This window comes from Xanthomonas sp. DAR33341 (genome assembly GCF_003992815.1).
In the GTDB taxonomy this organism is placed as follows: domain Bacteria; phylum Pseudomonadota; class Gammaproteobacteria; order Xanthomonadales; family Xanthomonadaceae; genus Xanthomonas; species Xanthomonas cissicola.
Genome location: NZ_QEYV01000028.1, coordinates 57,672 through 163,943, shown reverse-complemented (window position 1 = coordinate 163,943; position 106,272 = coordinate 57,672). Strand labels below are relative to the sequence as shown.

Here is a 106,272-nt window from a genome sequence, read left to right as displayed (position 1 = left end):
CGTCCTGTGGCGCGTCGAGACAAGGCGTGCGCTGCGGCCCAGGCTGGCCGCTTGGGCAAGGCGCGCAACGCGGTCTCGGCGCGCCACAGGGCGCTTCCCGGAGGGTTGCCCGTCAGCGGTGCGGCGCGGGCAACGCATCTCATCTCAAAGTGCATAACACGCTCTAGGCGTAACGGAAAAATGCATCCATCGGATCGGCCGCTGCAGTCGCCACGCCCGGCGCCGGCAGCGGGCCGCGGTTACCGGCAACCACCTGCACGAACGCGTGTTTGAAGCGCGCCATCTCCGCGTCGGTGCCCACGGTAATGCGCGACCAGGTGGGCCACACCGGCCAGCTGCGACCGATGAACACGCCATGGGTGGCCATATCGTCCTTGAAGCCAGCCGCGGGGCGCTTCACATCGACCATAAAGCAATTGCTCTCCGAGGCAGTGCACGCATAGCCCTGACGCGCGAGAAAGTCCATCACATCCGTGCGGGTAGCGGCGGTACGCGCGCGCCGTTGCGGCACCAGTGCAGGATCGCGCAGGCTGGCCAGCCCGGCAGCGGCGGCGGTGACCGGCAAGCTGTTGACGCTGTAGAACTTCAGCTTGGCCAGCAGGTCCGGGCGCGCGGCCGCATAGCCCAGGCGGATGCCGGCCATGCCATAGAGTTTGGAAAACGTGCGCAACACCACCACGTCTTCGCCTGCGGCAACCATGTCGACCATGCTGCGCGTGCTTTGCGCGAAGTGGATATACGCCTCATCCACCACCAACACGCTGCCTTTGGGCTTGTGCGCCAATGCGTAGTCCAAGTCCTTGCGTGCGGTGACCGAGCCGGTGGGATTGTTGGGGTTGCAGATGTAGATGACGCCCGCGTTGGCATCGGCCGCGCACATGGCCTGTACATCGTGCGAAAAATCCTTGCGCAGCGGCACCTTGATCAAGCGCGCGCCATTGCGGGTTGCCGCACGCCAGCCGGATTCGTAGGTGGGGTCGGCAGTGACCAACGCGGCGCTGGGCGAAGTGAATGCCAGCATCGTGTAGTCGAGCGGTTCGGTGGACCCGGCGTACGCCATCAGATGATCCACCGGCAGCTTAAGCTCGGCAGCCAGGGTGGTCATCAATTCCATCTGTACCTGGCGCAGATACCTCCCGCCTTGCGGTGCGATCTGCGCGATGGCCCTTACTGCGGCAGCCGACGGTCCATCCGGAAATTCATTGGAGTCGATCATTACCGGTGTCAGCGCCGTTGCCGGCGTGGGCGCAATGGCAGTGGAGCGTTCGATGGCGCTGGCCAGCAGCGGCAAGCTGGCGGCACCGGCGGCGCCGGCAAACAGCGCGGAGTCGCGTAGAAACGTGCGGCGCGAAAGAGCAGTGTTCATGACAAACTCCAGCAGGATGAAGACGCGGACTCAGGGACGCACGGCAACAACTTCGATCTCGACCCGGTACAGCGGGTTACCCAATGCCGCGATCTGGAATGCCGAGCGCGCTGGCAGATTGGGTTGCTCCTTGGTGCCGAAGAACTGGCGATACCCTTCCATGAAGCCGTTGAAATCCATCTTGCCGCCCATCGCCGGATCGCCGACCAGAAACACCTGCATCTTCACCACATCGCCCATGCCCAACCCCAGCGTGGTTAGCTGCTGCTTGATCTGGTTCAACACGCTCACCGTTTGCGCCTTGGTATCGCCATAGGCAGCAGCGGAATCCTTGGGCGCATTGGTATCGATCACCGCCGGCACCTTGCCGCTGACATACACCGTGGCCTTGCCGGCTGGAATTTCCACCGCAGCAGCAATTGGGAAATCGCTGTTGGGAATCTTGTGGCGGATCACCTCGGCGGCGTGCGCGGCACCGAGACTGGCAGCCCACACTACTGCGGCGCTAAGAACGGTCGTGATGGAACGTGGCATGGCAATTCCTTGTAGGAGAGAAGATCAGCGGCGGAGCGATTTGACGTCGTCGATGGTCACGCGCTCGGCATAGTCGTTACCGAAGTGCGTGCGCACATAGCTCACCACTTCGGCCACCTGGCGGTCGTCGAGCATGTCGGCGAAACCCGGCATCCCCGCGTGGCCGTCGAGCACCATCATGGTCACGTACGGGCCGGCAGCCAGCTTGGGGTTGCCGGCAAGCGCAGGATAGTCGCCGGCACCTTGCGCGCCACGGCCGGCCGGCATATGGCAGCCCTGGCAGATGGCCTGGTAAACGTCCTGACCGGAGGCCTTGGCGAAGCCTTGCTGCGGAAACAACTGCGTGGCATCGGAACTCTGCGCCTGCGCATCGCGCACGTTGGGCGGCAGCAACAAGGCGAGAATGGCGAGCGCAACCGTGGCGCCGCACGCTCTTGGCAGCAGACTCATGCGCGCGCTCCCTGGGCAATGACCTTGCGATGCAGGCGGCCAACCACATCGTGTGCCGACAGGATGGCACCCTCCTGCCAGGCCGGGATGTACGACACGTGCTCGCCGGCCAGCGCCAGGCGGCCGTCGATCTGGCACAGCGGTTCGTAATGCTCGGCGCGCGCCTGCTCGCTCCACATGCCGAAGCAGCCATGCGTGAACGGCACGCGGTGCCAGCCGACCGCAATGCCGTTTTCGAATTCGCGCGGATACTGCCGATGCAACTGGGTGCCGTACTCCACCGCTTTACGCACGCGCTGCTCCGGGGGCATCGCGGTGAACTGGTAGGCGTCCAGCCCCCAGACATAGGCACCGAGCAGCACGCCTTTGCCCGAGCTGTGGTAGTTGGTGCTGGGATAACTGATCAAGGTGATCGGCAGATCGGTGTAACTGATGCCGCCGTAGATCGCTTCGTCTTCTTCCCAGAAACGGCGCTTGAATTGCAGGCCCACTTTCACCGATGCCGCGTACGGCACCTTGCCGATCGCCGTGGTCATCGCATCGCTGGCAGTGACCGGTATGCGGCTGAGCACCGACAACGGAATGGTGCAGATGCACCAATCCGCACTGGCGAGGCGTTCTTCGCCGCCACGCGCCGCATCCTGCCAGGACACGCGCACGCCGCTGCCGTCCTGATCGATCTTAGTGACCTTGGCGTTATAGGTGATGGCATTCCCCAGTTGATGCGCGAATGCCTTGCCGATCTGGTCCATGCCTCCCACCGGCTGGAACATGGTGGTCTGCATTTCGTAGTTGTTGCCAGCCGCCAGTGTGGTCCACAGGCGTGAGCGCAGCACGTCCTGCACGCTGAAAGGATCGGAGAATTCCGGCCTGCCCGACAAGCCGCCACCGGGATAGCGCGCAAACCCACGCCGCTCGCTGCTGTCCTTGCCTTTGACGTACCCGAACTTCTGGTCGAGCGCGCCCCAGGTGCGCAGAGATTCCAGCAGCAGCTCCTGATCCTCGCGGCTGACGGCCGCGTCCAGGGCGTGTTGCTGCGTGCACTTGGCCAGCAACTCGGACACATGGCCCTTGTAATCGGCGTCGATGGCGCGAAAGCGCTGCGGTTTGCCGCCGAAGCCTTTCTGGCTGTGCAGCAGCGCGTTGTAATTGACCTGATTGAACGCTTCCAGCGCCACGCCGAACTGCTTGCAGTAGCTCAACACCGCCTTGTGGTGATGCGGAATGCGCCATGGCCCTGGATTGAGGTACAGCCCGTCGTCGAACTGGCAATGCTGCGTGGCCCCGCCTAGCTCGGCATAGCGGTCGCCACCGCGCAGGGTCCAGTTACGGCCACCGGGGCGGTCGTTGTATTCGAGCAGTTGCACGCGGTAACCGGCCTTGCGCAACTCGAACGCCGCGCTCATCCCGGCCAGCCCGGCACCGAGGATCAAGACCGACGTCCCCTTGGGGTCGCCATCCAGTTGCAGCGGCCCTTTGAAGGTGGATTCGGCCGCCATGCCCAGGCTGCTCATCGCCTGATACATCATTGCGCCGCCGGCGGTCATGCCGATGCGCGCCAGCAATTGCCGCCGCGTCATCGCTCCCGTGTGATTGCCTTGCATCAACGCACGTCCCCTGCATGTCATGGACCAACGCACGCGGCCGGCAACCTTGCCGGCCGCGGCTGCACCTCAGAACGTGTACGCCAGACTGGCGAACAGCTGGCGCGGTGCGATCAACTGATACGAACCGGAGCTTTCGTTGGGAAACACCGCACCGATCGCATCGTCCTTGTCGAACAGGTTGTAGACCGACAGCTGCAACCGGCCACCGGCAAGAAACCCGCTGTCCCCGCCCTGATACCCGACGCTGCCGTTGACGATGAAGGTGGCATCCACCCGATCGGTATTGAGCGTGTCGCCATAGCGCTTGCCGGTGTATTTGGTATCGAGGTTGGCGAAGAAATGCGCGCCTTCCCAACCGCCGTTGATGCTGAACATGACCTTCGGCGCATCCGGCACTTCGTTACCTTCCACCTGCACCAGGTTGCCGCTGACCGGGCCGAAATAGTTGTCCTGGAATTCGGACTTGTTCCAGGTCAGCGATGCGCCCAACCGCCAGCCCGGGGCCGGCTTCCACATGCCGGAGACTTCCGCGCCGTAGGTCTGCACGTCGCCGACGTTGGCGTAGACGGTGGGCGCGACCACCAGCGGGTCCGGGTCCGTGAGCGCGATGATGCGGTTTTCGTAATCGATCTTGTAGGCGGCGAGATAGCCGCTCCACTGCGTGGATTCGGCACGGATGCCGATATCGATGTTGGTGGATTCTTCCGGTGCGATATCCGGGTTGAATGCACCCGAGGTCAGCGCCAGCCGCGGCGCCGAGCTGAAGTTTTCCGCGTAGTTGGCGAACACCTGCACACCCTCGGCGAGCTGGAAGCTGGCGCCGACCTGCGGCTGGAACCAATCGCTGTTCTTGATGGTGACATCGCGGCGTATGCCGACATTGAAGTCGTCGAGATTGGCGATGCCGTTGTAGTCGCGTTTGACATCCAGCCCCTTGGCGCCGAATTCCATCGTGAGCCGGTCGTCGAGCAGGCGCAGCGTGTCCTTGATGTAGAGCTGCTTCACTTCGGTGGAGAAGTGGTTGTCGTAGTAGATCACGATCGGCAGCGCGCTTTTGAGCAATGCGCCGGTGGCCGGATCCAGGTTGTACAGCGGGCGCACCTGATCGAAATCGTAGTTTTCGTACCACGCACCGACTTCGAGTTTGTTGTGCTCGGTCTCCCACGATACCGACGTTGTGAGGCCATAGCGATCGCCGCCCATGATTTCCTCGCGCCGCGTCATCGCACCGACGTGGGTGACATTGCCGTTGGCATCGACGATCTGCGGATCGTTGATGGCGATATCGGTGCGCCCCGGTGTGCCGGCGATGGCATCGTTGTACAAGCCCGTCGCCGTGCTCGGCGGCGTGCCGCCGACGCCATACCCATGCTTGTTTTCGTAATAGCCGGTAAAGGTGAAGCCGATCGCATCGTTGAACAGAAAATCGCCGTGCAGGCTGAGCAAGGAATCGCGTCGCCCGTTCTGCCATTCGCTGTAGTGCTCGGCATCCACTTCCGGGTTGCCGGTGATGCGCTCATGCAGATCCCAGGACACCGAACCGTCGGAGTTGTACGACTGCACGTCGTAGTCTTTGCGGTTGTTGTAGATCCAGCCCAATGTCAGGCTGCCTGCATCCCAGGCCTGGCGAATCTTGGCTTCGAAGTGGTCGCTCTTTTGCGTGGCCGGCTCCATGTCCCACACCCCGCCTTGCGTGCGCGAGGCGGACAGATAAGCGCTGGGGCCGCCCTCCCACCAGTCCGGGGTGTCCAGGCGCACGAAGCTGCGTACCAGATCGTCCGACCCAATGGTCTGGGTGAGATTGCCGCTCCAGCTGTCGCCGCCCTTCGGTGGCAGGCTGGTGTAACGGATCGCACCGCCCAACGCGTGATACGACGGCTGGGTGACGTCACCCGAACCAGCCGACACCGTGACATCGAGCAGATTCTCGCTGGACACGTAACGGGTGATCGGCCCGCCTTCGCGGGTGTCGAAGGTTTCGATCGGAATGCCATCCAACGTCACGCCGATCTGGTTGGCGGAAAACCCGCGGATCGTCATCGAATCACCGAACTCATACAGCCCGAACGGGTCGGTGGTCTGCACGTTCACGCCGGGCAGGCTGGCCAATAGCTGCTGTGGCGCTACCCCGGGCACCTGCGCCTGGATCTCGTCTACCGAGATGGACGCCGTGGTGCGCGTGGAGCCGGTGCCCACCACACTGACCGCATCCAGCGTGCGTGCGTCTTGCGCCAGCGCAGGCAAGCTCTGCGCGCCGGCCAGCAGCAAGGTCATGGACGCCAGCGCGTGGCGCGGGCGGGTGGTGGCGAGGATGTCGGCGACCGAGGCCGCCAATTGATCGGTGTTCAAGCACTTTGGCATGCAATCAACCCCTGGAGACGTGTGGCGTGCTGAGTGACCGGGCGCTCCCCCGAGACCGGCTGATACCGCGGATGCGGCGTGCAGTGACCATAACCAGCGCGAATGCTCCGCAACTTTGGTACGGCGGGTGGGGGCGGCGCAGGCGGGTAGGTCGCTGCCGAATTCAAAACTCTGAATAGGTAGCGCAACCCCCTACCTGCGCGAATGTTTTGCATTGCAGGTCTTGCGCGCTTGCCATGCCGCGCCGAATCGATAACGCTGCGCAGCCACCGCACGAGCACGCACATGTCGCCCGCACCTCCATCGCTGCTGTTGCTGGATTTCGACGGCGTACTTGCTCACTACGCGCGGCCACGGCGCATGGCCGCTCTTGCAGCAGCGGCGAGTTGCTCACCGCAGCGCGTGCATGAGGTGTTGTTCGCGCAGGGTCTGGAGCGCGCCTACGATGCTGGTGCGATCGACACGCAGGCGTATCTGGCGCAGTTGAGCGAAGGGCTGGGGCAGCCGATCGATCGCGCTACCTGGGTCGATGCGCGCGTGGCGGCCTGCCGCGCCGACCCGTCGGTGGTGACACAGGTGCTGGCGGTATCGACGACTACGGCGGTGGCGGTGCTCACCAATAATGGCCCGCTGATGGCAGAAGCGATCGAGCGGATCGTGCCATCGCTATTTCCGTTGTTGCGGGGCCGCGTGCTGTGCAGCGGTGCACTGGGCGGCCGCAAACCGGATGTGCCGGTCTATCAGCGCGCGCTTGCGCAACTTGAGCAACGCGCCGAGCGCACGTTGTTTGTCGACGACCTGTTCGTCAACGTGCGTGGCGCACGCGCGGCCGGCCTGCACGCCGACACCGTGCGCGACGCCCGCGCGTTGCGGCGAGTGCTGAAGCGATACGGACTTGCATGAAACCAGGCCCCTCTCCCGTCGGGAGAGGGGTTGGGGGTGAGGGTACGGCGGAAGACAGCCATCCCATCCAGGCAATTAAAAGACCGGGCACTGCGTCAGCGCGCTACATGCCGCACACCACGCATCTCCCCCCACTTCTAGCCAGCACAGTGCCGGCCAGAGGGCGCGCAAGCACCGCCGGACATCACGGCTGCGCGACATACTCGGCAGTGGCCAGACGCAAGCGCGCCAGACCATCGGCCAGTTCGGCATCGGTCAGATTCAGTGCCGGCACGAAGCGCAACACATCCGGGCCGGCCTGCAGCAGCAGCAGGCCATGCTTGGCCGCCAGATCCAGGATCGCCCCCGCCTGCCCGGCGTGTTCCGGGGCCAGCACCGCGCCCAGCATCAAGCCACGCCCACGAATCTGCGCAAACAGGCCGAACTCGGCGTTGAGCGCCTCCAGACCTGCGCGCAATGCCGCAGATTGCCGCACCACGTTGTCGGCAATCTGCGGCGAGGCCAGCTTGCGCAGCGCCACGCGCGCCACTGCCGCGGCCAGCGGGTTGCCGCCGAAGGTGGTGCCGTGCGCACCGAACTGCATGGTCTGCGCCACCTTGGGCCCGGCCAGCATCGCACCGATCGGGAAACCGCCGCCCAAGGCCTTGGCCAGGGTCACGATGTCCGGCGTCACCTGTTCCTGCCAATGCGCGAACAGCGTGCCGGTGCGGCCCATGCCGCATTGGATTTCGTCCAGCACCAGCAACGCATCGTGCTGGTCGCACAGCGCGCGCACGCGGCTCAGGAAACCCGGCGCGGCCGGCATCACGCCACCCTCGCCCTGGATCGGCTCGACCATCACCGCCGCCACATCGCCGCCGGCCATCGCCGCTTCCAGCGCCGCGACGTCGTTGAAATCCACATAGCGAAATCCACCCGGCAGCGGCTCGTAGCCTTCCTGGTACTTGGGCTGCGCGGTGGCGGTGACCGATGCCAGCGTGCGGCCATGGAAACTGCCGCCGAAGGTGACGATGACGCGCTTGTCGGCCGGACGGCCCTGGCTGCTGGCCCACTTGCGCACCAGCTTGATCGCCGCCTCGTTGGCCTCGGTGCCGGAATTGCACAGGAACACCTTGTGCGCGAAACGCGAGGCGCTCACCAATTCTTCGGCCAGTTTCAGCGGCGGCGCGCTGAAAAACACGTTACTGGTGTGCCACAGCTTGCCGGCCTGCTCGGTGAGCGCAGCCACCAGATCGGGATCGTTATGGCCGAGCCCGCTCACCGCGATGCCCGACGACAGATCCAGATACTCACGCCCCGCATCGTCCCACACGCGGCTGCCCTGGCCGCGCTCCAGCACCACCTGGCGCGGGCGGTATACCGGCAGGTAGTAGTGCGCGAGGGACAGGGGCGAATCGGCAGCGGTGCTCATGAGGATGGTCGCAGAAGCGGAGGGAGAAGCGGCATTCTCGCGCATTCGCCGGTCTGCGGCACAATGCGCGCATGCGCCCCTTCTCCGATCCGCAACTCACTGCCGCCACCGACGATGGCTGGCGCCGGCAGTGGTTCGACATCATCTACCGCCACGACACCCGCCCCTCGCGCAATTTCGACCTGATGCTGGTGGTCGCGATCCTGGCGAGCGTGGTGGTGATCATGATCGACAGCGTGCCGCGCATCCATTCGCATGCCGCGGACTGGCTGGTGCCGCTGGAATGGGCGTTCACGGTGATCTTCACCATCGAATACGCGCTGCGTCTGTCCGTGGTGCGGCGCCCGCTGCATTACGCGCTCAGCGTGTGGGGCGTGATCGATTTGCTGTCGATCCTGCCCAGCTATCTCTCGTTCTTCGTGCCCGGCGCGCAGACGCTGTTGGTGGTGCGCGTACTGCGCATCCTGCGGCTGTTCCGCATTCTCAAGCTCACCCGCTACATCGAAGAAAGCGGGCAATTGCTGGATGCGCTGTGGCGTAGCCGTCGCAAGGTATTGGTGTTCCTGTTCACCGTGCTCACCATCACCGTGATCGCCGGCGCCACGATGTACATCATCGAAGGCCCGCAGCACGGCTTCACCAGCATCCCCACCAGCATGTACTGGGCGATCGTCACCATGGCCACGGTGGGCTTCGGCGATCTGGTGCCGCAGACCACACTTGGGCGCTTCGTCACCTCGGCACTGATCCTGATCGGCTACAGCATCATCGCCGTGCCCACCGGCATCTATACCGCCGAACTGGCCAGCTCATTGCGCGAAGGTGGCCACACCGGCAAACGCGATGCGCGCAACTGCGCGCGCTGCGGGCTGGAAGGCCACGCGGTCGACGCACGTTATTGCCGGCAATGCGCCGAGCCACTGCCGGAGCTAGGTAACGGCTGAGGCACTGGAGCAGCCAACACCACGGCGCCGCCGCCAGGCGGACGCGGCCGTTGCTCGGTAGCGCGTGTGCCACGCGTACACTGCGGTTCCAGCATGCCGTCCACGCTCACGACAACTGTTCGCCTTGTGGTTAACCGCTCTCAGTCCAGAAACAGATCCGGCAACAGCGCGCGCGATGGATCCATCGCATAGCCGCGCAAATCGGTGACGCCGGCCTGGGCCAAGACCTCATCATCGATCAGGAACTGCCCGTAAAACCCGGCCGCGGCGCGCGTCAGCACCGCATGCGCGGCGTCGGCCATGATCTCCGGCCGACGGCAGGCCGCGGCGTCCACGCCGGCAAGCATGTTGATGGCGTCAGTGGCAATGACGGTACGCGGCCACAATGCATTGATCGCTACGCCTTGCGGGCCGAATTCCGCCGCCAGCCCCAGGGTGACCAGACTCATGCCCATCTTGGCCAGCGTGTAGCCGGTGTGCGCGCCCCACCAAGCGGGGTTCAACGACGGCGGCGGGGCCAAGGTGAGAATGTGCGGATTGGCCGCCTGCAGCAGGTGCGGCAGGCACGCCTGCGCGCACAGAAAACTGCCGCGCGCGTTGACCTGCTGCATCAGATCGAAGCGCTTCATCGGCGTGCCGAGCGCGCCGCGCAACCAGATCGCACTGGCGTTGTTGACCAGAATGTCGATCCCGCCGAACGCATCGACCGTTGCCGCCACTGCCGCACGCACCTGATCTTCTTCGCGGATGTCGCACTTGAGCGCCAGCGCCTGCCCACCGGCCGCAGTCACCGCCGTGGCCGCGCTATGGATGGTGCCAGGCAATTTGGGATTGGCCACCGCCGATTTGGCCGCAATCGCCACATTCGCCCCATCGCGCGCCGCCCGCAGCGCAATCGCCAAGCCAATCCCGCGCGAGGCACCGGTGATGAACAGGGTTTTGCCGGATAACGTCATGGGAATCGGGAATCGGGAATCGGGAATCGGGAATGGCAAAAGCTTAGCGCCTCAACCGTTCCGCAGGCGCCGAACGAACAGCTCGCACGGTGCGCTCTTCGATTCCCCATTCCCGATTCCCAATTCCCGGCCGTTCAGGGCTTCGGCCCCTGCCCTTCGTTGTCTTCCCAGTGCAGCACGCGGCGGGTCACGAAGCGGTAGACCGGTTTGCCGGTGGCAAACCACAGCTCGCGGACCCAGGAGGTGCGCTTGAGCACGCGGCGTTCCACCGGGGTCAGTGCGGCCGGGCAGTACATGCGCTTGTGCTTGAGGAGGTGGCGCAGATCCTCGCGGGCAAGCAGACGCATCCAGCGCGCGCGCGGGTTGCCGCGCACCGCCAGCTGGAAATCGATCACCGCCGGGCTGCCGTCCTCCTGCACCAGCCAGTTGGCTTCCTTGGCCAGATCGTTGTGCGCCACGCCGCGGCGATGCAGCTGCTGCAGCAGCCTGCGCGCGCTGCGGAAGTAGGCCAGATCACCGCGCGGCGGACGCTGGTACATCGCAGCGCCGTCCAGATAGCTGCGATCCAGGTGCCGCCCGTCCCAGTGCAGCAGGCGCGGTGTGCGCGGCACGTCATCCAGTTGGCGCAAGGCCAGCGCCTCGCGCCGTGCCAGCCACCAGGCCACGCCGCGCAACAGCCACGGCGCCACGCCAACATCGCGACGCACGAACAAGCGTTCGCCATCGCGGACCAACAGAATGCGCCCGAACGTATCGGACTTCAGCGGCAGATTGGCTGCAGGGTCGTGACTCATCCCCCATTGTAGGCGGCAGGCCTGTCTCGCTGCGCGCATCTGTGGCATTAGCGCGTGCGGCAGCTGCATGGCCGCAACCTCAGGTGAAGCCAATCCCCCGATGTGAGGACGATGCAGGTCAGGCGCCGCCGCGCCCACCTATAATTCAGGTATGAACTCATGGATCGACGCCACGCTGGAGTGGATCGGACACCACCCCACCTTGGCTGGCGTGGTGATCTTTGGCATCGCATTTTGTGATGCGGTCATCGTGCTGGGCGCCATCGTGCCTGCGTTGCCGTTGCTGTTCGCCATTGGCGTGCTCATCGGGCTCGGGCAGATCAACGGCCCCTATGCGGTGGCGTGCGCCACCCTGGGCGCCTTCGTTGGCGATGCGTTGAGCTTCTGGGTCGGCCATCGCTGGGGCCATCAGCTGCACACCTACTGGCCATTCCGGCGTTACCCGCAACTGCTGGAGCGCGGCGAGCTGCTGTTCCGACGCAATGCCTTCAAAAGCATCCTGATTGCGCGCTACGTGGGTGCAGTGCGCCCGTTCGTACCGGCGATCGCCGGCATGTCGCGCATGCCGTTCAAACGGTATCTGGTCGCCAGCGGCCTGGCCTGCGTGTCGTGGGCGTTGTTGTTCCTGGTGCCCGGCTGGGTGCTGGGCACGGCCTACGACGCAGTGGCCGCGGTGGCCGGGCGGCTATTTGTGGTGGTTGCATTGCTGGCGGCCGTGATCGGGCTTGCCTGGGCGGTCGTGCTGTATTCGTACCGCTGGTCGGCCGGCCATCTGGATGCCTTGCTGGCACGTCTGCTGGAGTGGTCGCACCGGCACCCGGTCCTGGGGAATTGGTCGGTCGGCGTATTCGACCCGCGCCGTCGCGAATCGGTGCCGCTGGCCATGATGGCCTTGATGCTCTTGCTGCTCGGCTGGGGCTGGTTCGTGCTGCTGATGGTGGTGCTGGCGCACGGCGAGCCATTGCGCGTGGACCTGGCCGTGCACGACCTGATGCTGGCGCTGCGTAACCCATTGGCCGACTACCCGATGGTGGCGCTGGCCTCATTGGGCGACTGGCAGGTGCTGTTGCCGGCCATCGCCGCCGCGATGGGCTATCTGGCCTGGCGTCGCCGCTGGATGGCCGTGGCCCATTGGGTGATCGCGCTGGCCTTCGGCCTGGCGCTCACCCAGCTGCTTGGCGCCACCGTGCAGGTGGTGCGCCCGCCTGCGGCCAGCAGCGGTTTCGGCTTTCCATCGGTTGCGGTCACCATGGCCACGATCGCCTTCGGCTTTTTCGCGCTGTTGATCGCGCGCGAGTTGCCTGGCCGCCGCCGCGTGTGGCCGTATCTGGTCAGCGGCGCCATCGTCTCGCTGATCGGTTTTGCACGTTTGTATCTCGGTGCGCACTGGCTCAGCGACGTCGTCGGCGGCATGTTGTTCGGCATCTTCTGGCTGCTGGTGCTGGGCATTGCCTACCGCCGCCGTGCCACCCGCGCGTTCTGGGTCAAGCCGGTGTCGTGGATCTTCTATGGGGTGTTCGTGAGCTGTGCCATTTATTTTGCGCCGCGCAACCTCGACATCAAGCTGGCCAAGTTCGAACCGCCGCCGCCGGCATTGATGGAGTTGCCCGCACACGAGTGGTGGGAAGAGCAATGGCGCCTGCTGCCGGCACGCCGTAACGAATTCGACGACGATCAGCGTTGGCCGCTGGACGTCCAGTTGGCCGGCCCGCTCGCCCCGTTGCAGCGCCAGCTTCAGGCGCGCGGCTGGCGGGTCCAGCCCCAGGCGGGCTGGGAACAGGCGCTGCACCTGCTCGATGTCAGCGGCCGCCCCGACGAAGTACCGATTCTGCCGGCCACGCTGGAGACCCAGGTCGAAGCCCTGTTGATGGTGCGCCACGCCGCGCCCGGCCACGTGCATGTGCTACGCCTGTGGCCGGCGGCTGCGCGCCTGCAGCCGGATGCACAACCGCTGTGGGTGGGCAGCACCCAGACCTTGCGCTACAGCCGCCACTTCAGCCTGATCGGCCTGTGGTACCCGCTGCGCGGCGTCGATCCTGCACTGAGCGCATTGCGCGAGGCACTCGGCCCGCTGCCCCATCGCATGGAACAGCGTCGTCGCTCGCAGGTGCCGGTGATCCTGATCGACAGCACCTCGGGCAGTGCGGTGCGTGGCGAGGACAAACACAACGCTGTGCCGCGGACGGACACCGCTGCGTTCGATCCTGCTGCATCGGGTCCGCCGCAACAACGCCGTTGATCGATCGGGCAATAGGCGATTGGCCGGCGATCGCGCGATGGGTCGAGATGGGGTGTCAGCAACAGCTGTTGAACCCTGTCTCGATGGTGACGTGCTGGCGCCGTCCAGAGGCTGCTGAATTGACAGGGTGAACGCTTCGTTGGTCGAGCGCGCGGCGCCCTCGCCGCTTGCGGGACACGCCGTGAACCCGTCCATGGGGCTCGATGGCTGCATCCATGCCGCCAACGGTCCCGCAAGCGGCGAGGACACCGCACCAACTTTTGTCGGTGATCTACCGAAGAGCAGAGAACACTGCGTCGCCTGGTTACTTGCGTCGCATGGTTTGCTATCGCTTGAACACTCTGCGCACCGACCAACTGGACTGGTCCTTGCCGCTCACCGTCGCGGGACCTTACGCGGCATGGATGCCGCGTAAGAGCTTACAAGGACGTACTTGCAGCGTGTCCCGCGATGGTGGGTGGGCAAGGGCCATGCAGAAAACTCGCAGTTGGCCGCGCCACAACTGCTTGCACCGTTCAATCGCCTCTCAAGGCGAACGATAAGAATGCGAATCAGCGCAGTTCGGCGATGCAAAGGCCGCATTGGCCTAGCACGCGATACCTCACCACAACACGCCATCCACCGGCTGCATCGGCTCCGGCGCTTGCTCACCAATGGCCTGCAGCGCATCGATCTCCACCGTGCGGCACATCGTGTCCAGCGGCAGGTCGTGGATGGTGTTGGCGAATGGGTCCACTAGCTCATCGCCGATCTTCAACACCGCCAGAAACATCAACCCGGCCACGGTCGAACCGACCGGTGTGGCGTATTGCAGCGTCTCCACCAGACCGATCGGCAACAGCACGCAGAACAGCCGCGTAAACAGGTTCGGATAGAAGCGGTATTGGTACGGCAACGGCGTATTCTTCAGGCGTTCCATGCCGCCCTGTGCGTTGGCGATATCCACCAGGATGCGTTCCACGCTGGCCTGCTGGATGCTGTCGATCCAGCCAGCGCGCCGCGCCTGCTCCACGCTGCGTCCGGTGATGTCGAGCAAGCCGTTGGCCACATTGGTGCGCACCACCACCGCCGCCGCTTCGTCGGCGTCCACATGCGGGGACAACGCCATCGCCACCGGCAACCGGCGCAGTTGGCAGCGCAGCGCGTTGACGTAGGCAATCTGGCGCAGCGCAATGGTGCGCCCAAGATCGCCGGCCTCCGGTGCAGCCAGGATACTGACGCTCAAGCGCACCAGATTACGCGAGGCATTGATCATCTGGCCCCACAGCACCCGCCCCTCCCACCAGCGTTGGTAGGTTGAATTGGCGCGAAAGCCCAGGAACAACGCCAGCGCAGAACCAAAGATGGTCAGCGGCAATGCCGGCGCACGGAACGGCAGCACGTAGTAAATGATGGTGATCAACACATCCCATACGAACAACACCGCCAGGGTCCGCCAGACCTGGCTGATCACATCTGCCACACGCGGCTTTACATCGACAATCAAAGGCACACCCCATCAAAAGAAACGAGTGACGCCATTGCGCGCATCCAGTGCATGGATGCGGTCGGTAGCGCACTCAAGCGTGCGCAGTGTGCCGTTGCCACGGTGCAAGCACGGTGATGGGGCCGATCGAAACCATTGCCCTACGCGACCGGAGCGATGGAAAGGCGTAGCGAGCGGCCATCAATGGGTGTGCAAGGCGTGCGGGAACACAGTGCACACGCGGCACATGAAAGTTCGGAGCGTTGCCCGCACCCGTGTAGCGGGCGCAGCCGGTTTATCTGCAGCTCTTACGGCATCCAGGCCAGCAATTGATCCAGCCGCCGATGCGGATCGTCCTGCTGCAGCAGCGACAGCCGTTGCTGCTCGGTCAGCGGCAACAGCTCGGCCAACCGCCAGCCCACCCAGGCGGCTTGATCCAGCAAACCCGGCCCCACCGAAGCGAATTCGCCCCCCACCTGTTCGAGCATCCGCTCGAGCACCGTGGCCAGCAGGCTGTGTTCGGGGCGCAATTCGTCGTCCGGATCCGGTTCGCGCCAGGCGACATCTCCCACCACCAGACCGTTGTCGCGAATGCGCGAGCGCTGTACGTGGAAACGCCGCGTGCCACGCAGGCGCAGCACCAGCACGCCGTCGGCGCCCACATCGAAATCCTCGATGCGCACTTCGGTACCGAACGCGGCCGGCGTAGCCGGCACGCCGACTTCGTTGCCTTCCAGGATCAGGCACACGCCGAAGCTGGTGCCGTTACGGCCGCTCTCGCGCACCAGGTCCAGATAGCGGCGCTCGAACACGCGCAAGCCCATTGCCGCACCGGGCAGCAACACGCTGTGCAACGGAAACAGCGGCAAGGTGCTGGTCTCGCCGGTAGCCATGAGCGGCACCATCAGGACAACTGCGCCAGGAAGCGACGCGGCGCACCATCGAAGCCGCCATTGGACATGAACACCACATGGTCGCCGGGCCTGGCAATCTCGCTCAGCGTGTGCAGCAAGGCATCCACGTCCTGCACCACGCGTGCCTCGCCGCGCACCTGCGCAATGATGGGTGCGGCGTCCCAGGCCAGTTCCGGCCGATGTAAAAACACCACTGCATCGGCATCGTGCAACGACGGCGCCAGTGCCTGCGCATGCGCGCCCAGCCGCATCGAATTGCTGCGCGGCTCCATTGCCACCACAACACGCGCCGCCCCGACCTTCGCACGCAAGCCCTGCAACGTGGTCGCGATGGCGGTGGGATGGTGCGCGAAGTCGTCGTACACGGTGATGTCGCGCGCGTTGCCAATGACTTCCAGCCGCCGCTTGACGCTCTGGAACTGCGCCAGTGCCGGCATCACCGTCGCCGGATCCACACCCACCGCCTGCACCGCCGCCAGCGCCGCCAACCCGTTCAGGACGTTGTGCCGCCCAACCAGCGGCCACTGCACCTGGCCAATTTCCACGCCACGATGCAGCACCGCAAATGCGCTGCCATCGGCCGCGATCAAACGCGCACTCCAGTCCAGCGACGCCTCGAAGCCGAACCGCTCCACCGGCGTCCAGCATCCCATCGCCAGCACCTCGGCCAGGTGCGCGTCTTCGCCGTTGACGATCAGGCGACCGCGCGCGGGCACCGTGCGCACCAGATGGTGAAACTGGCGCTGGATGGCGGCCACGTCCGGGAAGATGTCGGCGTGGTCGTATTCCAGGTTATTGAGGATCGCCACCAATGGCCGGTAGTGCACGAACTTGCTGCGCTTGTCGAAAAACGCGGTGTCGTATTCGTCGGCTTCCACCACGAATTCGCGCCCCTGGCCCAGTCGCGCCGACACGCCGAAATCTTCGGCCACGCCACCGATCAGAAACCCCGGCGCGCGCCCGGCCGCCTCCAGCAGGTAGCTCAGGATGGTGGTGGTGGTGGTCTTGCCATGGGTGCCGGCGACCGCCAGCGTGTCGCGGCCCGGCAGCACCTGCTCGGTCAGCCATTGCGCGCCGGAGGTGTACCGGCGGCCGGCATCCAGCACCGCCTCCACCGCCGGATTGCCGCGCGACAGGGCATTACCGACAACCACCTCGGTCGCGTCCAGAGAAATATTGGACGGCGCGTATCCCTGTTCCAGCGCAATGCCCAGCGTTTCCAGTTGTGTGGACATCGGCGGATAGATGGCCTGGTCGCTGCCTTCCACCTGCCAGCCCAGCTCACGCGCCAGGGCGGCCACACCGCCCATGAAAGTTCCGGCGATGCCGAGAATGTGGAGTTTGCTCATGCCGCCTATTGTCGCCGATCGCCGCAGTTGCCGGACATTCCAATCCAACGCAAGCCCAGGTGTCGGGGATTTCCTACCGTACTGTCGGGAATTTCCCGATGTGCGAACCCGGTCACATCGCTCACTATGCTGAACGCCAGTCGCAGTATCCCTTTGGTCCTACTCCCCAAGAGGCCAAATCCCCAGGGAGCTCATGCTGTCGGGGCTCTGAGCAAGCCTACTACTGGCGTTATTCTGCCCCGGGCGTCTTGTACGTCCGGGGTTTTTCTTTTGGGTAACGCTGGCCGGGCGATCACGGCGAGAAAGCAGCGCGACCAGAGGCCGCGCATGGCCGAGACCGTGCCTTGCGCCGGGCGTCCCCCTACCGACTCAGCGCCCGAGCGCCTTGCTGATGCGCTCCAGCACTTCGTCCAGCGAACCCACGCCATCCACGCGCGCCAACTTGCCGCGCTGCTCGTAGAAGCCGATCACCGGTGCAGTGGAATCAGTGTAGACCTGCAGACGCTTGCGGACCGATTCCGGGTTGTCGTCTTCGCGGCCTTCGGCCTTGGCACGACCGGCGATGCGCTCGACCAGCAACTCGCTGGCCACATCCAGCTGCACCACGGCATCCAGCGGCTGACCGATCTTGCCGAGCAGTTCGTCCAGCGCATTGGCCTGGGCCACGTTGCGCGGGTAGCCATCCAGGATGAAACCCTTGGCCACATCGGCCTGGCCAAGGCGCGCCTCGAGCATGCCGAGCAGGATGTCGTCGGACACCAGGTCGCCGCGTGCCATCACTTCCTTGGCCTTCAATCCCAGCGGCGAGCCAGCGGCCACTTCGGCGCGCAACAGGTCGCCGGTGGAAATATGCGGAATATCAAACGTGTCTTTGAGACGTGTCGCCTGGGTGCCCTTGCCCGAACCGGGCGGTCCCAACAGAACCAATCGCATCAGTGGACTCCACTTTCGAATAAAAACGCGTTGCGGTGGGCGGCGTTAGACTCACGTCTTCGCCGGCGCTGACCGTATGGCCGTGCAGCTTACCGCATCCGGGGAATGTCCCGGCACTGTCCCCCTGCGCCATGTTCCCATGTGAGGAGTCTGTCCCCCTATGACCACTGGCAACCTGCTCTATGCCCAATCCGGCGGCGTCACCGCCGTCATCAATGCCACCGCCGCCGGCGTCATCGCCGAAGCGCGCGCACGCAAGATCAAGGTACTGGCGGCACGCAACGGCATCCTGGGCGCCTTGCGCGAGGAGTTGATCGACACCTCCAAGGAATCCGCTGCAGCCATTGCCGCATTGGCGCAGACCCCCGGCGGCGCTTTCGGCTCGTGCCGCTACAAGCTCAAATCGCTGGAGGAAGACAGCGCCAAGTACGAACGTCTGCTCGACGTGCTGCGCGCGCACGACGTACGCTGGTTCCTCTACAACGGCGGCAACGACTCGGCCGACACCGCGTGGAAGGTCTCGCAACTCGCAAAGGCCTATGGTTACCCGCTGCGCTGCATCGGCGTGCCAAAGACCATCGACAACGATCTGGCGGTGACCGACACCTGCCCCGGCTTCGGCTCGGCGGCCAAGTACACCGCGGTCTCGGTACGCGAGGCCGCACTGGATGTCGCCGCCATGGCCGATACCTCCACCAAGGTCTTCATCTATGAGGCGATGGGCCGCCATGCCGGTTGGCTGGCCGCAGCGGCAGGCCTGGCCGGGCAAGGCCCAGACGACGCCCCGCAGATCATTCTGCTACCCGAACGCGCCTACGACCAGGCTGCATTCCTGGCCAAGGTGAAACAGGTGGTGGAGAAGGTCGGCTGGTGCGTGGTGGTGGCCAGCGAGGGCATCCAGGACGCACACGGCAAGTTCGTCGCCGATGCCGGTGGCGCGGCCGACTCGTTCGGCCATGCACAGCTCGGCGGCGTGGCCTCGTTCCTGGCCGCACAGGTCAAGCAGGAACTCGGTTACAAGGTGCACTGGACGTTGCCGGATTACCTGCAGCGCTCCGCACGCCACCTCGCATCCAAGACGGACTGGGAACAGGCGCAAGCGGTCGGCAAGGCCGCCGTACAATACGCGATCAAAGGCATGAACGCGGTGATCCCGGTGATCGAACGCGTCAGCGACGCACCCTACCGCTGGAAGATCGTGCCCGCCCCCCTGCACAAGGTGGCCAATCACGAAAAGAAGATGCCGCCCAGCTTCCTGCGCAAGGACGGCTTCGGCATCACCGAACGCGCCCGCCGCTACTTCGCCCCATTGATCAAGGGCGAAGCCGCACTGGCCTACGGCAGCGATGGCTTGCCGAAGTATGTGAGTTTGAAGAATGTCGCGGTGGCGAAGAAATTGCCAGCTTGGGAGGGGTGAGATCGGCCCCGCGTGGGATGCACAGCGATGTTCAACTCTCCGCTGAGGCGGCGGCACATCGGGCGACTCATGCGCGTGGGTTGCGCCCTAACGAAAGGTGGCGCTGAGGGCGTAGGTCAATACGACAGGTTTATGAAAGCGCGTTGTCTTGGCGACTGTCGAAGCAATTGATACACCGGTGCATGCACTGAAAGCGAACCCCGGCCTGGCCGGGGTTCGTCGTTACGGATGCAGAGCAAAGTCTCGACTTACTGACACGCCTTGCCTTCCATCGTCATCTGCGCAGCGAACATCGGTACTTGCGGAATCTTGCCGGCAGCGGCTTGCTGCTTGGCGTCTTCCAGATAGATGCGCGACTGGCCCTGGCCATCGAGTTGTGGCTTTGCGTCGGCCGGCTTGCGCCACACGCGCACGACCGCTTGCTGTGACGGGCACGCTGCGCTTGGTACACGGATCACATCGTTGAAGATCCAGCCCGAGGCTACACTGGGCGCGGCCTTGGCGAAATCCACGAAGCGTGCACGTGGCTGGCAGGTGGGGCTGCTGCGGACCACCGACAATGTATACGGCTGTGCAGCATTTCCGGTAAACACGCCTTCCAGTCGTACGCAGGCTTCCGGGATCTGACGCAAGGTGTGCACGGCACCGACCGCTTGCGCGGTGCCGGGTGCGCGTGGCTTGAGTTCGGGCGTGGGATCGGCCGCAAACGCTTGGCTCGTCAGCAACAGCGTCGCGAGCATCGCGGCATATTTTTGCGCGGTATGGTGTGGCATTTACACTCCTGGTCGACCGAATCACGTTGGCCGCAGGCTGTCACGCCGCAACTGAACGACGCGCCAAAGCCGTCACGCTGGTCGCCACGCAAGCCGCGGCGCATACTCGGTCGCGATCCGGCCACCTGAACATTCGCGACGCGCATTACGGCCCAGGCGGCCGTCGAGTCCGTATTCGTCAGTCCACTCGTTGTGTGCATCGCCCTTGGTTCGTCCCGACCGGACGACATCCATTCTCTTGGGAGGGGTCATGCTGGAACACTACGGGTTGTGGCTTGCGCTGGGTTGTGCGGTCTTGGCAATCGTCTATGGAATCGTGTCGGCGCGCTGGGTGGTCGCGCAGCCGAGCGGCAATGCACGCATGCGGGAGATCGCCGCCGCGATCCAGGAAGGCGCGCGTGCCTATCTCAACCGGCAATACCTCACCATTTCGGTTGCTGGGGCGGTGCTGTTCGTGTTGGTCGGGCTGTTCCTGAGTTGGTACACCGCGATCGGGTTTGCACTGGGTGCGGTGTTGTCCGGGTTAGCCGGCTATATCGGCATGAACGTGTCGGTGCGCGCCAATGTCCGCACCGCCGAAGCGGCGCGGCATGGCATTGGCAAGGCGATGGATGTGGCGTTCCGTGGCGGGGCGATCACCGGCATGCTGGTGGTCGGCCTGGGGCTGCTCGGCGTGGCGGGCTACTTTGCTGTGCTGCAAGGCATGGGGCTGCCACTGGAGCAGAACCTGCATGCATTGGTCGGGTTGGCCTTCGGGTCGTCGTTGATCTCGATCTTCGCGCGCCTGGGTGGCGGAATTTTCACCAAGGGCGCAGATGTGGGCGCCGATCTTGTCGGCAAGGTCGAGGCCGGCATTCCCGAGGACGATCCACGCAACCCGGCGGTGATTGCGGACAATGTCGGCGACAACGTGGGCGACTGCGCCGGCATGGCGGCCGATCTGTTCGAAACCTACGCAGTCACCGTGATCGCCACCATGCTGCTCGGCAGTCTGACGTTGGCCGACACCGGTTCGCATGCCGTGCTCTATCCATTGGTGCTCGGCGGGGTATCGATCATCGCCTCGATCGTGGGCGCGGCCTTCGTCAAGGTCAAAGACGGCGGTTCGATCATGGGTGCGCTTTACAAAGGCGTCATCGTGTCGGGCGTACTGGCGGCGTTGGCTTACTGGCCCATCACCCAATCGCTGATGCGCGACAACATCCACGGCGCCACGGCGTTGTACGCCTGCGCACTGATCGGCCTGGTGCTCACCGGCCTGATCGTGTGGATCACCGAGTACTACACCGGCACGCAGTACACCCCGGTGCAGCATGTTGCATCGGCCAGCACCACCGGGCACGGCACCAACATCATCGCAGGGCTCGGTATTTCGATGAAATCCACCGCGCTGCCGGTGATCGCGGTCTGTGCAGCAATCTGGGGGGCGTTCCATTTCGGCGGCTTGTACGGCATCGCGATTGCAGCGACGGCCATGTTGTCGATGGCCGGCATGATCGTTGCCCTGGATGCGTATGGGCCGATTACCGATAACGCCGGCGGCATCGCCGAGATGGCCGAGCTCCCCCCCGAGGTCCGCAACATCACCGACCCGCTGGACGCGGTGGGCAACACCACCAAGGCAGTGACCAAGGGCTACGCGATCGGATCGGCGGCGCTGGCTGCGTTGGTGCTGTTTGCCGACTACACGCACAACCTGCAGGCGGCCAATCCCGACCAGGTGTACGCCTTCGATCTATCCGACCACACGGTGATCATCGGGCTGCTGATTGGCGGGCTGATTCCGTATCTGTTCGGCGCGATGGCGATGGAAGCGGTCGGCCGCGCCGCAGGCGCCGTGGTGGAAGAAGTGCGCCGCCAGTTCCGCGAGCTTCCCGGCATCATGGCCGGCACCGCCAAGCCGCAGTACGACCGCGCGGTCGATATGCTGACCCGTTCGGCGATTGGCGAAATGATCGTGCCTTCGCTGCTGCCGGTGGTGGTTCCGATCATCGTCGGGTTGCTACTGGGGCCGCGTGCACTGGGTGGCTTGTTGATCGGCACGATTGTCACTGGCTTGTTCCTGGCGATTTCGATGACCACTGGCGGCGGCGCCTGGGACAACGCCAAGAAATACATCGAGGACGGCCACTTCGGCGGGAAAGGCAGCGAGGCGCACAAGGCTGCGATTACCGGCGACACAGTCGGTGACCCATACAAAGACACCGCGGGGCCGGCGATCAACCCGTTGATCAAGATCATCAACATCGTGGCCTTATTGCTCGTGCCCCTGCTGTAACGCTGCGACGACCGCAGGTCGCGTGACCTGCGGTCGCGACGACGGGAGCAGCCGACCAACCAAACCAGTCGCGGCAGGTCAAGCGGAAAGTGGCAACGCTGCGGCCCAGGGACCAGGCCAATAAGGGCGCGGTCGGACCCGGTCATTTGCGCTGACCAGCTCAGGATCGGCATCACGCCGGCGCCCGCTGGCGGCGACCATCGTCGATACGAAGATGCCGCCCCCAGGTGGAAGGGGCTGGCCCATGTTGGCAAGCCCCCCGTCCCGCCCGGACCAATGATCACAGGCAGCCGATCAAGCCGTCATAGATCGGCGGTGCGCCGCCCGGCAGTGGCTCGAACAGCGGATTGGTCACCGCAAGCGTGCGATACATCTCATCCAGGCGGGTACCGTCCTTCAACGGTGCCGTGCAGCGCCACACCCGGCTGTCCGACCGCAGGTAACCGCTGCGCGGGTCGACGCTGACCTCACTGGCGCCGAAGGTCCAGATGCAGCTCCGCACCACCCCGGTGACGCGATGCACCGAGCAGCGGAAGCGTAGCGGCTGGTAGTCGCTGAAGTCGCCACCGCAAAAGGTATCGCCGCAAATATTGTCGAAGTCGCGGTCCAGCCGCTGCTCCAGGTCGATAAACGCCTCCCAACCCTCGCCATTGGCGGGCCAGTCCACCGCATCCACGAAAGTGGGTGGAGGCGTGGCGGCGGCGATCTGGGCGGTAAGGGACAGCAGCAGGAGAACGAGCAAACGCGCAAGCCTGGACATGGGCAATTCCTATGCGGTGGATGAGTCTGCAGGGTGCGCCGCCGGCCGGGCCGCAACGATCAGGCAGCCACCCGTGATGAACGCGGGCTATGCCGCACGCAGCGGTCAGGACATTGCCCATTCAGTGTCGCTGCAGCGCAACAGCCGAACGCGTAGAATCGCGCTCCACACACTGCTGACGCCTCGGAGCTACCCGCATGGGCCTTGAACTGGTCACCTCTGGCAAGAATCTGCCGGAAGAAATCAACGTCGTCATCGAGATCCCCAAGGATTCCGAGCCGGTCAAGTACGAAGTCGACAAGGCCAGCGGGGCGATCTTCGTGGACCGCATTCTGTCGACCCCGATGCGTTACCCCTGCAACTATGGCTACGTGCCCAACACCCTGTGCGGCGATGGCGACCCGGCCGACGTGCTGGTGGTGCTGCCGTTGCCATTGGTGCCGGGCTCGGTGGTGCGCTGCCGTCCGGTGGGCGTGCTGCGCATGAGCGACGAAGCCGGCAGCGACGAAAAGATCCTGGCCGTGCCGATCGAGAAGATCTTCTCCGGTTACGCGCACATCGAAGACATCAACCAGGTGTCCAGCCACTGGATGGAGCGTATCGGCCACTTCTTCGAGCACTACAAGGACTTGGAGAAGGGCAAGTGGGTCAAGCTGGATGGCTGGGGCGGCGCGGCCGAGGCCAAGCGCATCCTGACCGAGTCGGTGGAACGCTACAATTCCGACGCACCCTGATCCATCGATCGTGATGCTGCCCCGCGTGTAGGGCGGGCGACCGGGATCACGCTTCTGGCGTGATCCCGGTGACCGCAGTCGGCAGATTGGGTACATTGCCGAAAGCGTTTGGCCGGTGTCTGTCACCGGTGACTTCTGGGGAAGTGTCTTGCGTATTCTGTTTGTTGGGGACGAAGCCAGTCTTCCGTCCGACCTTGTCGACTATGTCGCCGACCTGGGCGACCAGTGGCAGGCGCAGCAGGTGGCCGATGGCAATTCGGCGATCGAAGCTGCCGCGCTGTCGCCGTTCGACGCCGTCATCGTTGCCCCGGTGCTGCCGGACCTGACTGCCGCCACCTTGCTGGGGCAAATCCGCACGCTGCGCCCGGACACCATTCGTATTGCGTTGATCGATGCGCAAGGCGGCCAGCGCACGCCGCCGGCCCGCATCATCGGCGTGGCGCATCGCTTCTTGCCGATGCCGCTGGCACCCGAAGTGCTGCTCGAAGCGGTCACCAGCCTGGAAGAACTGCGCGAGCTGCTCAGCAATCCGCGCCTGCGCGCGGCGATCGGGCGGATCGAAAAGCTGCCCTCGCCTCCGCATTTGTACCTGAGCCTGATGCATGCGCTGGAAGAGGACGACGGCGCCGATGCGGCCGATATCGCCAAACTGATCGCCGGCGACCCGGCGATCGCGGCGAAAGTGCTGCAATTGTGCAATTCGGCGTTCTTTTCCGGTGGCCGCAGCATTACCGATCTGCGCACGGCGGTGACCCGCCTGGGCGTGGCGACGCTGCGCGATCTGGTACTGGCCAGCGAAGTGTTTTCGGTCCAGACGCTCACACCGGCCGAGCGCAACGCGATGCAGCGCCGCGCCCTGCTCTCCTCGCGCCTGGCGGCCAAGGTGCTTCCGCCGACCAGCGCAGAACTCGGTTCCACCGCCGCATTGCTGGCCGACATCGGCCTGCTGCTGCCGGGCGTGCGCGACGAGCGCGAAGCCCCGGCCGAAGCCGGCGACGAACGCCTGGGTCACACCGAAGCCGGCGCCTACCTGCTCGGCCTGTGGGGCTTGCCGATGCCCATCATCGAAGCGGTGGCCTTCCATCGCCATCCGCTGCGTTCCAGCATGCGCAGCTTCTGGGTCACCGGCGCAGTGCATGTCGCCACGGCATTGGCCAGCGGCGAAAGCGTGGACGAAGAGTACCTGACCAAGGTCGGCGTCATCGCGCGCCTGCCAAGCTGGCGCGAACAGGCCGACACGTTGCTGGGGCTTACCGAGGCGTAGGTTAGTCGCATGCGGCGTGCCTGAAAAAAACGCGGCCAGGGCCGCGTTTTTTATGCCGCTTCTTCCCCCCCCCCCTGCATGGAGCCGTTGCGCCAGGGCCGCGCATTGCAAGCCTTGGCCTGGGTGATGACGACCCTCACCCGTAGCGCACCGCACTACGGGCAGGACAGTGCGCTCAAGCGCTGTGGAAGCTGCACGAGAATAAGGACGGCAGTTCTCTCGAGCCGCATCACTCGACGACTTCCACCTCCTGCGCGCGCTCTTCGCGGAGTGCCGCAGCGCTTGAGTAGCGCAGCGATTACCCTGCATCTAAATCACCGCGTCGCACGCGCAGCTCCCTCATCGCATCAGCAAATTGCAAAAAAAAAGACGGGCCTTGCGGCCCGTCTTTTATTTACCACGCGCGTCGATGGATCAGAAGCGCTGGGTGTACTTCATGTACACGAAACGACCGATTTCGAAGCCGCCGTAGTAGGCGAAGCTGCTGTTCGGTGCCGAGTACTGCAGCGGACCGCGGTGATCGAACACATTGTTCGCGCCAAGTGCGATCGTTGCGTCCCACGGCGCCTTCCAGTTGACCTGCAGGTCGTGGAAGGTATTGGCGCCGGTGTGACGCAGCGGGTCGGACTCGCCATTGGCGACATGGTCCGGCGCATCGCAATAGCCTTCGGCCAGCGTGATGCAGCTTTCCTTCATGCCCGAGTAGTAACGCAGGGTGTAGTTGACGCCGAAATCACCCAGCGACCAGTTCACGCCAACGTTCGAACGCACGCGGAAGATGCCCGGCTCGCCGACGCGACCAATCATGATGGCGTTGCCTGCGCTGTCCTGGCCGGCTTCGTCGTATTTGCTGACGTAGCTGGTCTGCCAGTCGAAGGTGAAGGAACCGATGGCCGTTTCCGGCAGGCGGTACTTCACACCCAGGTCGTAGCCTTCGGTTTCCATCTGACCGAGGTTGGCCACGCCGTAGCTCATCGCCGAGATATGACCATCGGCTGCGCGTGTGACATTTGCGCAACGTTCTGCATTGCCGAGCACATAGCAGTCGCGCAGGATGCGGTCGACGCTATCGGCGATGATCATGTCGTTGATCTCGTAGCGGTACCAATCCAGCGAGATGTCCAGACCCTGCACCCAACGCGGGCTCCAGACCAGACCGGCGGTCTTGCTCGTGGAGGTTTCCGGCTTCAGGTTCGGGTTGGCGCCGCTGATGAATTCATCAGGCGTCTGGCACGGATAGGTCGTGCAAGGCACGAAGCCCTGGCCGAGCTGGGTATAGCCGAGCGGAACATTGGCATTGTTGCAAGCTGCGTTGCCGTTGACGCTGTTCGGCGCGCCGACGCCGCAAGGATCGATGTAAGACTCGAAGCTGCTGCTGAGGCCACCATACAGGTCGCTGATGGTCGGCGCACGGAAACCTTCCGCATACGTCGCACGCACCAGCAGGTCTTCCAGCGGACGCCAGGTCAGGCCGAACTTCGAGTTCAGCGTGTTACCGAAGTTGCTGTAGTCCGAATAACGCGTTGCGGCGTTGAAGGTCAGTTCCTTGGCGAAAGCGACATCGCTCAGGAGCGGAACATTCAATTCGAGGTAGACCTCGTCCAGCGAGTACTGGCCCTGCGTGGTCTTGGCACCCAGGCCGGTGCTTTCGCCCGACTGCGCAAACGCATCCGGAGAGAAGCGACCTTCTTCCTTGCGGTGTTCATAGCCCACCGCAACGCCCAGATCGCCAGCCGGCAGCTCAACCACCGAACCGGACAGGTTTGCGGTGAAGCTGGTGGTCTTGGTCAGGCCGGTATCGGTGAAGGTCGGGAACAGGAATTCCTGCAGCGCCGGGTCGGCAAGCGAGCCCTGACCTGCAACGTTGTACGGCAGCAGCGGATTCCACGGACGGCAGGCCGACAGCGAGATCGGGTCTGCGGCGGTCCCGCACTGCGCAACGCCCTGGCCGTTGATGAAGGACGGGCCCAGTGCCTGACGCGACGCGATGAGGCTCATGTCGCCACGGCTGCGCTTGGTGTTCTCGTTGCGGTTCCACAACGCACCCACGTCCCAGTCCCAGGTCTTGCCGCCGATGTCGAAGTAGCCACTCAAGGTCGGCGCGAAGCGCAGGGTCTTGAGCTGGTTTTCGCTGGCGCGCGGCACTTCCCACAGACGGCGACGGAAGTCGACATCCTGGCCGATCGGATTGAACGCGCTGCTGCCTTCCAGCGGAGTGCCGAACGAACCGAACTGATACGGGTAGCCCGCGATCTGTCCATCTGTCGTGCGCTCGTTGTAGGCAATATCGGCGTTGAAGGTGATGGCATCGGCAACGTCGTAGTTGACGTTGGCGAACACCGACTTCCGCTCGATACCGGTCTGCACCATCATCTGCTGGTTCGAGTTGGCGTACTCGGCCGGCGTGATGCGGTGATAGTCGGCCGGGTTGTTCGGGTTGCCGCCGGCGTTGAGCGTCTGCCACACCGCGGTGTCCGGATCATCGCAGTCGACCTGCAGCGGATTGCACCACGAACCGTTCTGGCTGATCGGGCTCCAGCTGTTCGGGGTCGAGTTGGGACCACGCGAACCATCGCGGCTGAACCAACGGTTCTTGGCGAACACCGGGTCCTGCTTGGAATATTCGGCAGACAGCGTCACGCCACCGCGCTCGCCCTGCGAGCCAACAGTGAAGGAGTACTGCGTGGTGTCGCCGTCGCCCTGGCCGAACTGGCCGAACTGCACGCTGGCTTCAGCGCCGTCGAAACGCTTACGCGTGATGACGTTGACCACACCGGCGATCGCGTCGGAGCCGTAGATGGACGAGGCGCCGTCCTTCAGCACTTCAATACGCTCGATTGCCGACATCGGAATCTGGCTGAGATCCTGCAGACCGGAGGTCGACGCACCCAGACGCTTACCGTTCACCAGCACCAACGTACGCTGCGCGCCGAGATTGCGCAGATCGACGTAGTAACCGCCAACGTCTTCGCCGGACGACAGCGCGTCAGCGCGCGAGATAGCCGGGGAACCGGCGGAGGTCAGGTTCTGCAGCACGTCGGCAACAGACGTCAGGCCCTGCTTTTCCAACGCTTGACGGTCAAGCGTCAAGATCGGCTGCTGCGTCTCGACGTCCGCGCTACGGATGCGCGAGCCGGTGATCTCGATACGGTCAAGCGTGGTGGTCGACTCTTGTGCGGCGGCAAAAGCCGGCGTCAACGCGATCGCAATACCGGCGGGCAACAGGCCCAGCCGCACTGCGGAAGTGCGAAGGTTCATCAATCTCTCCAGGGTTCGTTAGTGGCGCGTTAAGCGCCCCTGTGCAAATTACGATTGCGTGAACGCCGTCGCTTTGCGCGTCACGCTACGTGGCTTTGCCGAATCTGGCGGATTTGCCGTTTGGTCGCGGTAGTGCGATGCGGAGACACCGAAGCGCGCACGAAACGCACGCGCGAAGCTGCAGCAATTGTCGAAGCCGCTTGCCGCTGCAACCTCGCCGATCATCATCGAGGTATCGCGCAACAAATCGGAGGCACGCTCCAGACGCAAGCGTGCCGACAGCGCTTGCGGGCTTTCTTCGTACAAGCTCTGAAACGTCTTGGAGACGTACCAGCTGGAAAAATTGGTCAGCTGCGCCAGTTCGCTGATGCGCACCACGCGGTCGCTGTTGCCTTCCAGGTACAGCCGCGCACGCTGCATGCGCCCGAACACCTGACGCCGACGGCTGCGCGAGCGGCCCGGGCAACGCTGTTCCTGCGCAATGAAATCGCGCTGCATCGCGGCCAGGTGCAACAGCAACGGCCGCGCGGACGCACTGCCGCTTTGTGCGGCAGCATTGCGCCACAAGCGCAAGGCGATGCGCAGATCGCCGCGCGACAACTGGGCACGGCCGGGATACAGCGTGGCGTCGGTCAGTTCAGCAAGCGACTGCAGGCTCTCGCCATCCAGACCGACGCCCACGCATAGCGCGCTGCGGTCTGCCTGCACGGTGGGATGGGAATCCTTGTCGAAGGCGATCCAGTCGCCGGCGCGCAGACGAAAGCGGCCTTCCTTGGATTCCACCCATGCGCGTCCACGCAGTTGAATCCACAGCGTGAATGTCGCCGCGCTGGTGCGGATGCTGCCGAGCCGCGAGACCGCCAGACAAGTGGTCGATGTCGACTCGCTGGCGCTATCCAGCGCGAGCGCGAGCCCACGATCTGCAGTGATGACCTGTTGCATGTTGGCAGCCCCCTGTACAAAAGAGGGCGTAGTGTTTTGCCGGATGTGGCGTCGGTCAGGAAGTTTTGACGAAACTGTGCCGAAATTGCCACGAAGCCTTTCCGAAGAACTTACGAGGTGATTTTTCTCAATACCGACAATAAGTTAGCAATGACGCCAACAGGCGCCACGGAATGCTGCGGCAGCGCCATGTACGCAATAGCGCTGCCATCTTCTTCGGCCAGCGACACATACAGCGTCCCGTCATGCTGGTTCAGGCTGAAACCGTTGATGGTGGTGAACTTGACCGCATCCAGACACTGGCCGCGACCGCTGCGCAGCTCGCTATCGTAGGCAGCGCAACTGTCGGTCGACGACAGGTAATGCAGCTGGCCATTCACGCCCGGCGCCCAACTGCGATACCGCCAGCGCGACGGCTGCTGCGGATCGACGGCATGCAAGGTATCGGCCGCCAGCGACGGAGCGACCTGCCAGACACCGCCGCCGCTGAGACGAGTCAGCAACACCTGTCCGCTGACGCGGTCCAGGCGTAGTTGCGAAACGTCCTGCAGCGTTGCCAGCGCGCGCCATGGGCTGCTGCGCCGGTCGTACAGCGTTGCGAAGGTATGCCCGTCGTCGGCAGCAGCAAGCACCAGCAACCGGTGGGGGTCGGGAAGATGGATCGCCTCGCGGCTGCGGCACAGGCAGTCGCACCACCTGGCCGCTACCGGGGGTCACTTCGAACAACGCGGCATGCCCGGCTGCATCGCTGCCGCTGACCAGCACGCGTTGCGAATCGGCTGACCAGTCGGCGGCCTGGCGAGAATCCGGGCGCAGCCCTTCGATCAAGCGCACCGAGCCGGGCTTGCTGACATCGCCCCACCACAGCCCGTACGCACCGGATCGATTGGATGCAAAGATCAGCTGGCGCCCGTCCGGCGCGATCATCGGCTGATCGTCGCGCCCGCTGGATGGAAACAGGCGGCGTCGAATGTAGCCGCCGTTCATCGTGTCGCCAATGACCTGGTAGACGCCGAATTGCGGCTTGCGTTGCACGAACACCAGATGGCCGTGCGCCACGTCCGGTGCCTGCGCATCGTCCACGCCCACATCGTGCAAGCTGTGGTCTCGCAGATCGAGGCGATACAGCCGCGCCTCGCTGTCCACGCGACGCCCGAAGATCAAACCGCTGCCGTCGGGCAGCCAACTCCATCCACGGATATCGGCGTTGTCATGGGTGAGCCGTTCGGCAACGCCGCCTTCGGCCGGAATCCGCCACAGGTCCCCGAGCTGCGGATTACGTAGAAAGACAATCCAATTCCCATCGGGCGAATACCGCGGCGCGTAATCGAAATCACCCGCCTGCGCCGGGTAGTCCAGCGCCTGCCACTGCCTGGTTGCCAGATCCAGGCGACGCATGCGGGCCGCGCCGCGCGTGCCGGTCATGCTGCCAAATACCAGCGCGCGCCCATCCGGCGACCAGCTGAAACTCAGCATGTCGGCACCATCGCACCGCACGAGCTCGCGCGAGGCCGCCGGCCCGGTGGCCGCAGCGATCATGATCCGGCAGCTCCCATCGGGCGCCTGCCTGGAAAACGCGATCTGGCGGCCATCCGGCGACCACGCCGGCAAACGATCGGAGACGCCGGGTCCAGGCGTCTCCAGTACCCGCGGATAGGCGTTGTCGGTGGTCTTGACCAGGATCGAGGTGCCGGCACGATCGCCGGTCAATGAGGCGTACGCCACCATCGCGCCATCGGGCGACAGGCTTGGCGTGAGATCGAAGCCACCGCCTGCGGTAATCACCTGATACGGCCGCTTGGGGCTGCCCAAGACCGCAGGCGCTTGCGCGGCCTCAGGCGCCGGGGCACGTCGCCATGAGGTCCATGCCGCAAGCCCCAGCACGACCAGCAACACCACGCAGGCGACTGCCAGCGCCATCGAGCGCCGTTGCCGCGGCGCGGCCGGCGTCGAAGCGGCCGGTTCCGCAGCGACGGGCGCCACAGGCTGACCACGCGCGGCGCGGATGGGTGGTGCAACAGTATCGGACTGCGCGGGGACCGACGCCACGCCTGCGTGTGGCTGAGCCGGCTCGAACGCATCCGAATCAGGTGCCTCATCCGGCAGCGTTGCCGATGCAGGTGCATGCGCTTCCCACACAACCGCCGCCATCAAGCGATACCCGGTCTTGGCGATGGTCTCGATGTGCTCCGAGCGCTGCCCGCCGTGGCTGGCAAACGCCTTGCGCAGCTGCGTGACCGCCTGGGTCACCACATCGTTGGTCGGCAATGTATCGGGCCAAACCTCGGCCAGCAGTTGCTCGCGCGTGACCACCTGGCCCGGCTGCCGCGCCAGGGTCAGCAACACTGCCAGGGATTTGGGCGCCAGCCGCAGCGGACGCTTTGCGCCAGGTGCGTGCACCTCGCGCGAGGCAACGTCGACCACGCACTGGCCGACCCGTAGCCGGCCCGATGGCATTGCAATGACGGGAGGAACACTCATCGGCAAAAAACACGCGTCGGCATGCAAGAACAACAAAGAGCGCCCCGCGCTTTTCGCGAAACGCCAAATTCGGCAAAGGACGACGACCAACTGTGTCATGCATCCATTTGGTGCAAATTTTACGCTATGCCCCGTTGCTTCCTACGACAGGCGGCAGCGTCAGGCTCTCTCTCTCGCCGACGAATTCGAATAATGACGACGTACCCTTCGCGCCTTCTGGCGCGATTTTTTTATCTGCGATTCAGCTAAATCAGCCGAAACCCTTATCTACTGGAATCGCTTGCAACCCGGTCGTAGCGCGGCACTTGCGAACCGCGCTGCAATCTGTTCGATATAAAACTGAATTTTTCCTAAGCAGGCGCTACATACGATCTGTGAAGCGCTGCCATGTCACGCGTCAGGTGGCGCGATAGACCTGTGCACCCTGCGCGACAAATTGCGCGGACTTTTCCTGCATGCCTGTCGATAGCGCTTGCGCCTCGCTCACGCCGTGCTCGTTCGCGTAATCACGCACGTCCTGGGTAATCTTCATCGAACAGAAGTGCGGCCCGCACATCGAGCAGAAGTGCGCCAGCTTGTGCGCGTCCTTGGGCAAGGTCTCATCGTGGAACTCCTTGGCCTTTTCAGGATCCAGGCCAAGATGGAACTGGTCGTCCCAACGAAACTCGAAACGCGCCTTGCTCAAGGCGTTGTCGCGCACCTGCGCGCCCGGATGCCCCTTGGCGAGGTCGGCCGCATGCGCGGCGATCTTGTAGGCCATGATGCCGTCGCGCACGTCCTGCCGGTTGGGCAGGCCCAGGTGTTCTTTCGGAGTGACGTAGCAGAGCATGGCGGTGCCGAACCAGCCGATCATTGCCGCGCCGATCGCGCTGGTGATGTGGTCGTAGCCCGGCGCGATGTCGGTGGTCAGCGGGCCCAGGGTGTAGAACGGCGCCTCGCCGCATTCGCGCAGCTGCTTGTCCATGTTTTCCTTGATCAATTGCATCGGCACATGGCCGGGACCTTCGATCATGGTCTGCACATCGTGCTGCCAGGCGAGCTTGGTCAGCTCGCCCAGCGTTTCCAGCTCGCCGAATTGCGCCGCGTCGTTGGCATCGGCAATGCAGCCGGGGCGTAGGCCATCGCCCAACGAAAACGCCACGTCGTAGGCCTTCATGATCTGGCAAATGTCTTCGAAGTGCGTGTAGAGAAAGTTCTCTTTGTGATGCGCCAGGCACCACTTGGCCATGATCGAACCGCCACGCGACACGATGCCGGTCACGCGCTTTGCGGTCAGGGGCACGTAGCGCAGCAGCACGCCAGCGTGGATGGTGAAGTAATCCACGCCCTGTTCGGCCTGTTCGATCAAGGTGTCGCGGAAGATGTCCCAGGTGAGTTCTTCGGCGCGCCCATCGACCTTTTCCAATGCCTGATAGATCGGCACCGTGCCGATCGGCACCGGCGAGTTGCGGATGATCCACTCGCGCGTCTCATGGATGTGCTTGCCGGTGGACAGATCCATGACCGTGTCCCCGCCCCAGCGGATCGACCACACCAGCTTCTCGACTTCTTCGGCAATGCCTGAGGACACCGCGCTGTTGCCGATGTTGGCATTGATCTTGGTCAGGAAATTGCGGCCGATGATCATCGGCTCGCTTTCGGGGTGATTGATGTTGTTGGGCAAGATCGCACGGCCGCGTGCGATCTCTTCGCGCACGAACTCCGGTGTAATGCGTTGCTGGATCGAGGCGCCGAACGCCTGGCCCGGATGCTGCTTGCGCAAGCTTGCATCGGTCACCGCTTCCAGGCGCTGATTTTCGCGGATCGCCACGTACTCCATTTCCGGCGTGATGATGCCGCGGCGCGCGTAATGCATCTGCGTGACGTTGGCGCCCTGGCGCGCGACCCGCGGCAGACGCCGCGCCGGAAAGCGCACTGCATCCAGACGCGCATCGTGCTCGCGGCCACGCCCGAAGCTGGAGCTCAGCCCGTCCAGGGCGAGCGTGTCGCCACGCTCGGCAATCCACTGCGCACGCAGCGGTGCCAGACCGGCTGCCAGATCGATCGCCACCCGCGGATCGGTGTAAGGCCCGGACGTGTCGTAGACGCTGAGCGGCGGATTCTCTTCGCCACCGAACAAGGTGGGCGTACGCGTCAACGCGATCTCGCGCATCGGCACTTGCAGATCCGCGCGCGAGCCTCGCACGAAGATCTTGCGTGAACCGGGAATCGGCTGGGTGACAGCCTCCGACAACGACTGGGCTTGTTGCTGCAAAACGGTGGGCGCGGCATTCATGGCATTCGTCCTGTGTGCTGGCCCTGCGAAGGAGTCGCAGTGCGGACGAAGCGGCGGCGCTCGATACCGATCGCCCGTGCACACACGGACCATCGCATCTGACGAAGCTTCCCTACGCCGGTATCAGCCGGATCAGGTTCGAAGGGACTATCTCAACCGCAGCACGCTGCGGTACCCCCACTTCGGCGGCGATTAAACCACATCGCACCCAGCGCAGCTAAACAAACGTCGCGAGATACCGCAGCGCGCACGGCGTCGAGCTAAACCCCCTGGGCATACCGCACTGATGCAGCGGCCGCCCTGGCCCGATGTTGCGTGCAGCAAGGTGGTCGCGCTCGGCGGCGACATATGTCCGCGCAGGTCATCTCACGTCGCTGCAGCACACGTCCAGCGCTGCGCAGGCATTGCATGGCGCGCCGATGCATTGCGCGCGTCGCGACGCAACAAGGCGCGGATTGGCGAAAAACGGCGGCGAAACCCGCTCGTTAAATTCCCGCTAAGCCTGCGTGGCGTGCCGAAGACACCGCACGCATGCAGGTGTCATTCACGGGGATCGCGCTGTCGCTCCTCCTCTACCGGGAACCGCCGTACATATGACTATGACAACGCTCCACCCGACGATGCGTCGGGGTTCGCTCGCGATCGCCATCAGCCTGTGCGTCAGCACGAGCGCCATCGCCCAGGAACAGACCGAGAAGAATCCGACCAACCTGGACAAGATCGAAGTCACCGGTTCGCGCATCCGCTCGGTCGATGTTGAAAATTCGCAACCGGTGCTGGTACTCACGCGCCAGGACATCGAAAAGCAGGGCCTGACCTCGGTTGCCGATGTCCTCAAGCGCATCCCCTCCAACGGTGCGACGATGAACACCACCGTCAACAACGGCGGCGACGGCTCGGCCACGGTGAGCCTGCGCAACCTGGGCGCCTCACGCACCCTGGTGCTGGTCAATGGCCGGCGGTGGGTCTCGGGCCTGTCCGGCTCGGTGGACCTGAACACCATTCCCTCGGCCATCGTGGAGCGCGTGGAAGTCCTCAAGGATGGCGCCTCGTCGATCTATGGCTCCGATGCCATCGCGGGCGTGGTCAACATCATTACCCGCACCAATTTCGATGGGGCCGAAGTCAACGCCTACGTTGGCCAGTACGGCCAGGGCGACGGTCAGCGCACCTCCTTCGACGCCACCGTGGGCGCCACCAGCGAGCGCGGCAATCTGGTCATCGGCTTGTCCAGCGTCAAGGAAGATGCGGTGATGGCGGGCGACCGGGAGATCTCGGCCGAGCCAGTGTACGGCGCGGGCTCGTCGGCCTACAGCAGCTACTCGGCAAGCGGCCGCCTCCGTGCAAATGGCACCAGCGGCGCCTGGACGGTGTTGCCCGACAGCGCTACCGCGAGCGGCGACAGCAGGTATCCGCGCTACGCCCTGGACCAGTACACCGCCTTCAACACATCCGAATATGGCTACAACTACGCCAAGGACAATTACCTGGTCACGCCACAGAAGCGCGACGCGTTGTACGTGCAGGGCAATTACGCACTCACCGACAACGTGCGCTTCAAGTTCGATGGACTGTATAACCGCCGCCAGTCGTCGCAGCAACTGGCCGGCTTTCCGCTGGCTTCCGTCAACACCGGCATCCTGTTGAGCGGCGACAGCTACTACAACCCGTACAACACCGCCTACGGCGGCGACGGGCGCGATGTGGGCTGGTCGCACCGCCTGACCGAATTCGCGCGCAGCTACCAGCAGGACGTCAAGACCTCGCACGTGTACACCGGGCTGGAAGGCGACTTCCAGTTCGCCGACCGGCAGTTCAGTTGGGATGTGGGCTTTGCGCACAACCAGACCGACCAGACCGAAACCCAGTATGGCGATGTCAATCTGCTCAACCTGAGCAACGCGCTCGGTGCATCCGGCATCGTCAATGGCACCCTGGCGTGCCTGGACAGCGGCGGCGCCGTCATTGCCGGCTGCGTCCCGTTCAACCCCTTGTCGCCGGCCGGTGGCGTGACCCAGGAAATGCTGGACTACATCCTGTTCACTGCGCACAACACATATCAATACAAAAACAGCAGCTTCACCGCCAACCTCACCGGCGATCTGTTCGAGCTGCCCGCCGGCTGGATGAGTTTTGCTGCCGGTGTCGAACACCGCGAGGAAAGCGGATTCTCCTCGCCGGACGCCTTGATCTCGGCCGGCTATACCTCGGGCAATTCGTTCACGCCCACCTCTGGCTCGTACACGCTCAACGACTACTACACCGAAGTGGCCATCCCACTGCTGAAGGATGTGCCCGGTGCGCAGTTGCTGGAATTGAGCGCAGCAGTGCGTTATTCGGACTACAACACCTTCGGCAGCACCACCAATAGCAAGTTCGGCTTCAAGTGGAAGCCGGTCGCCGACCTATTGATTCGCGGCAATTACGCGACCGGTTTCCGCGCGCCATCGATCGAAGATCTGTATCTGGGCGCATCGGACAGCTTCGATACCTATTCCGATCCCTGCTCGACCAATAGCACCTCCTACACCAGCGCGATCGCGGCCACATGCGCAGCCCGCGGCGTGCCTGCCAATTACGTTGCCGAATACAACAGCGCCAGCGGCAACTCCGGCCAGACCATCTATCCGTTCACCTACACCAGCAACGCCAATCTGCAACCGGAAAAATCCAAGAACACCACGCTTGGTTTTGTCTACAGCCCGGCCTCGGTGCAAGGCCTGGACGTGTCGCTGGACTGGTGGAAGATCGAAATCACCGACGCCATCACCGAATTCAGCGCCAATCAGATCCTGTCGCAGTGTTACCAGTTCAACGTCTCGGCGTTCTGCGATCTGGTGACCCGCGATGCGACGGGCGCCGTCACCGGCCTGGTGATCCAGCCGGTGAATGTCGGCGAGCAACGCATGCAAGGCTACGATTTCACTGCGCGTTACAAACTGCCGCAGACCGCAATCGGCCAGTTCATGCTCACGCTGGATTCGACCTACGTGGCGGTCAACGAGCAGAAGCAGGACGACAATTCCGCGTGGGAAAGCTACAACGGCATCTACCACACCAATAACCCGAACTGGCGCACCCGCGGCACGCTGACCCTGGACTGGAGCTACGGCAATCTGGCCGCCAACTGGGCCGTGCGTTACTACTCGGGCATGAAGGACTACGATTCGGAACTGGACGACAACGGAAACTATCGCCACGTTGCGGCGACCGCGTTCAACGACATGCAGGTGTCTTACCAACTTCCATGGAATGCGACCGTGCGGTTGGGTCTGAACAACGTCTTCGACCGCGACCCGCCGGTCGCGCTCAGCGCCTCGGCCAACTCGTTCGATTCGGCCTATGCCATCCCGGGACGCTACAGCTACCTGCAATACACGCAGCGCTTCTGAGCGCGCTGTCCTGATACACGTGTTGTCACGACGGCCTCCTTCGGGAGGCCGTTGTCTGTGTGGCACGGCTAACACGCAATCGGGCGACTGGCACACGGCAGGGCGAAGGCGACATGCACAGACATTTCCACGGCACATCGCACCGCTAGCCTGCAGTCACTACAACAAGAAACCTGCTCTCTCTCCCTGCCGCCGATCTTCGGCGGCTTTTTTTTGTCCGGGTTGACGCACAGCAGCCAGGCCCCCGGCCGGGTAACCATCACTCCAGCGTATAACCCACCCGCAAGCCGCCCCAGTGCTTGCCGCCGACGAAGATCGGCGTGGACAGGTCGAACATGATCTGACCGGTATCGCGACGATAGACCTGCAGGCGGTAAGGGTCGGTATGCGCGCCCACGCTGCGCCCAACGCGGTCGGTGAACTTGCGCTTGGTGCGGTTGCCGACCAGATCGCGCTTGGCATCGCCGGTCAACGGCTGGGTGAAGCGCAGATTGTGCGTGGGCACATAACCGTCGGGATTGGCGCAGATCGCGAAGACGATCCACGGGTGCGCCTCCAGCAGCGGCTCTTGCAAAGCGGGCAGCAGCTGGTCGCAGAGCGCATCGAAGTCGGTACTGAACTTGGGCGGCTCCACGCCGGCGATCGGCGTATAGGTGCGCGCAAACAATGCGGCTTGCCCGATCTGCCCGCGCGCGATGGCCTGCGCCAGGGCACTGCCGATCTTGCCGGCCGTGGCAACGGCCAGCTGCTTGACCCGCGCGTGCCTGGGCACTTGCAGTGGGTCCGGCGGCAACCGGAACAAGCCCACGCAATCGCGCAGGGTTTCGGTGCCGCGCTCCAGCGCTTCGCTGCGTTCGGCCACGTGCGCGGCGTGCTGCAGATTGCTGCGGCCCAACGCCACAACGCCATCTACCGCACGCTCGATCCCGCGAATTTCGCCGTCCTGCGCGTGGATGCGCCCGGCCACCGTGGTCATCGCGCTGCTGGCCTGCCCGAGCACGCGAGTGATGCCATCGAGCACCGCTTCGGTGCCACGTGCAGAGGCTGCGCCCTCCCCCACTGCAGCGCTGGTTTCGGCCAGGATCGCGCGCACGTCGCGTGCGGCAGCGGCGGCGCGCTCGGCCAGCCGCCGGATCTCGGTAGCCACCACCGCAAACCCGCGTCCGGCATCGCCGGCATGCGCGGCTTCGATGCTGGCGTTGATCGACAGGATATTGGTCTGGAACGCCACCGAGTCGATGACTTCGATGACTTCGCCCGCGCGTGCCGCGCGACGTTCCACTTCGTGCATGGCCTGGCCCAGCGCATGTGCCGCAGCGACACCTTGCCGCGCGCTGTCATCGGCGCTGGCGGCCAACGCGATGACCTGCGCCAGTTCGGCATTGACGTCCTGCAGGCTCGACGACAGCCGCTCCACCGCGGCGCGCGCGCCGTCCAGCGCCTCGTTCTGGGCTTGCGACTGGCGCACCATTTCATCGTTTTCGGCCACCAGCGGTGGCACTCCGGCGGCGATCTGCACCGACAAGGCCACTGCCTGGCGGATGGCCTCGGCCAGATTGCCGAACCCGGCTTGCAGCCGCCGGCCCATCTCGGTTTCTGCCAGTCCCGGCGGCAACAGGAGTTCGAGTTCGCAACCGGCCAACGCCTGGGCAGTGCGCTCGAGCACCGTGCGGTCTTCGTGCTCGGCTTGCAGGCGCGCAACCAGCGGCTGCAGCAAGGGCGAGATCGGCACCGGCCGGCTGCCGTCGGCCAGACGCGTGGCCTCGCGCAGCAGGATCGCGGTTTCCACATGCGGCAGCGACAGCATCCAGCCGCCATGTTCGCGATCGCGTACATAGCGCACGCGCTGCGCCGGGTCGTCGCCCGGGGCAGCCCAGACGCCGTCTTCGCCAACCAGGTCGGCGGCGCTCAACCCCCACACCACCGAGGCCGGCGCCCCCTGCAGCTCGACCGCCGTTTTGCCCAGCACATCCAGGCCGACGCGGTTGCAGGCCACCACACACGCCTCCGCAGACAACCGCAGCAAGGCGACCGGCGCATCCGGGAGCACGGCCATCTGGGCTTGCGACGGCGGATCGGGCTGTTGCATCGAATTCATGAGGGGCTCCTGCTCCATCCGATGATTATCGGCGCGCTGCGCGGGGAATTGAGGCGCGGGCCGGCGCGCCGGCGCGCTCAGTATCCGGCCGCCTGGCCGTCCTTGCGGCTTTCCGAAGCACCGTAGTACACGCCGCTGACCGGGTCGCGGGCGATGGCCTGATACCCACCGTACGGGCCGTCGGCAAAGATCACCCGATGGCCTTTGCGCATCAGCGCGCGGATGGTGTCGTAGGAGAAGCCGGTTTCCAGATTGACCTCGCCGCCATCGCTCATCGCGGTGGCCTGCCCGGTCGGTTCGGTGGACCCTTCATGCTGGATGCGCGGCGCGTCGCCGGCTTCCTGCAGGTTCATGTGGAAGTCCACCAGGTTCATCACGATCTGCACATGCCCCTGCGGCTGCATCGCCCCGCCCATCACGCCGAAGCTCAGCCAGGGCTTGCCGTCCTTGGTGACGAAGGCCGGGATGATGGTCTGAAACGGCCGCTTGCCCGGCGCATAGCCGTTGGGATGATCCTTCTTCAGCACGAACATCTCGCCGCGGTCCTGCAGGATGAAACCCAGCCCCGGCGGCGCCATGCCGCTGCCCATGCCGCGATAGTTGGACTGGATCAGCGAGACCATCATGCCGTCGGCATCGGCCACGGTCATGTAGATGGTGTCGCCTTCTTCCAGCTGCTTGGGTGTCCCCGGCTGTACTTCCTTGAGTGCCTTGTCCATCGAAATCAGCGCGCGCCGCCGGTTGGCGTAGTCCTTGGAGATCAACTTGGCCAGCGGTGCCGGCTGAAACGCCGGGTCGGCGTAGAAGCGCGCGCGGTCGGCGAACGCCAGCTTCTTGGCCTCGGTGAACAAGTGCACGTGCTCAGCCGAGCCGAACGGAATCTTGGAGAAGTCGTAGCCTTCGAGGATGTTGAGCATCTGCAACGCGGCGATGCCCTGGCTGTTGGGCGGCAGCTCCCACACATCAACGCCACGGTAGTTGGTGGACACCGGTTCGACCCACTCGCCCGTATGACTGGCCAGGTCCTCATAGCTGAGGTAGCCGCCATTGGCCTTGAAGTAGGCACCGATGGTACGGGCGATGTCGCCCTTGTAGAACGCATCGCGACCGCCGTCGGCAATCTGCTGCAGCGTGTTGGCCAGGTTCGGATTCTTCCACAGCTCGCCCTTGCGCGGGGCGTGGCCGTCGATGGTGAATTGCTCCTTGAAACCGGGGTATTGCGACAGGCGCGGCACCGAACGGTCCCAGTAATAGGCGATGGTCTCGGCGACCGGATGGCCTTCGCGCGCGTAGCGGATCGCTGGCGCCAGGTTCTGTGCCATCGGCTTGCGCCCGAAGCGCGCGTGCAGCGCGAACCAGCCGTCCACCGCACCCGGCACCGATACCGGCAACGGGCCGGTCGGCGGAATGTCCTTCAAGCCACGGCGCTGGAACTCGGCCAGGGTCAGCGATTTGGGCGAGCGGCCGGAGCCGTTGTAGCCGTAGAGCTTGTGGGTCTTGGGGTCCCAGACGATCGCAAACAGGTCCCCTCCCACGCCATTGCCGGTCGGCTCCATCAGGCCCAGCGCCGCATTGGCCGCGATCGCTGCATCCACCGCCGAGCCGCCGTCCTTCATCACATCCAGCGCGATCTGGGTGGCCAGCGGTTGCGAAGTCGCGGCCATGGCATGCGGCGCAATGACTTCCGAGCGGGTGGCAAACGGCTGCCCGGTGACGCGGTCGGCAGCGCCGAGAGGCGGCGCGAGCAGCGCCAGAGCAGACACCAACAACACAGGTACGCGACGCATCACCGATGGCCCCTAAGACACTGAGAATGAGGTGCCAACCATACCAGCGGGCTGTGCCCTGCCGTCCAATCGACACTTGCCAGCGCGCTCAATACCGCGCAGATGGTGATCCTCGTCAGCGCTTCTTGTGCTGTATCGATCATGTTTCAGCAGTAACCATGCAGCTGCCACGGGGCTTTGCAGGCGACTCGGCGCATTGATGCGGATGTTTCATGCGCAAGGGTTGACACCCTGGTTGCCGCGGTGGTTATCTCAGGCCCATGCCGCACCACTCCACCACCTCGAACGCCCCCATGTCCGCGCCCTCCGGCGCGTTGGCTGCGTCGCTTCTCGTGCTCGTACTTATTACCTCGCCAACCGGTGCGGGACGAGACTTCGTGTAGGCAACAGACACACAAGGCTTCGATCAGACCCCGCACCGGCAACGGCGCGGGGTTTCGCGTTTCAGGGATCACCAAAAGTTTCGAATGACATGAACGACATCGCCGCCACATCCGCAACATCGCCATGCGCCCAGCCGCGCATGGGCGCCTGTGGTTGCCTGCGCAGTGCCATCGCTCGTCCCCGCTTTGCTCAGCCGGCCAGTGCACGCACTGCCGGCTGATCCATTTATCCACTGCCCATCTCCACTGCCAACCCGCAAGGACATTCCATGAGCAACCACACCCAACCGAAAATCGCGATCATCGGCTACGGCAGCCAGGGCCGCGCACATGCGCTGAACCTGCGCGATTCCGGCTTCGACGTCACCGTCGGCCTGCGTCCCGGTGGCCCGACCGAGGCCAAGGCGCAGGCCGATGGCTTCACCGTCGTGGCGCCGTCCGAGGCGGTCAAGAGTGCTGACCTGGTCGCCATCCTGACCCCGGACATGGTGCAGAAGAAGCTCTACGAAGAGGTCATCGCCCCGAACATGAAGCAGGGCGCCTGCCTGCTGTTCGCGCATGGCCTGAACGTGCATTTCGACATGATCACCCCGCGCGCCGATCTGGACGTGGTGCTGGTCGCGCCCAAGGGCCCGGGCGCATTGGTACGTCGCGAATATGAAATCGGCCGCGGCGTGCCGTGCATCTATGCGGTCTACCAGGACACCAGCGGCAAGGCCGAGCAGTTCGCGTTGACCTATGCCGGCGGCCTGGGCGGCGCGCGCGCCAACATCATCAAGACCACGTTCAAGGAAGAAACCGAAACCGATCTGTTCGGCGAGCAGGCCGTGCTATGCGGCGGCGCCTCCTCGCTGGTGCAGGCCGGTTTCGAAGTGCTGGTCGAGGCCGGCTATCAGCCGGAAATCGCATACTACGAAGTGCTGCACGAATTGAAGTTGATCGTGGACCTGTTCTACGAAGGCGGCATCACCCGTATGCTGGAATTCGTTTCCGAAACCGCGCAATACGGCGATTATGTCAGCGGCCCGCGCGTGATCGATGCCGGCACCAAGGCGCGCATGAAGGATGTGCTGACCGACATCCAGAACGGCACCTTCACCAAGAACTGGGTGGCCGAATACGACGCCGGCCTGCCGAACTACAACAAGTTCAAGCAGGCCGATCTGGAGCACCCGATCGAGGAAGTGGGCAAGAAGCTGCGCGCCAAGATGGTGTGGCTCAACGGGCAACAGCAAGCCGCTGCCGCACCTGCGAATCAACAGGCGGCATAACGCCGCCTCCCCCACCGCTTAAACCGAAGGTCCGCAACGCATGAACACCTCCGCACACAGCACGCCCCGCAATGGCGCGCGCTGGCTGACGCAGGCCCTGGAAGCCGAAGGCGTGGAAACGCTGTTCGGCTATCCGGGCGGCACCATCATGCCGTTCTACGACGCCCTGGTGGATTCCAGGCTCAAGCACATCCTGGTTCGTCACGAACAGGGCGCTGCACTGGCTGCCAACGGCTATGCCCGTGCCAGCGGCCGGGTCGGCGTGTGCGTGGCCACCTCCGGCCCGGGCGCATCCAACCTGGTCACCGGCATCGCCGATGCGATGCTGGACTCGGTGCCGATGATCTGCCTGACCGGCCAGGTCGCCACGCCGCTGCTGGGCACCGACGCATTCCAGGAGCTGGACGTGTTCGGCATGACCATGCCGATCGTCAAGCACAGCTTCCTGGTGCGGCGTGTGGAGGAGCTTCCGGAGATGGTGCGCGAGGCGTTTCGCATTGCGCGCGAAGGACGTCCTGGGCCGGTGCTGATCGACCTGCCCAAGGACGTGCAGGTGGCCGACGCCTCGCATCTGCCCCTGCATGTTCCGGCAGCGGTGTCGCCGCCGCCGGCGCCGGCGGACGCGAAACTGGCCGAAGCGTTGGCAGCAATCGCCAGCGCCGAACGCCCGGTGGTGTACGGCGGGGGCGGGATCGCGCTGGCCGGCGCGGTGGAAGCCTTCCGGCGTTTCGTCGAGGCCACCGGCATCCCGACCGCGCTGACCTTGCGCGGCCTGGGGGCATTACCGCATGCGCATCCGGACTATCTGGGCATGTTGGGCATGCACGGCACCCGTGCGGCCAATATGGCCATCCAGGAATGCGATCTGCTGGTGGTGGTCGGTGCGCGTTTCGACGACCGTGCCACCGGCAAACTGAGCGAGTTCGCACCGTTCGCACGCGTCATCCATCTGGATGCCGACGCATATGAGATCTCCAAGCTGCGCACCGCCGATATCGCGGTGCCCGGCGACGTGGCAGTGAGTCTGAAAGCCTTGAGTGCGGCGCGCGGCAACTGCCAGGCCTGGCGCACGCGCTGTTTCGCCAACCGCGAAAAGTTCGGCGCGCGTTACGACGCGCCCGGCACCGACATCTACGCACCGGCGCTATTGAAGCGCCTGAGCGAAGTGGCTCCGGCCGACACCATCATCGCCTGCGATGTGGGTCAGCATCAGATGTGGGTGGCGCAGCATTGCCGCTTCAACGACCCGCGCAATCACCTCACCAGCGGCGCGCTGGGCACCATGGGCTTCGGCCTGCCGGCCGCGATGGGCGCACAGTTCGCCTGCCCTGACCGCACCGTGGTGCTGGTCTCCGGCGACGGCAGTTTCATGATGAACGTGCAGGAGCTGGTGACGATTGCACGCTGCAAGCTGCCGGTGAAGATCGTGCTGCTGGACAACAGCTCGCTGGGCATGGTGCGGCAGTGGCAGGAACTGTTCTTCGCAGAGCGTTACAGCGAAATCGACCTGTCCGACAACCCGGATTTTGCGGCGTTGGCGCACGTGTTCGGCATTCCGGCCAAGCGCATCATCGCCCGCGGCGATGTGGACACGGCACTGGCCGACTTGCTGGCGCAGCCCGGTCCCGGCCTGCTGCATGTCGCGATCGACGCGCGTGCCAATGTGTGGCCGCTGGTGCCGCCCAACAACGCCAACAGCACCATGCTGGACAGCAATCCCGCACATGCGGCCAAGGAGACATCGCATGCGTTACCGGCTTGATCTGGTGCTGAAGCCGGCAGAAGGCGCATTGGTGCGGGTGATCGGCATGACCGAACGCCGCGGCTTCCGCCCATGCGCGATCCAGGGCGCAGCAGCGCCAGACGATGCCGGACGCTGGCATCTGCTGCTGGACGTGGACAGCAACCGTCCGCCGGAAACGCTGCGTCTGCAGCTGGAAAAGGTCTACGACTGCGAATCGGTGGTGATCACCGCACTGGAATCGGTCGAGGCTGCGGCATGAGCATGCAGACCTCGCGCGACCATCAGACTGCTGTCCGGAGGTGTCTTCTTCCGGATCGCCCGTGCGCGTGCCGCAATGCCTGATTCCGGCCGCCCTTCCGCACAGGAGCCAGAGGTAGGCGACGTGGCCGTCAGCGTGGCCGACGTGCTGGCCGCACAGGCACGCCTGCGCAAGTACCTGTCGCCCACGCCGCTGCACTACGCCGAACGCTTCGGTGTGTGGTTGAAGCTGGAGAATTTGCAGCGCACCGGCTCCTACAAGGTGCGCGGCGCATTGAATGCGTTGCTGGCCGGGCTGGAACGCGGCGATGAGCGCCCGGTGATCTGCGCCTCGGCCGGCAACCATGCGCAAGGTGTGGCGTGGTCGGCGTACCGGCTGGGTGTGCAGGCCATCACGGTAATGCCCTATGGCGCGCCGCAGACCAAGATTGCCGGTGTCGCGCATTGGGGTGCCACGGTGCGCCAACATGGCAACAGCTACGACGAAGCGTTCGCGTTTGCGCGCGAGCTGGCCGACCAGAACGGCTATCGCTTCCTGTCCGCCTTCGACGACCCGGACGTGATCGCCGGCCAGGGCACGGTGGGCATCGAGCTGGCGGCGCATGCGCCGGACGTGGTGATCGTGCCGATCGGCGGCGGTGGCCTGGCCTCCGGCGTGGCGCTGGCATTGAAGTCGCAAGGCGTGCGCGTGGTCGGGGCGCAGGTGGAAGGCGTGGATTCGATGGCGCGCGCCGTCCGCGGCGATCTACGCGAAATCGCTCCGGTCCCAACGCTGGCCGATGGCGTGAAGGTCAAGATTCCAGGCCTGCTCACGCGCCGCCTGTGCTCGAGCCTGCTCGATGATGTCGTGATCGTGCGCGAGGCCGAATTGCGCGAAACATTGGTGCGCCTGGCACTGGAAGAACACGTCATTGCCGAGGGCGCTGGCGCCCTCGCGCTGGCCGCCGGTCGCCGCGTTTCCGGCAAACGCAAATGTGCGGTGGTCTCTGGCGGTAATATCGACGCAACCGTGCTGGCCACACTCTTGTCCGAGGTGCGGCCGCGTCCGCCACGCAAGCCGCGCCGTCGCAATACCGAGCGACTCCGCAACGAACGCAGCGCCAATCCGCTACCCGCCACACACGTTCTTTCCCGCCCATCCGCAGTCGCTTCAACGCCTGTCACCGCCATCGCCGTAGAGGAGTCTTCCTGGTGAACACGACCGTATCCAACCAGACCCCGCGTATCCGAATTTTCGACACCACCCTGCGCGACGGCGAGCAATCCCCCGGCTGCAGCATGACGCCCCAGCAGAAGCTGGTCATGGCGCGCGCGCTGGACGAACTCGGCGTGGACATCATCGAAACCGGTTTTCCTGCCAGCTCGCATTCGGACCGCGAAGCGGTGGCGATGATGGGCCGGGAACTGCGCCGCCCCACCCTGGCGGTGTTGTCGCGCTGCCTGCAGGCCGATATCGAAACCTCGGCCAAGGCCCTGGAGACAGCCGCAAACCCGCGCCTGCATGTGTTCCTGTCCACCAGCCCGCTGCACCGCGAGCACAAGCTGCGCATGAGCCGCGAGCAGGTGCTGGAATCGGTGCACCGGCACGTGACGCTGGCGCGCGGCTATGTCGACGATGTGGAATTTTCTGCCGAGGATGCAACCCGCACCGAAGAAGATTTCCTGGCCGAGGTCACCCGTGTGGCGATCGCCGCCGGCGCCACCACGATCAATTTGCCCGACACGGTCGGCTTCACCACGCCGGAAGAAATCCGTGGCATGTTCTCGCGCCTGATCGCCAGCGTGGAAGGTGCCGACAAGGTCATCTTCAGCGCGCACTGCCATAACGATCTGGGCCTGGCGGTGGCCAACTCGCTGGCGGCCATCGAAGGCGGTGCGCGCCAGGTGGAATGCACCATCAATGGCATCGGTGAGCGTGCGGGCAATTGCGCGCTGGAAGAAATCACCATGGCGCTGAAGGTGCGCGGTGCCTTCTACAACATCGATTCGGCGATCAATACGCCGCGTATCGTGTCCACCTCGCAATTGTTGCAACGCCTGGTCGGCATGCCGGTGCAGCGCAACAAGGCAGTCGTGGGCGGCAACGCCTTCGCGCACGAATCGGGCATTCATCAGCACGGCATGCTGCGCCATCGCGGCACCTACGAAATCATGCGCCCGGAAGATGTGGGCTGGGAATCATCGCAAATGGTACTGGGCCGCCACAGCGGCCGCGCCGCGGTCGAGCAGCGGCTGCGCGCGCTGGGTTATCTGCTGGAGGAGGAAGAGGTCAAGCTGGTGTTCGAACAGTTCAAGGCGCTGTGCGAGAAGCAGCGCGTGGTGACCGATGCCGATCTGCAGGCATTGATGCAGGACGCCACGGTGCAGGAAGGCTATCGCCTGGCGTCGATGACCATCAGCGACGTGGGCAGCCGCGCCAACGCGTTGGTGGAGTTGTCCGACCCGGAAGGCAACCGTGTGGCCGAAACCGCGCAGGGCAACGGGCCGGTGGATGCGCTCTTCGGCGCACTGGCCTCGGCCACCGGCGTGAAGCTGGAGCTGGACAGCTACCAGGTGCACAGCGTGGGCATCGGTGCGGACGCGCGCGGCGAAGCCAGCCTGAGCGTGCGCCACGACGGCGTGGAATACGAAGGCACCGGCACCAGCAAGGACATCATCGAAGCCAGCGCGCTTGCGTGGCTGGATGTGGCCAACCGCTTGTTGCGTCAGCGCGAGCGTGGCGTGGTCGCCGGCAAGACGGCTGCGGTGGCGTAACCCTGCTCATTTCATTGGGTAGATGACGCAAGCCTTACGGCCAGCAGAGTGATCTGCTGGCCGTTCCGGTTTTTGCGTGCGAACTTTTTTACAAGTGTGTCGGTTAGATGCTTACGCGCTTGCCGACGTGGCAAAGCTCCGGCCTACTGCAGGCACTTGCACGCATACCGGCCTGGGACACGCCGCGAGTACGTCCATGTAGGCTCTGGCGCGGCATCCATGCCGCTCAAGGTCCCACACCGGTACGCGAGCAAGCACCACCGGCTGCTGTCGGCAGCTGAGGACACGGATGCGCTACCGCGCTGGCGACCGTTCCTGCGTACTACAACGCTTTGGGACTGCGAGCGCTTTTACAGCGCGGCCACCACCGCATCGCCCATCGCCACGGTACCGACCTTGGTAGTGCCTTCCGACCAGATGTCGGCAGTACGCAGGCCTTGATCGAGCACCTTGCCAACCGCATGTTCGATGGCATCTGCTGCAGTGGCCTGCGCGAAGGTGTAGCGCAACATCATCGCCACCGACAGGATCGTGGCCAATGGATTGGCGATGCCCTTGCCGGCGATATCCGGTGCCGAGCCATGGCAGGGTTCGTACATACCCTTGCTGTTGGCATCCAGCGAGGCCGAAGGCAGCATGCCGATGGAACCGGTGAGCATGGATGCCTGGTCGGACAGGATGTCGCCGAACATGTTGTCGGTCACGATCACGTCGAACTGCTTGGGAGCACGCACCAACTGCATCGCTGCGTTGTCCACGTACATATGCGACAGCGCGATATCCGGGTAGTCCTTGGCCACTTCTTCGACCACTGCACGCCATAGCTGGCTCGATGCAAGCACGTTGGCCTTGTCGACCGAACACAGCTTCTTGCCGCGCAGGCGTGCCATGTCGAAGCCGGCCTTGGCGATGCGACGAATCTCGCTCTCGCTATATGGCAAGGTGTCGTACGCCTGGCGTTCGCCGTTGTCCAAGGTGCGGTTACCACGCGGCTGGCCGAAATAGATGCCGCCAGTGAGTTCGCGCAGGATCAGCAGATCCAGCCCGGCCACGACCTCCGGCTTGAGCGTGGACGCATCGGCCAGCTGCGGATACAGCAATGCCGGCCGCAGGTTGGCGAACAAGCCCAGCTGCGAGCGGATCTTGAGCAACCCACGCTCCGGCCGCAGCGCCGGGTCGATGGTGTCCCACTGCGGGCCACCCACCGCACCCAGCAGCACCGCATCGGCGCCACGCGCGCGCTCCAGTGTTTCATCGGCCAATGGGCTGCCGTATTTGTCGTACGCAGCGCCGCCCAGCTCGTCATACACCAGCTGAAAACCCAGACCGTGTTGCGCGTCAATGCGCTTCAACACCTTGACCGCTTCGGCCATGATCTCCGGCCCGATCCCGTCGCCGGGAAGAATCAGAATCTGCTTGCTCATGCCACCCTCGTGAAGTGACGCCGCAGCGTCATTGACATCAATCCAATGCAGTCCGCACGCAGCGCGGTGAGCGCGCGCATCTGCGGCTCGACATTACTGCAACGCGCCAAACAACCACGGTTGGCGCGCGCGATGGCCTTGCTCGAAGCGCCCGATGGCATCGGCGTCCTGCAAGGTGAGGCCGATATCGTCCAGGCCATTGAGCAGGCAGTGTTTGCGGAAGGCATCGATGTCGAAGCCGTACTCCACGCCATCGGGGCGGCGTACGCGTTGCGCGGCCAGATCTACGGTGAGCCGGTAGCCCTCGGTCGTCAGGCATTGTTCGAACAATGCATCGACCTGCGCTTCGGCCAGCACGATCGGCAGCAGGCCGTTCTTGAAACTGTTGTTATAGAAGATGTCGGCAAAGCTCGGCGCGATCACGGTGCGAAAGCCGTATTCGTCCAGCGCCCACGGCGCATGCTCGCGCGAGGAACCACAGCCGAAGTTTTCCCGGGCCAGCAAGACGCTGGCGCCCTGATAGCGCGGGAAATTGAGCACGAATTCCGGATTGAGCGGGCGCGTGCTGTTGTCGCGACCAGGCTCGCCGATATCCAGATAGCGCCACTCGTCGAACAGGTTCGGACCGAAACCGGTGCGCTTGATCGACTTGAGGAACTGCTTGGGAATGATCTGGTCGGTATCGACATTGGCGCGATCCAGCGGCGCGACCAGTCCGGTGTGTTGGGTGAAAGGAGTCATTGGAATGCCGGGAATTGGAAGTGGAGAATGGGGAATTGGCAGGGCGGAGACGGGACGGACGTTGCCATTCTCTATTCCCGACTCTCGATTCCCTGCAGTTCACGTACATCGACAAAATGACCGCTCACCGCCGCAGCCGCCGCCATCGCCGGGCTGACCAGATGCGTGCGGCCGCCGGCGCCTTGGCGGCCTTCGAAGTTGCGGTTGGAGGTCGAAGCGCAATGTTCGCCGCTACCCAGCTTATCCGGGTTCATGGCCAGACACATCGAGCAGCCTGGCTCGCGCCATTCGAAGCCGGCATCCAGCAACACCTTGTCCAGGCCTTCGGCTTCGGCCTGCGCCTTCACCAGCCCAGAGCCCGGCACCACCAAGGCCTGCTTGATGGTGGAGGCGACCTTGCGGCCCTTGGCCACTGCGGCAGCGGCACGCAGGTCTTCGATGCGCGAATTGGTGCACGAGCCGATGAACACGCGATCCAGGCGGATGGCGGTGATCGGCTGGTTGGCCTTCAGCCCCATGTATTTCAGCGCGCGCTCGATCGAATCGCGCTTGGTCGGGTCCTGCTCGATGGCCGGATCGGGCACGTGCTGATCGATGGCCAGCACCATTTCCGGCGAAGTGCCCCAGCTGACCTGCGGCTTGATGTCTTCGGCACACAACTCCACCACGGTGTCGAAGTGCGCGTCCGGGTCGGAGACCAGCGTGCTCCAGAGCGCCACCGCCGCATCCCAGTGGGCGCCCTTGGGGGCGAACGGGCGCCCTTCGACGTAGGCAATGGTCTTCTCGTCCACCGCCACCATGCCCACGCGGGCACCGGCTTCGATGGCCATGTTGCAGATGGTCATGCGGCCTTCCATCGACAGAGTCCGAATGGCGCTGCCGGCAAATTCCAGCGCATGCCCGTTGCCGCCGGCGGTGCCGATCTTGCCGATCACCGCCAGCACGATGTCCTTGGCGGTCACTCCGAACGGCAGCGTGCCTTCCACACGCACCTGCATGTTCTTCATTTTCTTTGCGATCAGGCATTGGGTGGCCAGCACGTGCTCGACCTCGGAGGTGCCGATGCCGTGCGCCAGCGCGCCGAACGCGCCATGCGTGGAGGTGTGCGAATCGCCGCAGACCACGGTCATGCCCGGCAGGGTGGCGCCCTGCTCGGGGCCGACCACATGCACGATGCCCTGGCGCGCATCGTTCATCTTGAACTCGAGGATGCCGAAGTCGTCGCAGTTCTCGTCCAGGGTCTGCACCTGCAGCCGCGAGACTTCGTCGGAGATCGACTCCAGCCCGCCCTGGCGTTCGGCACGCGTGGTCGGCACGTTGTGGTCGGGCGTGGCGATGTTGGCGTCGATGCGCCACGGCTTGCGCCTGGCCAGGCGCAGGCCTTCGAACGCCTGCGGCGAGGTCACTTCATGCAGGATGTGGCGGTCGATGTAGATCAGCGACGAACCATCGTCGCGGCGCGTGACCTCGTGCAGGTCCCACAGCTTGTCGTACAGCGTCTTGGCAGTCATTGCGGCGATCCGGTTGGCGGATGGTGGGAGCACCCACCTGGCTGCGTTCGATGCTAGGAGCTTGCCTTGGATAACGCAAATTCATATTGTTTATTCAACAAATGAAATTTGGGAATAGCAATGGACCTGGCAAGCCTCAGCGCCTTCGTGGCGATCGCCGAGAGCGGCAGCTTTTCGGCAGCCGGCGAGGCCTTGCATCTGACCCAGCCAGCGGTGAGCAAACGCATCGCCCTCCTGGAAGCGCAATTGTCGGCGCGGCTGTTCGATCGCCTGGGCCGGCAGGTGGTGCTGACCGAAGCCGGACAGGCGTTGCTGCCGCGCGCGCAACGCATCCTGGCCGAGCTGCAGGACACCCGCCGCGTGCTGGAGCATTTGGGCGCAGCCGTTGGCGGCCGCTTGAGTCTGGCCACCAGCCACCATGTGGGTCTGCACCGCCTGCCGGCCTTGTTGCGCGGTTTTGCCACGCGACATCCGCAGGCGGCGTTGGACATCCAGTTCCTGGATTCGGAGTTGGCGTACGCCGCGGTGCTGCGCGGGGAGGTGGAACTGGCAGTGACAACCCTGGCACCGGACACGCGCGCTCCGCTGCGCGCGCAGCCGATCTGGCATGACCGCTTGCAGTTCGTGGTTGCACCCGACCACCCGTTGGCAGCACTGCCTGCGGTGTCGCTGGACGATGTGGTGACGCACCCGGCGGTATTGCCCGATCCGGGCACCTTCACCCATCGCATCGTTGCCAACCTGTTCGCCGAGCGCGGTCTGGTGCCGAGTCTGCGCATGACCACCAATTACCTGGAAACGATCAAGATGCTGGTGTCGGTGGGCCTGGCGTGGAGCGTGCTGCCCGAGCGCATGATCGACCATCAGATCGTGGCGCTGCCGCTGGCCGATGTCGCGTTATCCCGCGAGCTGGGTTGCGTCACCCATGGCGGGCGCACCTTGTCGCGTGCTGCGCAGGCATTTGTGGCGTTGTTGCACGCGCAGGCGGATCTGGCGCAGGCGTAGGCTGCGGGCGATATGTCTGCAGCGTGCCGCACGCGTCGGCGAAAGATGACGCCAGCCGGTCGATCTCGGCACGACCGCATGGGAAGTGCGATGCGTCATGCACACGCGGCTTGCTGACTCGGCGATGCCGCGGCCCGGCCGGCAATGCCGCGATGTGTTCTTCGCCCCCCCGTGCGCCGTAACAACACGTGTGCTGCATCGATCCAGCATCCAGCAGTTCACGGGCCTAAGCAACGTCTTACGGCCCGATCAAGCGATCCCGCCCCTGCCGCTTGGCTTCGTACAGACGACGGTCGGCCAACGCCAGCAATTCGCGCCGGCTGGGCGCCTCCTCGCTCATCGCCATGCCCATGCTGGCGGTACAACGCACCGTCATGCCTTGCGCATCGACTTCGATGTCGGCCAGTCGCTGTCGCATGCGCTCGAACAGCGCGCGCGCCTGTACCGCATCCAGCCCGGTGGCCGCCAGCAGGAACTCTTCGCCGCCGTGACGCGCGGCGAAGCAATGCGCCTGATCCTGCTCGCTCAACACCTCGCCGATGGCAGACAGCACCGCATCGCCGACCTCATGGCCGTAGTCGTCGTTGATGCGCTTGAAGTGATCGATATCCATCAACGCCAGCGCCAACGCCGCGCCACCGGCGTGCGCCTCGTCGAACCATTGCTGCAACACGCGCTCGGCTTCGCGCCGGTTCGGCAGCGCGGTCAGCACATCGTGGCTGGCGCGGTATTCGAGCTGGCGCATCAACGCTTCGCGCTCCTGGCTGGCCTGCTGCAGCGCCAGGTTCTTGTCGCTCAGTTCGCGCGTGCGCCGGTCGATGACGGTATTGAGCTGGCGCTGACGCAGGCGATAGCTGGCGGTACGCCATAGGTAGAACCCGTAGATCACGCTGGCCAGGGCGAGGATGCCCAGGCCGATCACTTCGCCCCGGCGCCACCACGGCGGCGCCAGTTCGATGACCAGGCTGGCTTCGCCCAGCAGGTCGTTTTGCCGCCAGTCCACCGGTAGCGACATCGCTTGCACGCGGAAGCGGAAACGGCCCGGCGGCAAATTGGTGTAGACCGCTTCGCTGGCATTGTCGGCATCCACCCAGTCCGGGTCGAAGCCTTCCAGCCGATAGCGATACCGCACCTTGTCCGGGCCGCGGAAATTCAGCCCGGCGTACGCGATCGCGATACGCCGCGTCTCGGCACCGAGCCGGTGCGGGCCACTGAGCGGCTGCATCATGCCATCGACCAGCAGACGCTCGAAGACGATCGGCACCCGATGGCCTTGCAAGGTGCCCACGCGGGCCGGGTCGATCACGCCCAGGCCCGCGGCGGTGGGGAACAGCAACTGTCCGGACCGGGTCAGCCAGCCGGCCGGCGCGCTGCTGCCGTTGCCCTGGTTGCTGGGCATGCCGTCGCTGCGGTCGACCACTTCCACGCTCAATTGCTCGCGCGTGCCCGCATCGAGCTGGTCGAAGTTATCGCGTGCGATGCGGAACACCCCGTGGTTGCTCGACAACCAGAAATAGCCACGGCCGTCGTCGATCACCCGAAACACCTTGTCGCGCGGTAGCCCCACCCGGTGGTCGTAGACGCGGAAGCTGTCGCCGCGCAACCGCAGCAGGCCGCGATCGCTGGCGATCCACACATCGCCAGCGGCATCGCGCAGGAAGTCGAAGGCGTTCTGCCCCGGGAAATCCTGCTCGCCCAGCCAGGCGCGGGTGCTGCCGTCCGGCGACAGCGCGGTCACACCGCGATCGGTGCCGATCCAGACGATGCCCTGCGCATCGCGGTACAACACCTGCACCGAGCCATCGGGTACGCCATCGGCTGCGGTGTAGCGACGCGCCTTGCCATTGCGCCAGCGCACCAACCCGGCGGTGGTGCCGATCCACAGATCGTCGCCGTCCGGCAACACCGCACGCACCGACATGGAGGGCAGGCCATCGGCCGCGCCGATGCGCACCAGCACGTGGCCTTGCGCGTCCAGACGCACCACGCCCTCGCTATAGGTACCGGCCCAGACGCCGCCATCGCCAGCATCGGCCAGCGCCAGCACCGATTGCTCGAGCACGCGCCCACCTTCGCTGGGCGACAGCGACACGCGGCTGATGGTGCCGTCGCGCCAACGATCCAGGCCGACGGCGTTACCCACCCATACCGTGCCCTGGCCGGTCTGCAGCACGCAACGCACGTAGTCCGAACTCAGGCCTTCGTCGTGGGTGACACCATGCGCGGCGCCCTCGGCAATACGGAACAGCCCGTGGGTGCTGCCGACCCAGATCAGGCCTTCGGCGTCTTCCAGCAGCGCCGGGCTGGCGACGCCGGAGATGGCGATCTGCTCGTCCGGGTCGTTCGGGCCGCTGTGCACCACCAGCATTCCCGAAGACAGGCTCATCCACAGGTGCCCACGGCGGTCCAGCAACACCGAATCCACGCGTTGGCCCTGGCGGAAACGCTGCAGGCCACCGCCGCGGCTCCACCACCACACGCCGTCGTTGCCAGCGACCAACAGGCCCCCCTGCCGGTCGCTGGCCAACCGCCGCACCGGCGCATCGCGCATCCCGTGCACCCTGCCCCAGGCCGCAGCCTGGCCGCCATCGCGCGGCAGGCGATACAGGCCGACCTCGGTGCCAACCCACAGGTCGCCGCTTTCGTCTGCAGACAGGGCCGTGACGCGCGCACGCGGCAAGCCGGTCTGGCGGCCGACGTCGATCACCCGCCCGTCGCCCTCGATGCGGTACAGCGTCTGCGGCGTGCCCACCCACAGCGCGCCATCGGCACGCCGCAGCAGGGCACTGACCGCAAGATGCCGCGCCGACGCATCGCCCAGCTGCTGCCAGTGACCATCCTGATAGTGGTAGACACCGTCGAACGCAGTACCGAACAGCATGCCGCCCGTGCTGTCGCGAGCCACCACGAATACCCCGCCCAGCTCGACGCCGGGAGTGTTCTGGCGGTCGTACACGGTGAAGTCGCGCCCATTGAAGCGCGCCACGCCTTCCCAGGTACCCAGCCAGATCAGCCCGTCTTCGCCCTGGGCCACCGCGTGCACCAGGTTGTGCGGCAGGCCGTCGTCCATGTTCCAACGCGTGACGGTGTGGTAGGCGGTGTGTTTGAGCACCTGCGCGCCGGCCGGCCAGGCGTTGAGCACTGCGCAGCACCACAGCAGCCACAGCCACGCCTGCCCGATCCGCCGCACGCACGTGCTGCGAACGCAGCTTGTGTGCGCCTGCGTACCGCCCCTTCCCACGCTCCCGGTCCCCTCGTCCGTGCCTGCTGGAGATACCTGCCGTATGCACCGGCAGGCCTACGGCAAATTTATCACCCGGGTTTTTGCGCTGCCTTCGGTGGATCCCTGACAGCTGCCGGGAGCGGCACGACACCGGGAACCGGGCAGACGGAACCGTTAACGTACCGGTTCGGCGCCGAGTATAAATATAGAACCCGATGGTCTAGTATTGACGGCATGTCCAGCTCGTCCCCTCTCAATTCCAAGACCAAGAGCAACGGCCCTGGTCGTCCCAAGGATCTTGGAAAGCGTGCCGCCATCCTCGGTGCCGCCCGCACCATGTTTATGGAGCAGGGCTATGCAGGGGTCAGCATGGATGGGATCGCCGCACAGGCCGGCGTCTCCAAACTGACCGTGTACAGCCACTTCGGCGACAAGGAGAGCCTGTTTTCCGAGGCGATCCGCGCACAGTGCCAGCACATGATGCCGGACGACCTGTTCGATCACGCGCCCAAGGGCGCATTGCGCGACCAGCTCACCGAGATCGCCCATGCGTTCTTCGCCATGGTCAGCACCGAATCGGCCATCTCCACCCACCGCATGATGATGGCGCCGGGGACCGGCGACGTGCATATCCGCGAGATGTTCTGGGATGCAGGCCCCAAGCGCACGCAGCGGGCGCTGGCGGATTTCCTGTCTGCACGGGTGGCCGACGGCCAGCTGGAGATCCCGGACGTCGCACGCGCCGCCTCGCAATTCTTCTGCCTGCTCAAGGGCGAGCTCTACGCCTTGATGATGTGCGGCCTGCACGGCCAGCCCACCCGCGCCCAGGTCAATGAGCACATCGACACCAGCGTGGACTTCTTTTTGAGGGCCTATGCGCCGCGCTGAGCGCCCCCGGCCTTTGGTGGCGATGACTTCCGGCACTGCGCCGGATGCCAGCGCGCGGCGATGCTAGATGCGCCAGGTGCCTCGCGCACCGGTAAAATGTTCGCCCCACCGCGTTGGATACCCGCACCATGACGATCGATTTCACCCAGGCCCGCGAAAAGATGGTCGAGCAGCAGATCCGGCCGTGGGACGTGCTGGACCTGCGCGTACTCGACGTGCTGGCGCGCATGCCGCGCGAAGCCTTCGTGCCGGAGGCGTACAGGACGCTGGCCTATGTCGATGTGGAAATTCCGCTGTCGGCCGGCCACAAGATGATGAAGCCGGTGGTCGAAGGCCGCATGTTGCAGGCACTGGATCTGCAACCAGGCGAGGACGTCCTGGAAGTCGGCACCGGCAGCGGCTTTGCCACCGCCTGCCTGGCCGCACTGGCACGCGAAGTCCTCAGCCTGGAGATCGACCCGGCGCTGGCCGCGGCCGCACGCGCCAATCTGGACCGCACCGGCCTGGGCAGCAACGTCCGCATCGAAACCGCCGACGTCTTCGGCTGGCAGAGCGAGCGTCGCTTCGACGCCATCTGCGTGACCGGTGCGGTCGACACGCTGCCCGTCCAGTGGCTGCAGTGGTTGCGCCCGAACGGCCGGCTGTTCGTCGTGCGCGGTCACGATCCGGTGATGGAAGCGGTCCTGGTCCGTGGCGACGTCAACGCCCCGCGCATCGAATCGTTGTTCGAAACCGACCTCGCCTATCTCCAGGGCGCCGCACCGACGCCCCGATTCCAATTCTGATTCCCAAGGAAGCTTCCCCGATGATCCGCCGATCCCTCGTTCTGGCCCTGGCCGCCGCCCTGTCTCCCATGGCTGTGCACGCCACCGACCTGCTGCAGGTCTACGAAATGGCCCGCAACGGCGATCCGCAGCTGGCCGTGGCCGAGTCCACGCGTCTGGTCAATCGGGAAGGTCAGGTGCAGGCGCGTGCGGCGTTGTTGCCGCAGCTGGACGGTAGCGCCGGCTACACCCAGTCGCATCGCGAGCTGGAGGGCGTCGATGGCCGCTCCACGACCAAGCAGCGCCAGTACGCGATTCAGGGCAGCCAGACCATCTTCAACTGGGCGCAGTTTTCCAACCTGCGTGCGCAGCGCGAAGTGGCCAAGGCTGCGGATTTCACCCTGGCATCGGCCAACAACGACCTGATCACCCGCACCTCGGCGGCGTATTTCCAGGTGCTGGTGGGGATCGAGTCGCTGGCGGCAGCCGAGACCAACGAAGCGGCCGCAAAGAAGCAGTTCGACTATGCCGACAAGCGTCTGGAAGTGGGTCTTGCGCCGATCACCGACGTGCACGAAGCCCGCGCCCAGTACGACCAGGCGCGTGCAGACACCATCACCGCGCGCAATACGCTCAAGGACTACTACCAGGCGCTGACCGAGCTGACCGGCCAGCCCGTGGTCGGCTTGCGCGCATTGCCGGATGAGTTCCGCCCCGAAGTACCGGCCGCCTACAGCAACGTGGATCAGCTGGTTGCCACCGCGATCGCCGACAATCCCGCGCTGAAGGCGCAGCAGTTGCAGGTCAGCGCTGCCGAGGCGCAGGTCAGTGCTGCGCGTGCCGGCCATCTGCCCACGCTGAGCCTGGGTGCCAATGTCGGCCGCAGCAATAGCTGGGGTGGCCAGGGAACGGTCGACGAGGCGGCGGGCAACTTCACCACCGCAGGCCGCAATATCGATACCGATTCGGTCGGCATCACGCTGACGATTCCGATCTTTGCCGGCGGTGCGACCCAGTCGGCCGTGCGCCAGGCATTGTCGCAACGCGACATCCAGCAGGACACCTACGAGCAGCAGAAGCGCGCGCTGGATCGCAACACCCGCAATGCCTACCAGACCGTCGTTGCCGGCATCAGCGAAGTGGAAGCCCGCCGTCTGGCCGTGGTGTCGGCGCAAGCCGCCTACGACGCCTCGCAGGTGGGCCTGGAAGTCGGCACGCGCACCGTGCTGGACGTGGTGCAGAACCAGCGCACGCTGTTCCAGGCGCAGCTGAACTACGCACAGTCGCGTTACAACTTCCTGCAGAACCGCCTGCTGCTGGGCCAGGCCATCGGCAAGCTCGACATCACCGACCTGCAGGATGTGAATCGCCTGCTGTCGCAGGACGCCGAATCCAAGCTGCAGGGCAGTGGTTCGTTGCAGTAAGACCCTCGGGATGCACGAGAAAGCGGGCCCAGGCCCGCTTTTTTTGTGCGCGATGCAACTGCGTGCGCACCTGTTGTGAGGTCTGTTGCAGGTGCGGTGAACCGGCAACTCCGGCGTGCAGCATCCGACCCGAGCGATCCAACCACGCGCGTCTCACCCCCTGGCGCACGCTCTCGCCACTGAACGCAACGAAGGCGGCAATCCGGCGGCAGGCCTCGGTGGAGTGCGGCACGTCCATGCACGCAGCCACGCACCGAGCGACAAACCTCACGCCGCAACGCCCTCGTTCGCCAGCGGCGGCAGATCGGGAGCGATCTGCACCAATGTGCGGGTCACGGCGCCCTTGCCATTGGCGACCAGCGCCAAGCCCGCAGTGGCCATCGCCTCGCGTTGTGCGGGGTCGGCGAGCAGGCGCGCCAACGCCTGGTAGACGCACTCGGCATCCTCGCAGATGGCAACGGCATCGGCTTGGCGCATGCGCCGCGAAATCTCCGAGAAGTTATGCAGATGCGGGCCAGTGATTGCCGGCGTGCCGACGGCGGCCGGCTCGAGCAGGTTGTGTCCGCCAATTGGCTGCAAGCTGCCACCGACGAAAGCCACCTGCGCGCACGCATAGAAGCTCATCAGCTCGCCCAGGGTGTCGATGACGAATACCTTGTCGCCTGCCTGCGGCCATTGCTGGGTCTTGCGCGTGGCAACGCGCCAACCGCGCTCGCGTGCCAATGTCTCGACCCTGGGAAAGCGCTCGGGATGGCGCGGCGCCCACAACAGCAGCAAGTCCGGAAATTGCAGCAGCACACGTGCGTGGATATCGGCGACGGCCGCCTCTTCGCCTTCGTGCGTGCTGGCGGCGATCCACACCGGGCGCGTGGCCGGCACGTGCATGCGGAACTGCGCGACCAACGCCTGCAATTGCGCCGGCGCGGCGATATCGAACTTGAGATTGCCCAACGCGATCACCTGATCCGGGCGCGCGCCCAGGGTGACGAACCGCTCGGCATCGTCCTGCGACTGCGCCGCCACGCAGGTGACGGTGCGCAGCGCACGACTGATCAACGGTGCCAGCAACCGATAGCCGCGCAACGAACGCGCCGACAACCGCGCATTGAGGATGTACACCGGAATCTGGCGATCGCGGCAGCCGAACAACATGTTCGGCCACAGCTCGGTTTCCAGGATCAACGCAAGGCGCGGGCGGAAGTGTTCGAGAAACCGCCCCACGCTGCCGGGTACGTCGTAGGGCAGGTACACATGGTCCACCGCATCGCCCCACAGCGCGCGCACGCGCTCGGAGCCGGTAGGGGTGATGGTGGTGATGACCCAACGGATATCCGGGCGCTGCGCACGTAGCGCGTTGACCAGCGGCGCGGCCGCGTTGACCTCGCCCACCGACACCGCGTGCACCCATACCCGTGGCCGCCCGCAGGCATGCGTGTAGGACGCATAGCGCTCGTTCCAGCGATTGAAGTATTCGCGCACGCGAAAGCCACGCCATACCAGGTGGTACACCGTGACCGGCAACAACAAGTAGAGCAGCGCCGAGTACAGCCCGCGCAACAGCCATTCGATCGGATCTTTCCGCATCGGTGCAGGATACGGGAGCGTCCGTGCGTGCGCATGTGCACGCTGCCCGCTGGCTGCAATCACTTAGAGCGTGTTATGTACGTTGAGGTGAGTACGAAGCGCCCTGTGGCGCGTCGAGACAAGGCGTGCGCTGCGGCCCAGGCTGGCCGCCTGGGCAAGGCGCGCAACGCAGTATCGGTGCGCCAAAGGGCGCTTCCGGAGGGTTGGCCGCCAGCGGAGCGGGCGCCGCGCCGCTGGCGGCCAACGCATCTCATCTCAAAGTGCATAACACGCTCTAGAATTGGCGCATGTCCGAGTCCGCCAACGTCGCCGTCCGCCCTTCCCTGCGCAACCCCAAGCATTGGCCGATGTATCTGGGCCTGGCGGTGATGGTGGTGGCGGGGCGCCTGCCCTGGACGCTGCAACGTGCAGTAGGCCGCGGCGTGGGCTGGATTGCGATGCGCCTGGCGGGCACACGTCGGCGCGCGGCCGAGGTCAACCTCAAACTGTGTTTCCCCGAGCAGGACGATGCCTGGCGAGCGCGGCTGTTGCGCGACAGTTTCGACGCGCTCGGCGTGGGCCTGTTCGAGTTCGCGCGCGCCTGGTGGGGCAGCATCGATGCCATTCGACCTGGCGTGCAGATCGAGGGCCTGGAGCATCTGCGGCAACTGCAACAGCAAAAGCGCGGCGTGTTGCTGGTGTCCGGCCACTTCATGACGCTGGAGATGTGCGGGCGCCTGCTTTGCGACCACGTGCCGCTGGCCGGCATGTACCGCCGGCATCGCAACCCGGTGTTCGAGTGGGCGGTCAAGCGTGGGCGCTTGCGCTATGCCACGCACATGTTCGCCAACGAAGACCTGCGCGCCACCATCAAGCATCTCAAGCGCGGCGGTTTTCTGTGGTATGCGCCCGACCAGGACATGCGCGGCAAGGACACCGTGTTCGTGCCGTTCTTCGGACATCCGGCCTCCACCATCACCGCCACCCATCAGCTGGCGCGGTTGACCGGCTGCGCGGTAGTGCCCTACTTCCATCGTCGCGAAGGTGGCCGTTACATCCTCAAGATCGCACCACCGTTGGCCGACATTCCGTCCGATGACGTCATCGCCGATACCACGCAGGTCAATGCCGCGATCGAAGACATGGTGCGCGAAGCGCCGGACCAGTACCTGTGGATCCATCGGCGCTTCAAGCGCCAGCCGGGTGGACGTAGCGCGTTCTATCGCTGACGCCGGCCCGGCGAACGCCTGCAAAGCAGGTGTGGCGTTGCCGCTGCACGCTCGCACATCGACGCGGTGCCGATCACCCGTACGCACCGCGTTACTGCGGCGCGCGGTCCGCATCGTCGTTGAGCAAGGCGCCGGCATACAGCCCGGCCAGCATCAGGCTCAGCCCGCCCCAGAAGCTGGAATAGAACGCCAGATGGGTGTTGAACGGAAAGACCGTGGCCACCAGCGCGATCATTGCCGGCCGCGCCTGCTCGCGCGCCACCACGCTTGAGTAGCGCCACGCGCGCCACGCCTGCGCCGCTCCGGCCAGCCACAGCAGCAAGCCGATCACGCCGGTTTCGGCCAGGATTTCGAGCACGATCTGATGCGCATGAAAGGCCGGCCCGTCGCCCCATGCCGGCGCTTGGCCAGGTGCCGGATTGCAGGCCGGATAGGCCTGCCGGAACCCGCGCGCACCCACGCCGTCGAGCGGATGCTTGCGGATCATGCACAGCGCCGCGCCCCAGATCTGGGCGCGCCCGGACAAGGCCTGGTCCACGCCCTGTTCGCCATTGCCGAACGCCAGCGTGGTGCGCTGGATGCGCTCGCGCGCTTGTGGCGCCACCGCCACCACCGCCACGGCCAACAGTGCGCCGGCCACCGCCACAGCCAGCAAACGACGCCCGCCCAGCAGCTGCCAACCCGACAGCAGCATGATCACGCCATAGGTGATCCACGACGCGCGCGAACCAGCCAACACCAACACGATGCCAACCGCCGCCGCACCGACAAGCCAGGCCAAGACATGACGCCGCCCCAACGCCAGCAACAGGAACGGCGACAGGCTGGCCAGGGTCTGCCCGAACTTCAGATTGCAGGGGCCCAACACGCCGCTCAACCGGTCCACCAACGCCAGCTCCTGGGCCGTGCACAGGCCATGGCCGCTGATCAGCTGCTTGATCTGATCGATGCCAAAGAACAACGGGCTGGTGCCGAAGGCGGCCTGCAGCAGCGCGTCCAGCGTCCACACTCCACCGATGACCGCCAGCCCGGTAAAGGTGCGACGCCGACGCTGCGCATTGGCCGCGGCGATGGCGCATAACCACATGAACGGCAGGTAGCGCAGATCGGTGGCCGACTTGCGCAGCGCGCGGCCGGCATCCACCGCGTCGAACGCCGACAGCATCTGCGGCAACCAGTACGCCAGGAACAACACGCTGGTCAGCGCCCAGGCCGCGCCGCTGAGCAGGCGCGTGCCGCCGCGAAAACGCGCGTGCAACAGGCGGTATGCCGCGAACAACGCACCCAGCGACAACACCGTTTCGGCCAGGCCGGGCGTAGGCCACAGCGCCACGAACACGATCACCCACAGCGGCGCCCAGCGGCCGGCATCGGGCGTCAACACGGGCGCCCGCGGGAGGGCCTCAGCGGCGGAGTTCGTCATAGACCTTCAGAGTGGCCGTTTGCATGGCCTGCAATGTGTAGGGGATCACGGCCGGCGCTGCCGGGGCGCGCTGCAGCAACTGCAGCGCCTGCGTGCATAAGGCCTGGGCATCGAAGGCGGCAACCGCCCCCCCGGGTTGCAACTCGGCCAGCAGTTCGCCCACGCCGCCATGCGCCCAGCCCAGTACCGGACGGCCGACCGACAGCGCCTCCACCACGGTGCGGCCGAAGGCTTCCGGCTTGCGCGAAAGCTGCAGCACCAGATCGCTGGCCGCATAGGCCTCGGCGATGCGGGCGGTGGGCTCGGTCAGGGCGACGGCCTCGGCAAGGCCCAGCCTGGCGGCTTCTGTCTCCAGCTCCCGCACATACGCCTCGCGCCCGGGCTCGCGTGCGCCTGGCAACCACAGGAAGGCCGGCACGCCGGCTGCACGGATGTCGGCGAGCAGCTGCAGACCGTCGGCATGCCCCTTCAGGCGCGTGCCGCGGCCCGGCAGCAATAGCAGCGGCGCATCGGCCGGCAGACCGGGCAGCAGCGTCTGTGCCCATACACGTGCGCGGCGGTCCGGCTGCAGCCGGCGCGGGAACTGTGCGATATCCACCCCGCGCGGAATGGTGCGCAGGCGCGCCGGATCGGTCTGTGGGTAGTGCGTGCACACGTACTCGCGCACCGTCTTGGACACGCAGATCACGCGCTCGCCGTAGGTCATCACCGCGCTGTAGCGGCTGGGCGAATTAAGCCCGTGCACGGTGGTCACCAGGCGCGGCCGCGCCGCCTCGGGCATCCCACGCAGCGCGTACCAGCCCAGCCAGGCCGGCAGCCGCGAACGCGCGTGGACGATGTCGGCCCCGAGTTCGGCGAACAGGCGACGCAGGCCGGCCACATGCCGCAGCGTCAGCAGCGATTTGCGCCCGATCTCCAGCGTGAGATGCTCGCCGCCAGCGTCCAGCAACGGCTGGACCAGGCGACCGCCCGCCGACACGACGACGGCGCGATGACCGGCGCGCACCAGCGCGGCAGCGATTTCCAGGGTGGAGCGCTCGACGCCGCCGGACTGCAGTGCCGGCAGCAGTTGCACCACGGTCAGGCGGTGCATCCGGCCAGTATCAGTCGGCGAGAACGAACAGCGCGCCGCAATACGGGCACTTGGCTTCGCCGTTGGGCTCGTCTTCGATCGGCAGGTACACGCGCGGATGCGAGTTCCACAGCGCCATCGCAGGGGTCGGGCAGCTCAGCGGCAGGTCGCCGCGGTGCACGGTGTAACGCTTTTCGGCATTGGCGGGCGCGGTGGCGGTCTGGCTCATGGCGGTGCGATCGGAAGGCAAAGGCAGAGCGCGGATTCTAGCAGCCTGCGTGGTGATCGGCCCATCGACCGGGCGGTGCAGGTCCGCGCGGAGTCAATTGCAGGAGTTGCCAATGCAATCGCCGAGGCCGCTGCGGACGCCGCGATATGCAGCGCATGCCAATGGGCAGCGCTGCGGCGCAACGACACCGCACCGCGCATGCCGCCTATCATCGGGAGTCAGCGTTTAGCCAACCGGCGACGTGAACCGTAACGGGCGCAACATCGGCCCAACGTACGTGCCGCCACATGCCCCAAGGAGACACTGCCCCGTGACCTTGCCTGTTGTCCTGCTGCATCCGCGTGGTCTGCCGCGCGCCATCGCCATTGCCCTGCTCTGTCTCGCCGCGCTGCCGGCGATGGGCGCCACGCACTTCGCAAGCGCGTTCGAGGACGGCGCGCCCTTAGCGATGCCGGCGACCGACACTCCCGTGCAGGTTGCCATCGGCGCCGGCCCGGCAGCGCCGTACGCCGCCAAGCCAGACGCCGGCTACAGCGGAGCGCATGCGTTGCATTACGCGAGCAACGGCGCAGGTGGGCGGCGTGCGTTGTTTACCACCGATCTGCTGATCCAGACGCAAACCACGTTGTCATGGATGGTCTTGCCGGAAAGTGTCGGCAACGACCATGTGGCATCCACGTATGTCTCGTTGGACCTGGTGCTGGACGACGGCACACGCGTTTCTGCCAGCGCAGCGCGCGATCAACACGGCGTGGCATTGGGTGCGCAGGCGCAAGGCGAGTCGAAGACGCTGTACCCGCAGCAGTGGGCGCGCAAGCAGGCGCGGTTGGGAGATGTGCCCGGGCTGCGTGGGCGGCGGGTGCGTGGGATCGAGCTGGACCTGGCGCCGCCCGCGGGCGCGCGCGCTGCCGGGTGGATCGACGATATCGCCATTGCCGAGGTGCCGCTGGCAACGCCAGGGCGGCCCTCGGATAGGGTGCTGACCACGCGCGGCACGCAATCCAATGGCACGTTTTCGCGCGGCAATAATTTTCCTGCGACGGCCGTGCCGCACGGTTTCAACTTCTGGACGCCGGTCACCGATGCGGGAACGCTGACCTGGCTATATCGCTGGAACGAACACAACGGTGCAGACAATCGTCCGCGTCTGCAGGCGCTGTCGCTCAGCCATCAACCGAGCCCGTGGATGGGCGACCGGCAGACGTTTCAGGTGATGCCCTCGCTCACTGCCGGCGTGCCGGACGCCGATCGCAGCAAGCGTGCACTGGGGTTTTCGCATGACGACGAACAGGCCCGCCCCTATCGCTACGCCGTGCAACTGGACAACGGCATCCATGCCGAGATCGCGCCGACCGACCACGCGGCGCTGTTTCGTTTTCGCTTCCCGGCGCGGGGCGATGCCAATCTGCTGTTCGACAACGTGGATGCGCGCGGCGGGCTGAAGCTGGATGCGGCGACCCAGACACTCTCCGGTTACACCGATGTGCGCAGCGGTCTGTCGACGGGCGCAACCCGCATGTACGTCTATGCCAGCTTCGATAGGCCCTGGCACAGCAGCGGCCTGCTCGACACTGGCCGCCCGACCGGCTGGATCAAGTTCGATGCCGGCAGCGCGCGACAGGTGCAGATGCGCATTGCCACTTCGCTGATTTCGGTGGAGCAGGCCAAGCACAATGCGGAACTGGAGATTGCCGCAGACGCAAGCTTCGAGCAGGTCGCCGCGCGCGCGCAGGATGCCTGGGATGCATTGCTGGGGCGCTTCGACGTGCCCGATGCCACTGCCGACCAGGCAACCACGCTGTATTCCAGCCTGTACCGGTTGTACCTGTATCCGAACTCGGCGCATGAAAACGTGGGCACTGCGACTGCGCCTGATTGGCGCTACGCCAGCCAGAACAGCTGGTCGGACGACAATATCGACGGCAGCGCGGTGCGCAGCTTCGCACCGATCCGCGACGGCCGGGTGTACGTCAACAACGGGCTATGGGATACGTTTCGCACGGCGTGGCCTGCGTATGCGCTGTTTGCGCCCGATGATGCCGGCGCCCTGGTGCAGGGGTTCGTCGAGCAATCGCGGGCCGGCGGCTGGATCGCGCGCTGGTCGTCGCCCGGTTATGCAGACCTGATGGTGGGCACCAGTTCGGATGTGGCGTTTGCTGATGCATGGCGAAAAGGCGTGCAAGGCTTCGACCCGGCCGAGGCCTACGCCGCTGCACTGAAAAACGCCACGGTCGTTGCGCCGGACCGGCATGTCGGTCGCAAGGGCATGGCGCGTTCGACCTTCCGCGGCTATACCGATACCGACACGCACGAAGGCATGTCGTGGTCGATGGAGGGCGCCCTCAACGACTTCGGCATCGCCAACATGGCCGATGCATTGTCCCGCCAGGCCAGCACCGCGCAAGCGCGTGAGCGCTATGCGACCGAGGCGCTGTATTTTCGTCGCCGCGCAGCCGGGTATGCGGCATTGTTCGATCCGGCGGTCGGCTTCTTCCAGGGGCGCAAACCCGACGGCACGTGGCGCGTGGATGCGGCGCACTACGATCCACGCGTGTGGGGCAACGATTACACCGAATCCAGCGGCTGGACGTTTGCATTCACCGCGCCGCACGATGGCGAAGGCCTGGCTGCGCTCTACGGTGGCCGCGCGGCATTGGCCGCCAAGCTGGACATGTTTTTTTCCACGCCCGAGACTGCCCAAACGCAGTTTGCAGGCTCGTATGGCAACACCATTCACGAGATGACCGAAGCGCGCGATGTGCGCATGGGCATGTACGCGCACAGCAACCAGACCGCGCACCACATTCCATGGATGTATCTGTATGCCGGGCAGCAGTGGAAAACACAGCGCATTACCCGCGAGATCCTAGCGCGCCTGTACCTGGGTAGCGAGATCGGCCAGGGTTACGCCGGCGACGAAGACAATGGCGAGATGTCGGCGTGGTATCTGTTCGCCGCGCTGGGGTTGTATCCGTTGCGGATGGGAGCGCCGGAGTATGTGATCGGCTCGCCGCTGTTCAAGCAGGCGCGCGTGCGCTTGCCGGGCGGCGGGACGCTGACGGTCAATGCGCCGCAGAATTCGCCGGAAAATGTGTATGTGCAATCGCTCAGGCTCAACGGCAAGCCGTGGCGCAAGACGTGGTTGCCGCATGCGGCGATCGCCAAGGGTGCGACGCTGGACTTCGAGATGGGGCCCACGCCCTCGCGCTGGGGGAGCGCACCGGACGATGCGCCGCCGTCGTTGACCGCACCAGGCAAGCGCCCTGCCCCGTTGGTCGATCTGCTGGGCACCGATGCGCACGTTGCGTTGGCCGACGGTGGCGAGGCGACCGCATTGCACGACGACGATGCGGGCACGGTGGTAGCGGTGTCGCGTGCGCCCACCATCACTTTGAGTGGACTGCAGCGCGGCACGCCGATGCTGTACACCTTGACCAGCGGCAATGCGGCAATCGGCGCCAGTGCGTGGACGCTGGAAGGGCGCAAGACAGGCGGTGGATGGACGATCGTCGATCAACGCAGCGACGAGCGGTTTGCCTGGCCGCTGCAGACACGTCCGTTTCGGATGACGACGCCCGGTGCATATGCGGAATATCGGCTGCGGCTGAAGATGCCTGCCCGCGCCGAACTGGCGGAAATCGAGTTGCTGGGGGATTGAGCGCAGACGCAATGAAGTTGGACGTCGTCGGCGCGAGTGGTGTTGGTGAAATTAGAAGCGGCACGCGTTTTTTACTCGCGCCTGGATTGGGGTTTCGGCGTTCGAGGTCGATTCGGTGCCGAGGGCAGGCCTTACCCTCACCCCAACTCCCGCTCCACGCCCCGGCCCGCGCTAGGCGCGGGCGCCCCAATGCACGCGCGCCATTGGCGCGCAAGCCGTACCTTCTTGCCCCAGGGGAGAGGGGCCTTCAAGCGCCGTCGTACGGCGCTCAGTGCTGCGATCGCGACTAACGGCTTGGAGGCGCGTCCGTCATCGGCTGCTTCCGGCAACCAGCGACCTCAGTCGTTGCCCTTGTCGGCGGCCGCTTTTTCCGCATCGCGCTGTCTGCGGATCTGTGCGTCCACCGCTGCGATGGCGGTCATGTTCATCACCCGGCGCGAGGTGGCGCTGGTGGTGAGGATATGCACCGGCTTGGAGATACCCATCAGGATCGGGCCGATCGCCACGCCGTCGGTGAACACGCGCACCAGGTTATAGGCGATGTTGGCCGCTTCCAGGTTCGGCAACACGAACAGGTTGGCACGGCCCTTCAAGGTGCTGTTGGGCATGATCTGCTTGCGTAGCGCTTCGTCCCAGGCGGTGTCGCCCTGCATTTCGCCGTCGATGTTGAGCTCGGGCTTGCGCTTGAGCAGCGCTTCGCGCACCTGGCGCATCTTCAGCGCGTCACGCGAGTCGTGGCTGCCGAAGTTGGAATGCGACAACAAGGCGATGTTCGGCTCGATGCCGAACAGCTTGAGGCGATACGCCGCCTGCAACGTCGCTTCCACCACCTGCTCGACGGTGGGGTCTTCCTGCACATGGGTATCCAGGAAGAAGAACACGCCAAGCTGGTTGATCACACCGGTCATCGCCGAAGTGGAGCTCACGCGCGGTTCCAGCGGGATCACGCTGCGCGCATAACCGAGCTTCTTGTGGAAGCGGCCGACCACGCCGGACAGCATCGCGTCGGCTTCGCCGCGCGCCACCATCACCGCCGCGATCAAGGTCGGGCGCGAGCGCATCAGCTCCTTGGCCGCGGTGACGGTCACGCCACGACGCTCGGTGAGTGCGTGGTAGTACTGCCAGTAATCGTTGAAGCGAGGGTCGTCGAGGATGTTGGTGATTTCGAAATCCACGCCGGCGGTCAGGCGCAGGCCCATGCGTTCGATACGCGCTTCGATCACGTCCGGGCGGCCGATCAGGATCGGGAAGGCCAGGCCTTCGTCGACCACGTTCTGCACCGCGCGTAGCACCACTTCTTCTTCGCCCTCGGCATACACCACGCGCTGCTTGTCGGCACGCGCGCGGTCGTAGACCGGCTTCATCATCAGGCTGGTGCGGTAGACGAACTGGCCGAGCTTGTCGCGGTAGGCCTCCATGTCGGTGATCGGGCGCGTGGCCACGCCCGAATCCATGGCCGCCTGCGCAACCGCAGACGACAGCTCCACCAGCAGGCGCGGGTCCAGCGGCCGCGGAATCAGATATTCGGGGCCGAAGCTCGGGGTCTCGCCGCCATAGGCCGCGCCCAGGTCGGAGGCCTCGCGCCGCGCCATTGCCGCGATCGCCTTGACGCAGGCGATCTTCATTTCTTCGTTGATGCCAGTGGCGCCCACGTCCAACGCGCCGCGGAACAGGTAAGGAAAGCACAGCACGTTGTTGATCTGGTTCGGATAGTCCGACCGACCGGTGCCGATGATGCAATCCGGGCGCACGGCCTTGGCCGCTTCCGGGGTGATTTCCGGATTGGGGTTGGCCAGCGCGAAGATCACCGGCTGGCGCGCCATGCTGGCGACCATCTCCGGCTTGAGGATGCCGGCGGCCGACAGGCCGAGGAAAATATCCGCGCCTTCGACGATTTCGGCCAGGGTGCGCTTGTCGGTATCGCGGGCGTAGCGCTGCTTGTCCGGATCCAGATCGGTGCGGCCGGTGTGGATCACGCCATCGCGGTCCAGCGCCAGGATGTTCTCCGGCTTCAGGCCCAGCGACACCAGCATGTTGACGCAGGAAATACCGGCCGCGCCCATGCCGGTGGTGGCCAGCTTGACCTCTTCGATCTTCTTGCCGGTCACCACCAGCGCGTTGAGCACGGCGGCGCCGACGATGATCGCGGTGCCGTGCTGGTCGTCATGGAACACCGGGATGTTCATGCGCTCGCGCAGCTTGCGCTCGACGATGAAGCATTCCGGCGCCTTGATGTCTTCCAGGTTGATGCCGCCGAAGGTGGGCTCCAGGCTGGCGATGATGTCCACCAGCTTGTCCGGGTCGTTCTCGTTGATTTCGATATCGAACACGTCGATGCCGGCGAACTTCTGGAACAGCACGCCCTTGCCTTCCATCACCGGTTTGGAGGCCAGCGGGCCGATGTTGCCCAGGCCCAGCACCGCCGTGCCATTGGTGATGACCGCCACCAGATTGCCGCGCGCGGTGAGCTCGCTGGCCTGGGTGGCATCTTCGACGATGGCCTCGCAGGCGAACGCCACGCCCGGCGAATACGCCAGCGACAGATCGCGCTGGGTCAGCATCGGCTTGGTCGCGGTGACCTTGATCTTGCCGGCCGGCTGCTGGCGGTGGTAGTCGAGGGCGGCCTGTTTGAAGTCGTCGGTGGACATCGGTGGTGTGGTTCTCGAAGGCGCAGGAGGCTGAATTCTACCCTCCTGCCTGAACAAGGGCCTGTCGCGCAGCTGTCAGCGCGGCAGGGAAATCACGGATGCGGCGTGGCGGGCGGCGCAGCCGGCGTGGCGGCCAAACAAGAACGGCCCTGCATCCCGTCGTTAACACCGACGGAAGACAGGGCCGTAGGAAGCATCAACGCAGGCTGGCAGGTGCCACGCCGGGTTGGCCGACCGGGGCCAGCAGCGGTGGTTCGCCGCCGTCCAGCACCAGCTTGAGCCGGTCGCGGTCCAGGGCGTTTTCCCAGCGCGAGACCACCACGGTGGCCACCGCGTTGCCGATGAAGTTGGTCAGCGAGCGGCATTCGCTCATGAAACGGTCCACGCCCAGAATCAGCGCCATGCCGGCCACCGGCACTTCGGGCACCACCGCCAGCGTGGCGGCCAGGGTGATGAAGCCGGCACCGGTGACGCCGGCCGCGCCCTTGGAGCTGAGCATCGCCACGGCCAGCAGTGCGATCTGGTGGCCCAGGGTCAGTTCGGTATTGGTGGCCTGGGCGATGAACAGCGCCGCCAGGGTCATGTAGATGTTGGTGCCGTCCAGATTGAACGAATACCCGGTCGGCACCACCAGGCCCACCACCGACTTCTCGCAACCGGCCTTTTCCATCTTCTCCATCAGCGACGGCAACGCCGACTCCGACGAGGACGTGCCCAGCACCAGCAGCAGCTCGGCCTTCAGGTAGCGGATCAGCTTGAGTACCGAAAACCCGCATAGCCGGCTCACCAGCCCCAGAATCACCAGCACGAACAACAGGGATGTCAGATAAAACGAGCCCACCAGCCAGGCCAGGTTGACCAGCGACTCCACGCCGTACTTGCCGATGGTGAAGGCGATGGCGCCGAAGGCACCGATCGGGGCGGCACGCATCAGGATGTGCACCAGCTTGAACACCGGCGCGATCAGCGCTTCCAGCAGGTTCAGCACCGGCTTGCCGCGCTCTCCCACCAACGCCAGCGACACCCCGAACAGCACCGCCACGAACAGCACCTGCAGGATGTTCGGCCCGGTCAGCTTGCCGTTGACGACCTGATCGCCGGTGAATGCGCCGATCAGCGAGTTGGGGATGATGTCCATCAGGAAGCCGACCAGGGTCAGGTCATGCGACTTCTCGACATAGCTCTTGACCGCACTCTGGTCCAGATCGGCCGGATTGATGTTCATGCCGGCGCCGGGCTGCACCACGTGGGCAACGACCAGACCGACCACCAGGGCCAACGTGGAAAAGAACAGGAAGTAGGCCATCGCCTTGCCGAACACCCGGCCCACCGTCTTGAGATGGGTCATGCCGGCGATGCCGGTGACGATGGTCAGGAAGATCACCGGGGCGATGATCATCTTCACCAGCTTGATGAAGGCGTCGCCCAGCGGCTTGAGGCTTTCGGCGAAGGCGGGCTCGAAATGGCCCAGCAGGGCACCGAGGACGATCGCTACCACCACCTGAAAATACAGTTGGCGATAGAAGGGGACGGACGCCGGCAGGGGGCCGGCAGGCTTGCTGATGTGCATGACACCACTCCGAGAGACGAGAGAGGGTGCCGAGCAGGCACCCGTTGCACGCATTCTGGCCGCACGTCACAGCCCCGGCCGATAGCCCATTGGTACTACCCCATGTCCAGCGGCTGAACGTGGGCTTACACTTCAGCCGCGCCGCCGCCGGCCGTTAATTCCGTTTAACGCAGACACGGTTTCTGTGCTGCCGTCGTCCGGATCCTGCGCGCTTGCTGAAGACATTCATTGCGACCGCCATGGCAGGACGCCCGGCCCCTTCTCATTGCCGAAGACCATACCTATGCGCCTCAATCTGCTTGTCCTGGCGTTGGCTGCTGCCATCGTCCCCGCCGCTGCCAATGCAGCCACCTCGATCGAAAACTGGCCGACCAAGTACACCTTCGGTGACGGCACCGAGCTGGGCCTGACCGGCAACTACGCCTACGACGACAACAACTTCTCCGGCGACGACCGCCTGGAAGACCGCAACGATTTCCGCCGCAAGGAATTCGGCGCCACCATCAAGAAGAAGGGCGTCTACGACGCCATGGTGTACTACGACTTCGAGTCCAAGCTGTGGCTGGACGTGTTCTACCGGTTCGAGACCAAGGCCCTGTTCGGCCAGGATTACGGCCGCGTGCGCCTGGGCTACATGAAGGTGCCGGTGGGCCTGGAAGCGGTGCAGAGCTCGCGTGCGGGCAGCTTCATGGAACTGGGCCTGCCGATCCAGGCGGTGTTCCAGGGGCGCCGTACCGGCGCGGAATGGACGCTGGAACGTCAGCAGTACCTGCTGCAGGCCGGCGCTTACGGCGGCAAGGATCTGCAGGGTGACAACCCGGGCACAACCCAGGCCGTGCACGCGGCATGGACCCCGTTGAAGGCCGAAGGCGACGTGCTGCACCTGGGCATCGCCGGCTCGATCGAAAACCCGCGCGGTTACAGCGACGGCCGCGGCGTGTCGTTCAGCCCGCGTGTGCGCCTGCGTGCGCGCCCGGAAGCCGGCCTGACCGATGTGCGCCTGATCGACACCGGCACCATCCTCGATGTGGACCATGTGATCCGCACCGGCCTGGAAGCGGTCTGGATCCATGGCCCGTTCTCGCTGCAGAGCGAAGCCCTGCGCGCCGAAGTGGCACGCAACGCGAACCAGCCGCACTTCATCGCCCAGGGCCAGTACGTCTACGGCACCTGGACGCTGACAGGCGAATCGCGCAGCTATGCCGGCGGCGTGCCGGGCAATATCAAGCCGTCGCACGACTACGGCGCGGTCGAGCTGACCGCCCGCTACAGCCGCCTCAACCTGGAAGACAACAATGTGCATGGCGGCCGCCAGCACGACACCACCATCGGCGCCAACTGGTACCTCACCAGCCACTTCAAGTTCCAGGCCAACTACAGCTGGGTGGATTCCTCGCGCAATGGCGTGCATGAAACCCCGCACGTGATGGAACTGCGTGCGCAGGTGCAGTTCTAAGCCGCGCTGAGCAAGGGCAGCGCGCCGGCGATTCGCTCCGGCGCGCTGCCGCGCGTCATGGCCACGCGCCGGTTCGCCGACGCGCCGTCGGCATCGCATCGCATCGCAACAGGCATTCGACACGGCCGCATCCATCACGGGTGCGGCCGTTGTCGTATTCGGCGCTTGCCCCGCGTGCGATGAGAGCGGCCGACACATGCCGCGAGCGGTCGCCGGGCAAATGCGGGCGGAGCGCCCGGAACCCGTCGTCACGCGTGGCACACGCGATGGCAGCGTCTGCCGGCCGCGCCCATCTGGCGATGAGCGCAACCGTTTTTGTCAGCCATTGCAGGCTGATGGCTGCGCGATCCGGCGACAGACCGCCATACTTGCGGCCATGTATGCATCGCAACGCCGCCGCCTGCTGCTCACCTTGTTCATCGTGCTGGGCGGGATGGTGGTGGCCATGGTCGCGGCCGGGCACTTCGTCGAACAGAGCGCGCTGCACGATGAAAGCGCCACCGTGCGCCGCCAGCTGCGGCTCTACGCGCAGGCGCTGCAGCAGCGCGTGGACCGCTATCGCACGTTGCCGCAGATTCTGGCGCTGGACCCGGAACTGCGCGCGGCCGTGTCCGGCCCGCTGTCGCCGGCCCAGGTGGATGCGCTCAACCGCAAGCTCGAACGCGCCAACAATGTCACCCAGTCGTCCACGCTGACGTTGATCAGCCACGACGGCGTGGCACTGGCCGCCAGCAACTGGCGGGCGCCACGTAGCAACGTGGGCGTGGATTACGCCTTCCGTCCGTATTACCAGCAGGCGCTGGCCACCGGCAGCGGCAGCTTCTACGGCATCGGCATGACCACCAGCGAGCCGGGCTATTTCCTGTCGCAGGCCATTGTCGATGGCGCCGGCCAGGTGCAGGGCGTGGTGGTGATCAAGATCGCCCTGGCTGCACTGGAGCGTGAGTGGCTGCAGACCCCGGATATCGTGCTGGCGTCGGACGCGCACGAGGTGGTGTTTCTTGCCAGCCAGCCGGAATGGCGCTACCGCGTGCTGGCCCCGCTCAGCGACCGCGATCGCCGCGAACTGCAGAGCACCCGCCAGTACGCCGACCAGGAATTGCTGCCGCTGCGGCGCCGGCTGATCGAGCAGACCGGGTACGGCGGTGTGCTGGCCGACGTTCGCGACCCGCCGCTCGGCCCGCAGGTGCTGTGGCAGACCCTGGAAGTGCCCGAAAGCGGCTGGCGCCTGCATCTGCTGCACGACACCCGCGCCAGTGCCGCTGCCGGCCGCGCCGCGGCGATTGCCGCCGCCGGCGCGTGGCTGGCCTTGGCCCTGCTGTGGTTGTTCGCGCAGCAACGGCGGCGGCTGTCGGCGTTGCGCCAGCGCAGCCGGCACGAACTGGAAACCTTGCTGCAGCAGCACGCCGAAGAACTGCGCACCGCACAGGACGGCGTGGTCACCGCCGCGCAGCAGGCCAATGCCGGCCTGAGCCGCAGCCTGGAACATCTGCCGCAAGGCGTGGTGGTGATCGACGAGGCGCTCAATCTGGTGGCGTGGAATTCGCGCTATGTGGAGCTGTTCCGGTTTCCGCCGGAACTGCTCAAGATCGGCCGACCGATCGAAGACCTGTTTCGGTTCAATGCACGCCGCGGCCTGCTGGGGCCAGGGCCGATCGAGGCGGCGATCGAGCGGCGCCTGAACCACTTGCGCAGCGGCAAGCCGCATATGCGCGAGAGCGAAAAAGAAGACGGCACCGTGCTGGAAATCCGCGGCAACCCGCTACCCGATGGCGGCTTTGTCACCAGTTACGCCGACATCACCAGCTACAAGAACGCCGCACGCGAACTGCGCTCGCTGGCCGACGCGCTGGAACACCGCGTGGCCGAGCGCACCCGCGACCTGGCAGCGGCCAAGCGCGAAGCCGAAAGCGCCAACCGCTACAAGACCCGCTTCGTCGCCTCGGCGGTGCACGATTTGCTGCAGCCGCTCAACGCCGCACGCATGTTCGTCTCGGTGTTGCGTGGGCAAGTACGCGAGGCTGGCAGCGCGCGCGTGGTCGACAACATCGACGGTGCGCTGGCTGCGCAGGACGCCATCCTCAACAGCCTGCTCGACATCTCGCGCCTGGAAGCCGGCAGCCTGAAGACCCAGGTGCGCGACTTTGCGCTTGCGCCCTTGCTGGACACCCTGGCGCGCGACTTCGGCATCCTGGCCGAAGACCGCGGGCTGGTGCTGGAATCGGTGCCGACCTCGGCGGTGGTGTTGAGCGATGAAAACCTGCTGCGCCGCATCCTGCAGAACTTTCTCTCCAACGCCATCCGCTACACGCCGCGCGGACGCGTGCTGATCGGCTGCCGTCGCCGTGGCGGCTGGCTGCGTATCGAAGTGCACGACCAGGGCCCCGGCATTCCCGAAGCCCTGCAACACGAAATCTTCGAAGAATTCCGCCGCCTGGACGACGGTGTGGCCAACGATCGCGGCGCAGGCCTGGGCCTGGCCATCGTCGAGCGCATCGGCCGTCTGCTCGGCCATCGCATCGGGCTGCGTTCCAGCCTGGGCGCAGGCAGCGTGTTTTCGGTGACTGTCCCGCTGGGCGATCGCACCGCCATCGCGCGGCGACCGCCAGCGCCGGCCAGCACTGCCGAACACGGCAACGACCCCATCCTGCATGGCTGCCGGGTGTGGTGCGTGGACGATGAGCCATTGGTGTGCGAGGCCACCCGCACGCTGCTGGAGCGCTGGGAATGCCGCGTGGATTTCGCCGGCGGCCCGGATGAGGCATTGAGCGCTGCCAATGCCGAGGAGGTGCCGGAATTGCTGCTGCTGGATGTGCGCATGGGCGCGTACCATGGCCCCATGCTGCTGTCGCAGTTGGTGGAACGTTGGCAACGCGAGCCACGGGTGATCCTGGTCACCGCAGAACCCGACCCTGTCCTGCGCGAGCATGCGCTGGATCTGGGCTGGGGATTTTTGTCCAAGCCGGTCCGCCCGCCTGCCCTGCGCGCGCTGGTGACGCAGATGTTGATGCGGCGCGGGTAGCGCGCTGCCAGCGTCCTCTCGCGTGCTCACCGGCAGCGCACGCACCGATCCGATCGGCGCATCGGCAGGCCACTAGAGCACTGCGGCGACGGCATAGACGGATCGACCTCACGCCAGGCGGCCATGCCAGCCGCCGTTGGCGAATGCGGCGTGCGCGTCGTGGCGAGGTCACTGCGCGTCGCGCACTGCAGCCGCGCGGACCGATGTTCAACGCGCATCAATCGATGAGAAAGCAGCAATTATCAACGTCGACCATCTCGACCAGAATCGAGTGCCTCAGATGTCATACGTCCATGCATACCTATCGTGGAGGGCGATTTATGCAGAGTTCCAGCAGTGAGGCAACGCACCAGTCGAAACTCGGGATGGTGCTGAGGGTGACCTCGGGCAACTTCCTCGAGCAGTTCGACTTCTTCCTGTTCGGCTTTTACGCAACGCAGATCGCCGCGACCTTCTTCCCTGCGAGCAACGAATTCGCGTCCCTGATGATGACCTTCGCCGTGTTTGGCGCGGGCTTTCTGATGCGGCCGCTGGGTGCGGTGATCCTGGGTGCCTACATCGACGATGTCGGGCGCCGCAAGGGCTTGATCGTCACCTTGGCGATCATGGCCAGCGGTACGGTGCTGATCGTGCTGGTGCCAGGTTACGCCAGCATCGGCTTGTGGGCACCGGCCCTGGTGCTGCTTGGCCGCCTGCTGCAGGGCTTTTCGGCCGGCGCCGAAATGGGCGGCGTGTCGGTGTATCTGGCCGAGATGGCCACACCCGGTCGGCGCGGCTTCTACGCCAGTTGGCAATCGGCCAGCCAGCAGCTTGCCATCGTCGCTGCGGCCGCAATCGGGTATGCGCTCAACCAGCTGATGGCGCCACAGGACCTGGCGCAGTGGGGCTGGCGAATTCCGTTCGGCATCGGCTGCGTCATCATTCCTTTCATCTTCTTGCTGCGGCGAAGCCTGGAAGAGACCGCAGAATTTGCCCAGCGCCGGCAGCCGGTCACGATGAAGCAGGTGATGCGCGGGCTGGCGAACAATGCCGGCATCGTGATCGCCGGCGGCTTGATGGTCGCGCTGACGACGACCGCGTTCTATCTGATCACCGTCTACGCCCCCACCTTCGGCAAGAGCGTACTCAAACTCAGCACCGGCGATGCGTTGATCGTCACGCTGTTGGTAGGCGTCTCCAATTTCATCTGGCTGCCGATCGGTGGCGCGCTCAGCGACCGCTTCGGCCGCAAGCCGCTGCTGGTGAGCATGGCGGTGGTATGCATGGTAACGGCCTATCCGGTGCTTGCGTTTCTCGCGGCCGCACCGAGCTTTACGCATATGTTGCAGGCGCTGCTGTGGCTGTCCTTCATCTACGGCCTCTACAACGGCGCCATGATTCCGGCGCTCACCGAACTCATGCCGGCGCATGTGCGGGTCGCCGGATTCTCGCTTGCCTACAGCCTGGCGACCGCGGTGTTTGGCGGCTTTACGCCGGTGATGTCCACCTGGCTGATCCATGTCACCGGCGACAAGGCCGCGCCTGGCTACTGGCTGGTCTTCGCGTCGGTGTGCGCGCTGGGGGCCACGCTGTTTCTGTATCGCCGCCAGAGCAATCCCGCGACGGCGACCGGCCTGGATACCGCGGCAGGAGCGACGAAATGATGCGGACCATGTGGAAAAAGTGGCTGGGTGCGATCGTTGCAACGGCTCTGCTGTCGACAGCGGCAGGCGCGCAGGAATTGACCGTGATGACCTCCGGCGGTTTCACGGCCGCCTTCGATCGCCTGGCCCCGCGATACACCAAGCAGACCGGGGTGAAGGTCACCACCCTGCTTGGCCCTTCCATGGGCGAAACGCCACAAGCCATTCCCAACCGGCTCGCACGCGGCGAGCATGCCGATGTGGTGATCATGGTCGGTAGCGCGCTGCAGAAGCTGGTCGACGCCGGCGTGGTCGACCCGGCATCGCGGGTGGAGCTGGCCGATTCCAGGATCGGCATGGTGGTGCGCAGCGGTGCACCCAAACCCAAGATCGACAGCGTCGAGCACTTCAAACAGACGCTGCTGCACGCCGATTCGGTGGCCTATTCGGACAGCGCCAGCGGCGTCTATATCGAGACCACGCTGTTCAAGCAGTTGCAGATCCAGGGCCCGATGATGGCCAAGAGCAAGAAGATTCCGCGTCTCCCGGTGGGCACGGTGGTGACCGATGGCAGCTATCAGCTCGGCTTTCAGCAGGTGGCCGAGCTGCTTCCGGTGGCAGGCGTGGCGTTTGTCGGCAAGATCCCCGAACCGTTGCAGTCGATCACGCGCTACGCCGCCGGTGTTCCGGTCAACGCGCAGCACCCCGAAGCGGCCAGGCGCCTGCTTACGTACCTGCAGTCGGGCGAGGCGCAGGCGGTTGCGCGCGCGACCGGCCTGGATCCGGTGTCACCTTGAACGTGCGGGCATCCGTCGCACCAGTTCCGCCAGCTCCAGCGCGGTCGGTGTCAGCGTGCGTCCGCGACGTTTGAGAAGTCCCACGTTACGCGATACCTCCGGTTCGACCAGCGGCACCGCCGCCAGCACCGGATGCGGGCCGGAGGGCATGGCAATGGAAGGCACGGCGGCAATACCGACGCCGGCCTCCACCAACCCCAGCAACGTGGTGACATGGCGGGTCTCGCAGATGCTGGGCTTGTCCGGCGTGAATGCAGCCAGCGCCCGATCCAGCACCAGCCGGTTGCCCGATGTCTTGTCCAACGTAATGTAGTCGTAACCGTAGGCCTCCTGCCAGCTGACCTGTGCGCGCCCGGACAGCGGATGGTCCTGGCGGCAGGCAATCACATAGCGCTCCTGCAACAACGGCTCGAACTCCACCTCCGGCGCCAGGTTGCCGCTGAAGCTGACCCCGAAATCCGCTTCGCCGGAGGCCACTGCCGCACTGACATGACTGGCGCTGCCGTCGAACAGCCGGATGCGGATCTTCGGAAACAGCTGATGCAGCCCGTGGATCGCCTGCGGCATGAAGTAGTACGCCGCGGACGGCACGCAGGCCACGGTCACCGTGCCCATCCTGCTGGACCCTGCATCGCCGATGTTCATCAGCGCCATATCCAGATCGTCGAGCATGCGCTCGACCTGCGGCATGAACGCCTGGCCGACGGTGGTGAGCGCAACCTTGCGCGTGGTGCGCTCGAACAGCTTGACGTTCAACGCCGACTCGAGCTTGTCGATCCTGCGGCTGAGCGCCGGCTGCGTGATGCGGATGCGTTCGGCAGCGCGGCGAAAGCTGCCGTTCTCGGCGACGGCACGGAATGCCTGCAGATCGTTGAGGTCGAATTTGATGGTCACGGTGCCGCAGCTTCAGTGTTCGATGGCGGTCGCCATAGCATAGACGCTTGCCTGCGGTGCTGCGTCTGACGCCGACAAGTCGCTGCATTCGGATGCATTGCCTGCGTTGGAATTGGCAAAAGCCAGCACTTGCATCGAATTCGACGCGACGCGACGCGACGCCACACCACGCCTCACCAGACACTGCCTGTGCGATGGCGCTGCATCGGCCATTCGGACGATCAGGCAAGGATGCCGGATAACCAGGCTCACGCTCGCCCCCCGCGCCGCGGCACAGTGGCTGGCAACACGCACCAGGCCACTACCGGGAGACATCACGCATGCATCAGCCACGCTCACTGGACCACTACCGCCTGCTCGGCCGCTCCGGCCTGCGCGTCTCGCCATTGTCGCTGGGCACCATGACCTTCGGCGAAGCCTGGGGCTGGGGCGCAGATGCAGGCGAAGCCAAGCGCATCTTCGACGCCTATGCCGACCGCGGCGGCAACTTCATCGACACCGCGGTGAACTACACCAACGGCGGCTCCGAACGCATCCTCGGCGAGTTGATCAAGGACCGACGCGAACGCTTCGTGCTGGCCACCAAATTCACCATGGCACGCGATGCGGACAACATCAATTCCGGCGGCAATCATCGCCTGAACCTGATTCGCTCGGTCGAAACCAGCCTGCGCCAACTTGCCACCGACCGGATCGACCTGCTGTACCTGCACGCCTGGGATTTCACCACCGCACCGGACGAAGTGATGCGCGGGCTGGAGCATCTGGTGCAATCGGGCAAGGTGCTCTATCTGGGCATCTGCAATACGCCGGCCTGGCGCGTGGCGCAACTGCAGACCCTGGCCGACCTGCGCGGCTGGTCGCCGTTGGTGGCGTTGCAGATCGAGTACAGCCTGGTCGAACGCAGCGTCGAACATGAGCTGCTGCCAATGGCGCGCGAACTCGGCCTGGGCGTGTTGCCGTGGTCGCCGCTGGGCGGTGGCATCCTCACCGGCAAATACAGCCGCGCCGATCTGACCGACGACAATGCGGCAGAGGTCTCGAGCAGCCGTAAGGGGGTGATCGCCTCGACAGGGCATCTCACTGCGCGTTCGCTGGAGATTGCGGATGTGGTCGGTGCGATCGCCGATGAACTGGGCGTATCGCGCTCGCAGGTGGCGCTGGCCTGGACCTTGCGCAACCCGGCCGTCGTGTCGCCGGTGATGGGCGCACGCACCTTGCAGCAGGCCGAAGACAACTTCGGCGCACTGGAGATCGTGCTTGCCGACGAGCAGCTCGCGCGCCTGGACGCGGTCAGCGCAGTGCCGCCGATCTTCCCCGAACGCTTCATCGGCAGGCCGATGGCGCAGCAGTTGATCTACGGCAGCCATCACGTGCAGCTGCGCACCTGATCACCACGGAGCAGCCATGACCCGACCCTCCACCCTCGCGGCGGCAGCGCTGCTCGTCGCCGCAGCGTTCGCAGGCAACGCCGGCGCCACATCCAAGGACGCTGCATCCACAGACACCTGTGCAGAGCAACCGGTGCCCGCCTGCAACAAGCGCATCGTCGAAGCGGCCTTTGCGCAGTGGCAAAACGGGGGTAGCGGCATCTTCGAGACGCTGCTGTCGCCCGAGGTGGTGTGGACCATCGAAGGCTCCGGCCCGAGCGCCGGCACCTTGCGTGGTCGCGAGGTATTGGTCGAGGCCGCGGTGCGCCCGCTGAGCGAGCGTCTGGCCTCGCCGCTGCGGCCGGTGCAGCAACGCATCTGGGCCGATGGCGAGCACGTCATCGTGCAGTGGGAAGGCGTGGCCACGCTGCGTGATGGCGGAAGCTATCGCAATCGCTACGCATGGATCATGCGGATGGCCGATGGCAAGGCGGTCGAGGTCAACGCCTTTCTCGACCTGCCCGCCTACGACGCGGTGCTGCAGCGCGGCCATCGCCAACTGCAACGCAGGGCCAGCCCATGAGCGACAGACCGATGAAGGCCGCCATCGCGGTGGCGCTGGGCGCCGGCTCGGCGCTCGCCTGCCCGTTCGCGGCAGCTGCGCAACCGCCCACCGCGCCCACCGCTACCGCGACCCAACAACCAGGACATCCGATGCAAGCACACCCCTATCTCGGCATGTGGGTCACCGGCGACGGACGGATCCGGCAGCAACTCCTGCCGAACGGCCGCTACGACGAGGCTCGCGACACACGCCAAAGCGCCTACCAGGGCCGCTACGAAATCACCGGCAATCACATCGACTACTGGGACGACACCGGCTTCACTGCCGATGGGCGTTTCGTCAACGACGATGAGCTGCATCATGGCGGCATGGTGTTCCATCGGCAGCCGCCAGCCTAGAGCGACTGAAAAAAGGACTGCTCGCCATGCTTGATCGCCGGGCCTCGCGCGGCCGCACTGGCTGGCTCCGCGATGCGTTGCGCGTGCTGCAGACCGCAATACGCAGCAACCCATGCCGCACGCGGGCTCAGCCCTCGCCTTCCGGCTCCAGCGCCTTGACCAGCACAGCCGCTTGCGTGCGGCTGTAGCAGTCGAGCTTTTTCAGGATCGCGGTGACGTGCACCTTGACGGTGTTTTCGGCCAGGCCCAGTTCGTGTGCGATCTGCTTGTTGAGCAGGCCGTCGGCCAGGCTCAGCAGCACGCGGAACTGTTGCGGGGTGAGCTGAGCGAGTTTGGAGGCCAGTTGCGCGTCGGCCTCCGAACGCTCGGCGGTCATCGGCGGGAACCAGGTAGCGCCTTCGAGCACGCTGGCCACCGCGGTGCCGATCGATTCGGCCGGAGTGGATTTGGGAATGAAACCGGCCGCGCCGAACTGCTGCGCACGCCGGATCACCCGCGGATGATCATTGGAGGAGATCACCACCACCGGGATGTCCGGGTGCTCGCCACGCACATGCAGCAGCGCCGAAAAACCGCGTGCACCCGGCATGGCCAGATCCAGCAGCACCAGCTCGGCCTGCGGGTGCGAACGCAGCATCGCGCTCAAGGTGGCGGCGCTGGAGGCTTCCACCACGTTGGTCTGAGGCAGGGTCTGCTGGAGCACGTGGATGACGGCGGCGCGGAACAGCGGGTGGTCGTCGGCGACGAGAATAGTGAGATCGGCCATGCGCCAAGTCTGGCACAGGGCCGCCGCCGATGCCTTTGCCCTAGAGCGTGTCATGTGCTTTGAGGTGAGTGCGAAGGGTCCTGTGGCGCGCCCAGACAAGGCGTGCGCTGCGGCCCAGGCTGTGGCCGCCTGGGCAAGGTGCGCAACGCGGTCTCGGCGCGCCACAGGGCGCTTCCCGCAGGGTTGGCCGTCAGCGGCACGGCGCGGGCGCCGCGCGGCTTGCCTTGGCGCCAGCCACGCCGGCGCCACGCAGCACCCGCGCCGCACCGCTGACGGCCAACGCATCTCATCTCAACGTGCATAACACGCTCTAGCGCGGCGGCTGCGTGCTCGCCCGCCAGGCATCCAGAAACTGGCGGCGTTTGAGCTTGTCCAGGTATACCAGCAGGCCGGGGCCGAGCGGGATCGGGCGGAATGGTGGCTGCGCCGAACCGCCGCGACCGCCGGCGGCCGGCAGGATCGGCATCAGCCGCGCCTCGCGCGACAGCACCTGCTGACCGCGCGGCGAGAGCAGATAGTCGAGAAACCGGCGCGCCTCCGGCGCATGCGGCGCCGTCTTGGGGATCACTGCCGTGCGCAACGCCACCAGCGTGTAGTCCTGCGGCTGCACGATGCCCAGCGGCGCCCCCGCATCGATGCGGGCCTGTGCGTAGGAGCCAAGCACGTTGTATGCCAGCAACAGCTCGCCACGGCTGACGCGGTCGAGCAAGCTGCCGGTGCGCTCTTCCAACACCACCCGGTTGGCCCCCAGCGCAGCGAGCAGCGCACCGGCGATACTGCCCACCTGGCCGTCCTGGGTAGCGAACAGATACCCCACGCCGCTGCGTTCGACATCGTAGGTGCCGACCTTGCCGCGCAGCGGTGCATCGGGCATGCGCAACAACGCCAGCAATTGCCGGCGCGTGCGCGGCACGCGGGCGGCATCCAGCTTGCGCGTGTTGTAGACGATGGCCACCGGCTCGTAACTGATGCCGAACACTTCATGGCGCCATTGCGCCCATGCCGGCAAGGCTTCGGTCTGTGCGGAGCGATGCGTCAACGCGTGGCCGTCGTTCACCAGTTTGGTCTGCAGATCCATGCTGGCGCTGATCAGCATGTCTGCAGCAGGTGCGCCATGGCCTGGGTGCAGATAACGGTCATAGATGTCCCAGGCGATCACGTCTTCGTAGATCACCTCGGTGCCCGGATGCAACCGTTGGTAGTCCCGGATGACTGCACCGAACACTTCCAGGTCGGTGGAGCCCTGCACGCGCAGCTGCACACGCACCGGGCCCTGTGCGGGAAAGCGACGCACATCGCCTGGCGCCGCGCAGGCGATGCCATGGACCAGCAGCAACACCAGCATCCACATCGGCCGCATCACGCCCCTCCTCCCGGAAAATGCATCGAGGCGATCAAGCCGCCACCGATGCGGTTGGCCAGATCGATGCGCCCGCCATGCGCTTCCACCACGCGCTTGACGATGGCCAACCCCAGACCGGCGCCGCCGACCGGCGCATCCGCCCCACGTACGAAACGCTCGAACACACGCTCGGCTTCGGCTGCCGGAATGCCGGGGCCATGATCGGCAATGGTCAGTACGTGATGGTTGCCGTCGCTGGTGAGCGCCACCTGCAGCGAGGCACCGGCACCGTATTTGCATGCGTTGTCGATCAGGTTTTTCAGCGCCTCGCGTAGCAGCAAGGCATCGCCACGCAGCAGCGCCGGTTGCGGGTCGATCGCCAGCTGCACGCGCGGTGCGCCTGGGCTGCGCGGCAGCGCTTCGTGCAAGGCCTGATGCAACACCTCGGCCAGATCCACGGTGGCAAAGCGCTGCAGGTTGGCACGATGGATCACGCTGGCATCGCTGAGCAACTGATTGAGCAACCGGCTCATGTGGCTGGCGTTGCGCTCGATCGCCACCAGGCTGCGTTGCATCTCGCGCGGGTCGTCGTCGTCCATCGCCAGCTGCGCCTGCGCGCGCAAGGCCGCCAGCGGCGTGCGCATCTGGTGCGCGGCCTCGGCCATGAAGGCGCGCAAGGTTTCGTTGCTGGACGAAAGCCGCGCCATGAACCGGTTGAGCGCGGTCACCATCAACTGCATTTCCTGCGGCGCCGGCACGTTCAGCGGCTTGAGGTCGGAGGGCTCGCGCCGCGACAGATCGCCCTCGATGCGCTGCAGCGGCCGCAACGCGCGATAGACGCCCAGCCACACCAGGCCCAGCGCCAGCAGCGACAGCACGCCGATCGCGACCAAGGCGTTGAGCACCACATCGCGCGCCACCGCATCGCGTGCGCGCCGGGTCTGGCCCACCTGCACGCGCACCTCGCCCTGCCCAGACGCCGACGCCACCCGATGCATCACCACCGCAAAGCGCACCGGCTCGCCGCTGTACTGCGCATCGAACAACAGCGGCCGCTCGTCGCGCGGCGCACGCGGCGGCAGCGGCAGCGTGTCTTCGCCAGTGATGGTGCGGCCCTGCGCATCGAACACGCGATAGAACACGCGGTCCTCCGGCGCCATGCCGAGCAGATCCAGCGAGGCGTACGGCAGATCCACCTGCCAGTCGCCGCCGACCAACGCCACGCTGTCGATGATCGACAGGGCCGAGGACACCAGCAGGTGATCGTAGGACCGATTGGCCGCACGCTGGCCGTAATCGCGTGCGGCAAAGAACAGCACCACCGCACCCAGCAGCGACAGGCTGCCCAGATACAGCAGCAAGGTGCGCCGGATCGACGGTGCCACCGTCAGCGGCTCAGCCATCGACGCCCGGCTCCATCGGCGCATGCGGGTCGGCTTCTTCGAGTTTGTAACCGGCACCGCGCACGGTGACGATACGCAACGGCGCGGCGGCCAGTTTGCGCCGCAGCCGGCCGACATACAGCTCGATCGCGTTGGGCCCGGCGTCGTCGTCGAAGCCGAACAACCCGTTGCCGATCTCGTCCTTGCCAACCACCTGCCCGAGCCGTCCGATCAGGATTTCGAACAGGCGATATTCGCGATTGGGCAACTCGATCGGCACGCCATCCAGCAGCAGCGTGTGCGCGGCATTGTCGAAGACGAATCCACCGATCTGCACCACCTCGCTGGCCTGGCCCCGATTACGCCGCAGCAATACGCGGCAACGCGCTTCGAACTCCCGGAAGTCGAACGGCTTGCCCAGGTAATCGTCCGCACCGACATCCAACGCCTGCACGCGGTCTTCGATGCCATCGCGCGCGGTCAGCATCAGCACCGGCGTGGCATCGCCCCGCTCGCGCATGCCGGCCAGCACCCGCAGTCCATCGAGTTTGGGCAAACCGATATCCAGCACCACCAGATCGAAGCTCTGATACCGCAACACACTCGCCGCCGCCAACCCATCGGCCTGCCAATCCACCGCATGCCCGCTACGGCGCATGCGCCGCACGATGGCATCGGCGAGGTCGGCATTGTCTTCGACTAGCAGAAGGCGCATCGGGTGGGGAATCGTGAATAGGGAATGGGGAATCGCAACGGCGCTGGGCCGCGGCCGGAAGGTAACAGGCCCAGAGAACAAAAGCTTCTACACCTCGGCACCCGCTGCCGCGATCTCGCTGTTGCGATTCCCCATTCCCGATTCCCCCTTCCCTCGCACTGACAGGTCCATGACAGCTTCGCCGGACTAGGCTGCTGCCAACGCGCCGCGGCGGTTGTGCGGTGCATCGTCAAACGTGATTCACACATGTACCTGGGAGGGTCTGTGAGCAACGACACTTTGCGTTTGCGTGCCTTGGGCGCCTGCGCGGCGATCTGCCTGGCACCGGCGGCACATGCAGCCGACGAGGCCGGCCCGGTCACTGCCGAACTGGGCGGACGGGTGCATTGGGACTTCACCGTGTTCGACAACGACGACCGTGGTGCACGCGAGCACAACGACACCCAGTTCCGCCGCGTGTGGCTGGATGTGTCCGGCAAGTTCTACGGGTTCAATTACAAGGCCGAGGCGGATTTCGCCGGCCTGCAATACGAGGCAGGCAGCCGCGGCATCCTGGCGCGCGATGTCTATATCGCCAAGAAGTTTTCGGCCGGTACGTTGACCGTCGGCCAGTTCAAGCAGTACTTCTCGCTCGACGATCGCACCGGCTCCAACTACGGCCCGTTCCTGGAACGCGGCTATGCCTCGACCACGCTGGCACCGATCTACCGCAAGGCCATTTCCTGGCAGACCAATCGCCCGGATGCGACTTGGTCCACGTCTGCCTACAGCCTGGAAAGCATCGATAATTCTTCGACCAAGGGCGGTGCGCTCGGCACGCGCCTGACCTACGCGCCGGAGATGGGCGAGGCACGCCTGCGCCACCTGGGTATCTCGCTGGCGCACGAGCGCTATTCGCATCCGGGCAGTGGTGGCGCTTCGTCGCTGCTGATCCGCCCACGTCCGGAAAACGATCTGGCCAACAATAGCCGCATCACCCTGGCGCGCTTTGCCGATGGGCGCGATACCGATTTCGATAAATGGTCGCTGGAATATGCCGAAGTGCTCGGGCCGTGGTCGTGGCAGAGCGAATTCAGCGGCGGCCTGCTCGACGATGGCGCGCAGCACGCCGAGGTGTTGGCCAGCTATGGGCTGATCAGCTGGTTCGTCACCGGCGAATCGCGCGGGTACGACCGCAAGACCGGCCGCTTCAGCCGCATCGCCACGCCCAACCGCCCCTCCGGTGCGTTCGAGCTGGCATTGCGCTACGACTACATGCGTGGCGACCAGCATCTGGACGGGCAACCGGACTTCATCAACGCCAGCACGCAGTCGTGGACGCTGGGCGGCAACTGGTATTTCAAGCCGAACCTGCGCGTGATGCTCAACGTGATCGATAGCCGCAACCGCAACCGCATCGCCAACGCAGTGGTCGACCACACGCTGGCGGTGACCGGCCGCTTTCAGTACGACTTCTGATGCGCAACTGCATCGTGTCGGCAATCGGAAAGACCGACGTGCGCACGCTATTCGCGCATATCTGCGCAACGCGCCGCTACGTCGGTACGCCCGCGCGCAACGCCGCGCTTGCGCCACCTCGCGTGCGTCCAGCAGCAACCGCGCACCTGCATCATCGGCGCTGCGCACCTTGCGCAACGCTGAGCTCCACTCTCCCCCTGCTGTACGCCTCAAAGGATTCGCCCGCATGCTGACCGCGCTCGGTTTCGGAATGGTGATCACCTTCATGTACCTGATCATGAGCAAGCGGCTATCGCCGTTGGTGGCTCTGATCACGGTACCGATCGTGTTCGCGTTGCTGGGCGGCTTCGGCACCGGCATCAACGAGATGATGCTCGAAGGCATCAAGAAGATCGCGCCCACCGGCGTGATGCTGATGTTCGCCATCCTGTATTTCGGGGTGATGATCGATGCCGGGCTGTTCGACCCGCTGGTCGGCCGCATCCTGCGCCTGGTCAAGGGCGACCCGCTGAAGATCGTGATGGGCACGGCGATCCTGGCGATGCTGATCTCGCTCGACGGCGACGGTTCCACCACCTACATGATCACCGTCTCGGCCATGTTGCCGCTGTACCAGCGCCTGGGCATGAACGCGCTCAACCTCACCTGCGTCACCATCCTTGCCAGCGGCGTGATGAACCTGACTCCGTGGGGCGGCCCCACCGCGCGTGCGGCCACCGCGCTGCATGTGGAACCGGGCGATGTGTTCGTGCCGCTGGTGCCGGCCATGCTGCTGGCGATCGCCGGCATCCTTGCGCTGGCGTGGTATCTGGGCATGCGCGAACGCCGCCGCCTGGGCGTGGTGCGCCTGCCGGCGGACGGCAACTGGCTGGACACCAGCATCCCCGAAGACAACGACGCCCTGCCGCGCGTGGAAGACACCGAGGACATGAAGCGGCCCAAGCTGCTGTGGGTGAATCTGCTGTTGACGTTGGTCTTGATGGGCGCGCTGGTGAAGGGCGTGCTGCCGATGCCGGTGCTGTTCATGATCGGCTTCGCGCTGGCGCTGATGATCAACTATCCCAATCTGGCCGAACAGCGCCGCCGCTTGGTCAACCACGCCGGCAACGTGCTGTCGGTGGTGTCGCTGATTTTCGCTGCCGGCATCTTCACCGGCATCCTGTCCAACACCGGCATGGTCGAAGCGATGTCGCGCAGTTTTCTGGCCGTCATTCCCGATAGCTGGGGTCCGTACCTGGCGGTGATCACCGCCATCGTCAGCATGCCGTTTACGTTCTTCATGTCCAACGACGCGTTCTATTTCGGCGTGCTGCCGATCCTGTCGGAAGCCGCAGGCCATTACGGCATCACCCCGGTGGAAATGGCCCGCGCTTCGCTCGCCGGCCAGCCGGTGCACCTGCTCAGCCCCCTGGTGCCATCGACCTATCTTTTGGTCGGGTTGGCCAAGGTCGACTTCGCCGACCATCAACGCTTCACGCTCAAGTGGGCGGTGTTGATTTCGCTGTTGATGCTGGGCGGCGGGTTGTTGTTTGGTCTCTTTCCACTCGCGCGTTGACTGCCGCCGGGAATGGGGAATCGGGAGTGGGGAATCGGTAGGGCGGCGCTATGCAGTCGTTTCGATTCCTGACGTCCAAATACGAAAACAGATACCGAAAAGCGGCTCTTGTCTCTACCGATTCCCCAGTCCCGATTCCCCATTCCCAAACTCCGAAGGAGTTAAACACCAATGACTCTCCGCATCGCATACGTCACCAGTGGCATGGGTAGTGTCGGTACCGCGATCTGCCAGAAGCTGGCCCGCAGCGGGCATACCGTGGTTGCCGGTTGCGGGCCTAATTCGCCACGCAAGGCGTCGTGGTTGCGCGAGCAGCGCGAGTTGGGCTTCGATTTCGTGGCATCCGAAGGCAATGCCGCCGATTGGGAGTCCACCGTGGCTGCGTTCGCCAAGGTCAAGGCTGAAGTCGGCGAGATCGATGTGCTGGTCAACAATGCCGGCGGCAGCCGCGACACCTTGTTCCGGCAGATGACGCGCGACGACTGGAATGCGGTGATCGCCAGCAACCTGCATTCGCTGTTCAACATCACCAAGCAGGTGGTCGACGGCATGACCTCGCGCGGCTGGGGGCGCATCGTCAACATCGGCTCGGTCAGCGCACACAAGGGCCAGATCGGGCAGATCAATTTCGCCACTGCCAAGGCGGCAATGCATGGCTTCAGTCGCGCGTTGGCGCAAGAGGTCGCCTCGCGCGGGGTCACCGTCAACACCATCTCGCCCGGCTATATCGCCAGCGCCTCGATCAGCAGCTTTCCACCGGATGTGCTCGATCGCCTGGCCACCTCGGTGCCGGTGCGCCGGCTCGGCAAACCGGCCGAAGTTGCCGGACTGTGCGCCTGGCTCGCCTCCGATGAGGCCGCCTATGTCACCGGTGCCGATTACGCGGTGAATGGCGGGCTCTACATGGGCTAAGCGAGCGCACAACCGACGGCCGTTGCGCTGTACGCACAACACGCTCTCGCCGCGCACCTCTGCATGTCCCGCTGCCCACCTGCCCCGCACGTCCGCCGCCCGATCTGCGGGAGCGCCCACCAGGCCAGCAGATCCGTGTGCGTGTGCGCCCCGCCCGCGTGCACAAGCAGTCGCCACCGTGCGGACAACCCGCCTCTATTGCGAACTGATTACACTCTGGCTTTTCCGCAGCGCGCTGCCATGGCCAAACCTTCAGACCGCACAACGCTCACTGCCCGTCCGCAGATGGCCGACATCGCGCGCATGGCGGGCGTGTCCGAATCCACTGTGTCGCGTGCCCTGGCCGGCAGCCCGGTCGTGGCCGAACGCACCCGCGCCTACATCAAGCAGATTGCGGCCGATGCCGGCTACCAGGTCGACCCGGTGGCACGCAGCCTGCGCGCCAAACGCTCCAACACCGTGAGCGTGGCAGTGCCGATGATGCATGCGCTGGATCAGCCGCTCTCGGACCCGTTCCTGATGACCATGCTGGCGCTGCTGGCCGAAGAGCTCACCGGACGCGGTTACAGCATGCTGCTCTCCAAACTGGACCGGCATCAGGATGGCTGGGTGGAACAACTTGCGCGCGGCAGCCGCTCCGACGGCGTCATCGTGCTGGGGCAAAGTTCCGAACACGCCGCGCTGGATGCAGCCGCACGCGACGGCCTGCCGATGGCGGTCTGGGGCAGCCGCATCGATGGGCAGTCGTACATCAGCGTGGGCAGCGACAATTTCCAGGGCGGCGTACTCGCCACCGAACATCTCATCGCCAGCGGCCGCCAACGCATCGCCTTCTTGGGCGATGACCAATTACCAGAGGTGGCGCCGCGATTTGCCGGCTATCGCCACACGCTGGAACGGCACAGGCTGGAATTCGATACGCGGCTGCACGCGCGCAGCCATTTCGTCAGCGAAGATGCTTACCGCCTCACCCGCGCGATGCTCAAGAAAACCGACCCACCCGATGGCTTGTTCGCCGCTTCCGATGTGATCGCCGTGGGCGCAATCCGCGCCCTGGTCGAGGCCGGCCACCGCGTGCCGCAAGACATCTCGCTGGTGGGCTTCGACGATATCCCGCTGGCTGCCTATAGCCAACCGCCGTTGACCACCGTGCAGCAGGATCTGGGCTTGGCAGCGCGGCTGTTGGTCGATCGGCTGCTGGCGTTGATTGCAGGCGAGCAAGTGCAATCGGTTGAAATGCCGGTGAAGCTGGTGGTGCGCGAGTCGGCGTGAGGCCGGGAATCGGGAATCGCAAGAGCGTGCTTGACCGCGAGCCGAGCGCAACTGCGCGTGGTCGCTAGGGCATCGAACGGCGGCCGTTATGCAGCAACGCAGGCGGGGTGACTACGCCGCCACCGCCTTCGGCTTACGCAAGCGCACGCACAGCATCGCCGCTGCCGCTGCCAGCATCAGCGCGCCGGCCAGGCGGACCACGTTGCGCGGGTCGCCGTGCAGCACATGCTCGTAATACAGCGGCAAGGTGACGATCTGGATCAGCATCGGCAGCACGATGAACAGGTTGAACAAGCCCATGTACACACCGGTGCGCTCGGGCGGGATGCTGTCGGCCAGCATCAGATACGGGTTGCCCATCATGCTGGCCCAAGCCAGGCCAATGCCGATCATCGGCAGCAACATCAGCCAGCGATTTTCGATGCCAGGCAGTAGCCACATGCCGATACCGGCGGCGACCAGGCAGGCCGCATGCGTGTACTTGGGACCGAAGCGACGCACCACCGGCACCATCGCGAACGCCGCCAGAAACGCGACGAAATTGTAAAACCCGCCAATCTGCCCATTGACCAGGCCGGCCTCGCGGAAACCATGCGAGGTGGGGTCGGTGGTGCCGAACAACGTGGTCGACAGCGACAGCACGATGTATTGCCAGTAGCAAAAGATCGCGTACCACTGAAACAGCATGACCGGCGCCAACTGGCGCATGGTGGGTGGCATCTCGCGCAGCGCGCTGCCGATTTCGCGCACGGTCGCCCCCAGCCCGGCGCCGCTCTGGCGGATGCGTGCGATCTCTGCCGGCGTGATCGCCGGTTCGCGCACGCTGCGTGCCGTGAGCAGGATCGAGCCCGCTGAAAAGCCCGCGCCGATCACGAACGCAGCGATGGTGACGTAAGGGATGTGGTGTGCGTTGGCAGCGTCCTGGTTCATGCCCATCCCCACCAGCAACGGCGGCGTGAGATAGGCCAGCGTCTGCGCAAGGCCGGTAAATGCGCTCTGGGTGAGATACCCCAGCGGTCGCTGGGGCGGCGTCAGTACGTCGCTCACCAGCGCACGGTAAGGCTCCATTGCCACGTTGTTGGCCGCATCCAGCACCCACAGCAGGCACACCGCCATCCACAGCGCGGTACTGAATGGCATCGCCAGCAAGCACAGGCTGCACACCAACGCCCCCAGCACCATGTACGGCATGCGCCGGCCCCACCGCGTCACCGAGCGGTCGCTCCAGGCCCCTACGAACGGCTGCAGCACCAGGCCGGTGATCGGCCCGGCCAGCCAAAGGTACGGCAGGTTGGCGTGGTCGGCGCCCAGATAGTTGTAGATCGGACTCATGTTGCTCTGCTGCAGCCCGAAGCTGTATTGCACGCCAAAAAAACCGGCGTTGAGCGCCAGGATGCGCACGAAGGAGAGCGGAGGAACGGTCGACGACATGCAAAGCCCTGGGCATCGGTGCGGCTCCCAGCGGCCGCAGCGCACTGTACCTTGCCGCCGTTGCAATCGATTGTAACGCTGCGTCGCAGCACGTTTTCCTGCCCGGAATAAATCAGATTTAACTTGGAATTTATGTTGCGCCGCAAGATTGCAATCGATTGTATTGCGGCGTATTACTGCGCTCGCACTGCAGGCCACATGGCCGCTCCCTGGGAGGGGACGATGCAGGCGTCGGCACACCACCATCTGTGAGAGAGAGAATCGCAATGTCCACCTTGCACACCATGCGCCTGCACGCCCTGGCCTGCGCGGTCGTGTCCTGCCTGTGCGCGCCCGCTGCGCTGGCCCAGGACACCGCCGCCGCTGCGCCGGCCACGCCGCCGGCTGCCGACAGCGCCGCGGTCAATCTGGATTCGGTGTTCGTCACCGGTACGTCCACCGCCACCACCAAACTCAAATCCAGCGTCTCGGTCAGCACCGTCGGTGCCGAGGCCATCGAACAATCGGCGCCGCGCAGCACCGCAGAAATCTTCCGCAATATCCCCGGCATCCGCTCCGAATCCAGCGGTGGCGAAGGCAATGCCAACATCGCCGTGCGTGGGTTGCCGGTGGCCTCCGGCGGCGCGAAATTCCTGCAGCTGCAGGAAGACGGCCTGCCAGTGATGGAGTTCGGCGATATCGCCTTCGGCAACTCGGACATCTTCCTGCGTTCGGATTTCACCCTGGACCGCATCGAAGCCATCCGCGGCGGTTCGGCGTCGACCTTCACCAGCAACGCGCCCGGCGGCATCATCAACTTCATCAGCAAGACCGGCGACACCGCCGGCGGCAGCGTCGGCGTCAGCCGTGGCCTGGACTACGACAACACCCGCATCGATTTCAATTACGGCGCACCGTTCGCCGAGCAGTGGCAGTTCAACATCGGCGGTTTCTTCCGCCAGGGCGATGGCGTGCGCGATGCCGGTTACACCACCGACAAGGGTGGCCAACTCAAGGCCAACCTCACCCGCCTGTTCGACAATGGCTATGTGCGCGTGTATGGCAAATACCTCAACGACCGCGCCGCCGGCTACCTGCCGGTGCCCACCTCGGTGCGCGGCCGCGATGGCTCGCCAGACCTGGGCGGCTTTCCCGGTTTCGATCCCGGCAACGACACCTTGTACAGCCGCAACTTCCGCACCGACGTGGGCCTGGACGGCAACAACCAGCCGCGCCGCACCGATCTGGGCGACGGCATGCACCCCATCTCGCGCACCATCGGTGCCGAGGCCTGGTTCGACCTGGGCAACGGCTGGAACCTGAGCGAGAAGTTCCGCGTCGCCGACAACAGCGGCCGCTTCGTCAGCCCGTTCCCGGCCGAAGTCACCGACGCCGCGTCGCTGGCCGCGTCCATCGGCGGTGCCGGTGCGCAGCTGGTGCAGGCCAGCGGCCCCGACGCCGGCCAGGCCTATACCGGCAATGCGATCCGCACGCACCTATTTAACGTAGCCATCAACGACCTGGGCAACGTCACCAACGACCTCAGCGTCTCGCGCGAGTTCGGCGGCGACGGGCGGACGCTGAACCTGCGCATGGGCTATTACAGCTCGCGCCAGACCATCGACATGGACTGGACCTGGAATTCCTACGTGCAGAGCCTGGGCCGCAATTCGCGCTTGCTCAACGTGGTGGACGCGGCCGGCGTCTCACGCTCGCAGAACGGCCTGTACGCCTATGGCACACCATTCTGGGGCGACTGCTGCGTCACCCGCAGCTACGATGTGCGTTACGACGTCAACGCGCCCTACGTTGCGCTGACCTTCGACAGCGGCAAGTTCAGCATCGACGGCAGCCTGCGCTACGACATGGGCGATGCGCGCGGCAGCTACAACGGCACCGCCATCGCACAGAACCTGGACGTCAACGGCGATGGCGTGATCCAACCGGTGGAACAGCGCGTGGCCACGGTGGACACCGCCAATTCGCGGCCGGTGGACTACGATTGGAATTACCTGTCGTACTCGCTGGGCGGCAACTATCTGATCACCGACGACCTGGGCGCGTTTGCGCGCATCAGCCGCGGCGCACGCGCCAACGCAGACCGGTTGTTGTTCGGCGTCGTGCGCGACGACGGCTCGGTGTCTTCCGAGGAAGGCGTCAATGTGGTGCGCCAGGCGGAAGCGGGCCTGAAGTGGCGCCGCGACGGGCTGAGCCTGTTCGCCACCGCGTTCTCTGCGCGTACCCAGGAGCAGAACTTCGAAATCACCAGCCAGCGTTTCTTCAATCGCAGCTATGAGGCGCACGGCGTGGAACTGGAAGCCAGCTACCGCTATGAAGGGTTTACCCTCAACGGCGGCCTGACCTGGACCGATGCAGAAATCGCGCGCGATCAGATCACCCCGGAAAATGCCGGCAACGTGCCGCGCCGCCAGGCCGATGTGGTGTGGCAGCTCACGCCCAGCTACCGCGGCGACAACTACCAGTTCGGCGTGAACCTGATCGGCACCACCGACGCCTACACGCAAGACGCCAATCAGTTGAAGATGCCCGGCTACACGCAGGTGAACCTGTTCGGCGACTACCGCGTCACCGATGCGCTCACCGTGGCGCTCAACGTCAACAACCTGTTCAACACCTTTGGCCTGACCGAAGCCGAAGAGGCGACCATCCCGGCCAATGGCATCATCCGTGCGCGTTCGATCGCCGGCCGTACCACCAGCATCAGCCTGCGTTACGACTTTTAAGGACCCCGCGCCGGGTTCTGCCCGGCGACTTCCAATGAGCACCTGCCCGATCGATCCCCCCGCACTGCGCGCGGCTTTTGCCGGGCCGCTGGACCCGCAACACGCCGAGGTGCTGTTGTCGCGCTACGACCAGCACGCATCGCGTTTGCTGGATGCCTTGCATGCGCTCTACGGCCAGCGTGCCGACTATGCGTCGTGGTTGGCGCAATGGCTGGGCGAGGTGGGCGACATCGCCCGGCAACGCCCGCAAGCCTTGCAAACGCTAGACAGCACGCGGCACGCCGGCTGGTTCGGCCAACCGCACATGCTCGGCTACAGCGCCTACGCAGACCGCTTTGCCGGCACGCTGCAAGGCGTGGCCGAGCGCGTGCCGTATCTGCAGGAACTGGGCGTGCGCTACCTGCATCTGCTGCCATTCCTGCGCGCACGCGCCGGCGACAACGACGGCGGCTTTGCGGTCAGCGATTACGGCCAGGTGGAACCCAGCCTGGGCAGCAACGACGACTTGGTCGCGCTTACCAGCCGCCTGCGCGAAGCCGGCATCAGCCTGTGCGCGGACTTTGTGCTCAATCACACCGCCGACGATCACGCCTGGGCACAGGCGGCCCGCGCCGGCGATGCACGTTATCTCGACTACTACCATCACTTTGCCGACCGCACCGTGCCCGACCGGTACGAAGCCACGCTGGGGCAGGTGTTTCCGCATACAGCGCCCGGCAACTTCACCTGGGTGGACGACACCGCGCAGTGGATGTGGACCACGTTCTATCCGTATCAATGGGATTTGAACTGGAGCAACCCGGCCGTGTTCGGCGACATGGCCCTCGCGATGCTGCGGCTGGCCAACCTGGGCGTGGAAGCATTCCGCCTGGATTCCACGGCCTATCTGTGGAAGCGCATCGGCACCGATTGCATGAACCAGTCCGAGGCGCACACCTTGCTGGTGGCGCTGCGCGCAGTCACCGATATCGTGGCGCCGGCGGTGGTGATGAAGGCCGAAGCCATCGTGCCGATGACGCAACTGCCGCCGTACTTCGGCAGCGGCGTGGATGAGGGCCACGAATGTCATCTGGCCTACCACAGCACGCTGATGGCAGCCGGCTGGTCGGCACTGGCGTTGCAACGCGGCGACATCCTGCACAACGTGATCGCGCACAGCCCACCATTGCCGCGCCACTGTGCATGGTTGAGCTATGTGCGTTGCCATGACGATATCGGCTGGAATGTGCTGCAGCACGAAGCCTGCGGCAATGCCGCGCAACCGCCGTTTTCGCTCCGCGATGTGGCGCGCTTCTATGCCAACGCGGTACCGGGCAGTTACGCACGCGGCGAGAGTTTCCAGAGCAGCGGCGACGGCGTGCATGGCACCAACGGCATGGCTGCTGCACTTGCGGGCATCCAGGCCGCGCAGGAGGCAGGCGATGCGGCGGCGTTGGCGGTTGCAGTGGACCGGCTGGTGTTGCTGTATGCCATTGCGCTTGCCATGCCGGGCGTTCCGCTGATCTACATGGGCGACGAATTGGCGATGGTCAATGACCCCGGCTATCGCGATGACCCGCACCGCCAGCATGAAGGCCGTTGGCTGCATCGGCCGGCGATGGATTGGCAGCTTGCCGCGCAGCGTCACGATGCCAAGAGCCTGAGTGGCACGGTGTACCGACGCTTGCGTGGATTGATCCGGCAACGTGCCGCGTTAGGCGCGTTGGCAGCAGATCAAGCACTGGCAAGCATTGCGCTGAATGATCCTCGCGTGTTCGCGCTGACGCGTGGCGACAGTTTCATCGCCTTGCATAACTTCAGCGACCAGCTGCTCGACGTGGAGCTTGCAGCGATCGGCGTCGATGGATGGACGCTGCTTGCCATCGATGACGCGATTGGTGGCGCCGCCGCAAGGGGCGATGGATCGATCGTGCTTCCGCCTTACGGCGTGCGTTGGCTGCAGCGTGGGACTGAGCATGCGCCTGAATGAGCGTGAGTAGTGATGTGCCGCGCGTTTAGTGAGCCGCACCTTCGTCTGCGCCCCGCTCCGCGTACCCACTTAGCTAGTGCAAGCGCAGCATGGCCCGCGCACCAGGAGCGCGCGGGCCATGCCTTGAGTCCCGAAGGGAACGGGGCTTTTTCAAGACCCGTCGATTGCAAAGATCAGCGCTTTGCCAGCGCCAGCAGCGTTTCTGCGGTTTTCTCCGAAGACGCCGGGTTCTGACCGGTGACCAGGGTGCCGTCGGTGACCACGTACACGCCCCAATCGGCGCCCTTCTCGTATTTGCCGCCGAGTTCGGTCAGCACGTCTTCGACCAGGAACGGCACGATCTTGGTCAGGCCCACGCCCTCTTCTTCGCTATTGGTGAAGCCGGTGACGCGGCGGCCATTGATCAGCGGCTTGCCGTCGCTGCCCTTGACCCGACGCAGCGCGCCTGGTGCGTGGCACACAAGACCGTGCGGCTTGTCGGCTTCGGCAAACGCTTCGATCAGCGCGATCGAATCGGCGTCTTCGGCCAGATCCCAGAGCGGGCCGTGGCCGCCCGGGTAGAACAGCACATCGAAGTCCTCGGCCTTGACGTCGGCCAGACGGTGCGTGCTTGCCAGGGCTTGTTGCGCCTCGGGATCCTGCTTGAAGCGCTTGGTGGCGTCGGTTTGTGCGTCGGGCTCGTCGCTCTTGGGATCCAGCGGCGGCTGGCCACCCTTGGGCGAAACCAGGGTGATGTCCGCGCCTGCATCCTTGAACACGTAATACGGCGCGGCGAACTCTTCCAGCCAAAACCCGGTTTTCTTGCCGGTGTCGCCGAGCTGGTCGTGGGACGTCAGCACCATCAAAACTTTCATCGCATCGCCTCATGTCATGGCCCAACTGGGCAAGGCGGCCAGTGTGCAGTTCAGCCCGTTGCAGCCTCGTGTAGAGCGCGTGGTACCCGCTGCATGTTCATAGATGTAGCGATTGCGTCCAACAGACCAATGCGGCCGACAGGAGCGCGGGGCGGGGCTCGGAACGCCGCATGTGCACTTGATCGACACCGGGCTCCTGCGCGCCATCCACGCCCACCCAACAATTTCTCGCCAGCTGTGTTAGCAACTGTCGAGCGCCGCGATGCGCCGCAACTGCAGCGAACGCCTTGCCTCACACATTCATTGCCGGCGGCTGCAGCTGATCCATGCGGATGCGGTTGGCGAACAACGAGAACGCCAACATGCCAGCCAGCCCGCTGACACGGCTCACCCACGGCGGCAGCCAACGTGGGGCGACCAGTACGCCGCTTTCGAACAACGGCGCAAAGCGCGCTACATCGCCCAACGCCATCTTGCCGGCGAACAGGCAACGGCACAGCTGCAGCTGGTCGCGCTGCAACGAATGGCGGAAGAAAGTGTGCACCGCGACCAACCCACGCAGATACACGGTGTCCTTGGTGAATGCCCCACCGCCACTGGTCGGCACGCCACGGAACACGCGCTGGGCCGACGAAAAACTTTCTGCAGCGCTCTGGCCGCCTGCGGTGAAATAGCGAAATACCTCGATGAAATCCGCACCCGAGCGCGCCATCGCAATCGCTTCGATGCGCAGGCTGATGCGCTTCATGCGCTCGATATCGATGCTGCCGGTGATCTGCTCGGCAAACGTGGCCAAGCCTTCCTGCGTTGCGGTCGTGCGCGGGGAAGAAATGCCCAGGCTGGGCAAATGCACCTGCGCGCGCCCGTTGAGCGCCGTCAGCGAATGCACCAGCGCCTCGTGATGGAACAGCTGCGCGCGGTCGTAATCGCTGAACGTGGCACCGGTACGCAAGCGAATGCGATGCGCGCCGGCAGCCGCCTTGGCGAGCAGATCCGGATCGAGCGTGACGGTGATGATGCGCCCCTCGAAAAACCCATCCAGATCGTTCTGCAACTGCATGCGCAACGCCGTCGCCGAGACCGGCACTTGCTCTTCCGGCGCCATCAGCTCGCGATCCAGTTCCTGCGCGATCTGGATGAAATGCTGCGCCGCTTCGCGGGTGCTCGGCCCGTTGCCCGGCATCGGGTCCTCCGGCACGCCGAACAATTGCGCCGAGTAATCGCTCACCGCCGCGGTGCCCAACGACTCCAGCAACCCTGCGGCAAGACTCCAGCTATGCGCCGAATCGATGAGGTATTCGCCCAGCGGATGATGCGGGTCGGCGTCCTTGGCGATGGCGGCCAGTTCGCGCCGTGTATCGCCGAAATCCAGCGTTGGATACTCGACCTGCGGCAATTCCGGCTGCCCGCGCGCCACGCTGAGCAGAAATGGCTCCTGCAGCGAGCGCGGCCAGCTAGCCAAGGCCAGCAGACGCACACCGCGCACGGCCTTGACCAGGCGCGCATCCAATGCCGCGTGATGGACGATGTCCGGCGGCCGCTTGCGCGATGGCATCAGCGCCGTCCGGGACGATCGACGCTGGCCGGCCGCTTGCCCGAGCCCTTGCCGCGATTGTTCTGCGCAACGCGAGTGGCGAGCTTTTCGGCCGCGCTGGCCACTTCCATGCGCAGCTTCATGTAGTTGGCAACGCGCTCCGGGTCCAGCTCGCCGGCGTCGATCGCCGCACGCACCGCACAGCCCGGCTCGGCGATGTGCGCGCAATCGTTGAAGCGGCACTGCCCCGCCAGCGCCTCCACGTCCGAAAAACCACCTTCGGCCAGATCCTCTTCGCCGGTCGGCTTGAGCTCGCGCATGCCGGGCGTGTCGATCAGACACGCCCCGGACGGCAACGGAATCAACGCACGGTGCGTGGTGGTATGCCGGCCGCGCGAATCGTTTTCGCGCACGGCATTGGTCTTCATCTTCTGCGTGCCGAGCAGCGTATTGGTCAGGGTCGATTTGCCCGCACCGGACGAGCCCACCAGCACCGCGGTGCGGCCATCGCCCAGCCACGGCCGCAACGCGGCCACGCTATCCGGATCCTTGGCATTGACCGCGCGCAACGGAATCTTCTGCGCCTCCAGCTCTTCCAGCACCGCCAACGCGTCTTCGGCGTATTCGGTCTGATCGGCCTTGGTCAGCACCACCACCGGCTGCGCACCGCCGCCGCCCACCAGCAACAGATAGCGTTCGATGCGACGCGGGTTGAAGTCCGCATCCAGCCCACACACGATGAACACCGTATCGATATTGGCCGCGATCACCTGCTGGTGGTAATGCTCGCCGGCCGCACCGCGCTTGATCGAGGTGCGCCGCGGCAGCAGCGCCACGATGCGCTTGCCCTCCATCAACACCCAATCGCCCACCGCCGCCCGCTCATGGCTGGGAAAGCGCGGCCGCTGCCACTCCGGCAACGACTCGGCCTTGACGCTGGCCTCCGGCGTATCGGCCACCACATAACCGGTGCGATGCTGCTCCACCACCCGCGCCGGCAGCGCCTGCGGATGCGCGGCGAAGATCGCCTGCCAGGCCGCTTCTTCAGGCGGCCCCAGCCAGGGCCAGCCGATGGATTGGAGGGTGGGGTAATCGGGGGATGTGTCGCTCATTGGGCGATTCTAGCTGGCTGGCCACAGCGGCTTGTGCAAGCGTGTGCTGCCCGGAGCGTGACGCTCCCTTGACATCGTTGCCGATGCAAGCATGTCCGCTTGTCATATTTCCGATACCATGCCAAGTCTCACGCCTACAACCGGCCCGTCGCATGTCCATTGCCCCGCAAAAGCCGCTCGCGATCCGCGAGCGTCTGTCCGAAGTCCGCTACGAAATCCGGGGCGAATTGGCACGGCGAGCGCGGGAGCTGGAGGCGCAGGGCCGCAAGCTGATCAAGCTCAATATCGGTAACCCGGGTGCATTCGGCTTCCGTGCGCCGGAGCATCTGCAGCGCGCCATCGCCGACGACATGGGCCGCACCGATCCGTACACCCATCAGCAAGGCCTGCCGGAAGCGCGCGAGGCGATCGCCACCGCATATGCGCGGCGCCAACATCCGGATGCGCATCCGGACCGCATCTTCGTCGGCAACGGCGTCAGCGAACTGATCGATCTGTCGCTGCGTGCGCTGCTCAATCCCGGCGACGAAGTGCTGGTGCCCTCGCCCGACTATCCGCTGTGGTCGGCCGCGACCATCCTCAACGATGGTCGTCCCGTGTATTACCGCTGCGCACCGGAGAACGGCTTCCAGCCGGACCCGGTGGAGATCGAGACGCTGGTGTCCTCGCGCACCCGCGCCATCGTGCTGATCAATCCGAACAATCCCAGCGGCGCCAGTTATTCGCGCGAACTGCTGGAGCGCATCGTGGCGATCGCCACCAAGCACAATCTGCTCTTGATGGTCGATGAGATCTACGACCAGGTGCTCTACGACGACGCGGCCTTCGTGCCGGTCGCGCCGCTGGCCGGCGCGCACCCGTGCATCACCTTCAGCGGCCTGAGCAAGGTGCATCGCGCCTGCGGTTGGCGCGTGGGCTGGGCACTGCTGTCGGGCGACCAAGCGCGCATCAACGACTTGCGCAATGCGATGGACCTGCTCGGCGCCTTGCGCCTGTGCGCCAATGTGCCAGGCCAGTACGCCATCGATGCGGCCGTGAACGGGCCGGACACCATCTCGGCATTGTGCGCACCCGGCGGACGGCTGTACGAAACCCGCCGCGCGGTGATCGAGGCCTGCGCGGCCAGCGAGCATCTGTCGCTGGTGGCACCAGCCGGTGCGCTGTATGCGTTCCCGGCAGTGGTGGGCGCGGCGGCGCGCAACTTCGACGATCATGCGTTCGCCCTCGATCTGATGAACGAGGAAGGCGTGCTGGTGGTTCCCGGCTCCAGCTTCAACGTGCCGTATCGCCATCATTTCCGCGTGACATTGATGCCGGAAGCCGGTGTGATGCGCGATGTGTTCGCGCGCATCGACCGTGCACTGGCACGCCGCGCCGAAGCGGTCACCAAGGTGGTTCCACTCAAGCCACGCAGCGTGGCCTGATGGCGGTGCCTGGCACGCCGCTGCGCTATCTGGCGCTCGGCGATTCGTACACCATCGGCGAAGGCGTTGCGCCTGCCCAGCGTTGGCCATCGCAACTGGTCGATGGCTTACGGGCATACGGTTGGAACGTGTCGCCGCCGCAGATCATCGCCACCACCGGCTGGACCACCGACGAGTTGCAGGCCGGGATCGACGCGGCTGCACCGCAGGCGCCGTTCGAACTGGTGAGCTTGCTGATCGGCGTCAACAACCAGTACCGCGGGCGCTCGCTGGACGCGTACCGCAGCCAGTTCGATGCGTTGTTGCAGCGCGCGATCGGGTTCGCCGGTGGGTTTGCGGCACGCGTGTTCGTGCTGTCGATTCCCGATTGGGGGCTGACTCCGTTTGCGCATGCGCAAGGCGGCGATGCGGCACTGATCGGCGCACAGATCGATGCCTTCAACAACGTGGCCGCCGAACGCTGCGCCGCGCGCTCGGTGCGCTTTGTCGACATCACCGCCACCAGCCGCGATGGCGGCGACGCTGCCGACATGCTGGTCGACGATGGCCTGCATCCCTCCGGCGCCATGTATGCGCGCTGGACCGCATTGGCACTACCAGCAGCGCGCGATGCGATAGCGGCTGCCAACGCGATCGGGATGGAGCATGCCACGCGTGGGCAGCCCCCATCGCGTTAGCAGGCCCCAAGCTCGCCGCGCACCAAGCCTCATTGCCAAGGAACGACATTGCACAGCACCGCCACCCAACCCATGAGCCGCGCGCAGGCGCTGGCGATCGCGCGCGCGTTTTTGCCGCCGCATCCGTTGGGCAATCGCTACGACTATTACTACACCCAGGCCAAGCTGCGCACCGATCCGCTGTATCCGGGCGTGCTGGCCGAGTTGCGCAGCACCACCGCGCCCGTGCTGGATCTGGGCTGCGGGCTGGGCCTGCTCGCGCATGCATTGCGTGCCGATGGCCAGGCACTGGCGTATCACGGGGTGGATGTGGATGCGTCCAAGATTCGCCGCGCGCAACACATCGCGCAGCGCTCGGCATTGGGCAATACGCAGTTTGCTGTGGTCGATCTGAGCGTGGCCTGGCCGCAGCACCGCGGCAGCGTGACCATTCTGGACGTGCTGCAGTATCTGCAGGCCGACATGCAGGCCAGCCTGCTGCGCAGCGTGGCGCAGATGCTGACGCCGGGCGCGAAGCTGGTGATCCGCAGCGCATTGGGCGATGCCAGCAGCCGTGGCCGCACCAGCCGCGTGACCGACGTGCTAGCGCATCTGAGCGGCTGGATGCAGCGCATGCCGCGCAGCTATCCCACCCGCGACAGCCTGCAAGCGCAGCTGGACGCTGCTGGTCTGCGCGCGACATTTGCGCCGTTGTACGGCAACACGCCATTCAACAACTGGTTGATCGTGGCCGAGCCGCGCTGAGGCCGTGCACAACATGCCTGGCTCGCTTTAGAACGGCTGATGAGACGTAACGCGCGGTCGCCGGACGGATGTGGACGGCACGCAGAAACCGGGGTGTACGCGTAGCGAAGCCGCACCGGGCACCGGCCGCGCAGTCGTTTTTGGCAGCCGCTGTTGACGCCATGCGGATGATCCCGGGCCACGTTTTCAAGGGGTGGTGCCCCACGCCCCAGAGAGTCCGCTGGTTGCCTTGTTGAAAACCATGTACACCGACCATCTGGACTGGTCCTTGCCCGCCTACCGTCGCGGGACCTTACGCGGCATGGATGCCGCGTAAGCGCCTACAGGGACGTGCTTGCGGCGCGTCCCGCGACGGTGGGCGGACAAGGGCCCTGCAGCCAAGCAGCCGATATACCGCTCTACCGCTGATCTATCGCACCTTACAAGCCCCCAATACACAACGCAGCAAGCAATCAAGACTTAGAGCGATGGCGTCGTTTAGGCGCGATCAGCAGCTTGAATCAAAAGCTCGGTGGGTCGAGGGCGCGATGCCCTCACCACTTCCGGGACACGCCGTGAATCCATCCATGGAGGCTCCTTGGCGGCATCCATGCCGCCAAGGGTCCCGGAACCGGTAAGGACATCACGCCTCCAAAGTTGGTCGTGCGCTGATGCAACCGCAAAACCGAGATGACCTATGCGAGGTGACTTAACGCAGCGGCTTGGTCGCTTGCATGCATGGGTGCATGGCTATTTAGCGATAGGGGCAAACCCAATCAACTTGCTGCCCGCCTTCGACGGAACGTGTTGTTCGGAAATTAGACCGCGTCGTCCAGATCGCACAAGGTCCATGCAACCACCGCTGCATCTGACCCGCCGGCCGCCGTTCCTGCTCTTGCCATGCATACCGACGCTCTCGACTGGTCCTTGTCCGCCCACCGTCGCGGGACCTTACGCGGCATGGATGCCGCGTAAGAGCCTACACGGACGTACTTGCGGCGTGTCCTGCGATGGTGGGCGGGCAAGGACCCTGCAGCGAAGTCGCAGAGCAGCCGCTCTACAACTGACCCCTCCGCGATGACCAATCACTTCGGGACAACCAAGTGATCGAGTCGCCGCGCCGTTTGGATGCAGGCAAAGGCCTGGTTTGCCAAGTGCGCGGCGCCCTCACCGCTAGCGGGACACGCCGTAAGTCCGTCGGTGGAGGCTCGGTAGCGGCATGGATGCCGCCAACGCTTGTCGTCTGGAACAAGGTCAGAACTTCCAGGACAGCGTCAGCTCCACATCGCGCGGGTCGCCGTAGATCAACTGGCTTTGATAGACGATGTTGGCGTAGTACTTGCGGTCGAACAGGTTGCGCACATTGAGCTGCGCCGACCATGCCTGGTTGATGTCGTAGCGTGCCATGGCGTTGGCCAACACCACGCTGCCCTGAGTCAGCCGCTGCGTGCTGCCCAGTGGCCCGGACATCAATTCGTGGATGGCCGACTGCCAGCTCAGGCCACCGCCCACGCGCCATGGGCCGGTCTGCCAACTGGCGAACAGGGTAGCCTCGCGACGCGGGCTGGTCGGATTGACGTCGACGCCGCTGGCATCGTTGGCATCGAACTGGGCAAAGCCGAACGCGATCCGCCACTGCTCGGAAAGCTGCCCATCGAGCTGGAATTCCACCCCCTGGCTGACCGTGCCCTTCGCGGCCAGGAAGGCCTGATTGGTGGTGCCGGGCACGAGTTGTCCGGGGTCGTTGACCGCCAGGTTGTCCTGCTCGATACGGAACAACGCCAGCGCCGCGTTGAGCTGGCCGCCGAGGTACTCGCCCTTGGCACCGACCT

General features: G+C 65.2%; 74 protein-coding genes, 1 other RNA gene, 1 pseudogene and 1 riboswitch (1 of these 77 cut by a window edge). Of the genes and pseudogenes, 36 read left to right on the top strand and 40 right to left on the bottom strand.

Features of this window, described 5'->3' with window-relative positions; translation table 11 throughout:
• Positions 1–163: 163 nt before the first annotated feature.
• The 5 genes from EO156_RS13740 to EO156_RS13720 all read right to left on the bottom strand — a co-directional run bounded on the left by EO156_RS13740 (position 164) and on the right by EO156_RS13720 (position 6,306).
• A complete protein-coding gene (locus EO156_RS13740) occupies positions 164–1,366 on the bottom strand; it encodes a pyridoxal phosphate-dependent aminotransferase (protein WP_016851070.1) in 1,203 nt (400 codons plus the stop codon).
• Between the two features lie 30 nt (positions 1,367–1,396).
• On the bottom strand, positions 1,397–1,900 hold the full coding sequence (locus tag EO156_RS13735; protein ID WP_016851069.1) for a RidA family protein: 504 nt from the start codon (positions 1,898–1,900) through the stop codon (positions 1,397–1,399).
• Positions 1,901–1,924: 24 nt separating this feature from the next.
• On the bottom strand, positions 1,925–2,350 hold the full coding sequence (locus tag EO156_RS13730; RefSeq protein WP_003486090.1) for a cytochrome c: 426 nt from the start codon (positions 2,348–2,350) through the stop codon (positions 1,925–1,927).
• Positions 2,347–3,954, bottom strand: coding sequence for a flavin monoamine oxidase family protein (locus tag EO156_RS13725; protein ID WP_016851068.1), 1,608 nt, complete (start codon positions 3,952–3,954; stop codon positions 2,347–2,349). The genes EO156_RS13730 and EO156_RS13725 overlap by 4 nt, the downstream gene beginning before the upstream one ends.
• A 69-nt stretch (positions 3,955–4,023) precedes the next feature.
• Positions 4,024–6,306, bottom strand: coding sequence for a TonB-dependent receptor (locus EO156_RS13720; RefSeq protein WP_016851067.1), 2,283 nt, complete (start codon positions 6,304–6,306; stop codon positions 4,024–4,026).
• A gap of 297 nt (positions 6,307–6,603) precedes the next feature.
• On the opposite strand from EO156_RS13720, the gene EO156_RS13715 reads away from it, so the two are divergent.
• Entirely contained in the window at positions 6,604–7,221 is a 618-nt protein-coding gene (locus EO156_RS13715) for an HAD-IA family hydrolase (RefSeq protein ID WP_016851066.1), read from the top strand.
• 184 nt (positions 7,222–7,405) lie between these two features.
• On the opposite strand, the gene EO156_RS13710 is transcribed toward EO156_RS13715, so the two are convergent.
• A complete protein-coding gene (locus EO156_RS13710; protein ID WP_016851065.1) occupies positions 7,406–8,632 on the bottom strand; it encodes an acetylornithine transaminase in 1,227 nt (408 codons plus the stop codon).
• Between the two features lie 71 nt (positions 8,633–8,703).
• Here EO156_RS13710 and EO156_RS13705 point away from each other — a divergent pair, with 71 nt between their 5' ends.
• A complete protein-coding gene (locus tag EO156_RS13705) occupies positions 8,704–9,576 on the top strand; it encodes an ion transporter (RefSeq protein WP_011052272.1) in 873 nt (290 codons plus the stop codon).
• Between the two features lie 64 nt (positions 9,577–9,640).
• Positions 9,641–9,712: non-coding RNA, sX9 sRNA (locus tag EO156_RS13700), on the top strand.
• 4 nt (positions 9,713–9,716) lie between these two features.
• Here the strand turns inward: EO156_RS13700 and EO156_RS13695 are convergent.
• The gene (locus EO156_RS13695; RefSeq protein WP_005911974.1) at positions 9,717–10,532 is read right to left on the bottom strand and encodes an NAD(P)-dependent oxidoreductase; all 816 of its coding nucleotides are present in this window, start codon (positions 10,530–10,532) and stop codon (positions 9,717–9,719) included.
• Between the two features lie 134 nt (positions 10,533–10,666).
• Complete coding sequence (locus EO156_RS13690; protein WP_003486076.1) at positions 10,667–11,326, bottom strand: serine/threonine-protein kinase; 660 nt, start codon at positions 11,324–11,326, stop codon at positions 10,667–10,669.
• 151 nt (positions 11,327–11,477) lie between these two features.
• Here EO156_RS13690 and EO156_RS13685 point away from each other — a divergent pair, with 151 nt between their 5' ends.
• Entirely contained in the window at positions 11,478–13,565 is a 2,088-nt protein-coding gene (locus EO156_RS13685) for a bifunctional DedA family/phosphatase PAP2 family protein (protein ID WP_016851064.1), read from the top strand.
• A 601-nt stretch (positions 13,566–14,166) separates the two neighbouring features.
• Here the strand turns inward: EO156_RS13685 and EO156_RS13680 are convergent.
• From EO156_RS13680 to EO156_RS13665, 4 genes are all read right to left on the bottom strand, one after another.
• Complete coding sequence (locus tag EO156_RS13680; protein WP_005911976.1) at positions 14,167–15,051, bottom strand: bestrophin family ion channel; 885 nt, start codon at positions 15,049–15,051, stop codon at positions 14,167–14,169.
• Positions 15,052–15,338: 287 nt separating this feature from the next.
• Positions 15,339–15,935, bottom strand: a complete 597-nt coding sequence (locus tag EO156_RS13675) for an LON peptidase substrate-binding domain-containing protein (protein WP_016851062.1) — start codon at positions 15,933–15,935, stop codon at positions 15,339–15,341.
• On the bottom strand, positions 15,935–17,302 hold the full coding sequence (gene mpl / locus EO156_RS13670) for a UDP-N-acetylmuramate:L-alanyl-gamma-D-glutamyl-meso-diaminopimelate ligase (RefSeq protein ID WP_026007217.1): 1,368 nt from the start codon (positions 17,300–17,302) through the stop codon (positions 15,935–15,937). The genes EO156_RS13675 and mpl overlap by 1 nt, the downstream gene beginning before the upstream one ends.
• Before the next feature lie 360 nt (positions 17,303–17,662).
• Complete coding sequence (locus tag EO156_RS13665; RefSeq protein ID WP_003483308.1) at positions 17,663–18,226, bottom strand: adenylate kinase; 564 nt, start codon at positions 18,224–18,226, stop codon at positions 17,663–17,665.
• A 160-nt stretch (positions 18,227–18,386) separates the two neighbouring features.
• Between EO156_RS13665 and EO156_RS13660 the strand changes: the two genes are divergently transcribed.
• Positions 18,387–19,643: a 6-phosphofructokinase gene (locus tag EO156_RS13660; RefSeq protein WP_005911979.1), complete on the top strand. Its 1,257-nt coding sequence runs from the start codon at positions 18,387–18,389 to the stop codon at positions 19,641–19,643.
• A gap of 248 nt (positions 19,644–19,891) precedes the next feature.
• Here the strand turns inward: EO156_RS13660 and EO156_RS13655 are convergent, their stop codons facing one another.
• Complete coding sequence (locus EO156_RS13655; RefSeq protein ID WP_005921697.1) at positions 19,892–20,416, bottom strand: hypothetical protein; 525 nt, start codon at positions 20,414–20,416, stop codon at positions 19,892–19,894.
• 250 nt (positions 20,417–20,666) lie between these two features.
• Here EO156_RS13655 and EO156_RS13650 point away from each other — a divergent pair, with 250 nt between their 5' ends.
• Positions 20,667–22,694, top strand: coding sequence for a sodium-translocating pyrophosphatase (locus EO156_RS13650; RefSeq protein ID WP_016851060.1), 2,028 nt, complete (start codon positions 20,667–20,669; stop codon positions 22,692–22,694).
• A gap of 280 nt (positions 22,695–22,974) precedes the next feature.
• Here EO156_RS13650 and EO156_RS13645 read toward each other — a convergent pair whose 3' ends face one another.
• Positions 22,975–23,454, bottom strand: a complete 480-nt coding sequence (locus EO156_RS13645) for a hypothetical protein (RefSeq protein ID WP_005911984.1) — start codon at positions 23,452–23,454, stop codon at positions 22,975–22,977.
• A 197-nt stretch (positions 23,455–23,651) separates the two neighbouring features.
• On the opposite strand from EO156_RS13645, the gene ppa reads away from it, so the two are divergent.
• Both ppa and EO156_RS13635 read left to right on the top strand, forming a co-directional pair.
• Positions 23,652–24,188 carry an inorganic diphosphatase gene (ppa, locus tag EO156_RS13640; RefSeq protein ID WP_005911986.1) on the top strand — a complete coding sequence of 179 codons (537 nt, stop codon included), beginning with the start codon at positions 23,652–23,654 and terminating at the stop codon, positions 24,186–24,188.
• Positions 24,189–24,303: 115 nt separating this feature from the next.
• Positions 24,304–25,452, top strand: a complete 1,149-nt coding sequence (locus EO156_RS13635; RefSeq protein WP_011052282.1) for an HDOD domain-containing protein — start codon at positions 24,304–24,306, stop codon at positions 25,450–25,452.
• 414 nt (positions 25,453–25,866) lie between these two features.
• Here EO156_RS13635 and EO156_RS13630 read toward each other — a convergent pair whose 3' ends face one another.
• The 4 genes and pseudogenes from EO156_RS13630 to thiC form a co-directional block, all read right to left on the bottom strand.
• Positions 25,867–28,710, bottom strand: a complete 2,844-nt coding sequence (locus EO156_RS13630; RefSeq protein ID WP_016851059.1) for a TonB-dependent receptor — start codon at positions 28,708–28,710, stop codon at positions 25,867–25,869.
• A gap of 48 nt (positions 28,711–28,758) precedes the next feature.
• Positions 28,759–29,652 carry a helix-turn-helix transcriptional regulator gene (locus tag EO156_RS13625; RefSeq protein WP_003483324.1) on the bottom strand — a complete coding sequence of 298 codons (894 nt, stop codon included), beginning with the start codon at positions 29,650–29,652 and terminating at the stop codon, positions 28,759–28,761.
• Between the two features lie 110 nt (positions 29,653–29,762).
• A pseudogene (locus EO156_RS13620) lies at positions 29,763–32,109 on the bottom strand (winged helix-turn-helix domain-containing protein).
• Between the two features lie 421 nt (positions 32,110–32,530).
• Positions 32,531–34,408: a phosphomethylpyrimidine synthase ThiC gene (gene thiC, locus EO156_RS13615; protein ID WP_011052285.1), complete on the bottom strand. Its 1,878-nt coding sequence runs from the start codon at positions 34,406–34,408 to the stop codon at positions 32,531–32,533.
• Between the two features lie 91 nt (positions 34,409–34,499).
• Positions 34,500–34,597, bottom strand: a riboswitch (TPP riboswitch).
• Positions 34,598–35,028: 431 nt separating this feature from the next.
• On the opposite strand from thiC, the gene EO156_RS13605 reads away from it, so the two are divergent.
• Entirely contained in the window at positions 35,029–37,800 is a 2,772-nt protein-coding gene (locus tag EO156_RS13605) for a TonB-dependent receptor (protein WP_016849956.1), read from the top strand.
• 259 nt (positions 37,801–38,059) lie between these two features.
• Here the strand turns inward: EO156_RS13605 and EO156_RS13600 are convergent, their stop codons facing one another.
• A complete protein-coding gene (locus EO156_RS13600; RefSeq protein WP_029829394.1) occupies positions 38,060–39,916 on the bottom strand; it encodes a methyl-accepting chemotaxis protein in 1,857 nt (618 codons plus the stop codon).
• A gap of 59 nt (positions 39,917–39,975) precedes the next feature.
• Positions 39,976–41,685: a gamma-glutamyltransferase gene (ggt, locus tag EO156_RS13595; protein ID WP_016849470.1), complete on the bottom strand. Its 1,710-nt coding sequence runs from the start codon at positions 41,683–41,685 to the stop codon at positions 39,976–39,978.
• Between the two features lie 652 nt (positions 41,686–42,337).
• On the opposite strand from ggt, the gene ilvC reads away from it, so the two are divergent.
• The 5 genes from ilvC (at position 42,338) to EO156_RS13570 (ending at position 48,095) form a co-directional block, all read left to right on the top strand.
• Positions 42,338–43,339: a ketol-acid reductoisomerase gene (gene ilvC, locus EO156_RS13590; protein WP_003483339.1), complete on the top strand. Its 1,002-nt coding sequence runs from the start codon at positions 42,338–42,340 to the stop codon at positions 43,337–43,339.
• Positions 43,340–43,379: 40 nt separating this feature from the next.
• The gene (ilvG, locus tag EO156_RS13585; protein WP_016849469.1) at positions 43,380–45,101 is read left to right on the top strand and encodes an acetolactate synthase 2 catalytic subunit; all 1,722 of its coding nucleotides are present in this window, start codon (positions 43,380–43,382) and stop codon (positions 45,099–45,101) included.
• The gene (locus EO156_RS13580; RefSeq protein ID WP_003483347.1) at positions 45,085–45,342 is read left to right on the top strand and encodes an ACT domain-containing protein; all 258 of its coding nucleotides are present in this window, start codon (positions 45,085–45,087) and stop codon (positions 45,340–45,342) included. Before ilvG ends, EO156_RS13580 begins: the two co-directional genes overlap by 17 nt.
• Before the next feature lie 75 nt (positions 45,343–45,417).
• Positions 45,418–46,536, top strand: a complete 1,119-nt coding sequence (locus EO156_RS13575) for a threonine dehydratase (protein ID WP_033482960.1) — start codon at positions 45,418–45,420, stop codon at positions 46,534–46,536.
• Positions 46,533–48,095 carry a 2-isopropylmalate synthase gene (locus tag EO156_RS13570; protein WP_005912016.1) on the top strand — a complete coding sequence of 521 codons (1,563 nt, stop codon included), beginning with the start codon at positions 46,533–46,535 and terminating at the stop codon, positions 48,093–48,095. The genes EO156_RS13575 and EO156_RS13570 overlap by 4 nt, the downstream gene beginning before the upstream one ends.
• 350 nt (positions 48,096–48,445) lie before the next feature.
• Here the strand turns inward: EO156_RS13570 and leuB are convergent, their stop codons facing one another.
• From leuB to leuC, 3 genes are all read right to left on the bottom strand, one after another.
• Positions 48,446–49,519, bottom strand: coding sequence for a 3-isopropylmalate dehydrogenase (gene leuB, locus EO156_RS13560; RefSeq protein ID WP_005912018.1), 1,074 nt, complete (start codon positions 49,517–49,519; stop codon positions 48,446–48,448).
• 93 nt (positions 49,520–49,612) lie between these two features.
• Positions 49,613–50,260 carry a 3-isopropylmalate dehydratase small subunit gene (gene leuD, locus EO156_RS13555; protein ID WP_016849467.1) on the bottom strand — a complete coding sequence of 216 codons (648 nt, stop codon included), beginning with the start codon at positions 50,258–50,260 and terminating at the stop codon, positions 49,613–49,615.
• Between the two features lie 71 nt (positions 50,261–50,331).
• Entirely contained in the window at positions 50,332–51,771 is a 1,440-nt protein-coding gene (gene leuC, locus EO156_RS13550; RefSeq protein ID WP_033482962.1) for a 3-isopropylmalate dehydratase large subunit, read from the bottom strand.
• A 120-nt stretch (positions 51,772–51,891) separates the two neighbouring features.
• Between leuC and EO156_RS13545 the strand changes: the two genes are divergently transcribed.
• Positions 51,892–52,776: a LysR family transcriptional regulator gene (locus EO156_RS13545; protein WP_016849465.1), complete on the top strand. Its 885-nt coding sequence runs from the start codon at positions 51,892–51,894 to the stop codon at positions 52,774–52,776.
• 238 nt (positions 52,777–53,014) lie between these two features.
• Here EO156_RS13545 and EO156_RS13540 read toward each other — a convergent pair whose 3' ends face one another.
• Positions 53,015–56,017 (bottom strand): ligand-binding sensor domain-containing diguanylate cyclase, encoded by a 3,003-nt coding sequence (locus tag EO156_RS13540; protein WP_029996370.1) that lies wholly within the window; start codon positions 56,015–56,017, stop codon positions 53,015–53,017.
• A 216-nt stretch (positions 56,018–56,233) separates the two neighbouring features.
• On the opposite strand from EO156_RS13540, the gene EO156_RS13535 reads away from it, so the two are divergent.
• The 3 genes from EO156_RS13535 to EO156_RS13525 all read left to right on the top strand — a co-directional run bounded on the left by EO156_RS13535 (position 56,234) and on the right by EO156_RS13525 (position 59,075).
• Positions 56,234–56,887: a TetR/AcrR family transcriptional regulator gene (locus EO156_RS13535; protein ID WP_003483364.1), complete on the top strand. Its 654-nt coding sequence runs from the start codon at positions 56,234–56,236 to the stop codon at positions 56,885–56,887.
• Positions 56,888–57,015: 128 nt separating this feature from the next.
• Entirely contained in the window at positions 57,016–57,672 is a 657-nt protein-coding gene (locus tag EO156_RS13530; protein WP_003483366.1) for a protein-L-isoaspartate O-methyltransferase, read from the top strand.
• Between the two features lie 20 nt (positions 57,673–57,692).
• Positions 57,693–59,075, top strand: a complete 1,383-nt coding sequence (locus EO156_RS13525) for a TolC family outer membrane protein (protein WP_016849107.1) — start codon at positions 57,693–57,695, stop codon at positions 59,073–59,075.
• A 267-nt stretch (positions 59,076–59,342) separates the two neighbouring features.
• Here EO156_RS13525 and waaA read toward each other — a convergent pair whose 3' ends face one another.
• Positions 59,343–60,659: a lipid IV(A) 3-deoxy-D-manno-octulosonic acid transferase gene (gene waaA, locus EO156_RS13520; RefSeq protein ID WP_026006847.1), complete on the bottom strand. Its 1,317-nt coding sequence runs from the start codon at positions 60,657–60,659 to the stop codon at positions 59,343–59,345.
• Between the two features lie 287 nt (positions 60,660–60,946).
• Here waaA and EO156_RS13510 point away from each other — a divergent pair, with 287 nt between their 5' ends.
• Positions 60,947–61,867: an LpxL/LpxP family Kdo(2)-lipid IV(A) lauroyl/palmitoleoyl acyltransferase gene (locus tag EO156_RS13510; RefSeq protein ID WP_005912034.1), complete on the top strand. Its 921-nt coding sequence runs from the start codon at positions 60,947–60,949 to the stop codon at positions 61,865–61,867.
• Positions 61,868–61,958: 91 nt separating this feature from the next.
• Here EO156_RS13510 and EO156_RS13505 read toward each other — a convergent pair whose 3' ends face one another.
• Genes EO156_RS13505 through EO156_RS13495 form a run of 3 tightly spaced genes read right to left on the bottom strand, consistent with a single transcriptional unit; the run spans position 61,959 to position 64,591 of the window.
• Positions 61,959–63,290 (bottom strand): O-antigen ligase, encoded by a 1,332-nt coding sequence (locus EO156_RS13505; protein ID WP_016849109.1) that lies wholly within the window; start codon positions 63,288–63,290, stop codon positions 61,959–61,961.
• On the bottom strand, positions 63,271–64,383 hold the full coding sequence (locus EO156_RS13500; protein WP_016849110.1) for a glycosyltransferase: 1,113 nt from the start codon (positions 64,381–64,383) through the stop codon (positions 63,271–63,273). The genes EO156_RS13505 and EO156_RS13500 overlap by 20 nt, the downstream gene beginning before the upstream one ends.
• A gap of 10 nt (positions 64,384–64,393) precedes the next feature.
• Complete coding sequence (locus EO156_RS13495; protein WP_003483377.1) at positions 64,394–64,591, bottom strand: zinc-finger domain-containing protein; 198 nt, start codon at positions 64,589–64,591, stop codon at positions 64,394–64,396.
• A 310-nt stretch (positions 64,592–64,901) separates the two neighbouring features.
• On the opposite strand from EO156_RS13495, the gene EO156_RS13490 reads away from it, so the two are divergent.
• Positions 64,902–68,249 carry a GH92 family glycosyl hydrolase gene (locus EO156_RS13490; protein ID WP_016849111.1) on the top strand — a complete coding sequence of 1,116 codons (3,348 nt, stop codon included), beginning with the start codon at positions 64,902–64,904 and terminating at the stop codon, positions 68,247–68,249.
• A 338-nt stretch (positions 68,250–68,587) separates the two neighbouring features.
• Here EO156_RS13490 and EO156_RS13480 read toward each other — a convergent pair whose 3' ends face one another.
• Entirely contained in the window at positions 68,588–70,897 is a 2,310-nt protein-coding gene (locus tag EO156_RS13480; RefSeq protein WP_003483381.1) for an NADP-dependent malic enzyme, read from the bottom strand.
• A 196-nt stretch (positions 70,898–71,093) separates the two neighbouring features.
• Positions 71,094–72,467: a dicarboxylate/amino acid:cation symporter gene (locus EO156_RS13475; RefSeq protein ID WP_003483384.1), complete on the bottom strand. Its 1,374-nt coding sequence runs from the start codon at positions 72,465–72,467 to the stop codon at positions 71,094–71,096.
• 283 nt (positions 72,468–72,750) lie between these two features.
• Between EO156_RS13475 and EO156_RS13470 the strand changes: the two genes are divergently transcribed.
• From EO156_RS13470 to EO156_RS13455, 4 genes are all read left to right on the top strand, one after another.
• Positions 72,751–73,923 carry an OprO/OprP family phosphate-selective porin gene (locus tag EO156_RS13470; RefSeq protein WP_003483386.1) on the top strand — a complete coding sequence of 391 codons (1,173 nt, stop codon included), beginning with the start codon at positions 72,751–72,753 and terminating at the stop codon, positions 73,921–73,923.
• 376 nt (positions 73,924–74,299) lie between these two features.
• Positions 74,300–76,945: a PAS-domain containing protein gene (locus tag EO156_RS13465; RefSeq protein WP_029996371.1), complete on the top strand. Its 2,646-nt coding sequence runs from the start codon at positions 74,300–74,302 to the stop codon at positions 76,943–76,945.
• Between the two features lie 293 nt (positions 76,946–77,238).
• Positions 77,239–78,588: an MFS transporter gene (locus EO156_RS13460; RefSeq protein WP_016851538.1), complete on the top strand. Its 1,350-nt coding sequence runs from the start codon at positions 77,239–77,241 to the stop codon at positions 78,586–78,588.
• Positions 78,589–78,596: 8 nt separating this feature from the next.
• Positions 78,597–79,364: a substrate-binding domain-containing protein gene (locus EO156_RS13455; RefSeq protein ID WP_026007306.1), complete on the top strand. Its 768-nt coding sequence runs from the start codon at positions 78,597–78,599 to the stop codon at positions 79,362–79,364.
• On the opposite strand, the gene EO156_RS13450 is transcribed toward EO156_RS13455, so the two are convergent.
• The gene (locus EO156_RS13450; protein WP_011052303.1) at positions 79,356–80,258 is read right to left on the bottom strand and encodes a LysR family transcriptional regulator; all 903 of its coding nucleotides are present in this window, start codon (positions 80,256–80,258) and stop codon (positions 79,356–79,358) included. The genes EO156_RS13455 and EO156_RS13450 overlap by 9 nt on opposite strands.
• Positions 80,259–80,578: 320 nt before the next feature.
• Here EO156_RS13450 and EO156_RS13440 point away from each other — a divergent pair, with 320 nt between their 5' ends.
• The 3 genes from EO156_RS13440 to EO156_RS13430 are packed head-to-tail and all read left to right on the top strand — an operon-like array spanning position 80,579 to position 82,591.
• Positions 80,579–81,649 carry an aldo/keto reductase gene (locus EO156_RS13440; protein ID WP_016851541.1) on the top strand — a complete coding sequence of 357 codons (1,071 nt, stop codon included), beginning with the start codon at positions 80,579–80,581 and terminating at the stop codon, positions 81,647–81,649.
• A gap of 16 nt (positions 81,650–81,665) precedes the next feature.
• Positions 81,666–82,211, top strand: a complete 546-nt coding sequence (locus EO156_RS13435; protein ID WP_005921661.1) for a nuclear transport factor 2 family protein — start codon at positions 81,666–81,668, stop codon at positions 82,209–82,211.
• A gap of 11 nt (positions 82,212–82,222) precedes the next feature.
• On the top strand, positions 82,223–82,591 hold the full coding sequence (locus tag EO156_RS13430; protein WP_005921659.1) for an Atu4866 domain-containing protein: 369 nt from the start codon (positions 82,223–82,225) through the stop codon (positions 82,589–82,591).
• 127 nt (positions 82,592–82,718) lie between these two features.
• Here EO156_RS13430 and EO156_RS13425 read toward each other — a convergent pair whose 3' ends face one another.
• The 4 genes from EO156_RS13425 to EO156_RS13410 form a co-directional block, all read right to left on the bottom strand.
• Positions 82,719–83,357 carry a response regulator transcription factor gene (locus EO156_RS13425; protein WP_016851542.1) on the bottom strand — a complete coding sequence of 213 codons (639 nt, stop codon included), beginning with the start codon at positions 83,355–83,357 and terminating at the stop codon, positions 82,719–82,721.
• A 310-nt stretch (positions 83,358–83,667) separates the two neighbouring features.
• Complete coding sequence (locus tag EO156_RS13420) at positions 83,668–84,717, bottom strand: ABC transporter substrate-binding protein (RefSeq protein ID WP_005920681.1); 1,050 nt, start codon at positions 84,715–84,717, stop codon at positions 83,668–83,670.
• Positions 84,717–86,102 carry a sensor histidine kinase gene (locus EO156_RS13415; protein WP_003483410.1) on the bottom strand — a complete coding sequence of 462 codons (1,386 nt, stop codon included), beginning with the start codon at positions 86,100–86,102 and terminating at the stop codon, positions 84,717–84,719. The genes EO156_RS13420 and EO156_RS13415 overlap by 1 nt, the downstream gene beginning before the upstream one ends.
• Positions 86,095–86,796: a response regulator transcription factor gene (locus EO156_RS13410; protein WP_003483413.1), complete on the bottom strand. Its 702-nt coding sequence runs from the start codon at positions 86,794–86,796 to the stop codon at positions 86,095–86,097. Before EO156_RS13410 ends, EO156_RS13415 begins: the two co-directional genes overlap by 8 nt.
• Positions 86,797–87,060: 264 nt before the next feature.
• On the opposite strand from EO156_RS13410, the gene EO156_RS13405 reads away from it, so the two are divergent.
• The 4 genes from EO156_RS13405 (at position 87,061) to EO156_RS13385 (ending at position 91,993) form a co-directional block, all read left to right on the top strand.
• Positions 87,061–88,254 (top strand): OprO/OprP family phosphate-selective porin, encoded by a 1,194-nt coding sequence (locus EO156_RS13405; protein ID WP_016849123.1) that lies wholly within the window; start codon positions 87,061–87,063, stop codon positions 88,252–88,254.
• Between the two features lie 226 nt (positions 88,255–88,480).
• Positions 88,481–89,809: a CitMHS family transporter gene (locus EO156_RS13395; protein ID WP_003483418.1), complete on the top strand. Its 1,329-nt coding sequence runs from the start codon at positions 88,481–88,483 to the stop codon at positions 89,807–89,809.
• A 171-nt stretch (positions 89,810–89,980) separates the two neighbouring features.
• The gene (gene phbB / locus EO156_RS13390) at positions 89,981–90,721 is read left to right on the top strand and encodes an acetoacetyl-CoA reductase (protein ID WP_005920685.1); all 741 of its coding nucleotides are present in this window, start codon (positions 89,981–89,983) and stop codon (positions 90,719–90,721) included.
• Positions 90,722–90,961: 240 nt separating this feature from the next.
• The gene (locus tag EO156_RS13385; protein WP_016849122.1) at positions 90,962–91,993 is read left to right on the top strand and encodes a LacI family DNA-binding transcriptional regulator; all 1,032 of its coding nucleotides are present in this window, start codon (positions 90,962–90,964) and stop codon (positions 91,991–91,993) included.
• Positions 91,994–92,104: 111 nt separating this feature from the next.
• Here the strand turns inward: EO156_RS13385 and EO156_RS13380 are convergent, their stop codons facing one another.
• Positions 92,105–93,424 (bottom strand): MFS transporter, encoded by a 1,320-nt coding sequence (locus tag EO156_RS13380; protein WP_016849121.1) that lies wholly within the window; start codon positions 93,422–93,424, stop codon positions 92,105–92,107.
• 266 nt (positions 93,425–93,690) lie between these two features.
• Here EO156_RS13380 and EO156_RS13375 point away from each other — a divergent pair, with 266 nt between their 5' ends.
• Together EO156_RS13375 and EO156_RS13370 are read left to right on the top strand one after the other, a co-directional pair.
• Entirely contained in the window at positions 93,691–96,147 is a 2,457-nt protein-coding gene (locus EO156_RS13375) for a TonB-dependent receptor (RefSeq protein WP_016849120.1), read from the top strand.
• Between the two features lie 34 nt (positions 96,148–96,181).
• Positions 96,182–98,116 carry an alpha-amylase family protein gene (locus EO156_RS13370; protein WP_016849119.1) on the top strand — a complete coding sequence of 645 codons (1,935 nt, stop codon included), beginning with the start codon at positions 96,182–96,184 and terminating at the stop codon, positions 98,114–98,116.
• A gap of 173 nt (positions 98,117–98,289) precedes the next feature.
• Here the strand turns inward: EO156_RS13370 and EO156_RS13365 are convergent, their stop codons facing one another.
• From EO156_RS13365 to rsgA, 3 genes are all read right to left on the bottom strand, one after another.
• Entirely contained in the window at positions 98,290–98,970 is a 681-nt protein-coding gene (locus EO156_RS13365) for a type 1 glutamine amidotransferase domain-containing protein (RefSeq protein ID WP_005912071.1), read from the bottom strand.
• Positions 98,971–99,262: 292 nt separating this feature from the next.
• Entirely contained in the window at positions 99,263–100,525 is a 1,263-nt protein-coding gene (locus EO156_RS13360; RefSeq protein WP_016849118.1) for a flavohemoglobin expression-modulating QEGLA motif protein, read from the bottom strand.
• Complete coding sequence (gene rsgA / locus EO156_RS13355) at positions 100,525–101,616, bottom strand: ribosome small subunit-dependent GTPase A (protein WP_016849117.1); 1,092 nt, start codon at positions 101,614–101,616, stop codon at positions 100,525–100,527. The genes EO156_RS13360 and rsgA overlap by 1 nt, the downstream gene beginning before the upstream one ends.
• A gap of 152 nt (positions 101,617–101,768) precedes the next feature.
• On the opposite strand from rsgA, the gene EO156_RS13350 reads away from it, so the two are divergent.
• From EO156_RS13350 to EO156_RS13340, 3 genes are all read left to right on the top strand, one after another.
• Positions 101,769–103,040: a pyridoxal phosphate-dependent aminotransferase gene (locus EO156_RS13350; protein WP_005913567.1), complete on the top strand. Its 1,272-nt coding sequence runs from the start codon at positions 101,769–101,771 to the stop codon at positions 103,038–103,040.
• On the top strand, positions 103,040–103,717 hold the full coding sequence (locus tag EO156_RS13345) for an SGNH/GDSL hydrolase family protein (RefSeq protein ID WP_016849116.1): 678 nt from the start codon (positions 103,040–103,042) through the stop codon (positions 103,715–103,717). Before EO156_RS13350 ends, EO156_RS13345 begins: the two co-directional genes overlap by 1 nt.
• A 72-nt stretch (positions 103,718–103,789) precedes the next feature.
• Positions 103,790–104,461 carry a methyltransferase gene (locus EO156_RS13340; protein WP_003483442.1) on the top strand — a complete coding sequence of 224 codons (672 nt, stop codon included), beginning with the start codon at positions 103,790–103,792 and terminating at the stop codon, positions 104,459–104,461.
• Positions 104,462–105,694: 1,233 nt separating this feature from the next.
• On the opposite strand, the gene EO156_RS13320 is transcribed toward EO156_RS13340, so the two are convergent.
• Positions 105,695–106,272, bottom strand: the 3' portion of a protein-coding gene (locus EO156_RS13320; protein WP_016849115.1) for a TonB-dependent siderophore receptor. Its footprint extends 1,612 nt past the window's final position; 578 of the gene's 2,190 nt are visible here — the last part of the coding sequence; its start codon lies off the right edge, out of view; the stop codon is at positions 105,695–105,697.

Coding starts and splice junctions, on each gene's coding strand:
- EO156_RS13395 (WP_003483418.1), top strand. CDS start 88,481: ATGCTGACCGCGCTCGGTTTCGGAATGGTGATCACCTTCATGTACCTG.
- EO156_RS13420 (WP_005920681.1), bottom strand. CDS start 84,717: ATGCGGCCGATGTGGATGCTGGTGTTGCTGCTGGTCCATGGCATCGCC.
- EO156_RS13375 (WP_016849120.1), top strand. CDS start 93,691: ATGTCCACCTTGCACACCATGCGCCTGCACGCCCTGGCCTGCGCGGTC.
- EO156_RS13535 (WP_003483364.1), top strand. CDS start 56,234: ATGTCCAGCTCGTCCCCTCTCAATTCCAAGACCAAGAGCAACGGCCCT.
- EO156_RS13740 (WP_016851070.1), bottom strand. CDS start 1,366: ATGAACACTGCTCTTTCGCGCCGCACGTTTCTACGCGACTCCGCGCTG.
- leuD (WP_016849467.1), bottom strand. CDS start 50,260: ATGACTCCTTTCACCCAACACACCGGACTGGTCGCGCCGCTGGATCGC.
- EO156_RS13455 (WP_026007306.1), top strand. CDS start 78,597: ATGTGGAAAAAGTGGCTGGGTGCGATCGTTGCAACGGCTCTGCTGTCG.
- EO156_RS13725 (WP_016851068.1), bottom strand. CDS start 3,954: ATGCAAGGCAATCACACGGGAGCGATGACGCGGCGGCAATTGCTGGCG.
- thiC (WP_011052285.1), bottom strand. CDS start 34,408: ATGAATGCCGCGCCCACCGTTTTGCAGCAACAAGCCCAGTCGTTGTCG.
- EO156_RS13545 (WP_016849465.1), top strand. CDS start 51,892: ATGGACCTGGCAAGCCTCAGCGCCTTCGTGGCGATCGCCGAGAGCGGC.
- EO156_RS13460 (WP_016851538.1), top strand. CDS start 77,239: ATGCATACCTATCGTGGAGGGCGATTTATGCAGAGTTCCAGCAGTGAG.
- EO156_RS13385 (WP_016849122.1), top strand. CDS start 90,962: ATGGCCAAACCTTCAGACCGCACAACGCTCACTGCCCGTCCGCAGATG.
- EO156_RS13600 (WP_029829394.1), bottom strand. CDS start 39,916: ATGGAGCAGGAGCCCCTCATGAATTCGATGCAACAGCCCGATCCGCCG.
- EO156_RS13410 (WP_003483413.1), bottom strand. CDS start 86,796: ATGCGCCTTCTGCTAGTCGAAGACAATGCCGACCTCGCCGATGCCATC.
- EO156_RS13730 (WP_003486090.1), bottom strand. CDS start 2,350: ATGAGTCTGCTGCCAAGAGCGTGCGGCGCCACGGTTGCGCTCGCCATT.
- leuC (WP_033482962.1), bottom strand. CDS start 51,771: ATGACTGCCAAGACGCTGTACGACAAGCTGTGGGACCTGCACGAGGTC.
- EO156_RS13650 (WP_016851060.1), top strand. CDS start 20,667: ATGCTGGAACACTACGGGTTGTGGCTTGCGCTGGGTTGTGCGGTCTTG.
- EO156_RS13415 (WP_003483410.1), bottom strand. CDS start 86,102: ATGGCTGAGCCGCTGACGGTGGCACCGTCGATCCGGCGCACCTTGCTG.
- EO156_RS13345 (WP_016849116.1), top strand. CDS start 103,040: ATGGCGGTGCCTGGCACGCCGCTGCGCTATCTGGCGCTCGGCGATTCG.
- EO156_RS13500 (WP_016849110.1), bottom strand. CDS start 64,383: ATGCACCGCCTGACCGTGGTGCAACTGCTGCCGGCACTGCAGTCCGGC.
- EO156_RS13655 (WP_005921697.1), bottom strand. CDS start 20,416: ATGCCACACCATACCGCGCAAAAATATGCCGCGATGCTCGCGACGCTG.
- EO156_RS13735 (WP_016851069.1), bottom strand. CDS start 1,900: ATGCCACGTTCCATCACGACCGTTCTTAGCGCCGCAGTAGTGTGGGCT.
- EO156_RS13525 (WP_016849107.1), top strand. CDS start 57,693: ATGATCCGCCGATCCCTCGTTCTGGCCCTGGCCGCCGCCCTGTCTCCC.
- ppa (WP_005911986.1), top strand. CDS start 23,652: ATGGGCCTTGAACTGGTCACCTCTGGCAAGAATCTGCCGGAAGAAATC.
- EO156_RS13495 (WP_003483377.1), bottom strand. CDS start 64,591: ATGAGCCAGACCGCCACCGCGCCCGCCAATGCCGAAAAGCGTTACACC.
- EO156_RS13435 (WP_005921661.1), top strand. CDS start 81,666: ATGACCCGACCCTCCACCCTCGCGGCGGCAGCGCTGCTCGTCGCCGCA.
- EO156_RS13380 (WP_016849121.1), bottom strand. CDS start 93,424: ATGTCGTCGACCGTTCCTCCGCTCTCCTTCGTGCGCATCCTGGCGCTC.
- rsgA (WP_016849117.1), bottom strand. CDS start 101,616: ATGAGCGACACATCCCCCGATTACCCCACCCTCCAATCCATCGGCTGG.
- EO156_RS13350 (WP_005913567.1), top strand. CDS start 101,769: ATGTCCATTGCCCCGCAAAAGCCGCTCGCGATCCGCGAGCGTCTGTCC.
- EO156_RS13480 (WP_003483381.1), bottom strand. CDS start 70,897: ATGTCCACCGACGACTTCAAACAGGCCGCCCTCGACTACCACCGCCAG.
- EO156_RS13715 (WP_016851066.1), top strand. CDS start 6,604: ATGTCGCCCGCACCTCCATCGCTGCTGTTGCTGGATTTCGACGGCGTA.
- EO156_RS13510 (WP_005912034.1), top strand. CDS start 60,947: ATGTCCGAGTCCGCCAACGTCGCCGTCCGCCCTTCCCTGCGCAACCCC.
- EO156_RS13425 (WP_016851542.1), bottom strand. CDS start 83,357: ATGGCCGATCTCACTATTCTCGTCGCCGACGACCACCCGCTGTTCCGC.
- EO156_RS13370 (WP_016849119.1), top strand. CDS start 96,182: ATGAGCACCTGCCCGATCGATCCCCCCGCACTGCGCGCGGCTTTTGCC.
- ggt (WP_016849470.1), bottom strand. CDS start 41,685: ATGCGTCGCGTACCTGTGTTGTTGGTGTCTGCTCTGGCGCTGCTCGCG.
- EO156_RS13530 (WP_003483366.1), top strand. CDS start 57,016: ATGACGATCGATTTCACCCAGGCCCGCGAAAAGATGGTCGAGCAGCAG.
- ilvC (WP_003483339.1), top strand. CDS start 42,338: ATGAGCAACCACACCCAACCGAAAATCGCGATCATCGGCTACGGCAGC.
- EO156_RS13475 (WP_003483384.1), bottom strand. CDS start 72,467: ATGCACATCAGCAAGCCTGCCGGCCCCCTGCCGGCGTCCGTCCCCTTC.
- waaA (WP_026006847.1), bottom strand. CDS start 60,659: ATGCGGAAAGATCCGATCGAATGGCTGTTGCGCGGGCTGTACTCGGCG.
- phbB (WP_005920685.1), top strand. CDS start 89,981: ATGACTCTCCGCATCGCATACGTCACCAGTGGCATGGGTAGTGTCGGT.
- EO156_RS13705 (WP_011052272.1), top strand. CDS start 8,704: ATGCGCCCCTTCTCCGATCCGCAACTCACTGCCGCCACCGACGATGGC.
- EO156_RS13625 (WP_003483324.1), bottom strand. CDS start 29,652: ATGCAACAGGTCATCACTGCAGATCGTGGGCTCGCGCTCGCGCTGGAT.
- EO156_RS13465 (WP_029996371.1), top strand. CDS start 74,300: ATGTATGCATCGCAACGCCGCCGCCTGCTGCTCACCTTGTTCATCGTG.
- EO156_RS13580 (WP_003483347.1), top strand. CDS start 45,085: ATGCGTTACCGGCTTGATCTGGTGCTGAAGCCGGCAGAAGGCGCATTG.
- EO156_RS13685 (WP_016851064.1), top strand. CDS start 11,478: ATGAACTCATGGATCGACGCCACGCTGGAGTGGATCGGACACCACCCC.
- EO156_RS13340 (WP_003483442.1), top strand. CDS start 103,790: ATGAGCCGCGCGCAGGCGCTGGCGATCGCGCGCGCGTTTTTGCCGCCG.
- EO156_RS13575 (WP_033482960.1), top strand. CDS start 45,418: ATGCCTGATTCCGGCCGCCCTTCCGCACAGGAGCCAGAGGTAGGCGAC.
- EO156_RS13660 (WP_005911979.1), top strand. CDS start 18,387: ATGACCACTGGCAACCTGCTCTATGCCCAATCCGGCGGCGTCACCGCC.
- EO156_RS13630 (WP_016851059.1), bottom strand. CDS start 28,710: ATGAACCTTCGCACTTCCGCAGTGCGGCTGGGCCTGTTGCCCGCCGGT.
- EO156_RS13365 (WP_005912071.1), bottom strand. CDS start 98,970: ATGAAAGTTTTGATGGTGCTGACGTCCCACGACCAGCTCGGCGACACC.
- EO156_RS13505 (WP_016849109.1), bottom strand. CDS start 63,290: ATGACGAACTCCGCCGCTGAGGCCCTCCCGCGGGCGCCCGTGTTGACG.
- EO156_RS13675 (WP_016851062.1), bottom strand. CDS start 15,935: ATGGTGCCGCTCATGGCTACCGGCGAGACCAGCACCTTGCCGCTGTTT.
- EO156_RS13665 (WP_003483308.1), bottom strand. CDS start 18,226: ATGCGATTGGTTCTGTTGGGACCGCCCGGTTCGGGCAAGGGCACCCAG.
- EO156_RS13440 (WP_016851541.1), top strand. CDS start 80,579: ATGCATCAGCCACGCTCACTGGACCACTACCGCCTGCTCGGCCGCTCC.
- EO156_RS13430 (WP_005921659.1), top strand. CDS start 82,223: ATGAAGGCCGCCATCGCGGTGGCGCTGGGCGCCGGCTCGGCGCTCGCC.
- EO156_RS13645 (WP_005911984.1), bottom strand. CDS start 23,454: ATGTCCAGGCTTGCGCGTTTGCTCGTTCTCCTGCTGCTGTCCCTTACC.
- EO156_RS13690 (WP_003486076.1), bottom strand. CDS start 11,326: ATGAGTCACGACCCTGCAGCCAATCTGCCGCTGAAGTCCGATACGTTC.
- EO156_RS13470 (WP_003483386.1), top strand. CDS start 72,751: ATGCGCCTCAATCTGCTTGTCCTGGCGTTGGCTGCTGCCATCGTCCCC.
- ilvG (WP_016849469.1), top strand. CDS start 43,380: ATGAACACCTCCGCACACAGCACGCCCCGCAATGGCGCGCGCTGGCTG.
- EO156_RS13695 (WP_005911974.1), bottom strand. CDS start 10,532: ATGACGTTATCCGGCAAAACCCTGTTCATCACCGGTGCCTCGCGCGGG.
- EO156_RS13710 (WP_016851065.1), bottom strand. CDS start 8,632: ATGAGCACCGCTGCCGATTCGCCCCTGTCCCTCGCGCACTACTACCTG.
- EO156_RS13605 (WP_016849956.1), top strand. CDS start 35,029: ATGCGTCGGGGTTCGCTCGCGATCGCCATCAGCCTGTGCGTCAGCACG.
- EO156_RS13360 (WP_016849118.1), bottom strand. CDS start 100,525: ATGCCATCGCGCAAGCGGCCGCCGGACATCGTCCATCACGCGGCATTG.
- leuB (WP_005912018.1), bottom strand. CDS start 49,519: ATGAGCAAGCAGATTCTGATTCTTCCCGGCGACGGGATCGGGCCGGAG.